This window comes from Streptomyces africanus (genome assembly GCF_030816955.1).
Classification (GTDB): domain Bacteria; phylum Actinomycetota; class Actinomycetes; order Streptomycetales; family Streptomycetaceae; genus Streptomyces; species Streptomyces africanus.
Genome location: NZ_JAUSYP010000001.1, coordinates 3581513 through 3695445, shown reverse-complemented (window position 1 = coordinate 3695445; position 113933 = coordinate 3581513). Strand labels below are relative to the sequence as shown.

The window sequence follows — 113933 nt, the reverse complement described above, 5'->3', positions numbered from 1 at the left end:
TCGGACCGTCCGCCGCCTCAGCGGTGACAGGTGGCTCGTTCTTTGAACAGGTCGAAGCCGCGCTGCATCATCGCGACGGTGCGGTCCGTGGCCCAGAACAGCACCTTGGGGGAGCTGGTGATTTGGGCGAGGTTCACACGGTCCTGGGTACCTACGATGGTCCGCTCCAGGACGCTGAGAGTGCCGTAAGTGTCGCCGTGGGCCAGGGAACTGCAACTGGTCCACACGACCTCGGCCTCGGCGCCCATGGGCGTCAGGGCGCCCGCTTCGCGCACGATCTCCGAGTAAGCGGGGGGCCGGAGGGCCTTCTTGGCGTTGTCCGGGTCCGTTCCCGCCTTGATGACGAGGTCTGTCAGCTGCTGCATGCGTACGTCCAGCGGACGCTTGGGCTGCTGCTGGAGGAGCGCGGTCATGCGGTCGGAGTTCTTGTTCTCGCCCGCCTGCATGGACAAGCGCCGCTGCACGCGTACGAGGCGCTGGGCGGGGCCGAGCATCCATACCGCGCGGGCGCTGTTCTCGAAGGCGCCGCGCAGCAGTGAGTACTGCCCGTGGGTGTGGAGCGTGATCGACACCGAGTTGTCCCGCAGGTCGTCCGCGAACGTAGAGCGGAAGCAGTGGAGATGGTCCACCGCCACGGTCAGCGCGATCCAGGCGTTGTGGGACACCTTATACGACGGCCGGCGGCCACGGGCGACTTGTGCGGGCAGGGTTCGACAGCCGTCTTGTCACTGGCTGACTGCGACTCAGTCCCGAAGGTCTTTGACCATGACCGCGTACACCGGTGAGTCGGCGAACGGTTGCTGCTCGCCGACTCTGGCGTATCCCCATGTTTCGTACAGGGCTTGGACCTTGGGGTGCGTGACGTCGACCAGCAGCACGGCGAGGTCTTCCGTACGTTCCTTGAGTAGCGCCTCGTGCAGGCGGTCGGCAATTCCCTGCTTGCGCCAGCTTGGGCGCACCATCACCTCGGAGACTGCGTAGGTGGAGGAGTAGCCGTTGTTCGGCTCGTACGCGGTGGAGCGCCACCATTCGCGGCCGGGGGTGAGCGGGGCGCCGTAGGCGAAGCCGACCGGTTCGTCTCCGTCGTACGCCACCACGCAGGAGAAGCCGTCCATGCCGGTCCAGTGGTCGACGAACCAGGCGAAGCGCTGGTGGAAGGGGTCGTCCATCTGGTCGGCGTAGGCGTCGGCGTGTACGTCGATGAGCATCTGCCGGAAGACCTCGGGGAGGTTTCCGTGCTGGAAGTGACGCAGGTCGGTCACGCTCGGCTCCATTCGGTTCGCATGCGGTCTGCCCAGTCTCGTACGCAGGAGGCGGAGGGAGCCATGATGAACAGGCCCCGGTGGAAGTCGCCCATGAGTGTGCGCATACGGCCGGGCAATGGGTCGCCATCCATGATGGTGAAGACGTCGGTGGCTGAGGCCGTGGCCTGTTCGGCCTCTCCCTGGTGGAGCTGTGCAAGGGCGAGCTGGGCGGTCGCGAGGGCCTTGTTGCGCCGGAAGGCGGTCGGGATCCTGGCCAGCGCACGGTGAGCCATGGCTTCGGCATGAGGGTGGCGTCCGCTGTTGAACTGGACGATTGCGGCGAGGTGGTCGAGTTCGGCCTGCCCGTAGAAGGCGGTCCAGCGCGGACGCTCTCGGTCGGCCACCCTGGTGAAAGTGTCCTGGGCTGATCCCAGTGAACGCAGGCCCGCACGGGCGTCACCGAGAGCCGCGTACGCGAGGGCGACGCGGACTCGGCCCAGCGAGTCGAAGAACGGGTCTCGGCGAGCCGCTGAGGAGGCTTGCGCGGCCTGGGCCGCTGCGAGGGCTTCGGGCCAGTTCTGCCGCTGGTAGGCGAGCATCGAGAGGTTGACCCAGACCCGCATTTCGGTGGGGCCGTCCTGGGAGAGGCCGGCGTACGTCGCTGATTCGTTCAGGTAGCTCTGGGCCTGGTCGAGATTGCGGGCGTCGATACAGGACCAGGCGGCGATGGTGGTGTACTCGGCGGCCAGTGCGTACAGGGCTCTGCGGACGCGTTCGCCAGCGTTGCGCTGCTGTAGTTCCAGCACCCTGGTGCGGCCCTGGGCGGCGGCCTTCTCCAGTGCCGTGTGTCCGCCCTGGCGGTCGTCCGCTTCGACAAGGGCGTTCATCCCGGCAGCGAGCCGGGCCACGTCCGACATGCCGACTGTCCGGCGTTGGGCCACCAAGGGAACGGTGGCAGCTGCGCTTCCGGTCGCTGAGGTGAGGAAAGTGCGACGCCGCACGGGGTCCTCCTGCGGGTGTTGCATGGTGCGTGGTGCGCTGAACCCTAAGTCCTCGACGGGACAACCGAACACCCGCTCCAGGGCTGCACACGTGCGTCCGATGGGGCGGCGGGAGGTTCCATTGAGGAGGTTGCGGATCGTGCGGTCGGAGACGTCACCGGGCCTGCCGGTGATCTCTGCCAGCGCAGCGTTCATCCGACCAGCCAATTCTTCCTGGGTGAGCCCGAGTTCCTCCATCCGGCCCTTGAGAATGGCGTTCGCTCCCATGGACCGACCGTAGCCCTGTGGTTACCGGCCGAACCAGACTCGAGGTCACCGGAGCGTAAAGTCTTCCGGTTCGCGTAGGTGCTGCGGGGCGCGACATTTCCTGTTCGTCGTCGGCCAAGTGCCGTTGACTCGGTACCAGCCGTTGAGCGGGCGAGATTCCCCTTCCTGCCTCTCGATGGCGTGGAGGAAAGCCCGCTCCTGCGCACCCTTCGCGGGGCGGGCGTCCCAGCCTCGGAGGGATGACCCCGTGACCATGACCGCCGCCAAGCCAACCGCGACTGGTGTTCCGGGCTACACCGAGACGGTGCCGTGCGAGCCGGAATCCGCGCGCCGCGCACGTCTGCTTGTCTCCGCGACTCTGGACACCTGGGACATAGGCGAGTTGGCCGAGGTGGGCACTCTGATCGTTTCGGAACTGATCAGCAATGCCGTCAGCCACACACGATGTCGCGCGGTCCGTGTGGTGATTCGGCGTGAGACGGCCGAAGTGATTCGGATCGGCGTTGCCGACACGTGCCGAGACACCCCGGAACCGGGCTGCCCTGAAGGTGACTCCGAGGGCGGCCGTGGTCTGCTCCTGGTCGAGTCGCTGAGCTGGCGGTGGGGCTACGACCTGCATCGTTGGGGCAAGCTCGTCTGGGCAGAGCTGCGGGTGCCGGCCGCATGTTGATCTCGCGTATCTCCTTACGGCTCCTGTCCTCGGAGGAACTGGTCGGAGACCCGTTCCCGGACGCGTGCGTGCAACTGGCCTTCGGCCCGACGCGTCCGTCTGACCAGGCCGACGCGGTTGTTGTCCCAGAGCCGGTCCGGTTGACCCCCGCCGACCTTGTGCGGCTGCGCGTCGAGTCGGGACTGGCTCTCGGCGAGATCCGCGCGGAGATGCAGCGTGCCGAGATCGCGTGGCGGCAGCAGCTCAGCCGCTGGTACCGCGACGGTCGGCTGGCGGCCGAGGCCCGCGCACCGGACATCAGCCTCCTTCAACGGGTCCTGGGCGGGCTGCGGAACCCTGGTCCGGTTACGACGTAGGCCCCGGTGCCTCTTCTTCCCGGAACCCCTGAGACTCCCGCACGAGCAGGACCGCCTTCCGCGATGCCCGTGCGGGTGAGCAAGTCAGGCGAAGAACAGAACTTCTGACAGGAAGGAAGACCGTGTTCAACCACATGGATCGATTCCCCACGGGCAGCCCGCTGCCGCAGGGGCATCTGACGGCGGCCCCGTGGGGTCTTCGTCGCATTGCCCCGTATCCGCCCGCCGAGGACCCCGCCTACGCGACGGTGACGCTGGACCCGGAGACGCAGACCGCCCGGTACTTCGATGCCTCCGGGGTGCCCACCATGTCCCCGGGCCACGGCACGTCCTCCGGTACGAATCCCGCGACCGGCACCACGGGCCAGGGCGACCGCAACAGCGACTCCCCGGACAGCGACACGGGCAACGACACCGACCAGTGACCCTGGTGACGAAAGACGATCGTCCGGTCCTGGTCGTCACCAACCTCGACGACCCGACCGCGGACTTCGTGATCGCCGAGCTGCACGACCGGGGTGTCCCGGTCGTGCGGTTCGACTCCGGTGACTTCCCCGCCACTCTGTCGTGCTCGGCCGCCATCGGCGGCGACAGTGACAGATGGCGGGGAAGCGTGCAGACCCCGAGCCGGCGTGCCGACCTGGGCGCGGTGCGTTCCATGTACTACCGGCGCCCCTCCGGGTTCGCCTTCCCCCATCTCGACAAGCAGGACGAACGGTTCGCTGCGGCCCAGGCCCGCTACGGGCTCGGCGGCATCCTGACCGCCCTGCCCGGCTGCCTCTACGTCAACCACCCCAACCGCATCGGCGACGCCGAGTACAAACCGGCCGGGCTCGCGGCAGCGGCGGCGGCCGGCTTCACGGTGCCGCCCACGCTCGTCACCAACGTTCCCGACGACGCACGCGCCTTCATCAAGGAGCACGGTCCGGCGATCTTCAAGCCGATCTCGGTCCCGCTCTACCTGGTCGACGGCAAGGCCCAGACCGTCCCCGTCACCGAGGTGGCCGCCGACGAGATCGACAACTCCGTGACCGGCAGCATGCACCTCTTCCAGACGCGCGTGGACAAGGTCGCCGACATCCGGGTGACGGTGATCGGCGAGCAGATCTTTGCCGTGCGGATCGACTCCGGTCTCCTCGACTGGCGCACGGACTACGGCACCCACACCTACACGCCGCTTGCCGCACCGCCCGCGGTGGAGCGGTCGATGCATGCCTATCTGAAGCACTTCGGGCTCGTCTTCGGGGCGTTCGACTTCGCTCTGACCGACTCCGGCGAGTGGATCTTCATCGAGTGCAATCCTTCCGGGCAGTGGGCATGGATGGAGCCGCCGACCGGTCTGCCGATGACTGCGGCACTCGCCGATCTTCTGGAAGGAGGACTCTGTGGCCAGTGAGACCGATATCGAGACGGCTGCGGTCGATCTCCGGCGCCGGCTCGCCCGGCAACTGGAGAAGGACGGACGGCTGCGCTCACCTGAGTGGCGGGCCGCCGTGGAGGCCGTGCCCCGGCACAGGTTCATCCCGCGCTTTTACCGGGAGAGCCATGTCCCGGGCGTCACCACCTGGGAGCCGGTCACACCGGAGACGGTCGGCAAGGAGGAGTGGCTCCGGCTCGTCTACACCGACGAGACATGGATGACTCAGTTCGACGGCCAGGACATCGATTGGGCCGAGCCGAAGCCGATCAGCAACGCGGCCCCGACCTCGTCCTCGACGTTGCCGAGCCTGGTGGTGCGGATGCTCGAAGACCTGGATGTGCAGGACGGCATGAACGTGCTGGAGATCGGCACCGGAACCGGATACTCGACAGCGCTGATGTGCCACCGGCTCGGTAGCGAGAGCGTGACCTCGATCGAGACGGACGAAGGCGTTGCCCGCCGAGCCAGCCACGCCCTCACCGAATCCGGTCATACGCCCCACCTGCTGGTGGGGGACGGCCGTGCCGGCCACCCCGACGGAGCCCCATACGACCGGCTGATCGCCACGTGCGGCTTCCGCAGCATCCCGCTCGCTTGGTTGGAGCAGGTCCGGCCGGGCGGCGTCATCCTCACCACCCTTCGCGGCTGGCTGCGCTCCCTCGGCCTGGTCAAGCTCATCGTCACCACTGACAGCGCGAGCGGCTGGTTCAGCGAGGACGACCCAAGCTTCATGATCGCCCGCCAGCAGGACGCACCGGAGAGCCTCGGCATGGTGCCGGGGCCCGACGACGGGACGGTACGGAGAGCCGCACGCGGGCCAGAAGTTCTCACCAGCTCCGGGCCGGCGTTCATGGCGCAGCTCGCGGCGCCGGACGCCCGCTTCTTCTCGATGGCGGTCGACAGCGGCCCAGTCCGCACGTTTCTGTTGGACAGCGTTACCGATTCCTTCGCCGTCCTCGCTCCCACGGACAGCGGCTGGCAAGTCCGCCAGGGCGGCCCCCGCCGCCTGTGGGACGCGGTCGAATCGGCGGTGGCTACCTGGGAGGAGTACGGCTCACCGAACACCGCGGCGTTCGGCGTGACTGTCTCCCGCGACCAGCAGGCCGTCTGGCTCGGGAACCCGAACGGCCCGCGGTGGCCGCTACCCTCCTGAGACAGCCGCCACCGACGCGAGGAACGCCAGGATGGACGACGAGCCGCTGAGGGACTGGGCGGAACGCCGTGACGCGAAGATCGGCCGACTTCGCGCCGTCCCTGTCGTGCCCGGCGACGGGCCCAGGGCATCGCATCTGAACCCGGATGCATGCCGCGCCATCGAGCGCTGGAACGGGCACGCATGGGAGCCGTACGGGTTCGCCGACAGCTTGGCCGAGGCCCAAGCCATCCTGTACCCAGAGGCCAACGATCCTTCACCTTCAGGGCCGGTGTCGAAGCCACTCGGCTCCGGCACCGGCAAGCACCGCAAACCCCAGGCGCCCAGGCCGGACAGTGGCGGCCGGGCACAGAGGTGATCAACGCCGCCGCGCCTGAGGCTGCGGCGGGCGCGGAGCGGCGGGGTGCCCCTCGATGTAGTGCGCGTTGGCTGCCTGGGCTCGTGGGCCGGGTGTGTGGCGTTCGCCGAGGCGACGGATGCGCCAGGTCAGTGCTCGTGCAGGGCTGTGGGCGTCGTCGAGAGTGCGCTGGCTGAGGGCCCGGTCGAGGATCGCGGTCGGATTGTGTCCGGCTGCTTCCGCCTCGGCGAGCACGGCGGCAAGGGCATCCCAGGCGGGGTCGGCCAGGATGCGCTCGGCGTGCTCCGTTGCTGCCTGCTGGAGGTGGTGGGCGAAGCGGCGCTTGGTCTGAAGGCTAGGGGAGCGGCGTGCGAGGTCCGTCAGGACCGGGCCAGCGACCTGCGCGTACGCGACCTGCAGATGGAGGAGTGCCTGTTCCGCTGCGGCCTCCTGCTGCGCGTGCTGGCGGCTGCGGTGCCAGTGCATCGCGTAGGCGACCGCGGTGAGCGCGACGTCCAGCAGCATCGCTAGCCCGGCACCGTCCTCGTGCCGTGCGGGGTCCTTCCAGATCGCCTGGACGCTGCGGCGCAGGACGCGTGTGCTGTCCAGGTCGGCGGCGATGCGGGAGCGGGTGGCGCGCTCGAAGACGGCCGCGGCCTGTTCGAGTTCGGCCTTCAGCGCCGACGGTGCGGTGACGGGCAGGAGGTCTAGTGCGGCCCCGAGCGCGACCAGCTGTCCCTGCCCCGTGGGGTTGTCGCCGTGGGTGAGGTGGTGGGGGATGCGTTCGGTGGCGGCGGTGGCCTGGTGCCACGGATTGCCCGGCCGGACGGTGACCGGCTCGGGGCTGGTGGTGGCGAGACGCTGGCGGATCTTGGGGAGGGAGAGGTCGGGGGCGAGGGTGGAGCCGGAGTAGAACACCGGGTCGCCCTTGTCGTTGGTGTCGCCGGGCAGGGCGAAGTTACAGCCAAGCGCGTCGCCGGACGGGCCTCGCTTGAGGCGCACGTTCACGTCGGTGGCCTCCAGCAGGGCGAAGAACTCGGTCTCATCCGCTGCGGCGGCGACGGCGCGGCGGACCCGCTGGCGCAGGATCTCGCGGGAGGTGGCGTCCTGGCACAGGCGCTTGGCCTTGAAGTGCTCCTTGCTGGTGGGGCGTTTGGCGGCGGTGCCGTCGCCCGGCTTCAACCGCCTCAGTCCGTAGTCGATTTCGATCTGGCGGGCTTCGCGCTGGACGGCGCACTGGTCGTAGTCGCGCTGGGGGCGTCGGCCGTCTTGCCGTACGAGGGTGGCGGCGATGTGGATGTGGTCGTCGGCGTGGCGGACAGCCACCCAGCGGCAGGCTTCGGTGTCGCCGTCGGGGGCGACGCCGGCGGCGGCCACGATCCGGCGGGCGATGTCCGCCCACTGGGCGTCGGTGAGGAGCGGGTCTTCGGGGGCGGCACGGACGGGGCAGTGCCACACGGTGTATTTGGGTGCCTTGTCGCCGAGCATCTTCACGGGCTGGTCGAGCTGCGCGGCGAGCTGCGCCTCCACCTCCTTCGGGTCGCGGTGGGGACTGCGGCCGGGGTCCGGGGCGAAGTCGTTCCAGGAGGCCACCAGGTGCGGGTCGACGTGCTCGTTGGCCCGGCCCTTGCCGAAGAGGTAGCCGATCGTGCGGCGCGTGGCCTCCGGCCCCTTGCCGAGGATGATCTTCGGGATCAAGGGCTCACCGCCCCTCGGTGATCTGGGCGACGGCGGTGTCCACCTCGGCGATGGATGCCTCGACGCGGTCCAGGAGCCGTTGGACGGTGTCGGGGTGGGGCCAGGCGCCGTCCCTGTTGAGGTGCCAGGTGAGCTGGTTGAGGTTGTTGCCGATGCCGCCGAGTTGCCGGTTGGCGGCCATCAGCGTCTGCACCATGGCGCGGTAGTCGGCGACGGCGGCGGTGGGGCCCTCGGCACGGGCGGCGGCGAGCGCGCACTCGGCGACGTAGCCGCCGGGCTGCATGCGGGCTCAGGGCGGCGGCTTTCTGCACGAGGGCGAACTCGTCGTCGTTGTAGCGGGGGTGGACGCGTCGCTCGCGCAGCTGCTTGTCACGCAGACGGCGACGCGGCGCAGGCTGCTGCGGCACGCTCGACGACGGCTCGCTGCCCCCAGTCCAGGTCGGCTCCCCCGGGCCGACCGACTCCGGTGCCCCTGCGCCGGATGCCTCCGCACCCTCCAGGGCGGGGGCCGGGTAAGGACTCCTTACCCGACAACTTGCTGCGCGTGTGACGGGGGTGCGGGGCATCTGCTTCTGGGGCATGGGGTGTTCGGGGTGCAGGTCGCGCATCGGAGTACTCCGTTGGTGAGGGGGCGGCAGGTGTGTCACGTGCGTCGCATCCGTCCCATGCCTGGTCAGGACAGGTACGGACACTCGGGCAGGTACGGAGAAGTCCGTCCCGGCGAGGACATCCGTCCCCGCGCTGACCTGCGCGGGGACGGATGCGACGCAGTGATACGGACCTTGGGGGGAGGCGGGTCAGCGGGCGCGGTGGGGGCCGGTGGGGCCGCCGGGCGGGCCGACGGGCAGCTGGCCCGCCGGGGCGGCGGGCGGCTTGCCCTGGGCCCGGTGCGCAGGTGTGGCGTCGTGCGCGGGGGCGGGCGCCGTCTCGGTGAGGTCGGGGCAGTGCCGGGCCCAGCTGTCGAGGAACCGGTTACGGGCGTACCCCTTGGCCTGCCTGCCCTTGTCGAAGCGGTAGTTGGCCGGGCTGATGCCGAAGTCCCTCAGCATGTTGCCCAGGTGGTGGGCGTTGAGTCCCTTGGTGCCGTGTTCCGCCCAGGGGGCGTCGGGGTCCTGGAGCAGAGCGGTAACCAGATCCAGAGAGGACAGGGATTCTGGGTTGCCGTGTGCCTGGAAGATGCGGTGGATGTCGCGCAGCAGTCGCGTCTTCAGGTTGGTCTGCTCGTCCTGGACGGCCTCGAACCGGGTCATCGCCACACAGGCCGCACGGGCATGGGCGGGCCAGTGGCCGCCGGCCAGGTCGGCGATGATGACCAGCGGTTCCCAGGTGTCCGCCGCCCGGTCCTCCACCGGCATGGTCGGCGCCATGCGAGCGGCCGTGCCGCGCAGCGGTCCCAGCCAGGCGGCCAGCTTGTCCCGCAGTGCGTTCAGTTCCGGTACGGCGTAGCGCGAGCGGAACGGGGTCACCTTCTCGCCGGGCTTGCGCTTTTGCATGCGGAGCACGACCGCCCGGTCCGTGATCGTGTCGGGCAGGTCGCCGATCGAGGCCAGCGCGGCCATGGCGAAGGTCGGATACGGGGTCGGCTTGTGCTCCGGACCGGAGATCCGCCAGGCGGGCCGGTTGCGCTGGTGACCGGCGTTCAGCAGGCCGCGCAGTTCCTCGTTCTCGCCGGCCTTGCTGAAGATGGTGTCGGCCTCGTCCACCAGGATCGTGCGCGGGTTCTTGCCGATGACGCGGAAGAGCACCGCCGTGGACATGTTCACCGTCATGATCGGCTGGTGGACGGTCTCGTGGAGTACGTCCAGCACCCGGGACTTGCCGCAGCCCTTCGTCGGGCCGACGACCGCCAGGCGCGGCGCGTGCTGCAGAACGCTCTGGATGTGCGTGGCCGCCACCCACAGGGTGACCGCGGTCAGCGCCTCGTCACTGGGCAGCACGACGTACTTGCCGATCGCTGCCCGCAACTCATCCAGCAGTACGGCACCCTCACCGGAACCCTGTTCCGAAGGGTCTTCCGGTCCCCGAGGAGGCCGGGGACCGACCTCGTGATCCGGTCCCCGTGCGTCGACGGGACCGGTCCCCTCCTGCTGGGCGGTTCCCGCCACGGGGGTGTCGGCCCCCAGCGACCGGCGGGGACCGTGATCACGGTCCCCATGACGGTCCCCTGGTGCAACTGCAGCCTCTTGGGGACCGGTCCCCGATTTCCCGCCGCTGGCCTGCGGGTTTGCGCCGGATGTCGATACGGGGACCGGGACGTGCGGGGACCGGGCAGTGGGCACGTCGCGGGGACGGTCCCCAAAAGCAGCCGCGTCAAAGGGAGGCTGGGGACCGCGTGCTTCCGCATCTGCCGCGTGCTCGACGGTCCCCGACGCGGGGGGCCGTGTGTCCGCCTGATCGTTGCGGTGCCAGGGGATGCCCTTGCCGGGACGGCGGGAGTGGGCCAGTCGATGGGGGAGGTGTTCGTGGTGCTGGGGGACGTAGAGTCCTCCATAGGCGTTCCTCTCCGGCAAGGGGCAGGACGGGCAAGGTCCCGCCCCTCACCAGCTCGTTCGTTCAGGGATGGGCAATCGACAGGGGAGTCTTCGGCCCTCGGCGTTGGCGCGCCGGGGGCCGTTCCGTTGTCCGCGCCGGGCGCCGGGTCAGGCTGTGAGGTCGTACGAGGTCTGGGCGTCCAGCCACGTGTCCACCTCCCGCCAGCGGTAGCGCAGGTGACGGCCGACCTTGTGGACGCTGGGGCCGATGCCCCGGTACTTCCACTGGTAGAGCGTCTTCACCGGCACCCCGAGGTAGGCGGCCACGTCGGTGGGAGTGGCGAGCTGGTCACGCTCGGCGCCGGCAAGGCGCGGGGAGTGGTTCGGCAATGAGGTCTCCATATCGGAATCAGGGTTATGGATGGCAGGCGTGGACAGCACAGCCACACCACCCGGGGAAGCATCCAGAGTGGATTCTGAACCCCGGCTACTTCCCTCGGCGTCACCGGGGAAGACCAAGACAGTAAGGGTGAATCACCGGTTGCCGAAATCGCTCCCGCGGAAGCAGAAGTTTTCTGTGGAGAAGCGACCGGCTAAGGTGCCGGAATCCGATACCTCAGCAGCTCAGAGGCGGCGCCCAGCAGTCAGCAGCGAAACGGCCAGCCCACCGGACACCGCATCCGATAGCCGCTCAAATCGCCCATATTTTTGGCGCGGAGGGAAGGTAGCACAACCTCCTTGCTGAAACGGCTCGTGATGTATCGGAATTCGACGAGACGAACACCACTTCGCCCCTGGACGCCTTTTGGAGAGTTTAAGAACTAACTCTTGCCATGGCGGCCGGCTGCAAGTTACAGCTATCTGTCATGCCCAACCGACCTGTCGAAATAGGCCCCGCCGGCCTCCACACCGCACGCGCCATCGAGCGCCTACGCCTCGCGCGCGGCCTGACCCAGCACCAGCTCGCCGCCCGCTGCACCGCGCTGGGCCGTCCGATGGCCAACACCGCCCTCAGCCGCACCGAACGCGCCCGCCGCCGATGCGACGTAGACGACCTCGTCGCCCTCGCCACCGCGCTCGGCGTTTCTCCCACGACCCTGCTCCTGCCGCTCCCGTCAGTGTCCGGTGATGATCGGAGGGAGTGCTAGTTGGCGCGGGTCTGGATTGAGGACCGCATAGGGCACGCGGCATACGTGCGTGCCGTGGCGGAAGCCAAGAGCGCGGGGCGTACGCCACCGGGGCGCTACCGCGTGCGCTGGTACGACCCTGACGGCAAGCCGAAGAAGAAGACCTTCGCCCGCAAGGTCGACGCCGAGGCGGAGCGGACAAGGATGGAGTCGCGTCTCAACGACGGCTCCTACCGCGATCCCGCAGCCGCGCGGGTGAAGTTCGCCGAGGTGGCGGAGTCCTGGCTGGCGGCCCAGCTCCACCTCAAGCGCTCAACCCGGGCTCGCTACCGCGGCGTTCTCGACGTCCACGTGATCCCCAAGTGGGGCACCACCCAGCTGGACCGCATTCACTTCGAGGACATCGCGGAGTGGCTCGCGGATCTGCTGTCCGGCGAGGCGACCGGCGGCAGGAAGCTTAGCCGCCGGTCGGTCCGCAAGGCGTACGTCGTCCTCAGCCGCGTTCTCGGCTACGCGGTCAAGGCCCGTCGTCTGGCAGCCAACCCGGCTGTCGGCGTGCCCTTGCCCAAGGCGATGCCGGCTGACCACGTGTACCTCGACGACATGCAGGTCGACGCACTGGCCAACGCGTCAGGCGCTTACCGGGTGTTCATCCTGCTGCTGGCCTACACCGGCCTGCGCTGGGGCGAGGCGTCCGCGCTGAAGGTGGGCCGCGTCGACCTGGACGCCTGCCGGGCCCACATCGTGGAGGCGTACGCCGAGGACAACGGCAAGCTCTACCTCGACACCCCCAAGAACCACGAGCGCCGTTCGGTACCGATCCCGCGGTTCCTGGCCGAGGAGTTGGCGCCGCACGTCCGGGGGCGGGGAGATGAGCAGTTGCTCTTCACGGCCCCGCAGGGCGGCCCGCTGCGGGCCCGGAACTTCCGTCAGCGGTTCTTCGCACCGGCGGTCGTGAAGGCCGGGCTGGGGCACCTCAAGGTCACCCCGCACAAGCTGCGCCATACGGCGGCCTCGCTCGCCATCGCCAGCGGCGCGGACGTCAACGTCGTACAGACGATGCTGGGCCACAAGTCCGCGACGCTGACCCTGGACACGTACGGGCACCTCTTCCCTGACCGTCTGGACGAGGTCTCGAAGAAGATGCACAAGCGCCGCTCCAAGCAACTGGCCAAGGCGAAGGCCAAGCTGGAGAAGGCGGAGCGGAAGGCCCGTGAGGCCGCCGAGGCGGTCGCCACCCTGGAGGACGATGCCGCGTGATGTGTGCCTGATCCGTGCCGGGGAGCCGTCACCGAGGGCGCCGCCCCACCGCGCTGATGCGGTGGGGCGGCGCCTTGCGTCTCCCCCGGATCAGGTCAGCCGCGCGGTCGGTGGCTTTCCTGCCGGGCCCGATCGATCGCGGCAGCGGCTGCATCTCCGGCCAGCCGCTCGATCTCCTCGGGAACCTTCCGCTCGTCGAGGGCAAAGAGCCGGTTACCGACGAGATGGGTGGTCGTCTTCCATCCGAGACGCCGTCCCGCTTCCCTGGCGGCACGCCGGACGTCCTTGAGCTCGCCCATCTCCGCAAGATCGTCAGCGCCAAGGATCAGCTGCCCGTAGTACCCCTCGTACTCCGGCTTCAGTGCGGCCTGCATCAGCGACTCAAGCCGCTCAACCAGCTTCTCGTACCGTCGCCGGGCCAGCTCGTCCTTCGCGGGCATCTCGCACAGCTCCCCACCTCTGCCCGCAGCCGCATGTGTGCCATATGTGTGCTGCGAGTACGAAGGCCCTCCCGCCCGTTGGACGGAAGGGCCTATGACCTGGTGTTTTGCTGTGCCCCCGGCAGGATTCGAACCTGCGACACCCGCTTTAGGAGAGCGGTGCTCTATCCCCTGAGCTACGAAGGCGGGGCTTGTGCAACCGCGGCTGAATACTCTGCGTGACTATTCGCCCCGATTGCGGCAAGGGTGGGGACGCCACCGAGGTGGCGACCCCTGACAGGGTAGCGGATCGAGGTGGGGTGGTGGGCTGGGGCCGTGGTCGCAGCCCCCGGGGACAGGGGGTGGCCCGGCAACCGTTGTCGCTCGCAGGTGTGTGCCCGGTGCACCTACCTGGGCGGCCAGGGTTGACGGCGCAACCGTGACGTCGGCGAGCGGGGGAAACGTGAACGCGAAGGTCGTCTCCAGCCATCGAATACGAGCGGGCGCCTGCGAGGTCACCCATCCAGGCGACGAGTTCAGTGCTGCGCTAGACCCGCCGCAACGTCCGCTCCTACCTCGACCAGCTGGCGATCCGGTGAGCGGCACGCAACACCCGTAGCTCGCCCGGGTGTGGGGGTCAGGTCGGCGACACGCGGGTGAAGCGGCCGGCCGTGCGGAGGTCCGACTCGATCCGGGTGGCTGTCGCGGTCAGTTCGGGGAGCAGGTCCGTCACGCATGCGTGCCGGGTGCGGCGGCTCGCGTGCATCGCTGTGTTCAGGGCGGCCACCACCCTTCCGGAGCGGTCGCGGACCGGGACCGCGAGGGAGCGGAGGCCCTCTTCCAGTTCCTCGTCGACCAAGGCGTAGCCCTGGGAGTGGATCGAGGTCAGGTCGAGGCCTTCGTGCTCCGCGGGTGTGTCTGCCAGCAGAACTCGGCCCGGGGCCGTCGCGTACGCCGGCCGGCGCGTGCCCACCGTGATGTTCACGCTCATCACCCGGCCCGTCGCCACCCTGGCCGTGTACTGGATCTCCTCGCCCGAGTCCGAGAGCACGGCCAGCGACGTCGACTCGTGGATACGGGACGTCAGGTCGGACAGGTGGGGCTGGGCGATCTCGGGGAGGGACGTGCGGGACAGGGGCGGGAAGCCCAGGGAGAGGACCCGGGGGGTGAGGGTGAAGGTGCGGGGGTTCGGGGTCGTCACCAGGCCCAGGTGTTCGTAGGTGATCAGGGCCCGGCGGGCCGTGGCCCGGGCCAGGCCCGTCGCCTGGGCCACCTCCGTGAGGGTCAGCTCCGGCCTGCCCTCGCCGAAGGCCGTGAGGACCGTCAGGCCGCGGGCCAGGGATTCGACGAAGTCGCGGCCCAGCCGCTGCTTGGACGCGCCCGTCCAGAGCGCCAGGTTCGAGGGGGACGGGCCGGGCTCCGGGGGTGGCGTGCGGCGCAGTTCGCGTTCCATCTCCGTCACCGCCGAGCGCAGCCTCGGGAGCAAGGTGGTGCGCAGGTCATGGGCCGTGTGGCGGCTCGTGTGGCTGACCACGCTCGCCACGCACGCGATCGTCCGGCTGTCGCCTGTGTGCGTGGACCGGACCGGGACCGAGACCGCCACCAGGCCCGGTTCGATCAGTTGGTCGTCCAGGGCCCAGCCGTTCGCGGCCGCCTCTTGCGTGCGGCTGACGAAGGCCTCGTCGTTCCGTTGGTCCGCTCCGTACTTGCGTGGTGGTACGGCCGTGAAGGACAGATCCCTCGGGTCCGACGCCCTGCGGTTCCGCCAGCGCTGCCAGTCGGTGTCCGTCCACTCCGTCGCGAACAGCGGGCCCGGTGCGGTGCGTTCGGCGGGGAGCAGGTCGCCGATGCGGAAGCTGAGGGACATCGCGCGGCGGCGGGTGGCCTGGTGGATGAAACGGATGCCGTCGCGGTCGGCGACCGCCAGGGACACCGACTCGTCCAGTTCGTCGGCCAGGGCGTCCGCTCGGGCGGAGAGGAGGGCGGGGAGGCGCAGCGCGGAGAGGTAGGCGTTGCCCAGTTCCATCAGGCGGGGGGCCAGGTGCACGTCCCTGCCGTCCAGGCGGACGTAGTCCATGCGGGCGAGCGTGGCCGTGATGCGGTCGATCGTGGAGCGGGCGAGGCCGGTGGCCCGTTCGAGGGCGCTGAGGCTCAGGGTGCCGTCCGCCTCGGTCAGTTCCCGCAGGACCGCGATGCCGCGGATCAGCGGCGTGACCGCCTCGGTGGGCGCGCCCACCCCAGCAGCTCCCGCCTCAGCAGCCCCCGCCCCAGCAGCCCCCGTCCCGTCGGCCCGAGGGGCCGCCGCCTCGTGGGGGTCGTTCGTGGGCTTCGCAGGCATCGGCTCTCCGGTACGGCGGTCGCGGCAGTCCTAACCGTAATCCGGAATGCGCCGGACGCCTCCGCGCCGATCTCCCCACCGGCCGGCCGCTACCTCCTGCTGCCTGCCGTTATCGACCCTCGTGTCACCCGCACCCGGTAGCCCCCCGCCCGATCCGTCCCCACCACGCTGATCACGACCCCCCTCCGCGGATCCCGGAACGTCTCCCCGGGTGCGAGCGGGGCGTCGGACAGTTCCGCGTGGACGTTCGGCGCGCGGGTGCAGCCGCCGCTGTCGCGGCGGGAGTCGTGGACGGTGACCGGGCCCATGCCCGTGTCCACCGCAGTGTCGATCTCGTAGACCAGGACGCCGGGGCGGCACACCGCCTCGTCGTTGCCGGCGCGGGTGCGCAGTTCGACGGCGTAGCCCGTTCCGCTGTCCAGGGGTACGACGACCAGCTTGGAACCGCCCCTGCGGGCCAGCGGCGTCAGGGTGTACTCCGTGGTGCCGGAGTTCGCCGCGCAGTGCACCTGCGCGGCGTCCAGCCAGCCCAGTTTCCACTTGTGCCAGCCGAGGAGGTCGTTGTTGGCGCCCCAGTCCTCGCTCATGATGTCCCAGTGGCCGACCGCGCCCCCGCCCTCCGCGGTGTACAGGTCGGGCAGGCCGAAGACGTGGCCGTTCTCGTGGGGGAGGACGCGGTAGCCGGTGCGGTCGTAGGAGCCGGAGCCGTCGTCCTGGCGGGAGTAGATGAAGGAGGCGTTGGCCACGGGTATGCCGTCGGCTGTCGGGGCCTCGGGGTTGCCGGCGAAGGTGACGGAGAGGACGGTGTCGAGGGCGGAGGGGCCGGCGTTCGGGGTGACCAGGACGTTCAGCAGGTCGTACGCGCGGAAGTCCACCTTCGGGTCGGCCACCTCCACGAGGTCCTGGATCAGCGCGCGGTAGCCGGGGTCGAAGGGGGCGCCGCGCTCTATGCCGTACGCGCGGAAGGACTTCGGCATCCGCAGCCACTCCCGGATCGGGGCCGCGGGGCGGTAGTCCAGACGGCCGTAGGAACTGGTGCGGAACCACTGCCGGGTCTGCGGGAAGAACTCCCGGAAGCGGTCCAGGGCCTCGCCCTCGCCGGGGGCGTCGGAGAAGTCGACCATCAGGGTGAGGGCGCGGACGGTGCCGGTGGAGCGGGCGTAGCCGTCGGTGGGTGGGGATGCCCTCGGACATCTGGACCTTGCGGGCGGCGCGGATCAGGCAGGGGCCGTGCGCGGAGGTGTGGGACAGAACGATCGGACCGGCTCCGGCCGTGGAGGCGCCCGGGGCAAGGTGGCCCGTGCCGGCCGAGGTGCTGACCGTGAAGGTCAGGGCGGTCACGCAGGCGAGAGCGGCCAGGCGCCGCCGGGGTATCCGGCGGCCGGGCGGCCCCGGGCCGTCCGGCCGGGGGCGCCGGTGCTGTGGCTGCATGCCAGGGACCTGCAAGGGACCTCCCGCGCCACGGCAGCCTCCGGTCTCCGGCTGCGCCCTTGCGATCACCCTGCGTCACGGGGCGGGGGGACGCGCGTTGGAGGAGACCGATCGTGGGTTTCCCGTCAGTAACGGCACAGGTGGCGGCCGTGTCCGTCGCGGGAGGTCGCGAACCCGCCGAACCTGTGACCCAGGTCACTCATAAAAAGTCCAGACGCGGGAAATACCGGGGACCCGGTCCCCGTTTAGCCATGTGTCCGACCAAAACGGGGAGCCTCTCCCCGGATCGACACCAGAACACCTCACCCAGGAGTACGCCGTGCAGACCGCCACCCCCACACCGCGCAAGGCGCCCCGGCCCCGTGCCGACGCCCTGCGCAACCGGGAGCGGATCGTCACCGCCGCCCGGGAGATGTTCGTCGAGCACGGCCCCGAGGTGCCGCTCGACGAGATCGCCCGCCGGGCCGGCGTCGGCAACGCCACGGTGTACCGCAACTTCCCGGACCGCGACGCGCTCGTGCGCGAGGTCGTCTGCTCCGTACTGGACCGTACGGGCGCGGCGGCCGAGCGCGCGCTCTCGGAGACCGGGGACGCGTTCGAGGCCCTGGAGCGCTTCGTGCACATCTCCGCCGACGAGCGGATCAGTGCGCTGTGCCCGATGGTCTCGAGCACGTTCGACGAGAACCACCCCGATCTCGAAGCGGCGCGCGAGCGCGTGGAGCGGATCCTCGAAACGGTCATGAACCGCGCCAAGGCGGCCGGCCAGCTCCGCTCCGACGTCGGCGTCGGTGACCTGATGGTCGCCGTGGCCCAGCTCAGCCGGCCCCCGGCCGGCACGGCGTGCTTCAGCGCCGACCGCTTCGTACACCGTCATCTTCAGCTGTTCCTGGACGGACTGCGGGCCCCGGCCCGTTCCGCCCTGCCGGGTGCGGCAGTGACCATGGAGGACCTCCGTCAAGCCTGACCAAGCCTGACGACGCCTGACCGATCAGATCCCGGCGCCACCTCAGTCATCACTCGCAGAACTCACGGCCGACGTTGGCCGTCGAGTCGTCCCTCAACGACACGTTTTTTCGCTTCTTTCCAGTTTTTCCGTCATCTTGTCCCGAAGTGGGTACCCCCATGTCTGAAACAGCCTCAAAGGCACTCGGCGCCCCGGCGGCCTCGCCGGACGCCGGCCGCTGGAAAGCGCTCGTCTTCATCGCGCTGGCCCAGCTGATGGTCGTCCTGGACGCCACCATCGTGAACATCGCCCTGCCCTCCGCCCAGCAGGACCTGGGCATCTCCGACGGCAACCGGCAGTGGGTCGTCACGGCCTACGCGCTCGCCTTCGGCGGTCTGCTCCTGTTCGGCGGCCGGATAGCCGACCTGTGGGGCCGCAAGCGGGCGTTCGTGCTCGGGCTCGGCGGCTTCGCCGTGGCCTCCGCACTCGGCGGCGCGGCCACCAACGAGGCGATGATGTTCGGCGCCCGCGCCCTCCAGGGCGTCTTCGGTGCCCTGCTCGCGCCCGCCGCGCTCTCCCTGCTCGCGGTGATGTTCACCGACGCCAAGGAGCGCGCCAAGGCGTTCGGCATCTACGGCGCGATCGCCGGTGGCGGCGGTGCCGTCGGCCTGATCCTCGGCGGCTTCCTGACCGAGTACCTGGACTGGCGCTGGACGTTCTTCGTGAACGTCCCGTTCGCCATCGTCGCCGCGGCCGGTGCGTACTTCGTCATCCGTGAGCCGGAGGGCGGCCGCAACCGCTCCCCGCTCGACATCCCGGGCGTCGTCCTGTCCACCCTCGGCCTGGTCGCCCTCGTCTACGGCTTCACCCGCGCCGAGTCCTCGGGCTGGAGCGACTCCGTGACCGTCGGCATGTTCGTGGCCTCGGTCGTCCTGCTCGCGACCTTCGTGGTCGTCGAGTCCAGGGTGAAGGCCCCGCTGCTGCCGCTGCGCGTGATCACCGAGCGCAACCGCGGCGGCATCTACCTCTCCCTCGGTCTCGCGATCATCGCGATGTTCGGCCTGTTCCTCTTCCTGACCTACTACCTCCAGATCGTGAAGGGGTACTCGCCGGTCAAGACCGGGTTCGCGTTCCTGCCGATGATCGCGGGCATGATCACGGGCTCGACCCAGATCGGTACCCGCCTGATGACCCGGGTCGCGCCGCGCCTGCTGATGGGCCCCGGCTTCCTGGTCGCCGCGCTGGGCATGCTGCTGCTGACCCGGCTGGAGATCGGCTCCTCGTACGCCGCCCTGCTGCTGCCGGCGATGCTGCTGCTCGGCCTCGGCATGGGTACGGCGTTCATGCCGGCCATGTCCCTGGCCACCCAGGGCGTCGAGCCGCGGGACGCCGGTGTCGCCTCCGCGATGGTCAACACCTCGCAGCAGGTGGGCGGCGCGATCGGTACGGCGCTGCTGAACACGATCGCCGCCTCGGCCACCACGTCCTACATCGCGGACCACATCGCCGGGGCCGGCAGCCGGTCCCAGCAGCAGCTGGTCCAGCTGGAGGGCATGGTCGAGGGCTACACGAGCGCCATCTGGTTCGCCGTCGGCATCCTCGTCGTGGCCGCCGGGATCGCCCTGACCTTCGTCAACGCGGGCCGTCCCGGGGGCAACACCGTGACCGGCTCCGGCGAGGGCGTGGCGGACGAGGTGCCGGTCCCGGTCGTCGCCCACTGACGGCCGTACCGGAAACACCCCTTCGGGCCCTTCCGTAGGTACGAGGAAGGGGACGCCTCGTACCTACGGATTCCAGGACCTGCCCCGGCTCAGCGGAGCCAGGGCAGGTCCGCTCCGGCTTCGGCCGGCTGAAGTCCCTCGGCGATGATCCGCATGATCTCGCCGAGGGACTTCTGCTGTTCCGGGGTGAGCCGGTCGAAGACCGCCTGCCGTACGGCCTCCACATGGCCCGGCGCCGTCTGCCGCAGCACCTCGTAGCCCTCGTTCGTCAGCACGGCGAACTGACCCCGCTTGTCGTCGGGGCAGTCCTCGCGGCGCACCCAGCCGTTCTTCTCCAGGCGCGCGATGGCGTGCGAGAGGCGGGAGCGGGTGATCTTCGCCAGCATGGCGAGCTCCGTCATCCGCAGCCGCCGCCGCGGCGCCTCGGCGAGCTTGACCAGAAGGCCGTAGTAGACGTGCGGCATGCTCGCGTCGCGCTGGAGCTGACGGTCGAGGTGGTCGTCGAGGAGGGTGACGCCCTCCATGAAAAAGCGCCATACGCGCTGCTCGTCGTCGGTGAGCCAGCGCGGTTCCGGAGGCTCCGCCACGGAGCCCGGGGTCGGTGCGGATGCGGGTGCCTTCATGTCTTCCACTCTACGTGGCCCCTCCTTGAACTTTAAACAAATGCCCCGTACAGTTTTGTTAGGGAACCATGTTTTGGAAGGAGCCGCAGCATGTCCGCCGCCACCCAGGAGCGCATGCCCGCTCTGTACCTGAGCCACGGTGCCCCGCCGCTGGCGGACGACCCGGTCTGGCCCGGTGAACTGGCCGCCTGGGCGGCCGGCCTGCCGCGTCCCCGGGCGATCCTGATGGTCTCCGCCCACTGGGAGGAGGCCCCGCTCGCCATCGGCGCCACCGAGACCGTCCCGCTCGTCTACGACTTCTGGGGCTTCCCGGAGCACTACTACCGGGTGACCTATGAGGCCCCCGGCGCACCGGAGCTCGCCGAGTCGGTACGGAAGCTGCTGCGCGCCCCCGGGATTCCCGTCCAGGACGTCCCCGACCGGGGCCTCGACCACGGCGCGTACGTCCCGCTGGTCGAGATGTACCCGGAGGCCGACATCCCGGTCCTCCAGGTGTCCATGCCGACGCTCGACCCGGTCCGGCTCATGGAGATCGGCCGCAGGCTCGCCCCCTTGCGGGACGAGGGCGTGCTCATCGTCGGCTCCGGCTTCTTCACCCACAACCTGGCCGCGCTCCGGCAGGGTGGCATCCCCGCCTGGTCGGCGGAGTTCGACGACTGGGGCCGGCGGACGCTGGAGGCGCGGGACGTGGACGCCCTGCTCGACTTCACCCGCAAGTCGCCCGCGGGGCAGCTCGCCCACCCGCGCACGGAGCACTTCGCCCCGCTGTTCGTGACCATGGGCGCGGCCGACGCCGCCGGTGAGCTGGACGCGCAGAAGTCGGTGATCGACGGCTTCTGGATGGGGCTGGCGAAACGGTCGGTGCAGTTCGGCTGAGGCCGCCCCGGGAACCCGGACGCGCCCTAGAGGTCCTTCTCGTACCAGGCCACGTCCCAGTAGCGGCCGAACTTGTGGCCGACCTCCCGGTACGTGCCGACGTACCGGAAGCCGAAGCGTTCGTGCAGCCGGGCCGACGCCTCGTTCGGCTGCGCGATGCCCGCGTAGGCGCGGTGCAGGTCCTCGCCGGACAGGGCCTCGAAGAGGGCCTTGTAGAGGAGGGTGCCGACGCCGCGGCGGCCGGCGTGCGGGGCGACGTACACCGTCGTCTCCACGGAGGTCGCATAGGCGGGCTTCGCCCGGAAGGGACTGGAGGTGGCGTAGCCCAGAACCTCCTGTGAGTCCGGGTCCGTGGCAACCATCAGGCGGTGCGGCCCGTCTACAGGGTGGGAGAGCAGCCAAGGGCGGCGCTCCTCCGGAGTGAAGATCGCGGTATCGAATGTGATCGGCGTCTCACGTATGTAGTGGTTGTAGAGGGCTGTGAGGGCTTCGAGGTCGGCCTCGACTCCCGGTCTGACCTGCACCTCTGTACGTTCCGTCGGCACCGCGCCTCCTCATGGGGCCCGACAGGGTACTGCATGATCCTAAAAATTGGGGGACAGGTTGGGAATTCTGTCCTGATTCCAGTCGTTGTTTCCATCGGATGCAGGGCACCCGAGGAGAGTCCGGAGAGTCCCGGAGACGGAGTCCAGCGTCCGAAGGACCACCCGCTGACCTCACCATCGCAAGGGAGCACGCATGGCAACCCGTGCCGTCGCCCGTCGTCAGTCCGCCACCGGCGAGACGGCCGACGCGGCAAGCAGTGTTCGCGCCCATGGCGGCGAGATCGCCGATCGCGACCTGGTCGGCATGTACCTCGACGAGATCGCGCGTACACCGCTGCTCGACGCCGCCAAGGAAGTCGAGCTGTCCCAGGTCATCGAAGCGGGTGTGTTCGCGCGACAGGTCCTCGACGGGTACGAGGAGACCAAGGCGGACGCCACCCGCGAGGAGCTCGAAGCCCTGGTCGCCGACGCGGAGCGGGCCAAGGACGTCTTCATCCGCTCCAACCTGCGCCTGGTCGTCGCCGTCGCCCGCCGCTACCCCCGCAGCGGTCTGCCCCTGCTGGACCTGATCCAGGAGGGCAACGCCGGCCTGGTGCGCGCGGTCGAGAAGTTCGACTACCGCAAGGGCTTCAAGTTCTCCACGTACGCGACGTGGTGGATCCGCCAGGCCATCACCCGCTCCATAGCCGACCAGTCCCGTACGATCCGCCTGCCCGTCCACCTCGTGGAGGAGCTCGGCCGGATCCGGCGGGTGCAGCGCGAGTTCAACCGCGAGCACGGGCGCGACCCGGAGCCCGCGGAGATCGCCGCCGAGCTCGGCTCGACGCCGGAGCGCGTCACCGACGTGCTCGACTGGGCCCGCGACCCGGTCTCGCTGAACATGTCGGTGGACGACGAGGGCGAGACCCAGTTCGGCGACCTCCTGGAGGACACGTCGGCGGTGTCGCCCGAGCAGTCGGTGCTCACGCTGCTGCGCAGCGAGGAGCTGGACGACCTCATCGGCCGCCTCGACCAGCGCACGGCCTCGATCATCAAGATGCGCTACGGCATCGAGGACGGCCGGGAGCGCACGCTGACCGAGGTCGGCAAGGAGCACGGCCTGACCCGCGAGCGCATCCGGCAGATCGAGAAGCACGCGCTGCTGGAGCTGAAGAAGCTGGCCCGCAGCACCGGGTTCGACGCGGCGGCGTGACGCCGGCGCCGGTGTTCGCCGGTGTCGGTGTTCTCCGCCGGGCGTCCGGGCGTACAGTCCGTCCCACGGCTCGTGGGTGTTGTCCCAGTGTCTGTGGGTGACGGACGGTGTGCGCCCGGGGGCCGCCGCGTACGCCGGGTGGCGAAAGACCGCGCAAACATGGCGATGTAACGCCGCTTCAACCCGCGGGGCACCGGGAACAAGACTTCCGGGCCCACCAGTTCGGGCCGGGGCCGCGCCCCTGGCCCCCAGAGCCAAGTCCCGTCGCACTCCCCCCGGCGCCGGGACTCTCCCAAAGCCGGGCTTCGGCGTCCCTCCCCCCGGGCGCCGGGGCCCGGCTCTCTGCGTGAGCGGGGAAGTGAAGGGCGGGCCACCCCGTACCTGAACCACGGGGTGGCCCGCCAGATGGCAGATTGTGTCACATGGGCATAGCCTGCCGGGCGTGAGCAGCACCACCCCGACCCCTCCTCAGGCCTCGCTGACCGAGCGGCGCAAGGCCGAGACGCGTATGGAGATCGCCCGGGCCGCGGCAGGCCTCTTCGTACGGCACGGCCTGCGCGCCACCCGCGCGGAGGACATCGCCCAGGCCGCCGGCATCGCCCCGCGCACCTTCTACCGGTACTTCGCCACCAAGGAGGAGGCCGTCGCCCCGCTCTACGCGGCCGGCGCCCAGCGCTGGGTGGAGGCGGTACGCGCCGCCCCCGCCGACGCGAGCGTGTTCCGGGCCCTGGAGCACGGGGTGCGGCACACCCTCACCCCGGGTGTCGGCGTCTCGGCGTCCTCCTGGGAGTGGGTCCGCACGCTCCTGCGCCTCGCCGAGGCGAACCCGTCCTTGCGCAGGGTGTGGGCGGAGGTGTGCCAGGCGTCGGAACGGACGCTGGCGGAGGTACTGGCCGCGCGGCTGACGGCCGGTCCTGTGCGGACTCCCTCGACAACCGCCCCCGACAACGTTGCCGCGCCCTCGGACCTGCGCTTCGCCGCCGCCGTGGCGAGCGCGGCCGTACGTGCGGCGGTGGAGTGCTGGGCGGCGGCCGGGGACGTCCGGGCGGACGGGCCGGAGGGACCGGCGGAACTGGCGTTGCGGAATCTGGGGGCGCTGCGGGACTTCCCCTGGGAGAGCCGGCGACTCGACGATGGACGGTCACGCCGTTGAGAGGGTCTTACGGTCACTCGGCTGACAGGGCCTTGTCGACGAATGCGGGGCAGTCGCCTGCTGACTTGGAGGCTTTCGCGGCGTCGCGAAGAGACACGTCGAACACGGGTATCTCCGCGATGGACACCGCTTCGTCGGGTCCAGCTCTGGTGAGAGCGGCCTTGTACCCCTCGGAACTGGCCTGGGCCGGAGACGTCCCCTGCTCGAGTTCGCCACCCATCACCTCCGTGAAAACGGTCAGGGCTTCCTTCGAGACGCCGGCCGAATCGAAGTGCGCGGCACATCGCCGGATGGCCTGCAGTTCGTCTTCGAGGTCCTGTTCGGACAGCTTCGGGGACCTGACGACGGCGAACCTGGCACTGCCCTGCTCCGCACCCTCCTCGTACTTCACCCGGGTGACGTTCTCCTTCTCTCCGTAAGGCACCTGCGACGCCTTCACCACCGCACGGATGGTGATCGTGACCGTCTCCTCCGGCACGATCTTGGTGTCACCCTCCGTGGGGCAGGTCACCACGGTGCCGCCCGCAGTGATGTCGCAGTCGTTCTCCTCACCTGAATCCCTCGTCAGCTGCGCATGCAACACGGGGCGGATGACGCCTCCATCAGCACCGCCCGAGGCCGACTCGAACTCGTCCTCCACCGTCACACCCGTGACGTCGTCATCCCCGTGGTTGGTGACCTTGACGGTGAAGGACTGGAACTCTCCCGGAGCGACCGTGGAGCTCAAGGGTTTGTTCCTGATCTCCAGCAGGGGCTTGTCCGAGTGCTTTTTGTTGGTTTTATCAAGTTTCTTGAGGAATTCCTCTCCCGCATCCTTCGCCTTGTCCCGGTCTTCGTGGGTTGCCGACCGGTCGTAGGACTTCAGCAGAGCGGCGCTCAGCTGCTCCACGTTCTTCTTGAGCTCGGCCTGCTCCTTCTGCGGAAGGGTCCGCTTGCCAAGAATCTGCTGACCCTTCCCCATGGCATCGAAGGCCTCCGATGCCTTGGCAAGCTCCTGCTGCGGCGGGCCTTCGGCCTGAATGCGAGCCAGCGCTGTGTTGCCCCCCTCAGCATGCCTGCGCGCGAAGGCCCGAAAGCCCTTCACCGCTTCCTGACCCGTGAGCAGCCCGAAGCCCTCGGCCATCTCTTCAGTGAGCCCCGTGTAGGTGGCCCGCTGCTCGGGAGATGTCCTGGGATCCTGGATCTTCGCCAGCGTCTTGACTGTCCCGTCCACGATCCTCGTGTAGGTGGCCCGGTCCTTGCGCGACGTGCCTGGATCCTGGATCACGCCCAGCGTTTCGGTCGCCCTTTCCACGATGTGCGTGTGGGCGACTCGCTGCTCGCGAGGGGTCTTGGGATCCTGGATCATCTCCAGCTCGTCGGTGAGCCGAGACACGATTCTCGCGTAGGCGGCCCGTTCGCCGGGCGGGATGTCCGGATCCCGGCTCATCTTCAGCAATCCGCTCAGCTCGTTCCCGACCTCCCTCTTCACTTCTTCCGGCACCTTCAGCGCCGCCGTGCGCTTCTCCATGAGCGTCGCTTGTTCCGAGGGGTCGACCGGTGACGTGGGCTGCGACTGAGTGCCGGAGTCCGTCGGTTTGCTGGGGCCGGTCGGCTCGCTCGGCCCGGTCGGTTCGCTCGGCCCGGTCGGTTCGCTCGGCCCGGTCTGCGTGCCGGATCCCGTCGTCCCGGTATCCGTCGGCGTGCTGGGCCCGGGCGGAGTACTGGGCCCGGTCGGCGTGCCGGGTTCGGGGGTGCCGGATTCCGGGGTCCCACCGTCCGGGGTGCCGGGATCCGGCGGTGGGGATGGAGTCTGGACCGGTGTCACGGCCGCGGCCTGGCCGAAGGCCCCCGTCGCAGAGACGGTCACGCCTCCCGAGAGCGAGAGCGCTGCAACCAAGCAGTACGTGCAGCCCCTGTAACGGCAGACTCGTCGTCGGGCGTTTCTGGCCATGGCGCGTCCAGGTGCACTGTGGAACATGCGGATTTGCCCGTGCAGACACAACAACCACTTACAACTACTCTGGACCCGATGGTGTCCCCCTGCAACTCAACGCCCAGTCCATTACAACGACGCCATCAATGCCGCGACGGATACTCTCGTCGAAGTCGAACGCGACTCCACGCCGTACCGATCCTCTTCCCTCGCGATTTCCCTTCCCAATTCCTCCCGGTCAGGGTTTTTTCTGGAGTCGAATTTGTAGGACGAGATGGCGTATGCGTAGTTGAACTCCTCCCGTGTGCCGTACCAGAGTACGGTGACGTACCGGGGTTTTCGGGTGACGTTGATGATGTTGTTGTTGTGGTGTACTTTCCCTTCATGGATGATCATGTCGCCGCACTCTGTGCAGTAGAATCTCCCCTCCTCCTTTTGCCAGGCGGGATGCACCTGCTGTAGTTGCAGGAGGTCGATCTTTCCGCGATCCATTCTCATCGTCACCACGGCCAAGGAGGCTTCCAGGAGGTCGTACTCAACGCTTCTGGGGATCTCGATCACCTTTTCCTTTACGTGGCCCTCTCCCGGGTGAAGCCAGTACCCAGGTCCGGCGAATTGTCCGGCGCTTATCGTTTTGCTGTCTGATGGAGTGACGTGAAGCTCTGCGTCTTCTTCGTTTTTCAGAGCCTCCTTCCAGTCCCTCAGTCCCCCGTCGTCCTTCGAATATTCAGCTGAACGCCCGTAGACCAGATATTTATCAACAAGGATGTATGCCGGAACCTTGCCGGTGTTCTCCACTTGGAAAGTCAGCGGCACATGGATGAACGGACGGATGGGATCGGTGTGAGGGGTGCCGAACTTTGCCGTGAGAGTGACATAGAAGGGAGCTGATGTGGGCTGATAGACGGCGGAGTATGCGAAGTTCGTGGCGGCCAGAAGGCCGGACAGGGCCACCCCGGTCGCAAATCTTTTGGGATGGGGTATGACTCTCCACACCTGCCCCTGGAACAGCCGCCAGAGGGCCCACAGCGACCATGCGAAGAGAAGCAGGTATACCGGGAGGTAAAGTGTCGGTTCTCTTTCCTGGAGCCAGGTGAACAGGAAAATGCATTGGGTGATCAAGGCGATCAGTGCCCCGACCAGTACCAGGGCTCCGGAATACTTGAACTGCCGTTTTCCCTCATGGTCGAGGGCCGCCAGCGCCGCGAGGCCCTGCACCGCGCCGGACAGGATGAAGAGGAATCCCGTGATGCGCTGGGCGAAGGTCAGTGCACCCATGGCGTCCGGTGTTCCGACGACGGTGAGCAGGACCATGGACAGGATCAGTCCCGCCATCATGAGCGCTGTGGCAGTGCGTCTTCGCCACGTGCGATCGGGCCATATCTCGCTGCCGGCCTCGCGCCAGACGATGACTCTCCGGTCCTCCAGATCGATGTTTTCGGGGCAGCCGAGTTGTCGGAGAACCTTGCGCAGCCCGCTCGGGGACCAGGCACTGCCCACCGTTGTGCCACCCACGCTGACGGCGCGAAGGCCTCTGCTGTCCGGCGGCTCCACGATCACCCTGGGAGTCTTCTCCATGAGGGACAGCCTTGATGCTGAACGGACAACACGCAGCCGGGCTTGCTCCATCCGGCCATGCGGCGGTGCAGCCGCCCCCCGGCAACGGGCGCGTCAGGTCATGATCCGTCCCCCCTCGCCCGCCCTGCTCAACCGCGCCCCCAACTCCCTCACGGCCGTCACGAGTTCCTCCGGCGCGTGCACCACGAAGTCGCACTCCAGCATCGCCAGCCGGAACGCCACCCACTGCACGGCGTCCCCGACGGACCCGCGCAGCCGGCAGCTGCCGTCGTCCAGCGGCTCGGGCGTGCCGAGCCACTTCGGCAGCCGGGCGGCGACGAAGTCGGCCGGCGCGGCGAACGTGACCTCGACGTCGTAGGACTCCTGCTGCCGTTGCATCGACTGCCGCAGGTACTCCGCCGCGTTCCCCGTCGGCAGCTCGCGCGGCGTGAACCGCGCCCCCGTGGCGAACGGTTCGCTCACGCGGTCGACGCGGAACGTGCGCCAGTCGTCCCGGTCGATGTCGTACGCCACCAGGTACCAGCGGCGGCCCGTGGACACCAGCCGGTACGGCTCCGTCAGGCGCCGCGACTCGGTGCCGTCGGCCGCCCGGTAGGCGAACCGCAGCCGCTCGTGCCCGGCCGCCGTGGAGGCCATGACGGTCAGGGTCTCCGGCGCGATGCTCGGCCCGTCCCCGCTGGTCAGGGGAGTGGTCGCGGCCTGGAGCGTGGTCACGCGGTGGCGCAGCCGGCCCGGCAGCACCTGCTCCAGCTTGGCCAGCGCCCGTACCGACGCCTCGTCCAGGCCCTCCACCGCGTGCCCCGCCCCGGCGCGCAGGCCGACCGCGATGGCCACGGCCTCCTCGTCGTCGAGCACGAGCGGCGGCATGGCCTTGCCGGCGACCAGCCGGTAGCCGCCGTCGGCGCCCTTGGTCGCCTGCACGGGATAGCCCAGGTCGCGCAGCCGGTCGATGTCCCGCCGGACCGTGCGGCGGGAGACCCCGAGCCGGTCGGCGAGCTCGCCGCCGGGCCACTCGCGGGGCGTCTGGAGGAGGGAGAGGAGCGTCAGCAGCCGGGCCGGTGTGTCCGTCGTCATACCGACGAGGATGCCGCACCAGTAGGACACGATCTGACCTAATGGCCCTCTACCTTCTGGGCATGACCTCCACCGAGACCCCTCTCAGCACCGCGGGCGGGACCGACCGCCGCCGCTGGTTCGCCCTCGCGATCGTGATGACCGCGGCCTTCATGGACCTCGTCGACGTGACGATCGTCAACATCGCCATCCCGTCGATCCAGCGGGAATCGGGCGCGTCCTTCAGCCAGATCCAGTGGATCACCGCCGGATACGCCCTCGCGTTCGCCGCCGGGCTGATCACCGGCGGACGGCTCGGCGACATCCACGGCCGCAAGCGGATCTTCCTCGTCGGCATCGGCGGCTTCACCCTCGCCTCCGCGCTGTGCGGCCTCGCGGTGAACCCGGAGATGCTGGTCGCGTCCCGTTTCCTGCAGGGCGGCATGGCGGCGCTGATGGTGCCGCAGGTGCTGTCGATCGTGCACGCGACCTTCCCGGCGCACGAGCGGGGCAAGGTGTTCGGCCTGTTCGGCGCGGTCGTCGGGCTCGGGGCCGTGTCCGGTCCGCTGCTCGGCGCGCTGCTGACCGAGTGGAACCTGTTCGGGTGGGAGTGGCGCTCGATCTTCCTGATCAACCTGCCCGTCGGGATCGCGGGTCTGATCCTCGGCAGCCGCTTCATCACCGAGTCCAAGGCGCCCCGGGCCCTGAAGCTGGACCTGGTGGGTGTCGCGCTCGTGACGCTGGGGCTGCTGATGCTGCTCTACCCGCTCATCCGCGGCCGCGAGCTGGGCTGGCCGCTGTGGGGGTACGTCTCGATGACCGGCGCGCTCGTCGTCCTCGCGTCGCTGGTGGCGTACGAGCGGCGCAAGAGCGCACGGGACGGCTCCCCGCTGGTCGAGCTGTCGCTGTTCAAGGTCAAGAGCTTCGCGGCCGGGATCGCCGTGCAGACCGTCTTCGGGGTCGCGCTCGGCGTCTTCTTCCTGGTCTGGACGCTGTACATGCAGGTCGGGCTGGGCTGGAGCGCGCTGAAGGCCGGGCTGACCGGGGTGCCGTTCTCGATCGCCGTGTCCGTGGCCGCCGGGATGTCGGTGCAGCAGCTGGTCCCGCGCTTCGGGCGCAAGGTGCTCCAGGCGGGCGCGCTGGTGATGGCGGCCGGGGTACTGCTCTACCTCTGGGAGTCCGGGCACTACGGCCTCGGCATCGCGCCCTGGCAGATGGCGCTGCCGCTGGTCGTGATGGGCGTGGGCATGGGTCTGATCGTCGCCCCGCTGACCGACGCGATCCTCTCCGAGGTGCCGCGTGAGCACTCCGGGTCGGCGTCCGGCCTGCTCAACACCGTGCAGCAGATGGGCAACGCGCTGGGGCTGGGCCTGGTGTCGGTCGTCTTCTTCGGCACGATGGGCGACCGGCTGCGCCCGGACCAGGTGGGCCCGGCCTTCGCGGACGCCTTCCGGAACTCGCTGGGCTGGGTGGCAGGGGTGCTGGGTGTGATCTTCGTGCTGATGTTCGCCCTGCCGAAGCGGCCGGCGCAGCACGTCGAGGGGGAGCAGGCGGCGACGGAGCGGAAGGAACCGGTACTGGTCTCCTGACCACGCGTGTTCCCTCCTCTGCTCCGTCGTGGGAGAGCGGGCTCGGCACATGGGTGCCGAGCCCGTTTCCAAGATCATGCCCGATTGAGTCCGAACCTGTTTACTTCGCGGAAATCTCGGCGTAGCCTCCCGCTGAAACCACACGTTCGGGCATGGGCGGAGGCGAACAGACATGTACGCACCGGAGCGGCAGCAGGAGATCCTCCGGCTCGCCCGTGACGGCGGCCGAGTGGATGTCGTGTCGCTGGCCGAGGAGTTCCAGGTGACGGCGGAGACGATCCGCCGGGACCTGAAGGCCCTCGACCGCGCCGGACTGGTCCGCCGTGTGCACGGCGGGGCCATCCCGGCCGGGCGGCTCGACTTCGAGCCGGACCTCGCCGAGCGCGAGACCACGGCCCCCGACGAAAAGGACCGCATCGCCAAGGCGGCCCTCGCGGAACTGCCGAGCGAGGGCACGATGATCCTGGACGCCGGTACGACGGTGGCGAAGATGGCCGCCGCCCTCCCGCTGGAGTCCGCCCTCACCGTCGTCACGCACAGCCTTCCCATCGCGGCCCGCCTCGCCGACCACCCCGGCATCCAGCTCCACCTCGTCGGGGGGCGCGTACGACACCGTACGCGCGCCGCCGTGGACGCCTGGGCGCTGCGCGCGTACGGCGAGATCCGGGCCGACGTGCTGTTCGTGGCCGCCAACGGCTTCTCCGCCGAACACGGTCTGACCACCCCCGACCTCGCCGAGGCCGCCGTGAAGCGCGCGGCCGTGGCCGCCGCCCGCCGCGTGGTGCTGCTCGCCGACTCCTCCAAGCACGGCCAGGAGCACTTCGCCCGCTTCGGCGACCTGAGCGATGTGGACCTGCTGATCACCGACAGCGGGCTGAGCCCCGAAGACGCCGTCGCGATCGAGCGCGGCGGCACGGAAGTAGTGCGCGCATGATCCTCACCGTCACCCCCAACCCTTCCCTGGACCGCACCTACGAGGTGCCGTCCCTCGACCGCGGCGAGGTCATCCGCGCCACCGGCGAGCGGATGGACCCGGGCGGCAAGGGCGTGAACGTCTCCCGCGCGGTCGCGGCGGCCGGTCAGCGCACGGTGGCGGTCCTGCCCCTGGGCGGTGCGCCCGGCGCGCTCGTCGCCGACCTGCTCGACACGCAGGGCATCGAGGTCGCCCCCGTCCCGGTCGCCGGGGCCACCCGCTCCAACATCGCCCTCGCCGAAGCCGACGGCGTCCTGACGAAGATCAACGCACCGGGCCCGGAACTGTCCGACGCCGAGCGGGAACTGCTCCTGGAGACCGTATGGCAGCAGTCCCGCGACGCCGCCTGGATCGCCTGCTGCGGCAGCCTCCCGCGCGGCCTCGCCCCCTCCTGGTACGCCGACCTGGTCGCCCGCGCACACGCCGCCGGTGCCCGGATCGCCCTGGACACCTCCGGGCCCGCGCTGCTCGCGGCCCTGCGCGAGCGGCCCGACGTGGTCAAGCCCAACGCCGAGGAACTCGCGGGGGCCGTCGGCCGCCCCCTCGCCACCGTCGGCGACGCCGTGAAGGCGGCCGAGGAGCTGCGCGCGATGGGCGCCCGGGCCGTCCTCGCGAGCCTCGGCGCCGACGGACAACTGCTGGTCTCCGAGGAGGGCGCCTGGTTCGGCAGCGCTCGCGTGGCCGCCGTACGCAGCAACGTGGGCGCCGGCGACTCCTCCCTCGCCGGTTTCCTGATCGCCGGCGGCAGCGGCCCCGACGCCCTCGCCTCCGCGGTCGCCCACGGCGCGGCGGCCGTCCAGCTGCCCGGCAGTGTCATGCCCAAGCCCGGCGACCTGGACCCGGCCGCGGTGACGGTCACGGCCCGGATCCCGGCGGACCGTGCGCTGAGGGAGCCGGTGTCATGACGTACGCCGAGCTGCGTGAACCGGCCCGTGACCGGCGAGATGCCCGAGACCGGCGAGACGCCCCGTTAGCCGAGGCCGGTACGCCCACCTCTGTCACCCCCCACCCCATCCCCGTCACCCCCCACCGCACCCCCGTCCCCTCCCCGCCCACCCGACTGACCGGGCGATACGCGTGCTAAGGAGCCCGCGATGAGCGACATGATCACCGCGGACCTGGTCGATCTCGACCTGTCCGCCGACACCAAGGAAGCGGCGGCGCGTGCCCTCGCCGAGCGCATGGTGGCCCTGGGCCGGGTGACCGACCTGGACGGCTTCCTCGCCGACGTGGCCGCCCGCGAGGCCCAGATGCCGACCGGCCTCGACGGCGGCATCGGCATCCCGCACTGCCGCAGCGAGCACGTCACCGAGCCGACGCTCGCCTTCGGGCGCAGCGCCGACGGCATCGACTTCGGCGCGGCCGACGGCCCCGCCGACCTGATCTTCCTGATCGCCGCGCCGGCCGGCGCCGACGACGCCCATCTGACGATCCTGTCGTCGCTGGCCCGGCAGCTGATGAACACGGAGTTCACCGACGCCCTGCGCGCGGTGGGCGACGCGACGGCCGCCGCCGCGCTGATCCGCGGCGACGAGCCCGGCGAGCCTGCCGAGGCCGGCTCCGAAGACCCCGTGGCGTCGGCGGGAGCGGCCTCTCCCGCCGCCGCCACGGTCACCGACGACACCGACAGCGCCGACGAGACCGCCGATGCGGCGGAGCGCCCGTTCCGCATCGTCGCCGTCACCTCCTGTCCCACCGGCATCGCCCACACCTACATGGCGGCCGAGTCGCTGGAGAACGCCGGCCGTGAGGCGGGCGTCGAGGTCACCGTCGAGCCCCAGGGCTCGGCCGGCTTCACCCGGGTCGACCCGTCGGTCATCGCCGCGGCGGACGCCGTGATCTTCGCCCACGACGTGCCCGTACGGGAGAAGGAACGCTTCGCCGGCAAGCCGACCGTCGACGTCGGTGTGAAGGCGGGCATCAACCGCCCCGCGGAACTCATCGCCGAGGTCCGCGAGAAGGCCGCCCGCGGCGAGATCACCTCCGGGTCCGCCCCGGCCACTCCGGTGGAGCGCTCCGGCGACGCCGGCGAGGGCTACGGCACCAAGCTGCGCAAGTGGCTGATGTCCGGCGTCAGTTACATGGTGCCGTTCGTCGCGGCGGGCGGTCTGCTGATCGCCCTCGGCTTCGCGATCGGCGGCTACAAGGTCGACAAGGCCCCGTCGGTGATGGACCACTTCATGTGGGCGCAGGCCGACAGCTGGGCGGCCCTGCTCTTCCAGATCGGCGGCGTCGCCTTCGGCTTCCTCGTCCCGGTCCTGGCGGGCTACATCGCCTACGGCATGGCCGACCGGCCCGGTCTCGTCCCCGGCTTCGTCGGCGGCTCGATCGCCCTGACCATCAACGCCGGCTTCCTCGGCGGTCTCGCGGCCGGTCTGATCGCCGGTGGCGTGGTCATCGCGATCCAGAAGGTGAACATCCCGGCGGCCCTGCGCGGCATCATGCCGGTGGTGGTGATCCCGCTGATCTCCTCGGCGATCGTCGGGTTCCTGATGTTCGTCGTCATCGGCAAGCCCATCGCCGAGGCCCAGAAGGGCATGACGGACTGGCTGAACGGCCTGTCCGGCAGCAACGCCATCCTGCTCGGCGCCCTCCTCGGCCTGATGATGTGCTTCGACCTCGGCGGTCCCGTCAACAAGGTCGCCTACACCTTCGCCACGGCCGGTATCGCGGTGTCCAACCCCAGCGACTCCGCGATGAAGATCATGGCGGCGGTCATGGCGGCCGGCATGGTGCCTCCGCTGGCGATGGCCCTCGCCACGACCGTGCGCGGCAAGCTCTTCACGCACACCGAGCGCGAGAACGGCAAGGCCGCCTGGGTGCTCGGCGCCTCCTTCATCTCCGAGGGCGCGATCCCGTTCGCCGCGGCCGACCCGCTGCGTGTCATCCCGGCCTCGATGGCGGGCGGCGCGATCACCGGCGCCCTGTCGATGGCATTCGACACCACCCTGCGCGCCCCGCACGGCGGCATCTTCGTGGTCCCGCTGATCGGCAACCCGCTGCTCTACCTGGTCGCCATCGCCGCGGGTGTCTGCGTCACCACGGCCCTGGTGGTCGTCCTGAAGGGCATGCGCAAGCCGGCCCCGGGCGCCGCACCGGGCTCCGGCGAGGCCGCGGCCCAGTCGGCGGAGGCGAAGCAGCCGGTGGCGGCGTGAGCCCCCACGCCTGAGGGCAGGCCCTGAGTTCGCCCCCTTTCGGGGCGTGTGAACCGTTCACGGCACCTGCGAGATAGATCACGAAAATCACGGCCCGGGACCGAAGTCCCGGGCCGTGGTGTCTACTGGGGCGCATGCCCGAGCACGTCTCCCGATGGCCCGAAGGCCACCCTCTCCCCGCCCTCCCGCAACAGCGGCAGACGGGTCCCCGGTCGGAGTCCGTGGAACTGACCCCCGAGGAGAGAGACGCTTTCGCGGAGCTGGCACGCCAACTCGGAGACAGAGCGGCCTGAGGGCCGTCCGGCGGTCATGCCGCCTCCTCGCTCGGCCCTCCCGCGTCTCCGGTTGCCATGCCCTGGGCCGGGGCTCACAGTCGTGCTGAGGTGAGGCGTATGTGGGCTCGTCGATGCGCGGCGGCCGCCGTGAGCGTGTCCCTGCTGGGTGCTGTGTCCGCCTGCGGCGGTGGATCCGCGGCGGGCACCGCCTCGTCGCCCGCCGCCCGGGCCACGGTGTCGGAGTCGGCCTCGCCCGTCGTGTACAGGAGCAAGGCGTTCGCCGTGCCCCTCACGGTCACCGTCCCCGCCTCGCTCGGTGCGCGCCCCGACTCGGACACCCGTACCTTCCTGACCTGGGACACGTCGGAGAGCGACAAGGTCAGGTTCCTGCTGCCGGTGGTCGTGTACCCGCCGGGGAAGGACGACCCGGTCAAGCCGCCCGGGAGCTACCAGGACTACCTGGCCCGCCTTCGCGGGCTGGCCGACTACCACGCGAAGTGGCGGAACACGGCCGAGACCACCGTCGACGGGCACCCGGCGACCCTGATGACCGCCACCACCGACTGGTCGCTCAACGGCACCCTCGGCTGCCCCAAGGCCGACGGAGACGCCCACGACGACTGTTACGGACTACAGCCCGAGTACGCGCTCCGCGTGGCCGTCATCGACATCGGCAAGCGCACCCCCCTGGTGTCCTGGACCACCGTGAACACCGATCAGCAGCGGGACACCTCGGCCGCGTTCACCCGCTACGAGGCGATGCTGCGCAGCCTGAAGTTCTCGGACACCCTCTAGGACAACTGCCGCCGCATCAGCTAGGACAGCTGCGCCGCCCGCCGCTCCATCGCCTCGCGTGCCGCGTCCTCGCTGGCGTACACCTCGCACATGTGCCGCCCGTCCGGCGTCGCCGTGTGCTCCACCTCCCAGAGGGAGACCTCCGCGCCGTCGCGCAGCAGGAACGCGTGCTCGTAGAGCGAGTAGCCCAGGCCCGCCCGGCCCGCGCGGCACGGGCGGCCGAAGGCCTGGGTGATCTGGTGACCGGACGCCGTGGCCAGCAGGGCCGCCGTATCCGCCCCCGGCCGGTCCGCGTTCTCCGCGCGGCGCAGTAAACGCCGCGCGTGGTCCGCAGAGTCGACCCCGGCGTACGCATGCCGGGGCGCGGGGACCGGGGACAGCTGCACCGCCACCGGCAGCTCGAAGTCGGTCGTGTCCGGGGGCAGCGGCAGGCGCGTGGTGGCGGCGCGCAGCTCCTCCTCGTCGACGTACACCTCGTGCTGCGGCTCGCTGCCCGGCGCCGTGTTGTGGACGAGCTCCCACAGCGTGAGCGCGGAACCGTCGGCGAGCAGCCAGGTGTGCCGGTACGTCTCCCGGTGCAGGCCCGCGCTGTGGTGCGCGGAGTGCAGCGAACCGTCGTGCGCCAGCGCGCAGTCCAGCCGCCTTATCGTCTCGTCCGGCAGCTCGAAGGAGTTCAGGGCGCGGCCGAGGAGTCGCGCGAGGTGCTCCTCCGGAGACTCGGGCGAGTCGTGGGGTTCGTACGCTGCCGTCTCGTACGGAACGCTCAAGGTTTCTCCCGGCGTTGCTGCATGTCACCTTGTGGGTGCATACCGTAGCCCCTCCATCGGACATCATGTCCGGGAACCGAGAAAACGTACGTCAGGGAAAACGCACGGGCCGCGCGAAAAGTTCCCGCGCGGCCCGGTCGGTCCGTCAAAACCCCAGTGTGGGCGGTCGTTCAGCCGCTCACGCGTCGCTGCCCGCGACCCACTGGCTCCAGTCCAAGTTCCAGCCGTTGAGCCCGTTGTCCGGCGCCACCGTCTTGTCGGGCGAGTTCTTGACGACCACCACGTCACCGATGAGCGAGTTGTCGTAGAACCACTTGGCGGGCGTGCTGCCCCCGGCGCCCTGGACGTCCGCCAGGCCGACGCAGCCGTGGCTGGTGCCTTGGCGGCCGAAGGGCGGGTTGCCCTTGTTGTACCAGTAGTTGCCGTGGATGAACGTGCCGGACGTCGTCAGGCGCATCGCGTGCGGCACGTCCGGGATGTCGTACTCCCCGCCGAGCCCGACCGTCCGACTGTTCATCCGGGTCTGCACGAACTTCTCGGAGATCACCATCTGCCCGTTGTACGTGGTGTGTTCCGGGCTGCCCGCCGAGATCGGGACCGTCTTGACGGTCTTGCCGTCCCGCACGACCGTCATGGTCTGCGTGTTGACGTCGACTGTGGAGACCTGCGAGCGGCCGACGGTGAAGGTGACCGTCTTCTTCTGCACGCCGTAGACGCCGTTCGTGCCCTCGACCCCGTCCAGGTCGATCTTCATCGTGACCTTGGAACCGGCCTTCCAGTACTCCTCGGGCCGGAAGTCGAGCCGCTGCGAGCCGAACCAGTGCCCGACGACCTGCTGCCCGCTGCTGGACGTGACCGTGATGTGCGACTGCACGTCCTTGCGGTTCGTGATCGCCTTGTCGAAGGTGAACGACACCGGCATGCCCACGCCGACCGTGGAGCCGTTGTCCGGCGTGTACGTCCCGATGAAGCTGTTCGCCGAGGTGACGGTCGTGAAGATGGAGTTCGCTGCGGCCGTACGGCCGTTCGTGTCCTTCGCGGTCGCCGATATCTGGTACTTCGTGCCGCGCTCCAGCTGCTCCTTCGGCTTCCAGGCCTTGCCGTCGGAGGAGATCGAGCCCGGTACGGCCTGACCGCTGCCCGCCACCGTCATCTTCACGTCGGTCAGCTTGCCGTCGCTGACCTTCACGCCGGTCTTGTTGATGGAGGCGCCGGTCGAACCGTCCTTCGCCGAGATGGCGATCTTCGCGACGGACGTCTTCGCCGAGTCGCTGCCACCCTTGGCGTCGTCCTTGGCGTTGGCGCTGCCACCGCAGGCGGTGAGCGTCAGGGCGCCGACCATCAGGGCGGCACATGCCCCCAGTTTGCGCCGCGCTGCAATGTCCGGCGTTGTCACGGGCTGCTCCCAGTTCGTGTGATGTGCGTGGTCCGCTCCAGTACGTGAGAGAAGAGGGGCCGGGCGGCCGGTCGGGTTCCGTCCGACCGCCATGAGCGACATCACCGTTACAGGGCCGGGACAATGTCCGGCGTCGCTGTGGAACCGCTGTGCGGTGTCCGTCCGCTCAGCGGCCCCCGTACAACTCCCCGTACGACGGCCACGCCCCGCCCGGACCGTCGACCGGCTCCGCGGCGCGCACGGCCCGTACGATCGCCCGGGTCACGACGTCCGCGCCCGCCGCGAGGATCTCGTTGAGGGCGAGCGGATTCGCGGCGTCCAGGGTCCGCTCTGCGGTCGCCAGCGCGAACACCGTGTCCCCGTCGTTGAGAAGGTGCACCGGCCGCACCGCGCGGGCGATGCCGTCGTGTGCCGTACCTGCCAGCTTCTGCGCCTGCGCCTTCGACAGGTCCGCGTCCGTGGCGACCACTGCCAGCGTGGTGTTGAGCGGCGGAGGCGCGCTCCTCGCGGCCGTCTCGGCGAGGTGCCTTCGGGCTGCCTCGTGCACCGTCGCCTCCGGGTACTCCACCCGCCCCTGGAACAACTCCCCGTACAGCACCCCCGTCTCCGGATCCAGCACCGACCCCGCCGCGTTGGCCACCACCAGCGCGGCCACCGTGATCCCCGAGCCGAGCACGGTGCTCGCGCCGCCGACGCCGCCCTTCACGACCCCGACCACCGCCCCCGTACCGGCGCCCACACACCCCTCGGGCACCGGCGCGCCGGGCTCGCTCGCCGCGGCCGCCTCGACCGCCGCACGGCCGGTGGCCGCGTCCGGCCGGGCCCGGAAGTCGCCGCCGCGCCCCAGATCGAAGACACAGGCGGCGGGCACCACCGGCACGACATGCGCCGGGTCCGCCCCGACCCGGATGCCACGTCCCCGTTCCTCCAGCCAGGCCATCACCCCCGAAGCCGCGTCGAGCCCGTACGCGCTGCCGCCGGTCAGGACGACCGCCTCGATCTTCCGCACCACGTTGCGCGGGTCCAGCGCGTCCGTCTCCTTGGTGCCGGGACCACCGCCCCGCACGTCCACGGCGGCCACCGCCCCGCCCTCCGGGGCGAGCACCACCGTGGTGCCGGTGAGCCAGCCGTCGCCGGCGCGTGTCGCGTGCCCCACCCGCAGGCCGGAGACATCCGTCAGAGCGTCCACCAGAGCGTCAACTGTCATGCCGCCCAGTCTCGTCCAGACCTCGGCCCGTGCGGGCGTACGCAGCCGGGTGGCCCCCGTCGGGCGCACCCAGCCCGGCCGACTGTGCCGTCAGCCTCCCGGCCCGAAGGGAGGGACGCCCCGTCACCCGGCCGGCGCCCCCTGCCCGTCGGCCCGGGCGGTCCGGGCGGCCCTGCGCAGGGCCAGGGTCTCTCCCGCCACCACCGACAGCGTGCAGACCAGACCCGCCGCGAGCACCGCCCAGTCGTCGAGGAACGTGCAGCAGATCACCAGCAGTGCCGTCGTCGGCAGCACCAGCTGCTGGGCGATGCCCGTCTTGAAGTGGCGCGAGTGCAGGGCCCACAAGGTCAGCAGGTACAGGGCCGTCGGCAGGGTCACGGCGGCCGACGCCGCCAGCGTGGAGATGTGCGCCTTGCCGACCGTCTGCTCCACCGCCACCTCCAGCCCGGCGCCGATCGCTGCCGCCGAGGCGAAGACCAGATAGTGGCCGTAGCCCCACAGGAACGCCTGCCGGTTGGACCGCAGATGGTCGTGGATGGGGACCACGAAGTAGACCCACCACGCTGCGAAGATGATCAGCAGCCCGCCCGCCGCGATGGGGAGGAGCTCGCCCAGGGCGTCGTTCTCGTCGATGCCCGACTTCACGGCGACCGTGGCCGCGGCGATCGTCTCGCCGAGCACGATGATGGTGAACAGCCCGTACCGCTCTGCGATATGGCGCGGATGCCAGGACGTGGGACGGCCCTTCTCCGCCCACGGCGGCACGCACATCTCCAGCAGCGCCATCACCAGGAACCACCAGGTCCTGGCACCCTCGGGCAGGAACAGCAGCCCCAGCCAGCCGACCTGGCACGCCAGCAGACCACCGGCGTAGCGCAGAGCCGTCGTCCGCTCCGGGCCCTCGGCGGAGCGGGCCGCCCGCAGCCACTGGGCCGCCATGGCGAGCCGCATGATCACGTAGCCCAGCCAGACCACGAAGAACTCGTGCTCCCCGAACGCCCGGGAGACCCCCGCCGCGAGGACCAGCACACCGGCGATCTGCACCAGCGTGACGACCCGGTAGAGCACGTCGTCGTTGTCGTACGCCGAGGCGAACCACGTGAAGTTCATCCACGCCCACCACAGGGCGAAGAACACCATCGCGTAGTCGAGGATCCCCTCGCCCGCATGCCCCTCGGCGACGGAGTGCACCAGCTGGATGCCCGCCTGGGCCACCGCGACGACGAAGCACAGGTCGAAGAAGAGCTCCAGTGGCGAGGCCGCCCGGTGCGCCTCGCCGCGGCCCCGGGCCGTGAGCCTGCGCAGCGGCCCCCGGACGCCGGGTCCGCCGGAGGGGCCGGACGCTGGGGAGGGGACGGGTGGGGGAGCGGGGCTGGACGTCATGGTTCCCAGCACAACAGAAGCAGCGGGGAATTTCACCGCGATGTTCTCCGCGACCGTACCCTGGACGCATGAGCACCGCCCCCGACCCCGAGCCGCGCGCGCCGAAGCCCGCGCTGGTCTTCGACGATCCGCTCGACCAGCAGTCCTCCGACGACACCGACCGCGGCTGGGGCGAGCGCTCCGACACCGGCGGCGGCGCGGCCGACCTGAAGCGCTTCCTCGACGAGAAGCCGCCCCACCACCTCTGAGCCGGCCGGGCGGCCGCCCGGAGCGCTACTGCCGCTCGTGCCCGGAGCCGCGCTGGGCGACCAGCTCGTCGCGGATCTCCTTCAGCACCTCCAGCTCGGTCACCTCGATGACCTCCTGCGTGCCCTCCTTCGCCTTGCGACGGGCTTCCATCCGGGCCAGGTACTTCGCCATCGGCAGGACCATCAGGAAGTAGACGACCGCCGCGGTGATCACGAAGCTCAGCGCGGCGCCGAGGACGGAACCCCACAGGATCCTGATGCCCTGCTCGCCCGCGCACGTCGAGCTCAGACACGAGCTGTAGTGGTCGAGGTTCTTGGTCCCGATGGCCCCGACGACGGGGTTGATGATCCCCTTCACCACGGCGTTGACGATGTTGGTGAAGGCGGCGCCGATCACCACCGCCACGGCCAGATCGACGACGTTCCCGCGCATCAGGAAGGCCTTGAAGCCCTCCCAGACGCTCGGATCCTTCTTCTCGCTCACCTCGGGGTCTCTCCTCGCACGAGCAGCCTGCGGAACAAAACGCTCCGCAACCTACGTCAACGCTGCTCCGAACGGAGCACCTGGGTCCTTCGAACGAGCGACTCGACGAGACCAGGGACGTCACCACAGCGTCACGGCCAACCGCGCGGTGGTGCTCGCGCCGGCGAGCCGGGCCGCCGTGGCACGCGGCACCGACAGCACGACCAGCGCCCCTGTGCCGTCCGCGCCCTCCAGCGGCTCCGGCACCTTCGTCACCCGGGCCCCGCGCGCGACCACCCGGGCATCGCCGCCCGACGCCGTCTCTTCGGCGGCGATGACGTCGACCCGGTCGCCGGGCCGCAGCAGCCGCACGGTGGCCGCGTCGGCGATCCGGACCGGGGCCGTCACCACCCCCACGGCCCGACGCGTGCGCACGGGCTGCTTCCCGGACAGCGGGACCGCGTGCGCGGGAGGCTGGGCCCGGGGATGCCCACGGGCCCCGTCGGCACTCCGCGGTCCCGCCGCCACCAGCGCGGTCGCGGTGACCGCGAGCCCTACGGCCAGGGCCCGCCGCCGGTTGCGCACGAGCCGGCCGGCCCGGCCGCGTACCCGGACGGGGTCGAACCGCGGCACTTCACGGGTCGCCGGCACCTCGGGGCCGGGCGGGCACGGGGCGACGGACCAAGAGGGGGAGGAGGGCGCGAACGAAGAGCGAGCGAGGGACATTGGGGGACCACCACCTGTGACGAGCGACCGGCTTGCGCTCCCCACGATGAGGCTTCCCGCGACCGCCCGCTCAGGCCTGTGGACCTACCGCCGCCCTGTGGACAACTCCCTCACCCGAACGGCAGGTTCCGCTTCCCCGGTCAGCCGCCCCCACAGTCCGCAGCACGCCACCTACGGCAACGCGAACCCCGGATCCATCCCGCCCAACGCGTTCACGCACAGACAGCCCCGCTCGTCCTCCCCCGGCAGCCCCGCCACCGCGTCGAACAGCACGCCCCGCAGCCGGTCCACGTTCGCCGCGAACACCCGCAGCACCTCGTCGTGCGAGACGCCCTCCCCGGTCTCGGCGCCGGCGTCGAGGTCGGTGACCAGGGTCAGGGACGTGTAGCAGAGCTCCAGCTCACGGGCGAGCGCCGCCTCGGGATGGCCGGTCATGCCCACCACCGACCAGCCCTGCGCCTGGTGCCACAACGATTCGGCACGGGTCGAGAAGCGCGGCCCCTCGACGACGACCAGCGTGCCCCCGTCCACCGGCTCCCAGTCCCGGCCGCGCGCCGCCTTCAGCGCGACGGCCCGCCCGGCGGGGCAGTAGGGGTCGGCCAGCGACACGTGCACCACGTTGGGCACCGTCCCGTCGGGCAGCGGCAGTCCGTCGAAGTAGGTGTTGGCGCGGGACTTGGTCCGGTCGACCAGCTGGTCCGGCACCAGCAGGGTGCCCGGCCCGTACTCGGGACGCAGGCCGCCGACGGCGCAGGGGGCGAGCACCTGGCGCACCCCGACCGACCGCAGCGCCCACAGGTTGGCCCGGTAGTTGATCCGGTGCGGCGGCAGGTGGTGGCCCCGTCCGTGCCGGGGCAGGAAGGCGACGCGCCGCCCGGCGACCTCACCGAGGAAGAGTGTGTCGCTGGGCGGCCCGTACGGGGTGTCCACCTGGACCTCGGTCACGTCGTCGAGGAAGGAGTAGAACCCGGAGCCGCCGATGACGCCGATCCCGGCGCTCCCCTTGTCCGCCACGTTCGCCTTGTTCACCATGCCCGCACCCTAACCGCACGCGGAAACGCCGAGGACCCCGTCGCCGAAAGGCGACAGGGTCCCGTAAGAAACAGGCCTTACGCGGCGGTGCTGCTGCTGGTGGAGCTGCCGGTGCTCGACGACGAGCTCGAACCGGAGCCGGAGCTCGAACCGGAGCCGGAGCCGGAGCCGGAGCCGGAGTCCGAGGACGACGACGAGGAGCTCGACGACTTCGACGCCGGGGCGCTGCTCGACGAGGAGCCGCGGCTGTCGTTCCGGTAGAAGCCGGAGCCCTTGAAGACAATGCCGACCGCCGAGAACACCTTCTTCAGGCGGCCCTTGCAGCTGGGGCACTCGGTGAGGGCGTCGTCGGTGAACTTCTGCACCGCCTCGAGGCCCTCGCCGCACTCGGTGCACTGGTACTGGTAGGTGGGCACTGTCTTCCTCCTGGCACTCTCACTCGATGAGTGCTAACGACGATCCATCTTGACGTATTCCGGCCGTTCAGTCCACTGCCACCGGCACGCGGTGACCCACGCCACGCGCGACGGTGCGGCCCCGAGCACGTCCCGCCAGCCGGGAACGCAGGGCCAGAAGGGTCGCCAGGGCGAGCACGGTGCCGCCCATCGGCACCAGGAAACCGGCGCCGTCCCGGAAGCGGTCCTCCAGCTGTCCGGCGACCGTGACGGCGGCCGCCTGGCCGAGCGCCACCGCGCCCGTCAGCCAGGTGAAGGCCTCGGTGCGGGCCCCGGCCGGGACCAGGCCCTCGACCAGGGTGTAGCCGGTGATCAGGGCGGGCGCGATGCACATGCCGACCAGCAGGCCGAGCCCGGCGAGGACCGGCACCGAGTGGGCGGCCCACAGGCCCGACGCGGTGAGCGCGAGCGCCGTGTAGCCGACGACGAGGCGCCGCTGCGGGGCCGCCTTCCAGGCGATCGCGCCGCAGACGACACCGGAGAGCATGTTGCCCGCGGCGAAGACCCCGTAGAGGACGCCGTTGAGGCCCGGTTCGCCGATCGACTCGGTGAACGCGGCCAGCGAGACCTGCATACCGCCGAAGACGGACCCGATGCCCAGGAACGTCACGATCAGCACGCGCACCCCGGGGATCCGCAGCGCGGAAGCGTGCTCCACGCGCGCGTGGCCGCTGCCGCCTCCGACCGAGGGCTGGGTGCTCTTCTGCGCGGCGAACAGCAGACCGCCGATCAGGGTCAGCGAGGCCTCCGTGACCAGCCCGGCGGCCGGGTCGACGGCCGTGCACAGGGCGGTGGCCAGCAGCGGGCCGACGACGAAGGTCAGTTCGTCCGTGACGGACTCGAAGGCCGCAGCGGTGGTCATGAGCGGCGAGTCCTTGAGCTTCACGCCCCAGCGGGCCCGCACCATGGGCCCGACCTGCGGCACGGAGGCGCCGGTCGGGACGGCCGCCGCGAACACCGCCCACAAGGGGGCGTCCGCAAGTGCCAGCGCCGTCAGCGTCAGCCCGGACAGCGTGTGCAGCAGTACGCCGGGGACCAGCACGGCCCGCTGCCCGTAGCGGTCGGCGAGGCGGCCGCTGTAGGGCGCGAACAGCGCCATGGAGACACCGGTGACGGCCGCGGCGGCGCCCGCCGCTCCGTAGGACCCGGTGGTGTGCTGCACCAGCAGCACGATGGAGATGGTCAGCATCGCGAACGGCTGGCGCGCCGCGAAGCCGGGGAGCAGGAAGGTCCAGGCGCCGCGGGTGCGCAGCAGCCGGCCGTATCCCGGGCGGGCGGAAGCCGTCGAGTTCTTCGAGGTCATCGAGTTCTTCGACTTCTTCGAGGTGACCGTGGACGCCACGGCCCGTGCCTTTCTGCCGCCTGGTAGCGCGGGCCCGTGGGCGGGCGGCGCCGAGAGCTGTCCTCTTGCGCGGAACTGCGGTAGATGCCGGGGCCCGGTGAGGAGGGGCGACCCGACCGCCATACGGTCGCGCCAGCTCTGCGTCAGGCAGAGTTGGTTCGATCTGGGTAACGCCTTCATCGTACAGGGATCAAGGGCTGGGTGCCTGTGAAAGTGAGCACCACAGGCTCGTCCGCCTTATGAATCACAAAGCGGGTAAAACGCCGTCTAACGGCTCGCCCCGTCCGTCCCGAGCCAGCCGGCCAGCTTTCCGCCGTGCCCGACGGCCCGCAGCCTGCTCTCGGTCGCGTCCCGGACGGGGTCCGTGGCGACCACGAGGAGTTCGTCTCCCCGTTGCAATATCGTCGTCGGCAGCGGCACGAAGGACTCGCCCCCGCGCACGATCAGTGTCACGGCGGCGCCGTGCGGCAGTCGCAGCTCGGCGACCTCCACGCCGTGCATCTTCGACCCCTCGGGGATCGCCACGGACAGCAGATGCCCGCGCAGCCGCTCCAGCGGGGCCGACTCGATGCCGAGGTCGGCGGCCTCCGAACCATCGCCCAGGCGCAGCGTGCGGGCCAGCCACGGCAGCGTCGGACCCTGGACCAGGGTGTAGACGACGACCAGGATGAAGACGATGTTGAAGATCCGGCGGCTCGACTCGACGCCCTCCACCATGGGGATGGTCGCCAGGATGATGGGCACCGCCCCGCGCAGCCCCGCCCAGGACATGAGGGCCTGTTCCTGCCAGGGGACCCGGAAGGGCCGCAGGGACACCAGCACGCTCAGCGGGCGCGCCACCATGGTCAGCACCAGCCCGATGGCGAGCGCGGGCAGGATGTCGTCGCCCAGCTCGTGCGGGGTGACCAGCAGGCCGAGCAGGACGAACATGCCGATCTGGGCCATCCAGCCGAGCCCGTCGGCGAAGCCGCGCGTGGCCGGCCAGTGCGGCAGCCGCGCGTTGCCCATCACCATCGCGGCGAGGTACACGGCGAGGAATCCGCTGCCGTGGGCCAGCGCGCCCGCCGCGTACGCCACCACGGCGATGGCCATGACGGCGATCGGGTAGAGGCCGGAGGCGGGCAGCGCCACGTGCCGCAGCCCCCAGGAGCCGAGCCAGCCCACCGCGAGGCCGATGGCCGCGCCGATGGCCAGCTCCAGCAGGATCACGCCCAGCAGCACGTACCAGTGCTCGACCGGGCCCGCCGTGGACAGCGAGACCACGAGGATGACCACCGGGGCGTCGTTGAAGCCGGACTCCGCCTCCAGGGTGCCCGTCACGCGCGCGGGGAGGGGGATCTTCCGCAGCACGGAGAACACGGCCGCCGCGTCGGTCGAGGAGACGACCGCCCCGATGATGAGCGCCTGCCTCCACTCCAGCCCGATCAGGTAATGCGCGGCCGACGCCGTGACCCCGACGCTCACCGCGACACCGGCCAGTGCCAGTGCCGTGGCGGCCGGCAGGGCCGGCTTGATCTCCTTCCACTTCGTGCCCAGACCGCCCTCGGCCAGGATCACGACCAGGGCCGCGTATCCGATGACCTGGGTCAGTTCGGCGTTGTCGAAGTGGATGTCGCCGATGCCGTCCTGGCCCATGGCGACGCCTATCCCCAGATACACGAGCAGGCTGGGGAGCCCGCTGCGCGAGGAGATCCGTACCGCTGCGACGGCGACGAGCAGGACGAGCGAGCAGACGAGCAGGAGCTGGTTGAGGTGGTGAACAGTCAGCGGCCGAATCCTTCCCTGGCCCACCCGCACGCGCGCGTGGGCTCACGTACATCGCACATGAAGCTGTGGCGCATCGCGCCAACTACTTCGTTACCTTACCTAACTCTTGACGATTTCTTGACACTTCCCGGGGTGGGATCGAACGTTCGTCCGGGCCGGTTCCCGACTCCGCGTCAAGGGGCGCAGGGCCCTGCGCCTATCGTTGCTCCAGCGCTCAGTTAAAAGCACAGCCGAACCTGCCGCTCGCGTTAGGACAGCAAGGACAGCGATGCCCACCGACACCACCGCCTCCACGGGTCAGCAGCCCGCCAAGTCCGGCAGGAGAAAGGGGCGCAAAGCCCGCCTGGCCGTGATCGTCCTGGTGCTGGCACTGATCGGAGGCGTCGCCTTCGGGGCGTACTGGTCCATCAGCACCGTCCGGGCCTCCTTCCCGCAGACCAAGGGCTCCCTCACGCTCAAGGGCCTCTCGGGACCCGTCGAGGTCAAGCGCGACGGCTACGGCATCCCGCAGATCTACGCCTCCTCGGACGCGGACCTGTTCATGGCGCAGGGCTTCGTCCAGGCGCAGGACCGGTTCTACGAGATGGACGTACGCCGTCACATGGCGGCCGGCCGGCTGTCGGAGATGTTCGGCAAGAGCCAGGTCGACAACGACGAGTTCCTGCGCACCCTCGGCTGGGAGCGGGTCGCCAAGCAGGAGTACGACACCAAGCTGTCGGCCGCCACGAAGAAGTACCTCCAGGCCTACGCCGAGGGGGTCAACGCCTACCTTCAGGGCAAGGACGGCGAGGACATCTCCCTGGAGTACGCGGCGCTCGGGTTCACCAACGACTACAAGCCGCAGAAGTGGACCCCGGTCGACTCGGTCTCCTGGCTGAAGGCGATGGCCTGGGACCTGCGCAGCAACATGCAGGACGAGATCGACCGCGCCCTGCTGACCAGCCGCCTCGGCCCGAAGCAGATCGCCGAGCTGTACCCGCAGTACCCGTACGGCCGGAACAAGGCGATCGTCCAGGAGGGCCAGTACGACGAGCTGACGGGGGCGTTCGAGCAGGGCGGCGCGAGCGGCACCAGCGGCGCGGGCACCGGCGGCACGAGCGGAACCGGCGGCACCGCCACCGGCACGGCGGGCACCGCAGGCACGGCCGCCGGCGCCTCGGGCACGGCTTCCGGCGCCTCCGGTACCGCCTCCGGCACCTCGGGCCTGGACAGCCAGCTCACCGGCCTCAGCGACGTCCTGAGCGACCTCCCGCCGGCCGTCGGCGTGAACGGCGACGGCATCGGCTCCAACTCCTGGGTCGTCCGCGGGAAGCACACCATCACCGGCAAGCCGCTGCTGGCCAACGACCCGCACCTGTCGCCCTCGCTGCCGTCCGTCTGGTACCAGATGGGCCTGCACTGCCGCAGCGTCTCCAGCGCGTGCCAGTACGACGTCAGCGGCTACACCTTCGCCGGCATGCCCGGCGTGATAATCGGTCACAACCAGGACATCGCCTGGGGCATGACCAACTCCGGCGTGGACGTCACGGACCTCTACCTGGAGAAGATCACCGGCGACGGCTACCTGTACGACGGCAAGATCAAGCCCTTCGAGACGCGCGAGGAGACCATCGAGGTCGCCGGCGGCTCACCCAGGAAGATCGTCGTCCGCGAGACCAACAACGGGCCCCTGCTGTCCGACCGGGCCAAGGAGCTCGTGAAGGTCGGCAAGAAGGCCACCGTCGACACCGCCGCACCCGACAGAGGCGACGGCTACGGCGTGGCGCTGCGCTGGACCGCGCTGCAGCCGGGCACCACCATGGACGCCGTCTTCGCCATGGACCGGGCGAAGAACTGGACCGACTTCCGCAAGGCCGCCGCACTGTTCGACGTGCCCTCGCAGAACCTGGTCTACGCGGACACCCAGGACAACATCGGCTACACCCTGCCGGGCAGGATTCCCAAGCGCTCCCAGGACGACGACGGCTCCGTCCCGGCGCCCGGCTGGGACCCCAAGTACCGCTGGACCGGCTACATCGACCAGGACGCGCTGCCGTACGAGTACAACCCGGACCGCGGCTACATCGTCACCGCCAACCAGGCCGTGGTCGACCCGGACAAGTACCCCTACACGCTCACCAAGGACTGGGGCTACGGCACGCGCAGCCAGCGGATCACCGACCTGATCCAGTCGAAGATCAAGGACGGCGGCAAGATCTCCACGGACGACATGCGCCAGATGCAGCTGGACAACAGCAGCGAGATCGCCCGGCTGCTGGTGCCCACGCTGCTCAAGATCGACCCGGAGAACAAGGACGTCCGCGAGGCGCAGAAGCTGCTGGAGGGCTGGGACTACACCCAGGACGCCGACTCGGCGGCCGCCGCCTACTTCAACGCGGTCTGGCGCAACATCCTCAAGCTCGCCTTCGGCAACAAGCTGCCCAAGGAGCTGCGGGTCAAGGGCCAGTGCCTGTGGGTGGACCCGGTCAACACCACCGGGCCCGCCGACGAGGCGGAGAAGGTACGCGAGTGCGGCGAGCGCGACCCGGACCAGGCGCAGCCCGACGGCGGCGACCGCTGGTTCGAGGTGGTCCGCAAGCTGATGGACCAGCCGGACAGCGACTGGTGGAAGACGCCCAAGGCGGGCACCCGCCCGGCCGCCGTCAACCGTGACCAGCTGTTCAGGCGCGCGATGATCGACGCCCGCTGGGAGCTGACCGCCAAGCTCGGCAAGGACATCGACACCTGGACCTGGGGCCGGCTGCACCGCCTGTTCCTGAAGAACGAGACCCTCGGCACCGAGGGCCCCGGATTCGTCCAGTACGCCCTCAACCGCGGCCCCTGGGAGCTCAGCGGCGGCGAGGCCACCGTCAACGCGACCGGCTGGAACGCGGCCGGCGGCTACGGCGTGGTGTGGGTGCCGTCCATGCGGATGGTGGTGAACCTCGGCGACCTCGACAAGTCCCGCTGGATCAACCTCAGCGGCGCCTCCGGGCACGCCTACAGCGCCCACTACGTCGACCAGACGGACAAGTGGGCCGACGGCGAACTGCTGCCGTGGTCCTTCTCGGACAAGGCGGTCGAGGACGGCACGGCCGACAAGCTGGTGCTCAAGCCGTGAGCCGCTGACACCGAAACCGAAACGGCCCTCCACGCGCGCGTGGAGGGCCGTTTCCGCGTCAGGTCCCCGGCCCGAACCGCCGCACCCCCGACGGCGTCACCACCGCGTGCACCGGCCGGTCGTGCGGCTCCTCGGGGACGTGCCCGACCACCTCCGAGTCGTACAGCAGCACCACCAGCGCGGGACGCGCACCCGCCCGCTCCAGCCGCGCCAGCACACGGTCGTACGAGCCTCCGCCGCGCCCCAGCCGCATCCCGCGCGTGTCGACCGCCAGCCCCGGCAGCAGCACGGCGTCTGCGGTGGTCACGGCGTCCGGCCCGAGGCGCTCGCCCGCGGGCTCGAAGAGGGCCATCCTCCCGCCGTGTTGGACGCGCGCGAGCGAGCCCTCGCCCTCGTAGACGCCCCAGTCCAGGTCGTTGTCGGGCAGCAGCACCGGCAGCAGGACGCGTACACCCCGGGCGCGCAACGCGTCCAGGAGCGCGAGCGTCCCCGGTTCGCTCCCCACGGAGACGTACGCCGCCACCGTCCCGGCCCGCGCCAACTCGGGCAGCTCCAGCGCCCGCCCGGCCAGCGCGGCCGACGTTTCCCGCAGGTCATCGGCCGTCAACCTGTTCCTCACCGCGAGGAACGCGCGCCGCAAACTCCGCTTGTCAGGCTCGTCCGGACGTCCGATGTGACTCAATGGTTGCTCCCGTACCGTAACAATACGCTCATATGAGCGTCTATGAACCGGAGCCGCAGATTCCATGCAAAGGCACCGGATAAGGTGGCGGGCATGACTCAGTCGCACCCTCGGATCAGCAAGGCTGTCATTCCCGCAGCAGGCCTCGGCACCCGGTTCCTGCCGGCCACCAAAGCCACTCCCAAGGAGATGCTGCCGGTCGTCGACAAGCCGGCGATCCAGTACGTGGTCGAGGAGGCCGTCGCCGCGGGTCTCGACGACGTCCTCATGGTGACGGGCCGTAACAAGCGCCCCCTCGAGGACCACTTCGACCGCAACTACGAGCTTGAGTCGGCGCTTCAGAAGAAGGGCGACGCCGGCCGCCTCGCCAAGGTGCAGGAGTCGAGCGACCTCGCCACGATGCACTACGTCCGCCAGGGCGACCCCAAGGGCCTCGGCCACGCCGTCCTGTGCGCCGCCCCGCATGTGGGGGACGAGCCCTTCGCCGTCCTCCTCGGCGACGACCTGATCGACCCCCGCGACCCCCTGCTGCAGCGCATGGTCGAGGTCCAGGAGCAGGGCGGTGGCAGCGTCATCGCGCTCATGGAGGTCGCCCCGGAGCAGATCCACCTCTACGGCTGCGCCGCCGTGGAGACCACCGAGGACAGCGACGTCGTCAAGGTCAGCGGCCTGGTCGAGAAGCCCGACCCGGCCGACGCCCCGTCCAACTACGCGATCATCGGCCGCTACGTCCTCGACCCGCACATCTTCGACATACTGCGCAAGACCGAGCCGGGCCGCGGCGGCGAGATCCAGCTCACGGACGCCCTCCAGCAGCTCGCCCAGGACGAGAAGATCGGCGGCCCCGTGCACGGCGTCGTCTTCAAGGGCCGCCGCTATGACACCGGTGACCGCGGCGACTACCTGCGTGCCATTGTCCGACTCGCGTGCGAACGTGAAGACCTGGGCCCGGACTTCCGGACCTGGCTTCGCAGTTACGTAGCCGAGGAGATGTAGCACGTTGAGCAGCGCCGCGCCCCGCGTCACCGGCCAGGACCACTCCGGCCCCGACCACCTCTGGTCGGTGGAGGAGCACCTGGAGGACATCCTCGCCACCGTCCGCCCCCTGGAACCCATCGAGCTGCATCTGCTCGACGCCCAGGGTTGCGTCCTCGTCGAGGACGTCACGGTGCCGGTGTCCCTGCCGCCCTTCGACAACAGCTCGATGGACGGCTACGCGGTACGGGTCGCGGACGTGGCGGGCGCGAGCGAGGAGTTCCCGGCGGCCCTGGAGGTCGTCGGAGACGTCGCCGCCGGGCAGGCCGAGCTGCTCCACGTGGGCCCCGGCCAGGCCGCCCGCATCATGACCGGCGCCCCGCTGCCGCCCGGCGCCGAGACGGTCGTGCCCGTCGAGTGGACCGACGGCGGGCTCGGCGAGGGACCGGTGCGCGGCATGCGCGCCCGCAGCCTCGGCCCCGAGGGCGCCACGGGGCACGTGCAGGTGTACCGCCCGGCCGAGGCTCGCGCGCACGTGCGCGCGAAAGGCAGTGACGTGAAGGCCGGCGACCGCGCCCTGGAGGCCGGCACGATCCTCGGCCCGCCCCAGATCGCCCTGCTCGCCGCGATCGGCCGCGGCACGGTCCGCGTGCGCCCCCGCCCGCGCGTGGTGGTGCTCTCCACCGGCAGCGAACTCGTTCAGCCGGACAGGGAACTGGGCGCCGGTCAGATCTACGACTCCAACAGCTTCGCCCTCACCGCCGCCGCCCGCGACGCCGGCGCCATCGCCTACCGCGTGGGCGCCGTCGCCGACGACGCCGAGACCCTGCGCTCCACCATCGAGGACCAGCTGGTCCGCGCCGACCTGGTGGTCACCACCGGCGGCGTGAGCGTCGGGGCGTACGACGTCGTCAAGGAGGCCCTGTCCCACGTCGCCGACGCGGACGAGGCGGGCAGCGGCATCGAGTTCCGCAAGCTCGCCATGCAGCCCGGCAAGCCCCAGGGCTTCGGCTCCATCGGCCTCGACCACACGCCGCTGCTGGCACTGCCCGGCAACCCGGTGTCGTCGTACGTCTCCTTCGAACTGTTCGTCCGCCCCGCGATCCGCGCTCTCATGGGCCTTCAGGACGTCCACCGGCCGGTGAGCCGGGCGACCCTGACCGCGGACAAGGCGCTGACCTCGCCGAAGGGCCGCCGCCAGTTCCTGCGCGGTACGTACGCCGACGGCCGGGTCACCCCGGTCGGCGGCGCCGGATCCCACCTGATCGCGGCCCTCGCCCACGCCGACGCGCTGATCGTGGTCCCCGAGGACACCGAGTCCGTCGAGCCCGGCACCGAGGTCGAGGTGGTCCTGCTCGGCTGAGAGGCGCTGGTTGGGGGTACCGTGTCGCGCACAGCAGGCCCGGACCGGGAGCGCCACACAGCATGAGCATGCAGGACCCCCCTACGCAGGACCGCCTGACGCACATCGACGAGGCGGGTGCCGCCCGCATGGTCGACGTGTCCGAGAAGGACGTGACCGCCCGCACCGCCCGCGCCAGCGGACGCGTCCTCGTCTCGCCCCGCGTGATCGAACTGCTGCGCGGCGAGGGCGTCCCCAAGGGCGACGCCCTGGCCACCGCGCGGATCGCCGGGATCATGGGCGCCAAACGCACCCCGGACCTGATCCCGCTGTGTCACCCCTTGTCGGTGTCCGGTGTGAAACTGGACCTGTCGGTCGCGGACGACGCGGTGGAGATCCTGGCCACGGTGAAGACGACGGACCGCACGGGCGTCGAGATGGAGGCCCTCACCGCGGTCTCCGTCGCCGCGCTCACCGTGATCGACATGGTCAAGGCGGTCGACAAGGGAGCGGTCATCACGGACGTACGGGTGGAGGAGAAGACGGGCGGCAAGTCGGGCGACTGGAGCCGGGCATGACCTACCGCGCTCTCGTCGTCACGGCCTCCAACCGGGCCGCCGCCGGGATCTACGAGGACAAGGGCGGTCCGCTGATCGCGCACGGCCTGAGGGGCTTCGGCTTCGAGGTCGACGGCCCCCAGGTCGTCCCCGACGGCGACCCCGTGGAGGCGGCCCTGCGCGCCGGTGTCGAGACCGGCTACGACGTCATCGTCACCACCGGCGGCACGGGCATCTCGCCCACCGACCGCACCCCCGAGGCGACCCGCCGCGTGATCGACCACGAGGTGCCGGGCATCGCCGAGGCCATCCGGGCGTTCGGCCGGGAGAAGGTGCCGACCGCCGCGCTCTCCCGGGGCCTGGCCGGAGTGGCGGGCGGCACGCTGATCGTCAACCTGCCCGGCTCCAGCGGCGGAGTGAAGGACGGACTGGCGGTCCTGGAGCCGCTGCTGGTCCATGCCGTCGAGCAGCTCCGCGGCGGTGACCACCCCAGACCCGGCAGTGGGGGTGCGAGCTGAACAGCCCATCCTGGCCCGTCGAGCTGGTGGACGGCGACATCGTCCTCAGGCCGATAAAGCTGCGCGACCAGCGGGCGTGGCGCGAGGTCAACCGGCGCAACCGCGACTGGCTGCGCCCCTGGGAGGCGACCATTCCGCCGCCCACGCCCGGCGGGCCGCTGGCACACCGCCCGACCTTCCGCCAGATGGTCCGCCACCTCAGGTCGGAGGCGAACGCGGGCCGGATGCTGCCCTTCGTCATCGAGTACCAGGGGCGGCTGGTGGGGCAGTTGACCGTGGCCGGAATCACCTGGGGCTCGATGTGCTCGGGGCATGTCGGCTACTGGGTGGACGAGGGCGTGGCCGGCCGCGGGGTGATGCCGACGGCGGTGGCGCTCGTCGTGGACCACTGTTTCCGCACGGTCGGGCTGCACCGCATCGAGGTCTGCATTCGCCCTGAGAACGGGCCCAGCCGCCGGGTCGTGGAGAAACTCGGATTCCGTGAGGAGGGGCTCAGGCCGCGTTATCTCCACATCGACGGGGCCTGGCGCGACCATCTGGTCTTCGCGCTCACGGCGGAAGAGGTGCCGGACGGGTTGCTGAGGCGCTGGCACCGGGCACGATCGCAGAGTAATCCGGGAATCCGGCATCACCCCGGAAATTGAATACATGTTCGAAATTGATCGGCCGGTGACCGTCTTGGGGCATTGAATTCCCGGCCTGGACGCTCCGCTGATCGCATCGGTCACAAAAAAAGTTCGAAATATCAGCCAGATCGTGCGACACACCGGCTCAATTGGCAGATGGCCTCACGCAAACCCCTCTACCGTGTGAGGCGTGAGCAGCAGCGGCCTCATCTACGCAGTCATTGTCGGGGCCTGGGCCGCCTACTTGGTGCCGATGTGGCTCCGTAGGCAGGACGAGCTGAACGAGGCCCGTCCGACGGAACGCTTCAGCACCGCCATCCGGCTTCTGTCCGGAAAGGCGGCCATGGAGCGCCGGTACGCCAAGGACCTGCGGGCGCGCTCCACCGAGGAGGGGGAGCAGGACGCCGACGACCTGGACGCCGTCACCGACTCGGTGGACGTCCGGGCCTTCGCCGTGTCCAAAACGCGTCCCCAGACCCAGGCACCCCTACCGTCGCCCGCCCCCGAGCAGCCGGCCCGCCCGGCACCCGGACCGGACCCGGCGAGCGCCGAACGCGGCCGGGGCCAGGTGCCCGCCGCCCGGCGCGGCGCGACCCCCCGGGCGAACAAGACCAGCCAGGCGAACCAGGCGGCCGCAGCACGGGCCCGGCGCTCGAAGGTGCTCGCGCGCCGTCGGCGCACCACCACCATGCTGTTCCTCGCCTTCACCCTGGGCGCGATCGTCGCCGCGGTCGGCGGCCTGGCGTTCCTGTGGGCGCCCGGTGTGCCCGCCGTCATGCTCAGCGTGTACATCGCGTACCTGCGCTCCCAGGAGCGCCGCCGCTTCACCTACCAGATGGACCGCCGCCGGGCCGAGGCCGCGGCCCAGCGGCTGCGGGAGCGCCAGCGGCAGCCCCGCCGGCGCGCCTCCGCCGACGAAGAAGCCGAAGAACCGGAGGCGGGACCCGAGCCGGCGACCGACCCCGGCCTGTCGGCCCTCGCGGCGGACCGGCGCGCGCTCGTCGAGCAGACCGACCACGCCGAGTGGGTCGACCAGCAGCGCGAGCGGCAGCGGCGGCCGGGACAGGGCGACAGCTGGGAGCCGGTGCCGGTGCCCCTGCCGACCTATGTGACCGCGCCCGTCGCGCCCCGGGCCACCAGCGACGTGGACCTCGGAGCCCCCGACACCTGGAGCTCCGCGCGGTCGAGCACCGTCACCCCCGACCACGAGGACGCCACCGCCCCCGCCGACAGCCAGGACCCCGGCGATGCGGACGCCCGCACGCAGGAGAGGGCGGACGGCGGAGGCCGCAGCGACGCCCGCCGCGCGGCCTCCGCACGGCGGGCCCGGGAGCGCGGGCGCACCCCCCTGTTCGACCAGTACGAGGACGGGGGCCGGCCCCGGGCCGCCAACGAGTAGCCCCACGAAGCCGCAGGTGACCGCCCCTCGGGAACGGATTTCCAAGCAGGCCGATCGGGGTGCTAAAGTTTCACTCGTTGCAAGGGCCTGTGGCGCAGTCCGGTAGCGCACCTCGTTCGCATCGAGGGGGCCAGGGGTTCAAATCCCCTCAGGTCCACGCAGCGATTGTTTCCGAGCTTGCTCGGGGGCAGTTGACGAGATCCCGTCCGATCTGATTGATCGGGCGGGATCTCTGCGTTGTACTGATCCCGGGTCAGCCGTGGGGCGGGCACACCGCATCCAGGCGCGAGACGAACCAGCCCTCGCCGAGCACGCCGCCGCCCGGAGCCAGGACGGTGCCGGAGCGGTGGAAGACCGCCGCGGCGAGCGCGGGGCCGTGCAGTGCCGGGTCGTCGGCCAGCGCCTCGGCCAGGGCGGTCGCGGCGGTCGCGGCACGCTGGGCCAGGCAGAAGCCCGGGTGCACGGCCCACACGGGCCGGTCGCCCCACGCGTTGACGAGCGCGCCGAACGAGGCCGCCCGACCGCAGTCGGCCACCACCAGCACCGGCCGCCTGGGCGGCATGCGGAGTGCGGCCGAGAGGCGATTCTGAGGGACGAGCAGGGCCAGGGCGGTGTCCGGGCCGTTCGTGCGTGGGAGCCCCGCGGCATCGGCCGTGCCGGTGACCCGCTCGGCCAACGTCGCCCAGCGCCGTGCCGGGTCGTGCGTCACCGCCAGGGAGGTGGCGCCCAGCGCGATCGCGCCGCGGACGATCGTCCGGGCCAGGCCGTCCTCGTCCGGCGCCCAGCTCAGCGCCGGCTCCGGAGCCCGTACGAAGGGCAGCAGGCACAGCACGCCGGCGCTCTCGTAGAGGCGGAGCGCCCGCTGGGCCTCCTCGGGCACGCAGTGGCCGATCACCGCCACGTACCCGCCCCGGGCGACGGCATCCGCCCCGCCCCTGGCCTCGTCGTGCACGTGCCAGTCGGCCAGACCCGGGTGGGCCGCCTTCACGCGCTCGACCTGTGCGAGGAGAATCGCCCCGGACTCCGTGCACGGCCCCGTCAGAGGCGCGACGACGGCGATGGCCGGACGTGCCACGGGTGTCAGCCCCAGATGAGGGAGTCGCGCGCGCCGTCCGCGGTCACGATGGTCCCGGCCGGGGCGTCGCTCCCGGCGGCGCCGGAACCGTAGCCGAGCGGCAGTGCGGCGGCGAGGGTCACGAGGACGGCCGCGACGAGACGGGCGGCTTTCTGGGCAGCGGACATCACAAAATCCCCCTGGGAATCAGCAGTTGGTGTGTCATCAGCATGGGCCGTGGAGTACGGGCGCGGCTATGCCCGGCGGTGTTCCGGGACCGGCCATGGCCAGGCCCGGACGCTGCCTCGCGCGGGCGGCCGCCTCAGGTCTCCCCCCCCCGGGTCCGGATGACGGACTGTGTCTGGCCAGGCACGGAGCACGTTCATAGGATGCGTGGGCCGTCCGCCGGGGGAGCGGTCGGCACCGGGGGGAATCGGATGGACGTGCGCACGAGGGCGCAGGAGCTGTACCGCATCGCACTCGACGACGCGGACTGGAGCCCGCAGACCGTCACGGTCGGCCACGGCTGGAGCGACACCGAGTTCGCCGACGCGCTCCAACTGCTCGGACGGCTGAACCTGTTCGTCCCGTCACAGGGCAACCCCAACGGCTGGATGGCCCTGTCCCCCGGAACGGCGCTCCGGAACCTGCTGCTGGAGGAGGAACGGCATACGTCGGCCCTGCTCGACTCCGTGCAGCAGACCCGCTCCGCCGTCGCCCGTGTACTGGCGGACTTCCAGCCGGTCCACGCGCGGGAACTGCGCTCCGTGCAACTGGAGGTGGTCACCGGCGGTGCCAACGTCTCGGCCGCCCTGGAGGACGTGTCGCGCGGTGTCGAGCAGGAGATCCTCTCCCTCCACCCCGGGCACGCGCTGCCGCCCGACATGATCGAAGCCGGTCTGGAGCGCGACCTCCTGGCGCTGGAGCGCGGTGTCCGCATCCGCACCGTCCATCTCGCGTCGGCCGCCGCCGTCCCGCACATGGCGTCGTACCTGCGGCGGCTGAGCGCGGCGGGTGCGCAGGTGCGCGTGGCGCACACCCTGCCGCTGCGGCTGATCGTGGCGGACGGCTCCCTGGCCATCGTGCCCGCGCCGCGTACCGCCCACGGCGAGCTCGCGGCGGCGATGCTGCACGGTGACGTTCTGGTGGGAGTGTTCCGGGAGATCTTCGACCACTGCTGGGCGGGTGCGGCCGTACTGGCCGACACCGCCGCCGTCACCGACCCGGCGGCCGCCGGCGCGTGGGAGCCCACAGGCCGGCACCGCGAGGTGCTGCGGATGCTCGCGGGCGGAATGACGGACGAGGCGATGGCCCGCAAGCTCGGTATCTCCGAGCGCACGGTCCGCCGCCTCGTCTCGGACCTGACGGAACGCCTAGGCGCGGCCAGCCGGTTCCAGGCCGGAGTCTGTGCCGTGCGGCTGGGCTGGCTCGACGTCTGAAGCCGTGACGGCCTCCGCCGGGTTCCCCGTGCCGTCATCGCCCGCGGAAGCCGTCTCGGCGTCCCCGTCCCGGCCGGCCACGGAGCGGCCCCAGGCCGTGCCGCCCAGAATCAGCGCCACGCCGAGGAAGCCCAGCCACCCGGGCCGGTCACCGGCCAGGGTGACGCCCACGACGGCGGCCCAGACCGGCTCGGTGCCCAGCAGCAGGCTCACCCGCGACGGAGAGGTCCGCCGTACCGCCCACATCTGGACGAAGAAGGCGAACAGCGTGCAGAACACGGACAGGTACAGCAGCCCCAGCCACTGAGCCGCCCCGAAGTCGGCGGCCACCGCCCACGGCGTGGCGTCCGTACCGGAGGCCGTCGAGAGCAGGGCGAACACCACCACCGCGGTCCCCAGCTGAATGGTCGTCAGGGACAGTGAGTCCGCGCCCCGCACCGAGTCCATCCGGGCCATCGCCAGCACGTGCACCGTGCGGGCGACGGCGGCGCCCAGCATCAGCAGGTCACCGACGGACGGAGCGCTGAACCCGGTGCCCTGCGTCAGCAGCACCACACCGAGCACGGAGAGACCGGCGGCCGCCATGAACGCTCCCGACAGCCCGGTGCCGCGCACCCGGCTCTCGGCGATCGGCGTGAAGATCATGGTGAGGCTGATGATCAGCCCGGCGTTGGTCGCCGATGTGTGCACGACCCCGTACGTCTCCAGGAGGAAGATCCCCGCGAGGATCAGCCCCAGCAGTCCCGCCCCGGATATCTGGGCGCCACTGAGCGCCCGCAGCCTTCGCCACCCGGCGACGACGAGCACGGGAATCACCACGGCGAACCGCAGCACCAGCACCGCCAGTACGGTCTGTGCCGTGGTGATCCCCTTCGCCGCCAGGTAGCTGGAGCCCCACACCACCGCGACCAGCAGGACGGGAAGGTCGGTCAGCCAGGCGCGACGGGCCACGGTGACGGTCAATTCAGGCTCCTCGGCAGGAAGAGGTACGGGACGGGCGCGCGGTTCAGCGCGCGGTGTACGCGATCACCAGGACGTCGCGGTGTGCCGGGAGGCCCGGGTCCGCCGGGCGCACCGGGGTCACCGAGTGCAGGGTACGGCGGTCGTCACCCAGCAGCAGGTCGCCGGGCTCGGACAGCGTAGTGGTGAGCAGATGGGCGCCGTCGTTCGCGTAGACGCCGCTCTCGCCGCCGGTGACATTGGTGCGGCCGATCAGAAGCGAGGTGATGAACGTGACGCCGTCGCGGTGCCGGCCCTCGGGCGCGGGCTGTCCCTGCTGGTCGGCGGAGGCGACGATGCGGTACGGGTGGAGCTTCACGTTCCAGCGCGGTGTGCCGCTGACCTCGGTGAAGATCCTTCCGAGCGCCACCAGTACGGAGCGCAGCAGGGGGTCTGTCGCGAAGGACTCGGTCAGGGGGGCGAAGACCCGCTCGATGCCGCCGTTGAGCGGATTGACGTCCGTCTCCTGCCGGTACGGCGCGTGCGGCAGCAGGGTCAGCTCCCCGGAGCCCGGTTCGAGGTCGAACTGGCCGTAGCGGCGGAAGCGGTAGGTTCCGCCGTCGGCCATGTACGTGTCGAGGGTCAGCTCGTTCCAGTGTCCGGCGAGCCGAGCCCAGTCGGAGGCGCCCACGCCGAGGAGCGACGACAGGGCGGCGGACGGCATCAGATGCCCGCCGGGACCGGACAGGGCGGTGACCGCCTCGGCGGCGGAGTGGGTGGGGGCGGTGGTGGTCATGGCAGTACTCCGTAAGGCTCGCGGCGCAGAAGGGCGTAGAAGAAGGAGGATCGGAAGGGTGCAGAAGGGGGGCGGCCGGTCAGGCGGCCGCCGCGAGCACCGGCTCGGGACGGGTGAACGGGGCCGACTCGGTGGCGATCGCCCGCTCCTCCCACGCCTCGCGGTCCCGCAGGTAGAGCGGTGCGCCGGTGGTGATGGACCGGGTGTCGGCGCCGCCGGTCCGCAGCCGCCAGGTGACCGAGCCGGTGGTGCGGGCGGCGCAGGCGTCGATGAAGCTCTGGGTGGCGAGTCGGAGCTCACCGAACCAGCGGCCCTCCAGGGCCTCGCGCACCCAGACCTGCTCCAGATGCCGCTTCTCGCGGATGAGTTCTGCCTCCAGGCAGGCGCTCTCGACGTGCCGGTAGCTGCTCAGGAGCAGCCAGGCGGCAGGCATTTCCCGGATCTCCAGGACCTTTTCGCCGTGGTCGAGGTGCTCCAGACCGGAGTACCGGCCCAGGCCGTAGGCGCCGACGCGACGGTTGAGCCGGTCGATCAGCTCGGTGAGGGGCAGGGGAGTGCCGTCGACGGCGACGGGCAGGCCGTGCTCGAAGGCGACCGTCACGGTGTCGGTGTCGTCCGGCGCGGCGACCGGGCGGCTCCAGGTGTACATCTCGTCGGGAACCTCGTGCAGTTCCGGGTCGTCGAGGATGCCCGATTCGAACTCGCGGCACCACAGGTTGGAGTCGCCGCTGACGATCCGGCCGGCGAGCAGGTCCACGTCCGCGGCTCGGAGGGCGGCGAGCTTCTCCTCGCGGGAGACGGGGTCGAGGTCGTACGGGCTGCCGAAGGCACCCTCGTAACCGAGCAGTCGCAGGGCGCCGTTGAGCCGGCGCAGGGTGTTCTGGGAGCGGTTGGCGGTGTGCAGCACGGCCTGCGCGCCGAGGTTCCGGGCCAGCTCCACGGCACTGTCCGCGATCAGCGGGCGGCTGAGAGTGGAACTGACCGGGTGGATGCCGAGGTACACGGCCTGCGCGGCGATGGCGGGGGCGACGTACCGGTCGGCGAACTCCTGGCGGCGGTCCAGGATGTGGAGTTTCGCCCCGAGAGCCTCGGCGACCTGGCGTTTGTAGTCCGAGGACTCGTCCTCGCCGATGTCGACGCTGACGGCGTGGACGTCACGGACGCCCATGCGGCGCAGCCGGAGCAACAGGTACGAGCTGTCGAGCCCGCCGCTGAACAGGGTCACCACGGGTTGGCCGGGTGCCAGGTCCTCCAGCTGGGAGAAGGAACGGATGAGCGGGGGCCGCATAGTGTCTCCACCTTTCGCATGGGTCACGAGGGGAGACTTCCCTGGTGCGGGAACCCGGGCAATGGATTCCGGGCGACCGCCCCCGGCCATGGCCGCACCCGGAAACAGCCGCTGAGCGGCCCTTCAGCGAGGGGGTCGGAGCCGTTTCGCGAAGCAGCGGCTCGACTCGTAGTGGCGGTAGTAGCCGAACTTGGCGCACGGTTCGTAGCCGCTGGAGGTGTACAGGGCTATGGCCTCCGGCTGCTTGAGGCCCGTCTCCAGGACCATGCGGATACGGCCGGCCGCGCGGGCGTCCTCCTCCAGGGCGGCCAGGATGCGGCGGGCGATGCCCCGGCCGCGCATCTGCTCGATCACGTACATGCGCTTGACCTCGGCGTCGCCGTCCAGGTTGCCCTCGTCGTTGGCGTCCTGAGAGCGCCAGGCGCCCGAGGCGACGGGGGTGCCGAGCTCGTCGTACGCGATCAGGTAGATGCCGTTCGGCGGCTCGAAGTCCGACGCGGCCATGACCGTGGCGTCGCCGTCGTCCCCGTAGCGGACGGCGTACTCGGCCTGGACCTGGTCGTTCAGCTTCACGGCGTCGGGGTGGTCGAAGGAGACCCGGCGTATCTGCATGACGGCTACCGTATTCGATCCGGAACTGGACCTGGTCCAGTGTGCCGGTATCGTGCCGGGGTGCTCACTGTGACCTGTGTGAATGTGAATGGGCTGCGTGCCGCCGCGAAGAAGGGCTTCGTGGAGTGGCTCGCGCAGACCGACGCCGACGTGCTGTGTCTGCAGGAGGTGCGGGCCGAGCCGGAGCAGTTGCCCGAGGCCGTCCGGGACCCCGAGGGCTGGCATGTGGTGCACGCGCCGGCCGCCGCGAAGGGGCGGGCCGGGGTGTCCCTGTACAGCCGGCGTGAGCCCGACCGGGTCCGGGTCGGGTTCGGGTCCGCCGAGTTCGACGGCAGCGGGCGGTATGTGGAGGCGGATCTGCCGGGGGTCACCGTCGCCTCCCTGTATCTGCCCTCGGGTGAGGTCGGGACCGAGCGGCAGGACGAGAAGGAGCGCTTCATGGGCGAGTTCCTCGCCCATCTGAAGGAACTCCGGGAGCGGGCCGCCGCCGAGGGGCGCGAGGTGCTGGTCTGCGGCGACTGGAACATCGCCCACCAGCGGGCCGACCTGAAGAACTGGCGCGGCAACACCAAGAACTCCGGGTTCCTGCCCGAGGAGCGGGAGTGGCTGTCCCAGGTCTTGGATCCCGCGGACGGCGGATACGTCGACGTCGTACGCGCCCTGCACCCGGACACCGAGGGACCGTACTCGTGGTGGTCGTACCGCGGGCGGGCCTTCGACAACGACACCGGCTGGCGGATCGACTATCACGTGGCCACGCCGGGGCTCGCCGGCCGGGCGGTCAAGGGGTTCGTGGAGCGGGCGGCCACGCATGCGGAGCGGTGGTCCGATCATGCGCCGGTGACTGTCGTCTACGACCGCTAGGCGGACAGCCCCTAGGACCTGCGCATCCTGCGGTCCATGGCCAGGGACAGCTCCGCCTCCACCACGCTGCGGGCCAGCGGGCGCAGGCGGGGCAGGTCGGCCTCGGAGGCGTGGCGCAGGACCAGGCCGGTGAAGAGTTCGGCCAGGGCGTCGGCGTGGGTGCGGACCTGCTTGGCCGCGCCGAGGACCTCCGCGAGCGGGATGCCCTCGCGGACCAGGGCCGAGGAGACGTCCAGGAGGCGGCGGCTGATGTGGACGATCTCGTCGCCGTCGGTGCCGAGGTAGCCGAGCTCCATCGCGGCGGCGAGGTTCTCGGGGGTGGCCTCGCCCGCGAAGTGGTCGGCGAGCTCCTCGGGGGTGAGGTGGACCGGCTCCTCCTCGGTGGGGGCGCCCACGCCGAGCAGGTCGCCGACGTCCCGGCCGTGGTCGAAGGCCTCCGCCAGCTCCGCGATGCCGCTGAGGGTGTGGCCGCGTTCCAGTAGGGCCGTGATCGTGCGCAGCCGGTTCAGGTGGTGGTCGTCGTACCAGGCGATACGGCCTTCCCGGCGAGGCGGCGGGATCAGCTTGCGTTCGCGGTAGAAGCGCAGGGTGCGCACCGTGATCCCGGCCAGGCGGGCCAGCTCTTCCATGCGGTATTCACGCTTCTCGGCCACCTGGGCACCTTAAGGCGTACCAGGGGTAACTTCCTCGTTCCGCCCCCTACCCATCAGTACGCCACTGCCCTACGCTCCCATTGCGCCAGTGTTCACTGGCATGGTTTTCGTGGTGTGTGGAGGTGTCGGCATGGGCGAACGCGAACACGAACGCGAGCATGTGCGGGTCGCGGTGGTCGGGTCCGGGTTCGGCGGGCTGGGGGCCGCCGTACGGCTGCGCCGCGAGGGCGTCACCGACTTCGTCGTCCTGGAGCGGGCGAGCAGCGTCGGCGGGACCTGGCGCGACAACAGCTACCCCGGGTGCGCGTGTGACGTGCCCTCGCATCTGTACTCGTTCTCCTTCGCGCCCAACCCGGACTGGCCGCGCACCTTCTCGGGGCAGGAGCACATCCGCGCCTACCTGGAGCACGTGACGGACACCTTCCGGCTGCGGCCGCACATCCGCTTCGACTCGGAGGTGAAGCGGATGACGTGGAACGCCGAGCGGCTGTGCTGGGACATCGAGACCAGCAGCGGGAGCCTGTCGGCGGACATCGTCGTCTCCGCCACCGGGCCGCTGTCCGACCCGAAGGTGCCGGACATCCCCGGGCTGGACTCCTTCCCGGGCAAGGTCTTCCACTCGGCCCGCTGGGACCACGACTACGACCTGCGCGGCAAGCGCGTCGCCATGGTGGGGACCGGGGCCTCGGCCATCCAGATCGTGCCGGCCGTCCAGCCCGACGTGTCGCGGCTCACCCTCTTCCAGCGCACCCCGCCGTGGGTGCTGCCCCGCGTCGACCGGGCCATCAGCGACGCCGAGCGGTGGCTCCACCGGCAGCTGCCCTTCACCTCGCAGCTGCGCCGCGGACTGCTGTGGGGCATCCGGGAGGTGCAGGTCCAGGCGTTCACCAAGCGCCCGAACGAACTCGGCTTCGTCGAGCAGCTGGCCAAGCGCAACATGGCCCGCGCCATCAAGGACCCGGCCCTGCGGGCGAAGCTCACCCCGGACTACCGCATCGGCTGCAAGCGGATCCTGCTGTCCAGCGAGTACTACCCGGCGCTCGCGCAGCCCAACGTGGACGTCGTGGCGAGCGGGCTGACCGAGGTCCGCGGGTCGACCCTCGTCGCCGCCGACGGCAGCGAGGCCGAGGCGGACGCGATCGTCTTCGGCACCGGGTTCCACGTCACCGACATGCCCATCGCCGAGCGGGTCGTGGGCGCCGACGGACGGACCCTGGCCGAGACCTGGAAGGGCGGCATGGAAGCCCTGCGCGGCGCATCGGCGGCCGGTTTCCCGAACTGGATGACGATCATCGGGCCCAACACCGGCCTCGGGAACTCCTCGATGATCCTCATGATCGAGTCCCAGCTCAACTACCTGGCCGACTTCGTCCGCCACGTCGACGTCCTCGGCGGCCGGGTCGCCCTCGAGGCCCGGCCGAGCGCCGTACGCGCCTGGAACCACCGGGTCCAGGAGCGTATGAAGCGGACCGTGTGGAACACCGGCGGCTGCACCAGCTGGTACCTCGACGCGAGCGGCCGCAACACCACCATCTGGCCCGGCACGACAGCCGAGTTCCGGCGGGCGACGCGGCGGGTGGACCTCGCGGAGTACGACGTCCTGCGGGCCCCCGTGACGGAGGCCCAGAAGGTCGCCGAGCAGAAGGCCGGGGTGGACGCGTGAGCCGTCTTCTGCACGTCGACTCCGGCCCCTACGCCCCGCCCGCCCCCGCGCGCGAACTGACCGCCGTCTCCGCCGACGGCGCCCGGCTGCACGTCGAGGTCCACGGGCCCGACGGGGCCCCCGCCGTCGTCCTCGCCCACGGCTGGACCTGCTCCACCGCCTTCTGGGCGGCCCAGATCCGCGACCTCGCCACCGACCACCGGGTCATCGCCTACGACCAGCGCGGCCACGGACGCAGCCCCGCGAGCCCCGCGTGCACCACGGACGCCCTCGCCGACGACCTGGAAGCCGTACTCGGCGCCACCCTCGCGCCCGGCGAACAGGCCGTGATCGCCGGGCACTCCATGGGCGGCATGACCGTGATGGCGGCCTCCGGGAGAACCGCCTTCCACGAGCACACCGCCGCCGTCCTGCTGTGCAGCACGGGCAGTTCGCAGCTGGTCGCGGCCTCCACCGTCGTCCCCCTGCGGCCCGGGCGGCTGCGGACCTGGCTGACCCGGCGGATCCTCGGCTCCCGGGCACCGCTCGGCCCGGTCACGCCCCTGGCCCGCCGGATCCTCAAGTACGGGACGATGGGCCCGGCTTCGGCCCCGCACATGGTCGAGGCCTGTGCCCGCATCGTGCACGCCTGCCCCCGCAAGGTCCGCTACGCCTGGTCGCACGTGCTGGACCTGCTCGACCTGGACCACGGCGTACGGGAGCTGCACGTGCCCACGGCCGTGGTGGCCGGTACGGCGGACCGGCTCACGCCGCCGGCGCACGCCCGGGCCCTGGCCGCCGCGCTGCCGCACTGCACCGGGCTCACCGAGCTGCCCGGCATCGGCCACATGACGCCCGTCGAGGCGCCCGAGCTGGTCACCGGGAAGATACGTGAACTCGTCCACGCACACATCCGGGTCGTATCCGAGGAGAGCGCATGAGCAGGGTGAGCCTTGAGGACAGGGTCGCCGTGGTGACCGGGGCGGCGCGCGGCGTCGGGGAGTTGCTGGCCCGCAAGCTCTCCGCGCGCGGTGTGAAGGTGGCACTGGTCGGGCTCGAACCTGACGCGCTCAAGGAGGTCTCCGGGCGGCTGCACAGCGACAGCGACCACTGGCACGCCGACGTCACCGACCACGAGGCGATGGCCCGGGTCGCGCAGGAGGTCAAGGAGCGCTTCGGCCGGGTCGACATCGTCGTCGCCAACGCCGGTGTCGCCACGGGCGGTCCGTTCGTCGACTCCGACCCGGTGTCCTGGCGGCGGGTGATCGAGGTCAACCTGATCGGCTCCGCGGTGACGGCCCGGGCCTTCCTGCCGCCGCTGCTGGAGAGCCGGGGCTATCTGCTCCAGATCGCCTCCCTCGCGGCGATCACGCCGGCGCCGATGATGACCGCGTACTGCGCGTCCAAGTCCGGTGTGGAGGCCTACGCGCACAGCCTGCGCGCCGAGGTCGGGCACCGGGGTGTGAAGGTCGGCGTCGGGTATCTGTCGTGGACCGACACCGACATGGTGCGCGGGGCCGACCAGGACGACGTCATGCGGGAGTTGAGGCAGCGGCTGCCCTGGCCGTCGAACAAGACGTATCCGCTGGGCCCGGCGGTGGACCGGCTGGTGGCCGGGATCGAGCGCCGGTCGAGCCATGTCTACGGGCAGTGGTGGCTGCGCGGCATGCAGGGCGTGCGCGGATATCTGCCCGGGGTCATCGGGACGGTGGGCCAGCGCGAGATGCGCCGGTTCGCGGACCGGCTGACGGGCATGCGCACGGGCCTCGTCGGGGCGGGCGGAGCAGCCGATGAGCAGCAGAGAACTACAGTCCGTAAGTGATCGACATGCGCAGCGTCACGACGCGTGTGAATCTGGTCGAGCCAGATCCCCTCACCCCCAACGGGAGTGAACCCACATGGGTATGAAGGACCAGTTCCAGGAGAAGTCCGAGCAGTGGCAGAACCAGGCCAAGCAGAAGGCCGACCAGGCCCGTGAGCAGATGCAGGGCCGCGGTCGCCGGCGTGACGAGGACATGGACCCCTCGCAGCCCTCGCAGCCCTCGCAGCGCGAGCGCGAGCGCGAGCAGGAGGACCGCTTCGACCAGGACTACGACGCCTGACGTGGCGCGCTGAACGGAAGGGGTGCCTCGCGCGGGGCACCCCTTCCTCACGTCCGGCAACCCTCGGGCCCTCTTCACGTCCTGGGCGGCAGCTTCGGGCGGGAGCGGTCCGGTACGTCGCTGTAGGTCGGCGGTTTCGCCGGCGGGTTGGTCTCCAGCAGCCCGAGCGCCAGCTCCACCGCGTCGGTCAGCTGGGCGTGGCGGCCCTCCGCCCAGTCCAGCGGGGTGCGCAGGACGTCGATGTCGGGGGCGACGCCCTTGTTCTCCACCGACCAGCCGTAGGCGTCGAACCAGGCCGCGTTCATCGGCACCGTGATGACCGTGCCGTCCCCCAGCTCGTGCCGGCCGGTCATGCCGACCACGCCGCCCCAGGTGCGCTGCCCCACCACCGGGCCCAGCTTCAGCAGCTTGAACGCGGCGGTGATCATGTCGCCGTCGGAGGAGGTCGCCTCGTCCGCCAGGGCCACCACCGGGCCCCGGGGGGCGTTCGAGGTGTACGACACGGGCTGGGCGTCGCGGGTCAGGTCCCAGCCCAGGATCGTGCGGCTCAGCGTCTCGATGACCAGCTCGCTGATGTGGCCGCCGGCGTTGCCGCGCACGTCCACGATCAGCGCGGCCCGGGACACCTCCATGCGCAGATCGCGGTTGAACTGCGCCCAGCCCGAACCGCCCATGTCCGGGATGTGCAGATAGCCGCACCGCCCGCCGCTCAACTCCCGCACCACCGCCCGGCGTTTGGCCACCCAGTCCTGGTAGCGCAACGGCCGCTCGTCGACGAGCGGGACGACGGCGACCCGCCGGGGCGGTCCCGTGCCCTGCGCCGGAGCGAAGGTCAGCTCCACCGTCGTACCGCCCGCGCCCGCCAGCAGCGGATACGGGCCCGCGTCCGGATCCACCGGGCGGCCGTCGACATGGGTCAGGATCGCCCCCTCGCGGATGCCCGTACCGGCCAGCGGGGAGCGGGCCTTGGAGTCGGAGGAGTCGCCGGGCAGGATCCGCTTGACCATCCAGCCGCCGTCCCGGCGTACGAAGTTGGCGCCCAGCAGGCCTTGCCGGCGCTGGTAGTGCGGCGGGCCCTCGTTGCGCCGGGCGGCGGTGACGTAGGCGTGGGAGGTGCCCAGCTCGCCCAGCACCTCGCGCAGCAGGTCGGCGAACTCGTCCGGGGAGGCGACCCGTTCGACCAGCGGACGGTACTGGTCCAGCACCCCGTCCCAGTCGATGCCGCACATGCCCGGCTCCCAGAAGTACGCCCGGATCAGCCGCCCGGCCTCCTCGTACGCCTGCCGCCACTCCGCCGCCGGGTCGACCACGTGCAGGATGCGGCGCGCGTCGATCCACACCGTCGTGTCCAGGTCGCCGGGCTCGGTCGCGGGCACCGCGCGCAGCTCGCCCTCGTCGACGATCACCAGCCGTGTACCGTCGCCGCTGACCGCGAAGAAGTCCAGGTGCACGGCGAGTTCGGACTTCTTGGCCTTGGTGAGGGCGAAGTGCTCCAGGGTCGGCCGGCCGCTGGTGTCGTCCGGGTTGGCGAACGTCTCGCCCAGGGCGCCCGAGATCGGCCAGCGCAGCCACACCAGCCCGCCGCCCGCCACCGGGTGCAGCGCCGAGTACTTGGAGGCGGCCACCGGGAAGGGCGTGACCCGGCTCTCCAGCCCCTCGACCTCGACGGTCACCGTCCCGTTGTCCCCGTTCTCGTCGTCCTCCACCGGGTCCAGGCCCCCGGCGGCCGGGCGGCCCTCGGGATTCACCGCGAACGGGGAGGGCGTCGCGGAGGACAGCGGCACGAGGTACGGACGGCAGCCCAGGGGGAAGGACAGGTCGCCGGTGTGCACGTCGTAGACGGGGTCGAAGCCGCGCCAGGAGAGGAAGGCGAGGTAGCGGCCGTCGCGCGTGAAGACCGGATTCTCGTCCTCGAAACGGCCGTTGGTGACGTCCACGATGAACTGGTCTTTGATCCGGGCCATCTTGATCTGCCGCAGGGTGCGCCCGATGCCCGGGTGCGACCAGGTCAGCCACGCCCCGTCCGGGGAGAACGCGAGGTCCCGCACGGGCCCGTTGATCGACCGGATCAGCTCGCTGACCTCGCCGTCGGACTCCTCGGACACGTCCACGAGCAGCAGCCGTCCGTCGTGCGAGGCGACCGCCAGCCGCTCGCCCGCGGGGTCCGATACCAGTTCGCGCACCCGGCCCAGTGCTTCCGAGGCCGGCCGCCGGGGTGCGCGGTCGCCGCTCGCCCGGGGCAGGGAGGCGATCTCGATCGCGTCCTCGCCCTCCGCGTCCGTCACATACGCCACCCGCCCGCTCGCGCCGAGCATCTCCGGCATCCGCACCCGGACGCCCGGGGTGTCGGTGAGGGTGCGGGCCGGCCCGTCCCGGTGGGTGAGCCAGTACAGGCTGCCGCGTACGACGACCGCGCTGGCCCGCCCGGTCTCGTCGACCGCGATGCCGTCGACGTGCTGGGCCGCGGGCACCTGGTACGGGCGCCGCCCCGCGCGCGGGCCGCTCAGCCGTACGTCCAGCCGGCGCGGTTCGGAGTCCGGTGACAGGTCGTCGACCAGCCACAGGTCGCCCGCGCACTGGTACACCACCCGGGTGCCGTCGCTGGCGGCGTGCCGGGCGTAGAAGGCGTCGTGGTCGGTGTGCCGGCGCAGGTCGGAACCGTCGTAGGCGCACGAGTAGAGGTTGCCGACGCCCTCGTGGTCGGAGAGGAAGGCGATCCTGCCGCCGACGAACATGGGGGAGTGCAGATGGCCGCCGAGCCCGGCCAGCAGCCGTTCGCCGTGCAGCCACAGCCTGCCCGTGGCCCCGCCCCGGTAGCGCTTCCAGGCGGCCGGTTCATGCGGCGGGGTGCCGGTGAGCAGGAGCGACTTGCGCTCCCCGTCCAGGTCGGCGACCTGGATGTCGGCGACCGGCCCCCAGGGCAGTTTGCGGCCCGGGTCGCCGTCCGGGGAGACCTTGTACGCCCAGGTGAAGTACGAGAAGGGCTCGCCGTGCGAGGCCACGGCAAGGATCTCGCCGTCCGGGGTCCAGCCGCAGACCCGGGTGTCGGCGCTGCCCCAGTGGCTCACCTGCCGGGCCGGGCCGCCGTCCACCGGCGCGAGATGGACCTCGGGCACCAGGCTGCGCCAGCTCGTGTACGCGAGGTGCCGTCCGTCGGGGGAGAAGCGGGGGTGGCCCACCTTGGTGCGGTCGACGGTGAGCCGCCAGGCGCGGCCGGGGCCGTCGAGCGGGGCGAGCCAGAGGTCGTCCTCGGCCACGAAGCAGAGCAGGTCCTCATGGAGGTGCGGCAGACGCAGATAGGTCACGTCTTCATGCTTTGCCGGGGGACGGAGTGCAGCAACTCCGGACAAACTGATGGCCTTGACCACGCCCGTGACCCAGCACACGTACGAAACGGTTTCGTTTCTATAGGGGGTGCGCTACCTTCGTGGTGTACGAAACCGTGTCGTTCCGAGCAGGAAGGTGAGCGAGATGGCTGAGGTCGCCACCACGCGTCGCAGTCGGATCACCCCCGAGCGTGAGGCCGAGCTGTACACGGCCGTGCTCGACCTGCTCCGCGAGGTCGGCTACGACGCCCTCACCATGGACGCCGTCGCCGCACGCACGCGGTCCAGCAAGGCGACGCTCTACCGCCAGTGGGGCGGCAAGCCGGAGCTGGTGGCGAAGGCGATCCGGCACAACAAGCCGGGCAGCATCGCCGACGTCGACACGGGATCCCTGCGGGGCGACCTGCACGCCCTCACCGCGCGTGAGGACGACTGCGCCATGCAGCAGAACGCCGCGCTGATGCGCGGTCTGTTCATGGCGGTGCACGGCAACCCCGACCTCCTCCAGGCGTTCAGAGAACTGCTCATCGAGCCGGAGATGGAGGAGTTCCACCGGGTGGTGCAACGGGCCGTCGACCGCGGCGAGGTCCAGGCCGGCCGCCCGGCGCTGGACTACATCGTGCACATGCTCGTCGGCGCCTTCGCCACGCGCACGCTGATCGACGACCAGCCGCCCACGCAGGCGTTCCTCACCTCGTACATCGACGCCGTGGTCCTCCCCGCCCTCGGCATTCCCGTCGCCTGACAAACCCCACCTGACGTCACCGCTCACGTCGTCGGGCTGATCAGCCCTGCCCAGAACCAACCCACGACCTGACCGGGAGTACGCCCTCGTGGCCACATTCCTCTACAAGATCGGCCGGATGTCGTTCCGGCGCCGGCACTTCGTCGCCCTGATATGGGTGGCCCTGCTGACCCTCGCGGGTGTCGGCGCGGCCGGCGCGCCCGCCGCGGGCAACAGTTCCTTCTCCATCCCCGGCACCGAGGCCCAGAAGGCCTTCGACCTGCTGGAACAGCGCTTCCCCGGCACGAGCGCCGACGGAGCCACCGCCCGCGTCGTCTTCAAGGCGCCGAGCGGCGAGAAGATGACCGACCCGGGCAACAAGGCGACCGTCCGGGAGACCGTCAAGGAACTCTCCGACGGCTCCGAGGTCGTCCGCGTCACCGACCCGTACCAGGCGAAGGCCGTCAGCAAGGACGGCACGGTCGCGTACGCGCAGGTTTCGTACCAGGTCTCCGGCATGGAGCTGCAGGACTCCTCCCGCGACGCCCTGGAGGACTCCGCGCAGGACGCCCGCAAGGCCGGGCTGACCGTGGAGATCGGCGGTGACGCCCTCCAGACGGTCCCGCACACCGGCACCACCGAGATCATCGGCATCGCGGTCGCCGCCGTCGTCCTCGTCATCACCTTCGGCTCGCTGATCGCGGCCGGTCTGCCGCTGCTGACGGCGCTCATCGGCGTGGGCATCGGCGTCTCCTCGATCACGGCCATGGCCAGTGCGCTGGACCTGGGCTCGACGACCTCCACCCTCGCGATGATGATCGGCCTCGCGGTCGGCATCGACTACGCGCTGTTCATCGTCTCCCGCTACCGCGCCGAACTGGCCGAGGGCCGGGACCGCGAGGACGCGGCGGGCCGGGCCGTCGGCACGGCGGGCTCCGCGGTGGTCTTCGCGGGTCTCACGGTCGTGATCGCCCTGGTGGGCCTGTCCGTCGTCAACATCCCGATGCTGACGAAGATGGGCGTCGCGGCGGCGGGCACGGTGGCCATCGCCGTGCTGATCGCACTGACCATGATCCCGGCGCTGCTCGGGTACGCGGGCCGCAGGGTGAAGCCGGCGGGGGAGAAGGGCAAGCTGCTCGGCCGGGCCAAGACGCAGAAGAGGCCCGCGAAGCCGAACCTGGGCACGCGCTGGGCGAGCTTCGTCGTCCGCCGCCCGGTCGCGGTGCTGCTGCTCGGCGTCATCGGCCTCGGCGCGGCGGCCGTCCCGGCGGCGAGCCTGGAACTGGGCCTGCCGGACGACGGCTCCCAGCCCACGTCCACCACGCAGCGCCGCGCCTACGACCTCCTCTCCGAGGGCTTCGGGCCGGGCTTCAACGGCCCGCTGATGGTCGTGGTCGACGCCAAGGGCAGCGACGACCCGAAGGCGGCCTTCACGCAGGTCGGCGACGAGATCAAGGGCCTCGAGGACGTCGTCACGGTCACGCCGCCGGCGCCCAACAAGGCCGGCGACACGGCGACGATCACCGTCATCCCGGGCTCCAAGCCGTCGTCGGTCGCGACGGAGGACCTGGTCCACTCCATCCGCGACAAGGGCGCCGGGATCAAGGCCGACTCGGAAGCGAACGTGCTGGTCACCGGCCAGACGGCGATGAACATCGACGTCAGCGAGAAGCTCAACGACGCTCTGATCCCCTACCTGGTCCTGGTGGTCGGCCTGGCCTTCCTCCTGCTGATCGTGGTGTTCCGCTCGATCCTGGTCCCCCTCAAGGCGGCCCTCGGCTTCCTCCTGTCGGTGATGGCGGCCCTCGGCGCGGTGGTCGCGGTCTTCCAGTGGGGCTGGCTGGCGGACCTGATGGGCGTCGAGCAGACCGGCCCGGTCATGTCGATGATGCCGATCTTCATGGTGGGCGTGGTCTTCGGCCTGGCCATGGACTACGAGGTCTTCCTGGTGACCCGGATGCGGGAGGCCTACGTCCAGGGTGAGAAGGCCGGCCAGGCGGTCGTGACGGGCTTCCGGCACGGCGCCCGGGTGGTGACGGCCGCGGCGGTCATCATGATGGCGGTCTTCGCCGGCTTCATCGGCTCGTCCGAGTCGATGGTCAAGATGATCGGCTTCGGTCTCGCGATCGCGGTCTTCTTCGACGCGTTCATCGTCCGCATGGCCATCGTCCCGGCCGTCCTGGCCCTCCTCGGCCGCAAGGCCTGGTGGCTGCCCGGGTGGCTGGACCGGGCACTGCCCAACGTGGACGTCGAGGGCGAGGGCCTGCGCACGGACACCGACCGCGGGGATCAGGACAGGGAGCTGGTGCGCGCCCCCTGACAGCACTCCGAGAGACCGGCCGGTGAGGGCCCCCTGGGACGGGGAGCCCTCACCGGCTCTTCTTTCTCAGGCGTGTTTCTCACGCGTGCGGGTGGAGGACGACCTTGGTGTAACCCTCGACGCGCTTGTCGAACTTCTCGTATGCGCTCGGCGCCTGGTCGAGAGGAAGTTCGTGCGAGACGACGAAGCTCGGCTTCGCACGGTCCTCGATGATCAGGTCACGCAGGTGGCGGTTGTACCGCTTGACGTTGCACTGGCCGGTGCCCATGCGGAGCCCCTTCTCGAAGAGGCGCCCGATGGAGACCATCAGCATGCCGTGCTTCGCCTGTTCGTCCGGTCCGCCGGGGTCGCGCGGGACGTACAGGCCGGGCACGCCGAGCGCGCCCGTCGGCCGGACCGTCTCGACGAGCGCGTTCAGCACGGTCGCCGGTTCCTCACGGTCCTCGCCCTGCGCCTGTGCCTGGTAGCCGACGGCGTCGATGCCCTTGTCCGTGCCCTGGCCGTCGGTCTGCTCCTTGATCTGCTCCGCCGGACTGCCCTGGGTGAAGTCGACCGGCACGGCGCCGATCTCCCGCGCCTTCTGCAGCCGCTCCGCGACCCGGTCGACCACGAACACCTTGCTCGCGCCGCGCAGCATCGCGGAGTAGGCGGCCATGAGCCCGACCGGTCCGCCGCCGTAGACCGCGACGCTGTCACCGGGACGCACATCGGCCAGCTCGTTGCCGTGGTAGCCGGTGGGGAAGATGTCGGCGAGCAGGACGAAGTCGGTCTCCTTCTCGGTGCCCTCGGGGAGCTTGAGGCAGTTGAAGTCGGCGTACGGCACACGCACGTACTCCGCCTGGCCTCCCACATAGGGCCCCATCGCGACATAGCCGTAGGCGCCGCCGGCGAAGCCCGGGTTCACGGTCAGGCAGAAGCCCGTGAAGCCGGCCGTACAGTTCTTGCAGAAGCCGCATGCCACATTGAAGGGCATCACCACCCGGTCGCCGCGGCTGAGCGAGGTGACCCCCTCTGCTGCCTCCTCGACGACCCCGAGGTTCTCGTGACCGAACACGATCCCCGGTTCCGCGGCGGTACGGCCCTCGTACATGTGCAGGTCCGAGCCGCAGATGGCGGTCGAGGTGACACGGACGATCACATCGTTCGGGTGCTGGATCCGTGGGTCCTCCACTTGCTCTATCGCTACCTCGAAGGGGCCTTTGTACACGACAGCCCTCATCGTCACGCACCTCCAACTGTGCCGTGGGTCATATACCAGGCTCGTGCATGATGAGACGATTTGCATCTACAGAAGAAAGGAAGTAGCGCTTTGTCAGGACGTATCGGCACATTGCTCGTGGCGGTCCCCGGCTTGTCCGGCGTCGTCTATCCGGAGGGGACGCGCGTGACCATCCAGGGCACCGGAGGGTCCGTCGACGGTTTCGTCGACGGGGACTGGCTGCCGCTCGCGTGGTGGGAGTTCGCGGATGTCCGGCCGGAGGACGCCACCGGCTGAAACCACCTCGCGTGCCTCGTACACGCACCGCTAGCGTGCCCGCATGACGACGACAGCCGCCACGGACGCCGAGAACTCCGGAGCACACCCCCGTTTCGCCGAGGCCCTGCGGGAGCTGGGGATCGGGGACCTCGTACATCAGGTCCGCCGCTTCCCGGAAGCCACCCGTACCGCCGCCGAGGCCGCCGCCGCGCTCGGGTGTGAGCTGAGCCAGATCTGCAAGTCGCTGATCTTCGCGGCGGACGGCGTGCCGGTGCTGGTGCTCATGGACGGGGCGTCGCGGGTCGACCTCGAACTCGTGCGGAAGGAGCTCGGGGCGGACAAGGTCACGCGGGCCAAGGCCGAGGTCGTGCGGGAGACCACCGGATACGCCATCGGCGGCGTGCCGCCCTTCGGGCACCGGACGAGGACGCGCGTGCTCGCCGACCGGTCCCTGCTGGAGCACGACATCGTCTGGGCCGCCGCCGGGACGCCGTACACCGTGTTCCCCCTGGCGCCCCGCGACCTCGTCGCCCACGCCGGCGCCACTCTCGTGGACGTGCGCGAGCGCGCCGCGTGACGCCCCTGGTCACCGCCGCCGTGCTGCTCGCCGCCGTCACGCACGCCAGCTGGAACGCCATCGCCCATAAGATCACCGACAAGCTGGCCGGGTTCGCGCTGATCTCGGGCGGCGGGGTGGTCATCGGGCTGGCCCTGGCGCCCTTCGTGGCGTTTCCGGCGGCCCCGGCATGGCCGTATCTGCTCGGCTCCGCCGTCATCCACATCGCCTACTACGCGCTGCTCATGAGGTCCTTCCGGCTGGGCGACTTCGGGCAGGCCTATCCCATCGCGCGCGGCACGGCGCCGCTCGTCGTGACCGTGCTCGCCGCCGTCTTCGCGCACGAGGTGCCCGACGGGTGGGCCGCCGCCGGTATCGCCCTGTCCTGCGCGGGGCTGACCGGCGTCGCGGTGTGGGGACTGCGCGGGCGCCGGCCCGACTGGGCGGCGATCGGGGCGGCCCTGGCGACCGGGCTGACGATCGCGGCGTACACCGTCGTCGACGGGCTCGGCGTGCGCGCCTCCGGATCCTCCCTCGGGTACATCGCCTGGCTGATGGCCGTGCAGGGAGTCGTGATCCCCGCGTACGCCGTGAGCCGCTGGGGAAGGGAGACCGTCGCCGTGCTCCGGCCGTTCGCCGGGATCGGGCTCGTCGGGGCGGCCCTCTCCGTCGCCGCCCGCCCTCGTCCTGTGGGCCCAGAAGGCATGCCCCGACCCAAGTTAGGCAGGGCCGCCGTCACACCGGGCGAGCCCGCAGCGATCTACTGCCGCATCTCCCACACAAGAGACGAGGACCAGACCGGCGTCGACCGGCAGGAACGCATCTGCCGGGACATCGCCGAACGCCTCCAGCTCCGCGTCGAGCCGACACACATCTACGTCGACAACAACCGCTCTGCCTGGCAGCGCGACCGCAAGCGCCCCGGTTGGGAAGCGATGCTGAGGGCGATGGGGGACGGAGAGATCCGGCACGTCATCGTCTACCACCCCGACCGCCTCATGCGGCAGCCCAAGGATCTCGAAGAGCTGCTCTCCATCGCCGACGACAAGCGCGTCCTGCTCCACGGCGAGGCGAACCGCCGCGATCTCTCGGACCCCGACGACCGCTTCATCCTTCGCATCGAGGTCGCCCACGCCTGCCGCTCTTCCGACGACACGTCCCGCCGCCTCAAGGACGCCCTGAAGGACCACGCCCGCGAAGGCCGACCGCACGTGGGCAACCGACCGTACGGCTACACCGGAGACGGCCGCGCGATCGTCGAGGAAGAGGCGGAGATCGTCCGCGAGGTGTACCGCCGCTACCTGGACGGGGAGTCGCCGCACGCCATAGCTCAAGATCTCGTCGCCCGGGGCATCCCCACGTCGAAGGGCAAGGCGTGGAACCCCGAGAACGTTCGGCATCTGCTGTCGTCCCACTTCGTGGCCGGGCTGCGGTTCCACCTCGGCGAGGAAGTGGCCGTCGGGACATGGCCCGCCATCATCGACCGCGGGCAGTGGGACGAGGTGCAGCGGCTCCGGGAGTACCGCGCCCAGCAGCACCAGGACACGAAGAAGCGCCCCATTCGGAACTACCTCCTGCGCGGAGTCGCCACCTGCACGTGCGGCGCGCGTATGGGCGGCACGAACAGCGGCCGGTACGCCTACTACCGGTGCACCCGCTCCGACAACACCGACCAGCAGAAGTGCAACCGCTCCATCTCGGCCGGGCCGCTTGAGGAGTTCATACGGGACGTGGCGATCAAGGTACTAACGAAGCTGGACACGTCCGGCTACGAGCCCGCCACGACCACGCGCCCGGAGGCCGACGTCATGGCGGACGAGAAGGACCGCGAGAAGCTGCGGGAGCTGAAAGAGCTGTGGCTCAACGACGACGACTTCACCACGGCCGACTTCCAGGCGATGCGTGCACCGATCGTCAAGCGGATGAAGGAGCGGCAGCGTAAGACCGTGAAACGCCCCGTAGCCGTCCTGGAGGGCATCGCCGGACCAGACGCTGAGGCCAACTGGGAGAGGCTGGAGAAGGCAGAGGACTACGCGCGGATGAACGCGATCTACCGGTTTCTGTTCGCCGCCGTGTTCGTCCGTCCCCCGACGAGGATGGGCAGAGGGTTCGACACAGACCGGGTGGACATCAAGCCGAACCCATTGGACTAGGCCACATGGGTGCACCATCACTCGGCTTTGGCGATGCGTTCCCCAGTTGCCGCATCGATGGCGATGTCCTCTTTGCCGCTACCTACGAGCCAGATCGGTCGCCATTCGCCGCTGATCTTCTGGGCGAGGAGCAAGGCGGATTCAGTCGGCAGACCGGTTGCACCCTTTGCGACGGCCCTGGCCTTCGCTTCGTCCACTGTGACCGGCGGTAGCTTGGGGTCTGCAATGGTTCTGGCGGTGAACCCGATGACTCGGCCAGTTGTGGTGACGGTGAGGTCGAGGCGCATCGGCAGCAACACGCCCTCGGAGTAGCGTCGGTACGACACGACGTAGGCCTTTGTCGCACCGTCTCCTATGGGGCGAATCTGCTGCTTGCTGCCAGCGACATTCTTCGGGGTCCACTTGCGGGCATACGTGTCGGCGGCTGCTGCCACTTCCTTCTGGGAAAGGCTGCCCTCGTCACCACGTGTGTCGGAAGACCAAGCACGTTCCAGGTCCCTCTCAGGCCACCACCCTGAGAGGCTGCCCCTGTTCGTGTTGACAGTGGCCCTCAAACGCGTTCCTTGCTTCTCGCTACTGCTCTCCAGAATGCGTACGTCGCTTCCGTAGATACCTTTGGCCGTCTCAGTGATCCAGTCATCGGCCGCGATGGCGGACTGCGTGAAGTCCTCCCGTTGATCGTCCATTGCAGCGACGTCCACCGAATCGATCCGGAAGTGGATGAGGCCCGCCACGGCCGCAGCACTCAGTGCGGCGAGTCCCATGCCCCAGACCAGATCACGGACGGGGTTCCGCAGCCCTTTCCGCCGCTGGAACAGCCACGCGGCGCCGGCGAGTGCCCCCAGGACAGCACCGGTGGCATTGGCCGCAATGTCCGTCATCGTGCACGCGCGGCCGGTGTCGGCAACGGACTGGAGGAGTTCGACGGATCCGCTAAGAAGCCCAAATGCTGCAGCGACGGTCACTGGTCGTCTGAAGACGAGGACGGCGAGGAACGCACCGGGCGTGAAGAGGGCGATGTTCAGCAGTGAACTCGATGAGGTGAAGGCGCGGCTCGATAGCGACGTGTCACATTGCCCAGCCTCCAGACCAGCATTTCCCGGCAGCAAGGTGACAGCGACGATGCCGGCCAGACAGACTGCAAGAGCCGTCCTCAAAGCCCACGGCTTCTTCCTGGACTTGGCCGCAAAGGCAGTGGGCACCGCGAGCAGGACGGAAATAATCAAGAAGGAGACGATTAGGCGGGGGACGGCTGAGACGGATGCTTCGATCATAAGATGACCTTCGATAGACGAAGCCGGGGGTGCGGGTCAGGCACCCCCGGCTGTCGGAGAGCGCGACTAGCAGACGCTGACCGGCGGCGTGTAGTAGTCGCCAGTCGAGGCCTTCATGTAACCAACGATCGTGCAGTCAGGAACGGCCGACTTCTTCAGGCCTCCCCAACTGTGCGAAACCGTCTGGCCCTTAGAGACCGTCTTCCAACTGTCCTGGTACAGCTCCTTGGACGTGCTCATGCCAAGCCTGACGTCGACCTTGCTGCCACCCGTCTTCTTGTAAGACGTGGAGGAGTAGTACAGGCTGCAGTTTCCAGTTACCTTGCAACCATCCTCCTCGCTGATAGTGAGCGTCCCGTTCGACAGCGACGTGCTCTTGGATTCAGCGAAGGCAGTCGAACCCGAGAGCACCAGCACGCCGGTCACGGCGGCGATAGTCAACTTCTTCCCCAGCAAAGCTTTTTCCCCTCTTGTTTGGTCATTGCGATCGTCGCTTATGGCAAGATCAACAACGAAAGCGCGCTTATTATGTGATCTTTGACCGGGAACTGTCAAACTTAAGGTCAGGGTTATGCCTGGTGAGTGGCTTGAAACAGTTCGTTGACGTGGCCTCGATCTTGTGCATGCAGCGTCGCGAGGAGCCCTAGCGGGGAGGGGCGAAGAGTCTTGCAAGTCGCGCAGCGCTCTTCGGGCCTATGCGGGTCGGAAACTTGGCCGCCTGTCGCTCGACGGCCCGAACCCATTTCTCGTCGCGGCATCTCGTCACTGGGACGCCTCACGCTCTTCGCGAGCGACCTCGCGGTTCATGGCGACGTCTTCAGCGACTCCAGCGGCAAGAAGCGCTGCCCCAGGGGTATGCCCAGAGCCGACGTAGCGCCACTGTGCATCCGTGATCGTCTCAGGGAGGTCGAGGTCTTGTACGTGGTGAGCGCGTTCGGCGCGGAGTACGGCGTAGGTGGTCGAGTAGGCACGGGACTTCGTCAGGATGTGGCCCCGGTAGCCGAGGGTGTGGACCCAGGTGCGCAGATGCAGGGGCGCGTACTCGGGGAGGCCGCCGAGACGCCAGCACGTGTGCATGAGGGTGCGGACATGAGGCGTCACAGAGACCATGTCGATGTCGTCCCGAGCGACGACCCTGCGGTCAATGCCGGCGCCTGTCTCGTCCGCTCCCTTGGTGACGTACTTCGCGACGTATGCAGCCACAGCATCGTCGTCATGCCCGTCATCACCAGTCCGCACAGCACGGGCATCGATCTGGGCGCCCCAGCGCAGCGCCAACTCACCTACGGCCGGGCTGTACGGGGTGTGGACCAGAACCCGGCCAGCCGAGGCGCGCACCGCACCCATGAGCCGATCGGTGGTACCCCAAGCCGGGGGTTCGTCGGCCGGTCCGTCCGGACCGTCGAGGCGGACAACAGCGTGCACATGGACGGCCGCACGCTTCTGGTACTCAGCGACACGTGCAAAGGACAGCCGAGCGTGGTGGGCGAACCGTGATTGCACCAGACCGGCCGAAGAAGCCAGGCGCCGCCGAACGTCGATGACGAACCTGTCCCACAGTTTGGATGCGTGAGCGTGCCACAGCACATGGCCGGAGTAGTCGTAGCAGTCCGGGCAGAGAGGTTGGCCCACGATCGATACGTCTGGGGCGTGAAAGGTGCCGCAGCCGAGGGGACGACCGTGCTCGCAGGTCCCGCCACCGCAACGAGGACGGCACAACTCCCCCGCTCGATGCACCGGCCCGAAGGACGGCGCAGTCAGGGTGATAAAGAGCCGCGGTCGGGTGCGGACTGTGGCGGGTACATTCTTGCCGCCGAGGAGCCCTGCGCGGACAAGGTGGAAGGTATCGCCCGCGTGGAGGCGGGAGCAGGACGGGCAGATGCTTGCGCGCCGGTTGCGGCAGCGGATGAGGAGTCGTTCGCCAGGTTCGTCGCGGGTGTCGTAGCGGCGGAGTATCTCGCCGGTCGCCCCGTCCAGAACGGTGGTGGAGCCGGAGAGATGGACAGGGTGAGCGCAACCACCAGTGGCGGTGACCTGCTCCAGCCAGCGCGAGAATTTCGGATCTTGCGCGATGCGGATGGCATCGCGATCTGCTTCGGAGAGTTGACGCAGGCGCGCCGCGCGGTCGAGGGCGGCGCGCCGGTCAACCGGGGTGAGTTGCGGGGTGATGGTGGTGACCTTCCAGAGTGGGCCGCCGAAGCGGCACTGATGGCGGGTGGTGGTGCGTTGTCGGTCATAGGGATCACTCACTTCCGTGTGGGCAGGGCGTTGGAGAGGGGTCAGCGGATGGTTCCAGTGCCCCGGCAGACGCGGCAGCGTCGCTGCCGTCCCGTCGAGGTCCTGCGGGCTCCGTCGCCGTTGCAGTGAGGGCACCTCACGCGAGGCATGGGCATGGTGTGTCCTTCCTGCTCAGGTGTGGGAGAAGCCGTTGATCATCCACGTGACGAGGCCATGGACGGTGTAGATCACCGGGGTCTGGCCGAGGTAAAGGCCGAAGAGGCCGACGCAGACCGCTTCCCAGGCGCGTACGTCGCGGGAGCGGACGAGGAGGACGGTGATGATCCCGAAGACCACCGCGAACGTGAACGCCGTACCTTCGCTGATCACTTGCCGTCTCCTTCCAGCACGGCAAGGGCGCGGTCAATGGCAGGGAGTTCCGGGGTCATGCCGGAGTACTTCCGGGCCGTCGCCACGGCCTCATCCGTAGCGGTCAGGTGTGAGCGCGCGCGGCTCCAGCCACCGTCCGGACCGGTGCACACGGCCACGCCCCGTTCCTCCGCCGTGATCGCCTGAGCGACGGCCACGGCGTCCTTGTTGAGGTCGCCCAAGGTCATCTCTGCCGTGCCGGGGTCGTTCACCCGGTGGCAGATACGGCCGCCGAGCTGGGCTCTCAGCGCGGTGACACCAGGCCCGAGGTCGGAGCCGACCCGCTGTCCCGCGACGACCAGGTGCAGACCGAGCGCGGCACCCAGCTGCGCCAACCGCAGCAGCAGAGTCGAGCACTGTTCCGCTTCCGCCTTGCTCTCGCGGGTGCCGTCGGACAGGTACAGCTCAGCGATCTCGTCGACCAGGACGACGACCGGGACCGGCCTCAACTTGCCGGGCAGCTCCCAGATCGAGCGCACGCCGGCCGACCGGCAGACGCTCATCCGGTCCTGCATGTCGCCCACGAGCGCGGAGAGCACGGCGACCGCTTCCCGGCGGCAGGTCGCCAGCGCGCTCAGACGCCCGGCGAACAGCCCAAGTTCCATACCTCCCTTGCAGTCGATGCCGACGAGGGCGACACGTTGCGGAGCGAGTTGGGTGATCAGCCGGGCAAGGAGCGTCGACTTGCCGGACCGGGTGGCCCCGGCAATGAGCCAGTGCGGTACAAGCCGGAGGTTCATCACCCAGGCCCCGCCGCTCTCCATCACGCCTATGAGAGCGGAGAGGAGTTCGGCCGGGGCGGTGGCTAAGCCAGGGCGCTCCAGTGGATCCGTTGCCGTTGCCGTCAGGAGCACGAGCCCGCGTTCAGGCGAGGTGACCCGAACCGCGTGGACCTTCCACGCATGAACGAACGCATCGGCAGCCTTCAGGTAGGTCGCCGGTGTCTGACCTGCGTGCAGGCGCACGATCACGGTCAGGCCCATGCGCGTGGCACGAGGAAAAGAGAACCGCGGAGCCACCGGCCGCAGCGGATCGCCCTTGACCATCAGGTCACCGAGCAGCCCGCGAGACGGACGCCGGGAGACGGCGAGGTCGTTCAGCATGGCCACCTTGCGCCAGGTGACGACCACTCGGAAGACAGCAACCGGGTAGCCGACGAGGTACCAGTGCCAGGCCGGACGATGCCGGCGCACAAGGTCCCCCACGACGAGCACCCAGGCCAACGCCGCCAGGGCGAAGGCGAGCAGGGCCGGCCGCATCACGCCGCACCACCCTTGGCGTGCGCAGCCGTGCCAGGTACGGGGGTTATCGCGTCAGCACGGAAGCTGACTCCGTGCCGTTCGCCCATCGACCATACGAACGCGGTCAGCCCGGTGACCTTGACGATCTGGCCTTCTTCGATGCCCTTGGGTTCACCAGTCACGGCGATCTCGGATGACGGAGATCCGCCGTCGGTCCTGTCGCACCGTCACGGCCACGGTGTAGACCGGATTGCCGTCCCGGTCCTTTTTCACCTCCTGTGTCTCGGGGTTGCTGAGCTTGGCTTCCGGCGCGATAGCGCAGCGCAGTACGCCGAGCCGCGTCGTGTCCACGGGAATGGACTGCATGTTCTGCGGCCTCCTTGGCCGGTCGGAACGTCAGTCGTGTACTGACGTCACTTGTCCTAACGAGTTACGACTATGGAGTGCTGTACGGCGAGGATGCAACTACTTATGCTGACGAGTGATGTCGCGCGTGCGACGTGCCTACGACCTCGAACCGGAGATGCCGAGATGACGGAGATCCAGCGCCCCGGAGCCCTCTACCAACAGGTGGCCGCAGCGATCCGGGAAGCGATCCTGTCGGGAGAGTTCGCCCCCGAGTCCCTGTTGCCGTCCGAAGCTCAGCTCATGGCCCGCTACGGAGTCTCCCGCCCCACCGTCCGCAACGCCATCGCGGCGCTGCGCGCCGAAGGGCTGATCGACGTCCGGCACGGCAAGGGCAGCTTCGTACGCTCCGACGGACAGCCGACACTCACGCTCGAACGCCGCATCAACCGCGCCCCGAACGGGCAGTTCGTCATGCCCAACGGCGACGTCTGGGACGAGGCCGAGGAACCGAGCGTCTACCGCACCCGCACCACGAAGGCCACCGGCCGACTGCTCAACCTGGGCGAAGAAGAGGAACTGTTCGGCTGCGACAGGCTTCTTGCCGATGTCACCACCGGTACACGCGCGATGCACCGCACGCTGACCCCCTTCGAGGTCGCCGAGACCGTGCCCGCACTCGCGGAAGAACCGGGCCAGCGCCCGACAGCGGTCTACGAGGAACTCACCAACGCCGGACACACGCTCTGGTGGTCGGAAACCGTACGCGCCCGTATGCCGCTGCCCGACGAGCGCGCCACGCTCCAGCTCCCCGACGCGACCCCGATCCTGCACCTGACCCGCGTCACCCACGGCACCGCCGACCGCGCCCTGATCCTCGAAGAACTCCGCATCGGAGCCGACCGCGCGGAAGCCGCCTACCGGATCACCGCCGCCAAGCAGCCCGCCAAACGCCGTCAGGCCTGAGCGGCACCGATGATCGGTCGAAACCACCTTCACTTCCTCAAGGGCGCGCCTGCGGCGCGCCGGGGCGCCCGGCCGTCCCGGCCGGGCATGCGGCGTGACCGCCGGTCCCGTCCGGTCGCCCGACGCCCCGCACCGCACCGCGCCCGAGGAGTTCGCGCCTCGACCGGTCGCCGAGGGCCGGAGCCCACCGGGCTGGGGGTCGCCGGCCTCCGAGACTTTAGGCAGCCACCATGGGGCGAGCCTCGAAGAACAGGGGGCCCATCGGGCACAAACGCGGGCAGGACCAGTACCTGCCCGATTCGCCGGGCGAGCGTAGGGCCCCCTGTTCACTCGCCCCATGGGGGCTCCCGCCCAAAGTCTCTCCAGCCGACGACGTGCCCACCCGCGCCGCTCATCAGCGAAAACGCCGTTCATCCCACGCCGCCGTCAGTGGTCGCAAGCGTCTCCAGAAGACTGGCCAGCTCCTCCACCTCGATCGGCCGCCCCGCCAGCCGGACGACGCCCCGCCCAGCCCCGTCGGTCGAGGCCACCGCACGCACACCGGACAACTCGAACCCGACTCCCAGAAGGGCCCTGTTCAACCGGTCTGCGGCAGCGCGCGCCTCACGCCACCCTGCGATGTAGTCGATGCCGCGCGCCCACATGCTGGGCTCCGCGTCCGCGATATCGTCCAGGCCGTCACGCAGCCAGTCCTCACCCGCGCCAGTCACTTGGCCACTCCCATCCGTACAGGTAACGGATCGTCAACTCTTCGTGGCCCGGGGCGTATGAGCAGCACAACGACCCCGGTACCATCGGGCACCGGGGAACGCTGTGTCCCCTCCCGGACCACCCCGGTTGCTGCCAGGCGCGGGGGTGGTCCGGTCTCGGTATGAGGTTGTGAAGCGCGGCCCCGTGCTCGGGGTCAGGGGATCCTGCGGGGTCCCGTATGCACCAGGGCCGCGCCCCATTGGCCGGAGAGGTCAGCTCCGGCCGGGGTTCCGGGCCCCCGCCGACTCCCGATCGCGTGGGAGTAACGAGGAGGCAGGGGCCCGGAGATCATCAGGACGGTTCGCTCAGTTCCCGGCCGTCCAGGTCGAAGCGGCACCAGACCGTCTTTCCGCCCCGCTCGCCAGGCGTCCACCAGACCGCCGTTGCCACCCGCTGAGCAATCAGCAACCCGCGTCCACTGTCGGGCAGGACCGCTTCCGAGATGTCCGCCATCAGCTCGGGCGAGTACACGTCGCCCATGGGCAGGAGCGGGGGCGTCGAGTCCTCATCCGTGACGCCGATGAAGAGCCACTTCGGGTACAGCTTGAACGCCACGTCAATGCGTCGACAGCCGCCGGGATGCGCCTTGCCTCGATCCGGCACCGCGTGGTTCACGACGTTCCCGACCAGTTCGGACACAGCCAGCCGAGCGTCGTAGATGAGTTCCTCCGCAACAACGCCGCGCAGGAACACGGACGTCGTGTCCCGTGCGATGCGCGCCGTGTTACCGCACTCGGCGAACAGCGTCAGCGTCAGAAAGTGCCCGCCCGAGGACGGCTTCGGTGCCACGAACCAGTGCGCGTAAGCATCCAACTCACTCGCCAGGTGCATGGCCTTCCCCGCATCCATGACGTCCCCTTCCGAACCTCTACGGCCCTCATGGCACCGCTTGCTTTCCGGAAAGCCAGTACACGACGCACGGGACGTCACCGGGAGCGTTCACCAGGGGGTTCACGTGAACACCGGCAAAGACTAGGGGGGTTCACCAATGAACCCCCCGCCGCGAGAATGCTGTGACACGATAAACACTCGCCGTCATTCTCGGGTTGGCAGGGGAGCATGAGCCGAGAGCCGAACGCGCAGTTGATCGCCGTCATGGACGAGGCGAAGGTCTCGAACAAGGGCCTGGCGAAGCGAATGCAGGACGCCGCTGCACAACGCGGCATCACCCTCGGGACCACACACGTCTCCGTGAAGCGATGGCGCGAGGGCGCAGGCATCCAGCCGCAGGCAGCGGCCATCATGGCTGACGTCCTGAGCGTCAAACTGGGCCGTCGCGTCTCACCCGGTGATCTCGGTTTCTTCGATCTCGCGCGGCCGGCCGCCCCTCAGCCGATCGGCTACCCAAGCACGTTGCCCGATGCACTGTCCACGCTGGGCGGTCTCGCCGACGAGCGCTCCGAGGCCCGTTCCTCCGACCGATTCACGGTCGAGGACAGTGATCTCAGTGCAGCGGTGCTGTCCTGGATGATCGCGCGCCCTGACGGCATCCAGGCCGATCGACCCACGCACCAAAGAGTCGGCATGCGCGATGTCCGCGCCATCAGGGACGCCGCAGGCATGTTCATGCAGCTCGACTTCAGGTACGGCGGCGGTCACGGCCACAAGGCCCTACGCCACTACTTCCGGCACGAGGTTCTTCCCCTGCTGGACGCCAGTTACAGCGAGAAGGTGGGCACCGCGCTATTCGGTGCCGCCGCAGAGGTCTCGCAGTTACTGGCGTGGACCGCGTACGACACGGGAAACCACCGACTCGCTTACCGCTACCTGACGTCCACGCTCCGCCTGACCCAGGTCATCGACGACCGCATGTTCGGCGCCCGCATCCTCGGCAACCTCAGCCACCACGCGAACTACCTCGGCCACCACGCCCAGGCGATCCAACTCGCCCGCGCCGCCGTCGAGGGAGCCAAAGGCCGAGCCACCCCGCGCGCGATGGCGAACTACTCAGCGATGGAAGCCCGCGCGCTGTCCAACGCAGGTGACCGCAACGCAGCCGGCCGCGCGATGAACGAGGCAGAGCGCCACTTCGAGCGCGCCGACATAGCCGACGACCCTGCATGGCTCGCCTACTTCGACTCCGCTGAACTCATGGGCGAACTCTGCCATTGCTACCGCGACCTCAAGATGCGCCGTGAGGCCATCGAGCAGGCTCAGCGCGCCGTGAACGCCACCGACCCGAAGTACGCCCGCACCCTGGGGTTCTGCCGGATGGTGCTCGCGCAGAGTCAGCTACTGAACGGCGAACTGGAGGCCGCCGTGACTACCGCCAGCTTGGCAGTCAACGGCGGTGACTCCCTCCAGTCCACCCGCTTCCAGCGCTACGTGACCGACTTCCAGGCTGAGGTGAGCGCCCACTCAACGAACCCCGTCGTCGCGGCGTTCAATGACCAGGTGCGAGAAGCACTCGCCCGCCTGGACGATGACGAGTAGCGGCTACCAAGGCTGCCAGTCGCGCGGCCCGTCATCATCACGCAGGCCAGCGATGCGCCGGCGGTACTCGGCCGCCGTCCGCTCGTCTTCCTGAACGTTCTGCATGAGCCATGTCGTCATGCCGAACTCTTGGATGCCGCGCAGAGTCTCGTATCCCGGCCAGTCGTAGAGGTCTCGACCGTATGCGGCCACAAAGTCGGCGTACTGCGCATCGGTCTGCCACCCAAGGCTGTGGTGCTCAACGGCCGTGACCATGAGATCCCACTCAGGGTGATCGAAACAAAAGGCCTCGAAGTCGATGAGGATCACTTGCCCCTGATCATCAACCATCAGGTTCTGCACGTGCGCGTCCCCGTGGACCGGTCCCTTGGGCGATTCAAAGCGCAGCTCGTCGAACTTGTCCCGCAGCTCGTGCCACCGTTTCCGGAGGAACAGCCTGTCGTCCTCCGGGATCACAGCCAGGTCGAGCCGTCGTTGTTGCTTGTCGAAGGGATCGAACGAGGGCAACTCAAGCCCGTCCGGGACCCTTAGCGAGTGAAGGTCCCGGAGGATCGCCCCAAGCTCCCCATACGAGGCCTTGCGCTCACCCTCAACGATGAGATGCCAGAACGTCACTGGATGCCCGTCGACCACAAGGGGCTGTTCAAGATCCTCGACGATCCGAGCGGCAGGGTATCCCTCACCCGCCAACCACCGCGAGACAGTCACCTCTTTGTGAGCCGTGGTCAGCCACTCCCGTCCGCGAGTCACACGCACAATGATCGGCACGGAGGCCAGTCTGAACAACGCGTTCTCCCCGAGCCGGAGCAACTTCGCGCCTCCGTCATCGAGCCCCGCAGCCCGGCACGCGGCACTCATCACCTGCGCAGCCCTCGCTGACGTGAACCCCTCTTCCGATCGAGCAGCGTCAACCGCCATGCCCGTACCAGCTCCCCATAGTCGCGCGCGATCAACCAGCGCACGTCCACGGGTGACCAACCCGCCGCGCGCCAGACGTGGGCTCGACGGTACCGAGACCGATCGGACGAAGCGAGCCCCCCAAGATGTCACCCTGGAATCAAGTGGCAGGGATTCAAGCCGCCGCATTGCCAGGAAATTCTCCGCAAACCAGGGAGCGCTGCTCTGTTGCTCTCCTTGTTATGACGGCGCATGGCCTTACGGCGCAAATCTCAACGATTAGAGCCCCTGATCCCCACCCGCGAACAGAGTGGATCCATCACAGGACCAGCAAATATCGAAAAGTGGACCCTTCCGCGCTTTCAGTCGCAGACGAGCTGGGCAAGAAACCGCGCACCCGCTACCCGCATGAGGCCACGGCCCGCGACTCCGACGAACGAGTCCTCACCATCAAGCGAGGCGACGCCAAACCGGAGCTTCCCTTCTGAGGCAGCTCCTGCATGTCTGAGCCTGCGCCCAAAAGGGGGTGGTCTCCGCTCGCAGGTCTACTGACCGTCGGTCCCCTTCATTTCCGATGGCGAGTACGCTCATATTCGTCGATTAGGCGACCCCATTCTTCAATGATGGCCTGACCATCAACGACTTTCTGGAACGCTGTATAGATTTCGTTCATGAGCGGGCGAATATGACGGCTTCCAGTACCTGCACTTCGGGCAGATTCAGCGAAGGACTTAAGCTCAGGAGTTGTTGTTCGAGTAACATCAACGAGAGTCCTCACCTGCTCAAACAGATCCTGTGCCACCTCTTCATCCTCAGCATCAACAACCCCTTCGGAGACGCTTCGAATAAGCCGAATAATTCCTGGGTCAACACCTAGCAAGGAATTCGAGTATTTAGATCCAAGAAAAGACGCTCTTCCTGCTGGCAACTTCAGCCTTTCAGCCAAATCACGAATGACCTTGACTCGTCCCGCAAACCCGCCACCTCGCGCATCTGAGGCCGCAATCTTGTCGGTACCCCAAACCATAATCTCGCTGATTTCTTGGGTTACCTTGCCCAGCTCTTCAACCGTCTCAACCCATTCAGGAAAGGCTGATTCGGCTTGTTCCATTAGATCGATAAGACCGGGCTCGTCTTCTTCAGTCGCCGCCTCGCTAATCACGGGGAGAGGTGAGGGTGAGGCTGTTTCGAGAATTTCGCTGAGCCGTAGCGCGAGTCCGTGAATTGCACGGCGATATTCAGGAGATCCCTCATCAGCAAGGCGGAGTTCGCGCCAGTCCACAAACTGTCGACGAGAGAGGAGGCTCACCACCTCATCATCCGATTGCTCAGCTGTGATTTGCGGAACGTTCACATAATGAATCGGCAACAAGAGCTCGTCAAGGCCTAGGCTAGATGCGTGGCCTGAAAACGTAATGACTTCCTTTCGACACCATTGACTCTTTAGGAAGCGCGGAGTCACTACAGGAATCAGGAAAGTTGCGCTCGCTAGAGCTGATTCAATACGAGAACGCCAGGCGTCACCCCACGAAAGAGAGGAATCATCCACGAAGATTTCCAGGCGATCACCAGTAATGATCTCAAACTCGTCAGCGATGAACTCAGATAGGCGGCGAATCCGTCCGCCATCCAGCTCATCATCACGGCGGCTATAGCACCAGAACCCGACAGGGTCGGCACTCATAGCAGGAATCGGCTCGGTTTCCCTCTTCATGCCAGAGGTATCACCCGACGCCGCCTGCCAGAGCCGGGTGAACTCCTTCTCATTTCCGCCAAGCTGGCGGACAAGGATTTCGACGGTCCCCCACGAAGGAACCCGTTTCCCGTTGAGGGCGTCGGCCACAGTCGTGTGACTGATCGACACGTTCTGTGCCAGAGCTCGCATGCTGGGCCTGCCCGCCCGGGCGTGCAGTTCCCTGAGCGCAGTCGCCAGCGCATCGAGTGGCTCGGCAGGCCCGTCATGGTTCGGCATGGGATCCCTTGCTTCCACGTGAAGGACGCCCTCGGCCCTTGCTGTATGGTGTCATCTTACAGATCTTACAGCGATCTGACAGGAGGCGGGGGTGCCCGCCTACACCCACGATATAGAGGAGGTGCCGATGGCCCCGCTCCCTGACAGGCCTGCGCACGACTCGCTCTTGACGGTCTGGTTCGTACTCGGATTGATCTTCACGTTGTTCGTGGCCATCGGTGCTGGCATTCTCGGTTCGTTGAGTGGCCAGTCGGCTGCGGCTGCTGTGCTCACGGGAGTCAGTACCTTCGCTGCCATCTTCGTCCTCGTCTTGATGACCATGGAGGTCTTCAAGCGCTGAGTTCAGCCCGGATGCAGGGAGAGGCGAAGCGTGGGCGCGGCGATCGGAGCCGTGTTCTTCAAGGAGCGGTTCGGGGCACCGAGAATCGTGGCGGCCGGGCTGCTCGTCGCCGGGATCGGGCTGATGCTGCACACCGGATAGACCGGGTCGGACGGGTGCGCATCCCCCTCGGCAGGAGGACCCTGGAACTAGGCGTTCCGGAGGTGATCGACATGATGCAGACCAGAGTCGGATGGCACGTCGAGATGGAGTTCCGGGAGGACGACCAGCACACCCAGGCGGTGGCGATGGTCCGGCTGCCCGACGGCACCGAGGTGCGGGCGCGCGGGCACGCCAGCCGGCACCGGACCGACGTCAATCAGCCCAGAGTCGGGGAGGAGATCGCCGGCGCCCGGGCACTCAACGAACTCGCCATGCAGCTGCTGACCAAGGCGCACGAGGAGATCGACCAGGCGTCCGGGCGGACCTCCCACCCGATCCACGTCTAGAGCCCCGGCTTCACGTCGGGAGCCGCGGCCTCACGTGGGGAGCCCGAGCGCTCCCCGCACCGCCCGCACCAGCCCCTGCGCCCGCGGATCCGCCGTCACCGTCTTGCGGAAGCCGTTGGTGACGTAGCCGAAGGCGATCCCGGTCTCGGGATCGGCGAAGCCGAGGGCGCCGCCGCGGCCCGGGTGGCCGAAGGAGCCCGGCGTCAGGAAGGGGGAGGCGCTGCCGTGCAGCATGTAGCCGAGGCCGAAGCGGGTGCCGACCACCAGGACGCGGTCGGGGCCCGCCGACTCCTCGGCGCGGGCCAGCGCGACCGTCTCCGGCGTGAACAGGCGTGCGGCGCCGGCGGTGTCGCCGATCAACGTCGCGTAGAAGCGGGCCAGCCCGTCCGCCGTCGCGATGGCGTTGGTCGCGGGGAGGGCCGCCGCGCGGTAGGCCGGGTCGTTCTGGTCGGGGAACGGGGTGATCGCGGCGAAGGCCCGGCGGGTCAGGGAGGCCGGGTCCTCGTAGGCCTCGGTGACCGAGCGCTTCGGGCGGGCGCGTAGGCCGCCGGCCGGCTCGGGTCCCTCGACGCGGCCCGCGCGTCCGACCCGGCCCGCCTCCGCGTCGGGCAGGCCCAGCCAGAGGTCCAGGCCCAGCGGGCCGGTGATCTGTGCGGCGAGCCATGCCCCGGCCCCCTGCCCGGTCACGCGTCGCACCAGTTCGTCGACGAGCCAGCCGTAGGTGAGCGCGTGGTAGCCGTGGTCGGTGCCGGGTTCCCAGACGGGGGCCTGGGCGGCGACCGTCTCCGGGCCCCGCAGCGGGTCGAGGGCCTCCTCGGGGGTGAGGGGCCGGTCGAGCACGGGCAGGCCTGCCCGGTGGTTCAGGACGTGCCGGACCAGCACCCGCTCCTTGCCCCGCGCCTTGAACTCCGGCCAGTAGTGGCCCACCGGCGCGTCCAGGTCCAGCTGCCCGCGCTGGTGCAGCAGCAGGAGTACGGCGGCGGCGACACCCTTCGTCGCCGAGCGCACGACCTGGGCGGTGCCGCGCTCCCAGGGGGCCGTGCCGTCGACGTCCCTCGTGCCGGCCCACAGGTCGACGACCCGCTGCCCGTCCCGGTAGACGGCGACCGCCGCGCCCCGCTCCCCGAGCATTTCGAAGTTCCGTACGAACGCGTCCTTGACCGGCTCGAAGCCCTCGGCCACTGTGCCGTGCACGTCCACGTCCGTACTCCTCGTCTCGCTGCGGTGCTCTCGTTGCTCCCCTTCAGCCAAGCAGGATGGTCACGTCGATGTTCCCGCGGGTCGCGTTCGAGTACGGGCAGACCTCGTGGGCCGCGTCCACCAGCTTGCTCGCGAGGCCCGGGTCGAGGACGGGCAGCGAGACGCTCAGGGCGACCGCGAGGCCGTAGCCGCGCTGCTGGTTGGGGCCGATGCCGACCTTCGCGGAGACCGTCGAGCCGGTCAGGTCGTAGCCCTCGCGGTTGCCGACGAGGATCAGCGCGTTGTGGAAGCAGGAGCTGTAGCCGGCCGCGAAGAGCTGTTCCGGGTTGGTGCCGTTGCCGTCGCCGCCGAGTTGCGGGGGCATCGCGACCTTGAGGTCGAGCTGTCCGTCCTGGCTGGTGACATAGCCCTCGCGGCCGCCGTGGGCGGTGGCCTCGGCCACGTACATGATCTTCGTCGGCCGGCTGTCGACGGCGGGGCCGTCAGTCATGCTGTCCTCCCCCGGGAAACAAGTGCGCGCAAACACATCGTGCACAAGGTACTGACCGGTAACCGGCCTGTCGCTACCAGGGGTGGGCAACCCGGGGTAACAGCTCCTAGAGGCTGTCCGCCAGCCGCCACAGCTCCTCGCGCAGCCGCGCGACCTCCGGGCCGTCGAACCCCGTCGCCTCCAGCAGCGCGCCGGGCACGCCCGCCGCCCGCTCCCGGAGTTCCTCCCCGCGCCCGGTCACGGCCACGAGCACCGACCGCTCGTCCCGCGCCGACCGCTCACGCCGGACGAGACCCGCCGACTCCAGCCGCTTCAGCAGCGGCGACACCGTGCCGTAGTCGAGCCGCAACGCGGCCGCCAGCTCCTTGACCGTGGTCTCCCCGCGCTCCCAGAGGACCAGCAGGACGAGGTACTGCGGGTAGGTCAGGCCCAGTTCCTCGAGGAGCGGGCGGTACGCCGCCGTCACCGCGCGCTGGGCTGCGTACAGCGCGAAGCACAGTTGCCGGTCCAGCAGCAGCGGGCTCTCGGTCTCCTCGTTCGTCACGCGCCCATTGTCACGGACGGGCCGGAGCGGCCGGCACGGCACGCGGATCGAAACCGAACGGCAGCTCCAGCCGGTGGGCGCGCATCAGTTCCTCGTCGGAGAGCAGTTCGCCGGTCTGGCCGTCCGCCGCGATCACGCCCTCGCTGAGGATCAGGGAGCGCGGGCACAGCTCCAGGGCGTACGGCAGGTCGTGCGTGACCATCAGCACGGTCACGTCCAACGACCGCAGGATGTCGGCCAGTTCGCGGCGGGAGGCGGGGTCGAGGTTGGAGGAGGGCTCGTCGAGGACGAGGATCTCCGGTTCCATGGCGAGGACGGTCGCGACGGCCACCCGGCGGCGCTGGCCGAAGGAGAGGTGGTGCGGCGGGCGGTCCTTGAACTCCGCCATGCCGACCCGCTCCAGCGCCCGGTCCACGCGCTGCTCCAGCTCCGGCCCCTTCAGCCCGGCCGCAGCGGGCCCGAACGCCACGTCCTCCCGGACGGTCGGCATGAAGAGCTGGTCGTCCGGGTCCTGGAAGACGATGCCGACCCGGCGGCGGATCTCCGCCATGTGCTGTCTGCCGACGGGCAGTCCGGCCACCTTCACCGTGCCGGTGCCGCCGGTCAGGATGCCATTGAGGTGGAGCACGAGGGTCGTCTTGCCGGCGCCGTTCGGACCGAGCAGCGCGACCCGCTCGCCGCGTGCGATCGAGAAGTCGACGCCGAAGAGGGCCTGGTGCCCGTCGGGGTAGGCGAAGGCCAGACCGGCCACGTCCAGGGAAGGGGTCACATCAGTCACAGGGCCCATCCCAGCAGACAGACGACGAGGGCGGCACCGGGCAGGGCGAGGGCGTACGTCCACTGCGCCCGGGACGCGGTGACCTCGTCGATGACCGGCATGGAGCCGGCGTACCCGCGGCTGACCATGGCCAGGTGCACGCGTTCGCCGCGCTCGTAGGAGCGGATGAACAGGGCGCCCGCGGACTTGGCCAGGACGCCCCAGTGTCGGACGCCCTTGGCCTCGAAGCCGCGGGACTCCCGGGCGATCCGCATGCGCCGCATCTCGTCCGTGATGACGTCGCCGTAGCGGATCATGAAGGACGCGATCTGGACGAGGAGCGGCGGGAGCCTGAGCCGCTGCAGGCCGAGGAGCAGTTCGCGGAGTTCGGTCGTGGCGGCCAGCAACACCGAGGCCGCGACGCCGAGCGTGCCCTTGGCAAGTACGTTCCAGGCGCCCCACAGGCCGCCCACGCTCAGGGACAGGCCGAGGACGTCGACCCGCTCGCCCTCCGCCACGAACGGCATCAGCACCGCGAACGCGACGAACGGCACCTCGATCAGCAGCCGCCTCAGCAGGAACCCGGCGGGCACCCGCGCGGCGTACGCCACGGTCCCGAGCAGGACGGCGTACAGCCCGAAGGCCCACATGGCCTCCCGCGGCGTCGACACCACGACCACCACGAAGGCGAACACGGCGGCGAGTTTGGTGTGCGGCGGCAGACCGTGCACGGGCGAGTGCCCGTGCCGGTAGAGCTTGTGCGCGTGCCCTGCTCCCATGTCAGACGCTCGTGGTGCTCGTCGACCCCGACACGTCGGCCGACGGGTTCGACGGGGAGACGTCGTCGTCACGGCGGCGGCGGACGGTCCAGAAGACCGCGCTGCCCGCGACGACCGTGACGCCTACGCCGATGACGCCCGCCAGCCCCCCGGACAGGCGGGCGTCGGCGACGTCCTTGACGCCGTAGTCGGCGAGCGGGGAGTCCGCGACGGCGTGCTCCTCGGTCTTCTTGTCGATGCCGTGGTCGGCGGCGACCTTCTCCAGGCCGTCGGGGTCGGCGGAGGCGTAGAAGCTGACGAACCCGGCGAGGACCAGGGAGGCGGCCAGGCCCGCGGCCCACACCGTGCGGTGCGAGGTCCGCGCGGCCACCGGGGCCGGCTCGGGCTCGGGGGCGTCGACCAGTTCGCCGTTCACCCGCAGCTTGAGCTTCTGCGTGAGGCCGCGCGCCCCGTACACCAGGTCCGGGCGGACGGCGATGACCGCGCCGACGGTGAGCGCGGTGATCACGGCCTCGCCGATGCCGATCAGGACGTGCACGCCGATCATGGCGGTGGCGACCTTGCCGATCGACACGTCGGTGGTGCCGCCGACCGCGTACATCAGCGTGAAGGCCAGCGCGGCGGCCGGGACGGAGACCAGGGCGGCGGTGAACGAGGCCACGGTGACCGACCGGCGGGTGCGGGGCAGCACCTTCACCAGGCCGCGGAAGAGGGCGTAGGCGACGACCGTGGTGACGATCGCCATGTTGGTGATGTTCACGCCGAGCGCGGTCAGACCGCCGTCCGCGAAGAGGATGCCCTGCATGAGCAGGACGACGGAGACGCACAGGACCCCCGTGTAGGGGCCGACGAGTATCGCGGCCAGCGCGCCGCCCAGCAGATGGCCGCTGGTCCCCGCCGCGACGGGGAAGTTCAGCATCTGCACGGCGAAGATGAACGCCGCGACCAGTCCGGCCAGCGGTGCCGTCCGCTCGTCGAGTTCGCGGCGCGCGCCGCGCAGGCTCACGGCGACGGCGCCCGCGGCGATCACGCCGGTGGCGGCGGAGGTGGGCGCGTTGATGAATCCGTCGGGTACATGCACGGTTCGATGATGTGGCTTGATGCGAACGATATGCAAGAGCGTGCTGCTCGTTTTATCTCACCCGCGACATGTCCGGCTCTAGGGGCATAATCCGGAAAATATGGGACATTTAAGAGGGAGTGGGAGTGGACACACAGTCTCCACACAGGTAGCGCACGGTGAAGGGTTCGTCCGATGTCCGTAGTCGAGCAGTACGCGCGAGCCCACATCGTCACGGACGCGGCCGTGCCGCTGATCGACGAGCAGGAAGCGGTTCCGGTGACGCTGCGGTACGACCCCGACCGCGATCCCCGCAGTGTGCGGATCCGGCTGCCCGGGACCGGGGGGCGGGAGTGGACCTTCGACCGCCGGCTGCTGGAGGAGGGGCTGCGGGCCCCCGCGGGCAGCGGTGAGGTGCGGGTGTGGCCGTGCGGCCGGGTACAGGCCGTCGTGGAGTTCCACTCCGCGCAGGGCGTGTCGGTGGTGCAGTTCGAGCGGCAGGCGCTGCTGCGGTTCCTGCGGCGGACGTACATGGCCGCCGCGGAACCGGTCACGCACTGAGCCCGGGCCCGGCTTCAGGCCCTGAGGGTCAGCCGCCCGTCTTCAGCAGCGCCGCCACGATCGGACCGGCCGTCGAACCGCCGTGCCCGCCCTGCTGGACCACACCGGCCGCCGCCAGATCGCCCCGGTAGGCGGTGAACCAGCCGTTCGGCTTCTTCTGGCCGTCGACCTCGGCGGACCCGGTCTTCGCACCGGCGTCGCCGCCCATCCCGGCCATCGCCTCCGCGGCCGTGCCGTAGTCGGCCGTGTACGACATCAGCTCACGCAGCTGGGACAGCGTGCCCGCCGACATCGTGCGCGAGGCCGTCGCGAGCTTGCGGCCGTCCACGTCCGGGGAGACCAGGTACGGCTGGCGGAAGGTGCCGGACTTGATCGTCGCCGACACCGACGCCATGTTCAGCGGGTTCATCCGGACGCCGCCCTGCCCGATCAGCGAGGCGGCCATCTGGGCCTGCGACTGCACCGGCACCGCGCCGTCGAAGGACGGCACACCGATGGCCCAGTTGTTCATCCCCAGGCCGAAGACCTGCTGAGCCTGCTTGGTCAGGTCGCCGTCCTTCAGCTTCGGCGCCTGGCTGATGAAGGCCGTGTTGCAGGAGCGGGCGAAGCTCGCCTTGAACGTGCCGTTCTTGATCTCGAACTTGTCGTCGTTCTGGAACTTCCAGTGCCCGTACGTGAAGTACTTCGGGCACGGGTGCTTCTTGTCCGCCGAGGCCAGGCCCTTCTCGATCAGCAGCGACGAGGTGATGACCTTCATCGTGGAGCCGGGCGCCAGCGAGCCCTGGAAGGCGGTGTTGAAGCCGGGCGAGGCATTGGCGGCGGCCAGGATCTCGCCGGTCGACACCCGCACCACGGCCACCGACGACCGGGCCTTCTTGGCGACCTGCTGCTCGGCCGCCGCCTGGAGGGCCGGGTCCAGCGTGGTCTTCACCGTGCCCGGCGTGCCCTCGCTCAGCTCCAGCAGGGTCTTGTCGGACAGGTCCTTGGCCTTGGCGGCCTTGCCGCGCACGACCCGCAGCTCGATGCCGGCCTTGCCGCCGGCCTTCTTGCCGTACTTCTCGCGCAGCCCGTCCAGGACCGGGCCGAGCGAGGCGTACTTCTGCTTCGTCAGTTCCCCGCCGTCCCGGTCGAGCGCCTTGACCGGGGGCGTGCCCGCCTCGCCGGTGACCAGCTTGTCGCCGTCCTTCAGGTCGGGGTGGACGACCGCCGCGTGCCAGTCGACCAGCGGCTTCCCGTCGCTCGTACGGCGGACGACGGTCAGCGCGCTGTCGTACGCCAGCGGCTTCTCGGTCTTCTTGTACGCCACCGTGGCCTTGACGGAGAACGGCACCTTGTCACCCGTGGGCGTGCCCGGGGTGAGGGTGACGTCCTTGACGTGGGCGTCCTTGGTGTAGCCGGTGAGCAGGGACCCGGCCGCCGCCGAGTCGTCCGTGGCCGCGGCGGCCTCGGTGACCTTCCCCGACTGCCAGGCGGTGAGGAAGGTACGGGCGGTGGTGGTGACCTCGGCCGCCGAAAGGGGTCCGGTCTTCACCTTGGGCTTCTGGTCGGCGGAGGCCGCCCGGGTGCCGTCGTCGGCCGCCGCGCCGCCGCCGTACAGCGCGTAGGCGCCGAACCCGGCGCCGCCGACGACCACGGCGATCATCCCGCCGATCACGGCGGGCCTCGTCTTTCGTCGCTCGGCGACGCGCCTTCTGTTGCCCACTGCTGTTCGTTCCTCCACGAATCCCCAGGGTCCCCGTTGCCCTCGGCTGTCCCAACGACGGCCACCACCCTAGAGTCCCGGCCCGGGGACGTGAGATCAGCCACCCGTTCGTAGCACGGCTGCGACAATCGGCCCGGCCGCGTCGCCGCCGTGGCCGCCCTCCTCGGTCATGGCCGCCGCCGCGATGTCGTTACGGAACCCCGTGAACCAGCTGTTGGACTTGGCGTTCCCGTCGACCTCGGCGGAACCGGTCTTGGCGCCGATGTCGCCGCCGAGTCCCCGCATGGCCTCCTGGGCGGTGCCCTGGGTGGCGGTGAGCCGCATCATCTGCTTCAGCTGGGCGGCGGTGCTCGCCTTCAGGCCGTCGGCCCGGGCCAGTTGACGGTCGTCCAGCTTCGGCGGGACGAGATAGGGCTGGCGGAAGGTGCCGGTGATCGCGGTCGCGGTCACCGAGGCCATGTTCAGCGGGCTCATCTGCACCTGGCCCTGCCCGATGGCGCCGGCCGCCCGGTCCGGGCCGCCGACCGCGGGGACGCTGCCGTCGAAGGAGACGATGCCGGTCTTCCAGTTGTCCTGCCCGAGCCCGAAGCGCTGCTCGGCCTCCTGGGTCAGCGAGGCGTCCGTGAGCGGCTTCTCGTCGATGAGCTTGATGAAGGCGGTGTTGCAGGACCGCATGAAGCTGTTGGCGAGGGTGGCGTTCTCGTTGGGCTCCATGCCCTTCAGGTTGTTGAAGGTCTGGCTCTGCCACGTCGCCGTGGACGGGCAGGGTGCCGGGCCGTTCATCGAGGTCACACCGTTGTCGATGAGCATCGCGGCGGTGATGATCTTCATCGTGGAGCCGGGTGCCGCCTTGCCCTCGAAGGCCGCGTTGAAGCCGTCCGTACGGTTGTTCGCCACGGCCAGCACCTCGCCGGTGCTCGGCTTGACGGCCACCACCGACGACTGGGCGAACCGCTTGACCGCCTTCTCGGCCGCCGCCTGCGCGCTCGGGCTGATCGTGGTGGTGAGCTTGCCCGGCTTGCCCTCGGCGAGGGTCAGCAGCGGGGTGTCGGGAGCGCCGTTGCCGTTGTGCCGGACGACCAGCTCGATGCCGGGGGTGCCGCCGGCCTGCTCTCCGTACTTGTCGCGCAGGGCGTCCAGGACCGGGCCGAGGGAGGGGTACTTCTTCTTCGTCAGCTCGGAGCCGTCCCGGCCGACCGCCTCGATGGGCGGATTGGCCGACTGCTCCGTGACGAGGGTGTCGTCCTTCTTCAACTCGGGGTGCACGACGGACGGCTGCCAGTCCACCAGCGCCCGGCCGCTGGTGAGGCCGCGCACGACCGTCAGCTTGCTGCTGTAGCTCAGCGGCTTCGACTTCCCGTCGTAGGCCACCTTCGCCTTCACCGTGTAGGGCACGGTGGCGCCGGCCGCCGCGCCGGGCGTGATCTTCACGTCGGTGATGTGCGCGTCGTCCCCGAAGGCGGTCAGCAGCTGCTCGGCGGCCGCGTCGTTGTTCGTGTACGACGCCGCCGTCGCGACAGCGCCCTCCTCCCAGGCCGCGAAGAACTTGGCCGTGGTCTCCTTGACCTCGTCCTTGCCGGGCGGCCCCGACTTCTTCTCCGTGGCGACGCCGCTCGTGCCCCCGTCACCGCTCAGCGCGCTCATGATGTTGTAGGCCCCGTACCCGGCCCCGCCCACCATCACCGCGAACACACCGCCTATGACGGCGGCCTTGACCCCCTTGCCCATCAGGCGGTCCCCTCCCCGTTGAGCTTCACACGCTCCTTTGAACGTGTTCAGAAAGCTCCTGTCCGGGAGCACTCTATGCACAAGCGGTTACTACCGGCACGGACGTTTCGATTTTTTGACCGAAGGTGGCGGCTAGACCCAGGTGTCGAGCCACATCCGCGCCCGCCAGTCGTCGATGGGGATGGCGGTGCCGGTGTAGAGGGGCCAGAAGTAGATGAAGTTCCACGCGATCAGCAGGACGAGGACGCCCGCGGCCGTGGCGCCGACGACACGGCGGGTGTCGGTGGAGCGGGGCGGGCCGGTGATCGCGCCGAGGAGCATGGCCACCGCCAGGCACAGGAAGGGCAGGAAGACGATGGCGTAGAAGAAGAAGATCGTGCGCTCCTGGTACATGAACCAGGGCAGGTAGCCGGCCACGATGCCGCAGGCGACGGCGCCCGCGCGCCAGTCGCGGCGCAGCAGCCAGCGCCACAGCACGTAGAGGACCGCGAAGCAGGCCACCCACCACAGCAGCGGCGTGCCGAGGGCCAGCACCTCGCGGGCGCACTTCTCGCCCGCGTCGGCCGGGCAGCCGTCCTTGCCGGGCGCCGGAGACTCGTAGAAGTACGACACCGGACGGCCCAGGACCAGCCAGCTCCACGGGTTGGACTGGTAGGTGTGCGGCGAGGACAGGCCGACGTGGAACTCGTACACCTGGTGCTCGTAGTGCCACAGGCTGCGCAGCCAGTCGGGCAGGAAGGTCCAGTTGCCGCCCTTGCCGTCGGTCGCGGCCCAGTTGCGGAAGTAGCCGCCCTTTCCGTCGGTGGCGGAGAGGATCCAGCCGGTCCAGGACAGCACGTAGGTGACGATCGCGACCGGGACCGTGGCGAGGAACGCCAGGCCCGTGTCGCGCCGGAGCACCGCCGCGTACGGGTGCAGGGCACCGGCCACCCGGCGCGAGCCGACGTCCCACAGGACCGTCATCAGGCAGAACGCGGCCAGGATGTAGAGGCCGTTCCACTTCGTGGCGAAGGCCAGGCCCAGCATCAGACCCGCCGCCCAGCGCCAGGGGCGCCATCCCAGACGGGCCGTCTCGGCGACGTGCCGGTCGGGGCGGACCCGGCCGTCGGCGTCCACCGGGAGCGCCGCCGCGAGTTTCCCGCGCGCCTGGTCCCGGTCGATGAGCAGACAGCCGAACGCGGCCAGCACGAAGAACATCAGCACGCCGTCGAGCAGTGCCGTGCGGCTCATCACGAAGTGCAGGCCGTCCACCGCCATCAGCGCGCCCGCCAGGCACCCCAGGAACGTGGAGCGGAACAGCCGGCGGCCGATCCGGCACAGCAGCAGCACCGACAGCGTGCCGAGCAGCGCCGTCATGAACCGCCAGCCGAACGGGTCGAAACCGAACAGCAGCTCGCCGAGCCCGATGACGTACTTGCCGACCGGCGGATGCACGACGTACGCCGCGTCTGCCGGGATCGTGACGTGCCCGCCCGACGAGAGGACCAGGTCGTTGGCGTTCTTGTCCCAGTTGACCTCGAAACCGCGGTGGACGAGCGCCCACGCGTCCTTGGCGTAGTACGTCTCGTCGAATATCACCGCCCTGGGGTTGCCCAGGTTCCAGAACCGCAGCACCCCCGCCAGCAGCGTGACGAGCAGCGGGCCGATCCAGCCCGACCAGCGCACCAGCCGCCCCGCGAGCGTGTGCGGGACGCCGAGCGCGGCCCACAGGCGCGGACCGGGCTCGGTGTACGGCGGCACCAGCCGGTCACGGACGTCACCGGCGTCGCTTCGTGGCTGCTGGTAGCCGAAGCGGCGCAGCCGCTGCTGCCAGGACGGCCGCTGCTCGTGCGGCGCCTGGCCCTGCCGGGTGTCCGTGGAGGACGCGGTACTGGTCACCGCGCCATCGTAGGGAACCGTGCTGTGTGAGTCCCGTGCATGGCCGGTATGCGTCCCCATCGTCCGCCCCTGGGAGGAGGGTGCGGCCCCGGCCCCTGGGAGGATGGGGGCGTGACCGGAACCCTCGTACTCGCAGGCACCCCCATCGGCGACACCGCGGACGCCCCGCCCCGGCTCGCCGAGGAACTGGCCGGAGCCGATGTCGTCGCCGCCGAGGACACGCGGCGGCTGCGGCGGCTGACCCAGGCGCTCGGCGTCACGCCCAAGGGGCGGGTGGTGTCGTACTTCGAGGGCAACGAGTCCGCGCGGACGCCGGAGCTGGTCGAGGAACTCGTGAGCGGGGCGCGTGTGCTGCTCGTCACGGACGCCGGGATGCCGTCGGTGTCGGACCCGGGGTACCGGCTGGTCGCCGCCGCCGTGGAGCGGGACGTCCGGGTCACCGCCGTGCCCGGGCCGTCCGCGGTGCTCACCGCGCTCGCGCTGTCGGGGCTGCCCGTCGACCGGTTCTGCTTCGAGGGGTTCCTGCCGCGCAAGGCGGGGGAGCGGCTGGGGCGGCTGCGGGAGGTGGCCGGGGAACGGCGCACGCTCGTCTACTTCGAGGCTCCGCACCGGCTCGACGACACGCTGGCGGCGATGGCCGAGGTGTTCGGGGCCGAGCGGCGGGCCGCGGTGTGCCGGGAGCTGACCAAGACGTACGAGGAGGTCCGGCGGGGCGGGCTGGGGGAACTCGCCGCGTGGGCCGCGGAGGGTGTGCGCGGGGAGATCACCGTCGTGGTGGAGGGGGCGCCTGAGAAGGGGCCCGAGGAGATCGGGCCCGAGGAGCTTGTGCGGCGGGTCCGGGTGCGTGAGGAAGCGGGGGAGCGGCGCAAGGAGGCGATCGCGGCGGTGGCGGTCGAGGCCGGGGTGCCGAAGAGGGTTGTGTTCGATGCGGTGGTCGCTGCGAAGAATGCGGCGGGCTGACCGGGTTCGAGGCCGGGGGCTGGAGTGGTGTGCGGGGTGCCGGTGGTGTGTGGTTGAGCGCGCAGTTCCCCGCGCCCCTGAAGGGCGACTAAGTACCCTCTGAGCAGGGCGCATGTCGTTTGAGCGGGCGCCCCATGGGTGGGCAAAGGTGACGGGGGTCAGGGGCAAGGGACGCTCAAATCGGGGCCAATTAGTCGACAGGTCTGCTGCCATCGGTCCGGCTGAGGAGTCCACTGGGTTGCGGGGGCGGAATCGTCCTCACGCCACAGCGGAACAGGAGCTGGCATGAGTGAGATCACAGGGCAGACCGGGCTCCGCGCCGGTGCGAGTGCCGTCGTCAACGAGTCCTACTCCTTCGCCTGCATGCGCTGCGGGTACGGCTGGGAGCAGTCGTACGAGATAGAGCACCACACGGACGCCGCCGGGCACGAGTTCGTCCTCTACGTGGCGGACGGCGAGGTCGTGCCCTCCCCGTTGAGCAAGCCCACGTGCCAGAACTGCGACGGACACGTCGTGCGGATCATGCGGCCCGGGCGGGTCGAGTCGGCGCGCAACGCGGCGCACCGGCCGCACCGCGTGCCGCCGCAGGCCGGCCCGGTGGAGGCCCCGACGGCGGACGCCGAGACCGAGGGCACGGGCGAGCAGGAACAGCGCGAGGACCACCACTGGCATCTGTCCGACCTGCTGCACCCCTTCCAGCGCAAGGCGAGCTGACCCGTCCGGCTCCCCTTGTCGACGCCCTCCCCGCTCCTCCCCCGCCGGGGAGGGCGTCGCCCTTTCGTAGGATCGGGGCATGTCTTCGAACGACTCCGGCAAGCACGCCGCGCCCCCGCTCCCGGAACCCCTCCGGGTGCCGGTCGCCGACTCCCACACCCACCTGGACATGCAGTCCGGCACGGTCGAGGAGGCGCTGGCGAAGGCGGCGTCCGTCGGAGTGACGACCGTCGTGCAGGTCGGCTGCGACCTCAAGGGCTCCCGCTGGGCGGCCGAGACGGCGGCGGCGTACGACGCCGTCCACGCGACGGTCGCCCTGCACCCGAACGAGGCGCCCCGGATCGTCCACGGCGACCCCGACGGCTGGTCGCGGCAGGGCGCGCGCGAACCCGGCGGCCGGGCCGCCCTGGACGAGGCGCTCGCCGAGATCGACCGGCTGGCCGCGCTGGAGCAGGTCAAAGGCGTCGGTGAGACGGGCCTCGACTACTTCCGCACCGGGCCCGAGGGCAAGGAGGCGCAGGAGCGGTCGTTCCGGGCCCACATCGAGATCGCCAAGCGGCACGGCAAGGCCCTGGTCATCCACGACCGCGAGGCCCACGCGGACGTCCTGCGCGTGCTGAAGGAGGAGGGCGCCCCCGAGCGGACCGTCTTCCACTGCTACTCCGGCGACGCCGAGATGGCGGAGATCTGCGCGAGCGCCGGCTACTTCATGTCCTTCGCCGGCAACGTCACCTTCAAGAACGCACAGAACCTGCGGGACGCCGTGGCGGTGGCCCCGCCGGAGCTGCTGCTGGTGGAGACGGACGCGCCCTTCCTCACGCCGGTGCCGTACCGCGGGCGGCCCAACGCCCCGTACCTCGTGCCGATCACGGTGCGGGCCATGGCCGAGGTGCGCGGCATCGACGAGGACACGCTGGCGACGGCTCTCGCGGAGAACACGGCGCGCGCTTTCGGCTACTGACCCTCCGGCACGTGACCTTCCCGCCCGCCTCACCGCACGACTGTGCGTAGTCGCGTCGCTTTGGAGAGTGACGACCGCTCCGCTAGGTTCTGGGGGCCCGATCCGGACCCCTCTGGACCCCCTCCGGCCCCTGGAGTGTGTCGGCGTGAGCAACTCGCAGTACTACGAGACGTATGGCCCGGCCTACGCGGACCCGCTGTACGGCGGTGTCGACGCGCCGCCCGGCGATCCGCACAGTGCCGGGACGCTCGGGTACGAGGACACCTACCGGCCCGCCTACGAGGTGCCGCCCCCGCGCACCTCGCGCGCGGAAGTGCGCGCCGAAGCCCGTGCCGCCTCGCGCACCGGCTCGCACCGGCGGTCCGCGCGCCGGCGCAAGGCGCGGTACGCCGAGCGGCCGGGCGACGGCTCCATGCGGCGGCTCCTCCCGCAGGCCCTCGTCGTCGCCTTCCTGGCCGGCGGCACCACGGCGTTCGTCGCCAAGGACAAGGCGATCGAGCTGAACGTCGACGGCAAGGCGCGCACGCTGCACACCTTCGCCGACGACGTCACCGAGCTGCTGGCGGAGGAGGGCGTCGACATCGGCGCCCACGACGTGGTGGCGCCCCGCCCCGGCACGGAGATCACCAGCGGCGACGAGGTCGCCGTGCACTACGGCCGCCCCGTGCGGCTCACCCTCGACGGACAGCGGAGCCAGGTGTGGACGACGGCGCACACCGTGGAGGGCGCGCTGCGGCAGCTGGGGGTGCGACAGGAGGGCGCGTACGTGTCCACCTCGCGCTCCCGGCGTATCGGGCGGGAAGGGCTCGCGCTGGACGTGCGGACCGAGCGCACGGTCACGATCATGGCGGACGGCCGGGCGCGCACCGTCCGCACCAACGCGGCGACCGTGCGGGAGGTCGTCGAGGAGGCCGGGATCACCCTGCGCGGCCAGGACACCACGTCGGTCCCGCAGGGGAGCTTCCCGCGCGACGGGCAGACCGTCACGGTGCTGCGGATCACCGGCGGCAGAGAGGTCCGTGAGGAGGCGATCCCGTTCCAGGTGAGGCGGATTGACGACCCGACCCTGTTCCGCGGCACGGAGGTCGTCGAAGAGGCGGGCCGGCCCGGTCTGCGCCGGATCACCTACTCCCTGCGCACCGTCAACGGGGTCAAGCAGAAGCCGCGCCGGATCAGGTCCGAGGTGGTGCGCGAACCGCGCCCGCAGCTGGTGAAGGTCGGCACCAAGCCGCGACCGGAGTCCGTGCAGGGCGCCGACCACCTCGACTGGCAGGGCCTCGCGGCCTGCGAGTCCGGCGGCCGCCCCGACGCGGTCGACTCGTCGGGCACCTACGGCGGCCTGTACCAGTTCGACACGCACACCTGGCAGACCCTCGGCGGCAAGGGCCGCCCCCAGGACGCCCCGGCGGCGGAACAGACGTACCGAGCGAAGAAGCTGTACGTACGCAGAGGCGCGAGCCCTTGGCCGCACTGCGGGGGCCGCTTGCACGGGTAGGCGTGATCCGCGGGCATGCGTGCCGCCTGGGGCGGCGCCCGTCCCAAAGAAGCGGCACCCCGCTCCGCCGGGCTGCGCAATCCCCCGCCCCCAGCACCAACGCCGAGCACCAGGAAACCGGCCCCCCAAACCCCCCGTACCCTTGTCCCCGTGACCAGCCCCACCCCCGACGCCCTCCTCGGCCCCGCCGACGTCCGCGAACTCGCGGCAGCCCTCGGCGTACGCCCCACCAAACAACGCGGCCAGAACTTCGTGATCGACGCGAACACCGTCCGCCGCATCGTCCGCACCGCACAGGTCCACCCCGACGACGTGGTCGTCGAGGTGGGCCCGGGCCTCGGGTCACTGACGCTCGCCCTGCTGGAGGTCGCCGACCGCGTCACGGCCGTCGAGATCGACGACGTGCTCGCCGCCGCCCTGCCCGCGACCATCACGGCCCGCATGCCCGACCGCGCCGACCGCTTCGCCCTCGTCCACTCCGACGCGATGCACGTCACGGAGCTGCCCGGCCCCGCCCCGACCGCGCTGGTCGCCAACCTCCCCTACAACGTGGCCGTCCCGGTGCTGCTGCACATGCTCGACGCCTTCCCGAGCATCGAACGCACCCTGGTCATGGTCCAGTCGGAGGTCGCCGACCGTCTCGCCGCCCCGCCCGGCTCGAAGGTGTACGGCGTCCCGTCGGTCAAGGCCAACTGGTACGCCGAGGTCAAGCGGGCCGGCGCCATCGGACGCAGCGTCTTCTGGCCGGCGCCGAACGTCGACAGCGGTCTGGTCTCCCTCGTCCGCCGGGCCGAGCCGCTGAAGACGACGGCTTCGAGGCGCGAGGTGTTCGCCGTCGTCGACGCCGCCTTCGCCCAGCGCCGCAAGACGCTGCGGGCCGCGCTCGCGGGCTGGGCCGGGTCCGCCGCCGCTGCGGAGGCGGCCCTGGTCGCCGCCGGGGTCTCCCCGCAGGCGCGGGGCGAGTCGCTGACCGTGGAGGAGTTCGCGCGGATCGCCGAGCACAAGCAGAACCAGCAGCAGCAGGAGGAGTCCGCGTGAGCGTGACGGTCCGGGTCCCCGCCAAGGTCAACGTCCAGCTCGCGGTCGGCCCCGCCCGCCCCGACGGCTTCCACCCCCTGGCCAACGTCTTCCTCGCCGTCGGCCTCTACGACGAGGTCACCGTCACCCCGGCCGACGAGCTCCGCCTCACCTGCGAGGGTCCGGACGCCGGCCAGGTCCCCCTGGACCGTACGAACCTGGCCGCGCGGGCTGCCGAGGCGCTCGCCGGGCGGTACGGCCGGACGCCCGACGTCCACATCCACATCGCCAAGGACATCCCCGTCGCCGGCGGCATGGCGGGCGGCAGCGCGGACGGCGCCGGCGCGCTGGTCGCCTGCGACGCGCTGTGGGGGACCGGCGCCTCCCGGGACGAACTGCTCGACATCTGCGCCGAGTTGGGCAGCGACGTGCCGTTCAGCCTGGTCGGCGGGGCGGCCCTGGGCATCGGGCGGGGCGAGCAGCTGACGCCCCTGGAGGTCGGCGGCACCTTCCACTGGGTGTTCGCGATGGCCGGCCGCGGCCTGTCCACCCCGGCCGTGTTCCGGGAGTTCGACCGGCTCGGCGAGGGCACGGACATCCCCGAGCCCGTCGCCTCCCAGGAACTCCTCGCCGCCCTGGCGAAGGGCGACCCGGACGCGCTCGCCGCCGCCGTCTCCAACGACCTCCAGCCCGCCGCCCTCTCCCTCTTCCCGGAACTCGCCGGCACCCTGGCCACCGGCCGCGCCGCCGGCGCCCTCGCGGCTCTCGTCTCGGGCTCCGGACCGACCACCGCGTTCCTGGTCCGCGACCCGGAGTCGGCCGCCGCGGTGGCGCAGGCCCTGCTGGCGTCCGGGACGTGCCGCACGGTGCGCACGGCGTCGGGCCCGGCACCCGGGGCGACGATCGCCGGGCGTTAATCACGTGCCCCGGCCGCGGCCGGGCGCCTAGGCCCTGTCGTCAAATTCCCGCCTGCCCCGCGACGCCATGCACGCACTCTCGCCGCACCGGGCACAGACCCACGTACAACCAGTACGAGGGCCTGCGCCCGGCACGGCGAGAGCACGCACCTGACGCCGCGGGGCCCGCCCTCCGGGCGGACGACGGGAATTTGACGACAGGGCCTAGGCTCCCCCAGTCGTTTCAAGAGGGGGGGCACAAGCGTGCGGGAACTGGTCGCGGCCGTACGGCGCGGTGACGTGGACGAGGTCACGGCGCTGCTGGAGTCCGGCGCCGACCCCGACACCCTCGAGGACGGCCTCCCGGTCCTCTGCCTGGCCGTGGCGGCGTACGACCGGCCCGTCGCCGAGGCGCTGCTCCAGGCCGGCGCCGACCCCCTGCGCCGGCTGCCCGACGGGAGCACCCCGCTGACGCGGGCGGTGGACGGCGGGTCCCATCTGCTGACCTACGCGCTCGCCACCAGCCGGATCCCGCTCCCGGCACCGGCGCGCGCCGAACTGCTGGCCCGGGCCCGGCGATGGGCCGAGGCGGGCACGGAGGCCGAACTGCGCCGCATCACCGGCCACACCGGGCCGGTGATGCGGATCCGGGTCGAGGACGACGAGGTCGGTTGGTGGTCCGAGCAGCTCACGCTCGGCGGGACGACCGTGCGCGACGAGCACCGGGCGGTGCTCACCTCCACGGAGGAGCGCTACGGGATCCGTACGCCCTTCGACGAGCTGGTGGACCGGGCCCTCGCCCACCCCGACCGGGAGCACGTCGTCTGGTCGGACGTGGTCTTCACACTCGGCCGCCGGCTGGACGAGGAGACCTGGCAGTGGACCAGGGACCTGCTCAACCACCCCGACCGGCTGTACCGCCTGCTCGCCGCCGACATCATGCTGTTCCTGATCCTCGGGGACTTCGTCACGGGAAGGGACCCCTTCTGGGACCGAGGGAGGGAGCTCGTGCCCTGGGCCGAGCAGGAGGAGGACCCGGAGGTGCTGGCGGTCATCCTCCAGGCGATGACCCACGACAGCGCCCCGGAGATCGAGGCCGTCGGCCTGTCCCACCTCGCCCACCCGGACCCCCGGGTACGCGCCCTGGTGCCGGACGCCCTGGGGCACTCCGAGGACGGCCGGTCCCAGGCCGGCCCCGAGAGCCTCGCCGCCGTGCTCACCCTGGCCCGCGACGAGGACCCCGGCGTACGCGAGGCGGCGTGCCGCTGGCTCGCGCACTACCGGGGGAGCGAGCCCGAGGTGGGGGACGCGCTGGTCGCGCTCACCCATGACGAGCGGCAGCCGGTCCGCATCTGCGCCGTGTCCGGCCTGGCCCACCGCGACGACCCGCGCTGTGTGGAGGCCCAGCACCGGATCGGGCCCGTCGGCGAGGAGTCGCGGGACGACGAACGGCTGCTGGACGTGTGGCGCTACCAGCGCCGCCAGGAGGCCGCCGGGGGCTCCTGACGACCCCGGACGGAGCACCGCCGCGCCCGACTACCCTGGAGGGTCGATGCATCCCCCTTGTCAGGAGAGAAATGGCCGTCAACCTGGTCAATGTCGAGAACGTCAGCAAGGTGTACGGCACCCGCGCCCTGCTCGACGGCGTCTCCCTCGGCGTCTCCGAAGGGGACCGCATCGGCGTCGTGGGCCGCAACGGCGACGGCAAGACCACGCTGATCCGCATGCTCGCCAGGCTGGAGGAGGCCGACACCGGGCGCGTCACCCACTCCGGCGGACTGCGCATCGGCGTGCTCACGCAGCACGACTCCCTCGACCCGGAGGCCACCGTCCGCCACGAGGTCATCGGCGACATGGCCGACCACGAGTGGGCGGGCGTCGCCAAGGTCAGGGACGTGCTGACCGGCCTGTTCGGCGGGCTCGACCTGCCGGGGTTCCCGAAGGGGCTCGACACCGTCATCGGACCGCTGTCCGGCGGTGAGCGGCGGCGCATCGCGCTCGCCAAGCTGCTCATCGAGGAGCAGGACCTGCTCGTCCTCGACGAGCCCACCAACCACCTGGACGTCGAGGGCATCGCCTGGCTCGCCCGGCACCTCCAGAACCGCCGGTCCGCGCTCGTCTGCGTCACCCACGACCGCTGGTTCCTGGACCAGGTCTGCACGCGTATGTGGGACGTCCAGCGCGGAGACGTCTACGAGTACGAGGGCGGTTACTCCGACTACGTCTTCGCCCGGGCCGAGCGCGAGCGCATCGCCGCCACCGAGGAGGTCAAGCGGCAGAACCTCGTCCGCAAGGAGCTGGCCTGGCTGCGCCGCGGGGCGCCCGCCCGGACGTCCAAGCCGCGCTTCCGCGTCGAGGCCGCCAACGACCTCATCAAGGACGTACCGCCGCCCCGGGACAGCAGCGAACTGATGCGGTTCGCGTCCACGCGGCTCGGCAAGACCGTCTTCGACCTGGAGGACATCACCGTCCAGGCCGGTCCCAAGGTCCTCCTCAAGCACGTCACCTGGCAGCTCGGGCCCGGCGACCGGATCGGTCTCGTCGGCGTCAACGGCGCCGGGAAGACGTCCCTGCTGCGGGCCATGGCCGAGGCGGCCCGGACCGACGGCGAGGCGCAGCCCGCGGGCGGGCGCATCCGCGTCGGCAGGACCGTGAAGCTGGCCTACCTCTCCCAGGAGGTCGCCGAACTCGACCCGGCCACGCGCGTGCTGGAGGCCGTGCAGCAGGTGCGCGAGCGCGTCGACCTGGGCAAGGGGCGCGAGATGACGGCCGGTCAGCTGTGCGAGACGTTCGGCTTCACCAAGGAGAAGCAGTGGACGCCGGTCGGGGACCTGTCCGGCGGTGAGCGGCGGCGGCTCCAGCTGCTGCGGCTCCTCATGGACGAGCCCAACGTGCTCTTCCTCGACGAGCCCACCAACGACCTCGACATCGAGACGCTGACGCAGCTGGAGGACGTGCTCGACGGCTGGCCCGGCTCGATGATCGTCATCTCCCACGACCGGTTCTTCATCGAGCGCACCACCGACCGGGTGTTCGCCCTGCTCGGCGACGGCACCCTGCGGATGCTGCCGCGCGGCATCGACGAGTACCTGGAGCGGCGGCAGCGCATGGAGGAGGCCGCGGCCGCCGCGACGCCCGCCGCGGCGCCGCGGACCGCCGCCCCGGAGAAGAGCGCCGCCGACCAGCGCGCCGCCAAGAAGGAACTCCAGAAGATCGAGCGGCAGCTCGACAAGGTCTCCGAGAGGGAGACCAAGCTCCACGCCCAGATCGCCGAAAACGCCACGGACTTCTCGAAGGTGGCAGGACTGGACGCGGAGCTGCGCGAGTTGGCCGGTCAGCGCGAGGAGCTCGAGATGCGCTGGCTGGAACTCGCCGAGGACGCGTGAAGGGTGCGTGAAGGCGCATAACGGCGGCATCACGGGCCGGTCCTCCCTTGGGAACAGGGGATGATACGGCCCGGTCCATTGTCGGAACGGGGTGATAGAAAGAGCCGTCTTAGAACTTTATGAAGCGACTCTGAGCCCATCGCGTACCTCAGGGCGCGGCTAAAAATCAGTGATCGAACGGGGGAGCCGCTGATGACTCAGCCGCCCAGTCAGCCACCGCACGGTGGCTTCGGAGCACCGCAGAACCAGCCGCCGCAGGGCGGTGGATTCGGGGCACCGCAGACCCCGCCGCCGCCCCAGGGACCGCCCCAGACGCCGCCGCCCCCGCAGGGGCCGCCGCAGCCCGGATACGGCTATCCCCAGCAGCCCCCGCAGCAGCCCGGGCCGTACGGGCAGCCGGGGCCCTACAACTCCGGCCCCTACGGCCAGCCGCAGCAGCCGGGTCCGTACGGCCAGCCCGGCTACGGCTACCCGCAGCAGCCGCAGTACCCCGGGGCGCCCGGCACCCCGCCCGGGGGCGGCTCGGGCAACCCCTTCAAGGGCAAGCCCGCCCTGATCATCGGCGCCGCCGTGGCCGCGCTGCTCGTGGTCGGCGGCACCGTGTGGGCGGTCACCGGCGGCGACGACGGCAAGGACGACAAGAAGCCGGTCGCCCAGCCGACCGACGACGGCAAGCCCGTCTCCTCCGCCCCGGTCAACCGCGGTGACGGCGGCGGCGACGGCGGCGAGGACCCGGAGAACCTCAACGAGGGCCGCCAGGCCGGCGAGGCGAAGGTCCTCTGGTACAAGGAGGCGCCCGACGCGCCCGGTTCCGGCGCCGACGCCCCCGGCATGTGGATCACCGACAAGACCGCGGTGAAGGCGGCGTACAAGCAGCTCTTCGCCTACAACGTCGGTGACGGCAAGCCCACCTGGGACGCGATCACCTTCCCGCAGAAGATCTGCGCGACGACCCCGCAGAAGACGTCCGACGACAAGATCGTCGTCGCGTACATGAGCGGCAGCAGCGACCGCGCCAAGTGCAACCAGCTCCAGGAGATCGACCTCAACACCGGTGAGAAGGGCTGGAAGGAGGAGGTCGCCGACGGCGCCCTGTTCGACTCCACGCTCTCGGTCGAACTGTCCATCACCGGCAAGACGCTGATGGTGGGCCGCTCCCAGTCCGGCACGGCCTACGACGTCACCAACGGCGACAAGTTGTTCGACAAGAAGAAGTACGGCGCCTCCTGCTTCCCCTCCGCGTTCGCCGGCGGCGAGAAGCTGATCGCCGTCTCCTCCTGCGGTGCCGGCACCTCGAAGGAGCACGACGAGGTGCAGGAGCTCGACCCGCGCACCGGCGACGCCAAGTGGACCCAGCCGTTCGACAAGGGCTGGCGGGTCGCGCGCACGTACTCGGTCAGCCCGCTGGTCGTCTACAGCACCAACGAGGACAAGAAGGCCTGGAACATCTCCACCTTCACCTCCGGCGGCAAGTTCCGCTCACAGGTCGGTTTCGACGAGGACTTCGCCCCCGAGTGCGGCTGGGCCATCCTCGAACGCGACCTCCAGGGCTGCCAGGGCGTCGCCGTCGACGACACCACGCTCTACCTCCCGACGGAGGCGACCAGCGGCGCGAACGAGATCGTCGCGGTCAACCTCGCCGACGGCAAGGAGAAGTGGCGGGTGAAGTCCCCGGCCGACGAGTCGATGCTGCCGATGAAGGTCGAGGGCGGCAAGCTCATCGCCTATGTGCAGCCGTCGTACGACGCGGGCGGCCAGGTCGTGTCCATCCCGACCGGCGGCAGCGGCCACAAGCCGGTCAAGCTGCTGCAGAACCCGCAGGGCGCGGCGGACATCGAGAACGGCTTCTTCTCCAAGGACACCGACTGGGTCGACGGGCGCTTCTACATCTCGACCACGCGGCTGAGCGGAAACGACGACACGAAGGAGAAGTTGATGCTCGCCTACGGCAAGTGACTCTTCCCTCTTCGGTTCTGCCTTCGCCTTCGTCGTCCGTCCCCTTCCCCGAGGTACTCACGCCATGACCCAGCCGCCGCCTCCGCCCCAGCAGCCCCCGCCCGGGGGTGGCTTCGGGCCGCCCCAGGACCAGCCCCCGCAGCCGGGGTACGGCTACCCGCAGGCTCCGCAGACGCCTCCGCCGGCGGCCCCGCAGGCTCCGCAGACCCCGCCCCCGCCGCCCGCGCAGCAGCCGCAGCCGGGGTACGGCTATCCGCAAGGGGCTCCCCAGGCGCCCCAGCCGCCGCAGGCGCCGCCCGGCTACGGCTACCCCGGCCAGCAGCCGCAGGCGCCTTACGGCCAGCCCGGATACGGGCAGCCCGGTTACGGCTATCAGCAGCCGACCATGCCGCTCCAGCCGCAGCCCGGACAGCCGGGCGGGGGCCGGAAGTTCAACGCGCAGGTGGCCATCATCGTCGCCGCGGTCGTGGCGATCGCCCTGATCGTCGGCGGCGGCGTCTGGTACTCCTCGTCCAAGGATGACGGCAAGAAGGACGACACGGCCAGCTCCGGCGGCACCACCGGCGGCACGGACGACGACAACGGCGGCACCACCTCGGGCGGCAAGGAGAAGGCCCCCGCCGACACCGGCGCCAAGGTCCTCTTCCAGGTCCCGATGCCCGAGGTGAAGAACGACAGCACGGTCGTCGTCTCCGGCTCGTGGCTCACCGACAAGACGTACGCCAAGAGCGGCGTCGCCGAGATCGTCGGCTACGACCGCGACGAGGGCGGCAAGCAGTGGACGATCCCGCTGGACGGCCCGGTCTGCCAGGCCAGCCGCAAGGTCACGGACGACAACAAGACGGCGGTCCTCTACCAGCCCGCGATGCCGACCAAGGCCGACCCGTCGCACGGGTGCAGCCAGCTCGCCCTGATCGACCTCGACGCCGGCAAGGAGCTGTGGACGAAGACGGTCAAGACCGGTGACCAGCTGATCAGCTTCGACAACG

104 protein-coding genes, 2 tRNA genes and 4 pseudogenes (1 of these 110 cut by a window edge) are annotated in these 113933 nt (G+C 70.2%); 55 read left to right on the top strand and 55 right to left on the bottom strand.

Features of this window, described 5'->3' with window-relative positions; genetic code table 11:
* Nucleotides 1–17: 17 nt before the first annotated feature.
* From QF034_RS16955 to QF034_RS16945, 3 genes are all read right to left on the bottom strand, one after another.
* A complete protein-coding gene (locus QF034_RS16955) occupies nucleotides 18–665 on the bottom strand; it encodes a hypothetical protein (RefSeq protein ID WP_307175764.1) in 648 nt (215 codons plus the stop codon).
* 78 nt (nucleotides 666–743) lie between these two features.
* The gene (locus QF034_RS16950; RefSeq protein WP_307175763.1) at nucleotides 744–1274 is read right to left on the bottom strand and encodes a GNAT family N-acetyltransferase; all 531 of its coding nucleotides are present in this window, start codon (nucleotides 1272–1274) and stop codon (nucleotides 744–746) included.
* The gene (locus tag QF034_RS16945; protein WP_503167799.1) at nucleotides 1259–2482 is read right to left on the bottom strand and encodes a helix-turn-helix transcriptional regulator; all 1224 of its coding nucleotides are present in this window, start codon (nucleotides 2480–2482) and stop codon (nucleotides 1259–1261) included. Before QF034_RS16945 ends, QF034_RS16950 begins: the two co-directional genes overlap by 16 nt.
* A gap of 283 nt (nucleotides 2483–2765) precedes the next feature.
* Here QF034_RS16945 and QF034_RS16940 point away from each other — a divergent pair, with 283 nt between their 5' ends.
* The 6 genes from QF034_RS16940 (at nucleotide 2766) to QF034_RS16915 (ending at nucleotide 6469) form a co-directional block, all read left to right on the top strand.
* Complete coding sequence (locus QF034_RS16940) at nucleotides 2766–3182, top strand: ATP-binding protein (protein WP_307179896.1); 417 nt, start codon at nucleotides 2766–2768, stop codon at nucleotides 3180–3182.
* Nucleotides 3176–3538, top strand: coding sequence for a hypothetical protein (locus QF034_RS16935; RefSeq protein ID WP_307175761.1), 363 nt, complete (start codon nucleotides 3176–3178; stop codon nucleotides 3536–3538). Before QF034_RS16940 ends, QF034_RS16935 begins: the two co-directional genes overlap by 7 nt.
* A gap of 122 nt (nucleotides 3539–3660) precedes the next feature.
* The gene (tgmA, locus tag QF034_RS16930; protein WP_306966158.1) at nucleotides 3661–3963 is read left to right on the top strand and encodes a putative ATP-grasp-modified RiPP; all 303 of its coding nucleotides are present in this window, start codon (nucleotides 3661–3663) and stop codon (nucleotides 3961–3963) included.
* 5 nt (nucleotides 3964–3968) lie between these two features.
* A complete protein-coding gene (gene tgmB, locus QF034_RS16925; RefSeq protein ID WP_307175760.1) occupies nucleotides 3969–4934 on the top strand; it encodes an ATP-grasp ribosomal peptide maturase in 966 nt (321 codons plus the stop codon).
* The gene (gene tgmC / locus QF034_RS16920; RefSeq protein WP_307175759.1) at nucleotides 4924–6111 is read left to right on the top strand and encodes an ATP-grasp peptide maturase system methyltransferase; all 1188 of its coding nucleotides are present in this window, start codon (nucleotides 4924–4926) and stop codon (nucleotides 6109–6111) included. Before tgmB ends, tgmC begins: the two co-directional genes overlap by 11 nt.
* Nucleotides 6112–6142: 31 nt before the next feature.
* Nucleotides 6143–6469 carry a DUF6087 family protein gene (locus QF034_RS16915; protein WP_307175758.1) on the top strand — a complete coding sequence of 109 codons (327 nt, stop codon included), beginning with the start codon at nucleotides 6143–6145 and terminating at the stop codon, nucleotides 6467–6469.
* Here the strand turns inward: QF034_RS16915 and QF034_RS16910 are convergent, their stop codons facing one another.
* The 4 genes from QF034_RS16910 to QF034_RS16895 form a co-directional block, all read right to left on the bottom strand.
* Entirely contained in the window at nucleotides 6470–8146 is a 1677-nt protein-coding gene (locus tag QF034_RS16910) for a relaxase/mobilization nuclease domain-containing protein (RefSeq protein ID WP_307175757.1), read from the bottom strand.
* A gap of 4 nt (nucleotides 8147–8150) precedes the next feature.
* Nucleotides 8151–8429, bottom strand: a complete 279-nt coding sequence (locus tag QF034_RS16905; protein WP_307175756.1) for a MobC family plasmid mobilization relaxosome protein — start codon at nucleotides 8427–8429, stop codon at nucleotides 8151–8153.
* Between the two features lie 514 nt (nucleotides 8430–8943).
* A complete protein-coding gene (locus QF034_RS16900) occupies nucleotides 8944–10110 on the bottom strand; it encodes a DUF3631 domain-containing protein (protein WP_370880808.1) in 1167 nt (388 codons plus the stop codon).
* Nucleotides 10111–10785: 675 nt separating this feature from the next.
* Nucleotides 10786–11007 (bottom strand): helix-turn-helix transcriptional regulator, encoded by a 222-nt coding sequence (locus tag QF034_RS16895; protein WP_370880807.1) that lies wholly within the window; start codon nucleotides 11005–11007, stop codon nucleotides 10786–10788.
* 476 nt (nucleotides 11008–11483) lie between these two features.
* Here QF034_RS16895 and QF034_RS16890 point away from each other — a divergent pair, with 476 nt between their 5' ends.
* Together QF034_RS16890 and QF034_RS16885 are read left to right on the top strand one after the other, a co-directional pair.
* A complete protein-coding gene (locus QF034_RS16890; protein WP_307175754.1) occupies nucleotides 11484–11765 on the top strand; it encodes a helix-turn-helix domain-containing protein in 282 nt (93 codons plus the stop codon).
* A 54-nt stretch (nucleotides 11766–11819) separates the two neighbouring features.
* Nucleotides 11820–13004 carry a tyrosine-type recombinase/integrase gene (locus QF034_RS16885; protein ID WP_307175753.1) on the top strand — a complete coding sequence of 395 codons (1185 nt, stop codon included), beginning with the start codon at nucleotides 11820–11822 and terminating at the stop codon, nucleotides 13002–13004.
* Nucleotides 13005–13099: 95 nt separating this feature from the next.
* Here the strand turns inward: QF034_RS16885 and QF034_RS16880 are convergent, their stop codons facing one another.
* The 4 genes and pseudogenes from QF034_RS16880 to QF034_RS16865 all read right to left on the bottom strand — a co-directional run bounded on the left by QF034_RS16880 (nucleotide 13100) and on the right by QF034_RS16865 (nucleotide 17192).
* The gene (locus tag QF034_RS16880; protein ID WP_307175752.1) at nucleotides 13100–13444 is read right to left on the bottom strand and encodes a hypothetical protein; all 345 of its coding nucleotides are present in this window, start codon (nucleotides 13442–13444) and stop codon (nucleotides 13100–13102) included.
* 113 nt (nucleotides 13445–13557) lie between these two features.
* Nucleotides 13558–13630: transfer RNA gene (locus QF034_RS16875), tRNA-Arg, on the bottom strand.
* Between the two features lie 430 nt (nucleotides 13631–14060).
* Nucleotides 14061–15761, bottom strand: coding sequence for an IclR family transcriptional regulator domain-containing protein (locus tag QF034_RS16870; protein ID WP_307175751.1), 1701 nt, complete (start codon nucleotides 15759–15761; stop codon nucleotides 14061–14063).
* Nucleotides 15762–15850: 89 nt separating this feature from the next.
* Nucleotides 15851–17192: pseudogene (locus QF034_RS16865) on the bottom strand (M6 family metalloprotease domain-containing protein).
* Between the two features lie 319 nt (nucleotides 17193–17511).
* On the opposite strand from QF034_RS16865, the gene QF034_RS16860 reads away from it, so the two are divergent.
* The gene (locus QF034_RS16860) at nucleotides 17512–18156 is read left to right on the top strand and encodes a TetR/AcrR family transcriptional regulator (RefSeq protein ID WP_086564728.1); all 645 of its coding nucleotides are present in this window, start codon (nucleotides 17512–17514) and stop codon (nucleotides 18154–18156) included.
* Nucleotides 18157–18314: 158 nt separating this feature from the next.
* Entirely contained in the window at nucleotides 18315–19856 is a 1542-nt protein-coding gene (locus QF034_RS16855; protein WP_307175750.1) for an MFS transporter, read from the top strand.
* 89 nt (nucleotides 19857–19945) lie between these two features.
* Here QF034_RS16855 and QF034_RS16850 read toward each other — a convergent pair whose 3' ends face one another.
* Nucleotides 19946–20479 carry a MarR family winged helix-turn-helix transcriptional regulator gene (locus QF034_RS16850; protein WP_307175749.1) on the bottom strand — a complete coding sequence of 178 codons (534 nt, stop codon included), beginning with the start codon at nucleotides 20477–20479 and terminating at the stop codon, nucleotides 19946–19948.
* Between the two features lie 90 nt (nucleotides 20480–20569).
* Here QF034_RS16850 and QF034_RS16845 point away from each other — a divergent pair, with 90 nt between their 5' ends.
* Complete coding sequence (locus QF034_RS16845) at nucleotides 20570–21355, top strand: dioxygenase family protein (protein ID WP_307175748.1); 786 nt, start codon at nucleotides 20570–20572, stop codon at nucleotides 21353–21355.
* 26 nt (nucleotides 21356–21381) lie between these two features.
* Here the strand turns inward: QF034_RS16845 and QF034_RS16840 are convergent, their stop codons facing one another.
* Entirely contained in the window at nucleotides 21382–21900 is a 519-nt protein-coding gene (locus QF034_RS16840) for a GNAT family N-acetyltransferase (protein WP_307175747.1), read from the bottom strand.
* A gap of 193 nt (nucleotides 21901–22093) precedes the next feature.
* On the opposite strand from QF034_RS16840, the gene QF034_RS16835 reads away from it, so the two are divergent.
* Nucleotides 22094–23092 (top strand): sigma-70 family RNA polymerase sigma factor, encoded by a 999-nt coding sequence (locus QF034_RS16835; RefSeq protein ID WP_010035431.1) that lies wholly within the window; start codon nucleotides 22094–22096, stop codon nucleotides 23090–23092.
* Between the two features lie 442 nt (nucleotides 23093–23534).
* A complete protein-coding gene (locus QF034_RS16830; RefSeq protein ID WP_370880806.1) occupies nucleotides 23535–24245 on the top strand; it encodes a TetR/AcrR family transcriptional regulator in 711 nt (236 codons plus the stop codon).
* Between the two features lie 13 nt (nucleotides 24246–24258).
* Here QF034_RS16830 and QF034_RS16825 read toward each other — a convergent pair whose 3' ends face one another.
* The 3 genes from QF034_RS16825 to QF034_RS16815 all read right to left on the bottom strand — a co-directional run bounded on the left by QF034_RS16825 (nucleotide 24259) and on the right by QF034_RS16815 (nucleotide 28812).
* The gene (locus QF034_RS16825; RefSeq protein WP_307175746.1) at nucleotides 24259–25755 is read right to left on the bottom strand and encodes a hypothetical protein; all 1497 of its coding nucleotides are present in this window, start codon (nucleotides 25753–25755) and stop codon (nucleotides 24259–24261) included.
* 534 nt (nucleotides 25756–26289) lie between these two features.
* Nucleotides 26290–27738: a Yip1 family protein gene (locus QF034_RS16820; RefSeq protein WP_307175745.1), complete on the bottom strand. Its 1449-nt coding sequence runs from the start codon at nucleotides 27736–27738 to the stop codon at nucleotides 26290–26292.
* Between the two features lie 93 nt (nucleotides 27739–27831).
* The gene (locus QF034_RS16815; protein ID WP_307175744.1) at nucleotides 27832–28812 is read right to left on the bottom strand and encodes a helix-turn-helix transcriptional regulator; all 981 of its coding nucleotides are present in this window, start codon (nucleotides 28810–28812) and stop codon (nucleotides 27832–27834) included.
* A 62-nt stretch (nucleotides 28813–28874) separates the two neighbouring features.
* Here QF034_RS16815 and QF034_RS16810 point away from each other — a divergent pair, with 62 nt between their 5' ends.
* From QF034_RS16810 to QF034_RS16790, 5 genes are all read left to right on the top strand, one after another.
* Nucleotides 28875–30380, top strand: a complete 1506-nt coding sequence (locus QF034_RS16810; protein ID WP_307175743.1) for an MFS transporter — start codon at nucleotides 28875–28877, stop codon at nucleotides 30378–30380.
* A gap of 172 nt (nucleotides 30381–30552) precedes the next feature.
* Complete coding sequence (locus QF034_RS16805; RefSeq protein WP_307175742.1) at nucleotides 30553–31314, top strand: DeoR/GlpR family DNA-binding transcription regulator; 762 nt, start codon at nucleotides 30553–30555, stop codon at nucleotides 31312–31314.
* Nucleotides 31311–32258 (top strand): 1-phosphofructokinase, encoded by a 948-nt coding sequence (gene pfkB, locus QF034_RS16800; protein ID WP_307175741.1) that lies wholly within the window; start codon nucleotides 31311–31313, stop codon nucleotides 32256–32258. The genes QF034_RS16805 and pfkB overlap by 4 nt, the downstream gene beginning before the upstream one ends.
* A gap of 189 nt (nucleotides 32259–32447) precedes the next feature.
* A complete protein-coding gene (locus QF034_RS16795; RefSeq protein WP_307175740.1) occupies nucleotides 32448–34508 on the top strand; it encodes a PTS fructose transporter subunit IIABC in 2061 nt (686 codons plus the stop codon).
* Between the two features lie 392 nt (nucleotides 34509–34900).
* Nucleotides 34901–35578, top strand: coding sequence for a hypothetical protein (locus tag QF034_RS16790; protein ID WP_307175739.1), 678 nt, complete (start codon nucleotides 34901–34903; stop codon nucleotides 35576–35578).
* Nucleotides 35579–35598: 20 nt separating this feature from the next.
* Here QF034_RS16790 and QF034_RS16785 read toward each other — a convergent pair whose 3' ends face one another.
* From QF034_RS16785 to QF034_RS16770, 4 genes are all read right to left on the bottom strand, one after another.
* The gene (locus QF034_RS16785) at nucleotides 35599–36345 is read right to left on the bottom strand and encodes a DUF6227 family protein (protein ID WP_307175738.1); all 747 of its coding nucleotides are present in this window, start codon (nucleotides 36343–36345) and stop codon (nucleotides 35599–35601) included.
* 178 nt (nucleotides 36346–36523) lie between these two features.
* Nucleotides 36524–37741, bottom strand: coding sequence for a L,D-transpeptidase (locus QF034_RS16780; RefSeq protein ID WP_307175737.1), 1218 nt, complete (start codon nucleotides 37739–37741; stop codon nucleotides 36524–36526).
* A gap of 166 nt (nucleotides 37742–37907) precedes the next feature.
* A complete protein-coding gene (locus QF034_RS16775; protein WP_307175736.1) occupies nucleotides 37908–38948 on the bottom strand; it encodes a P1 family peptidase in 1041 nt (346 codons plus the stop codon).
* Between the two features lie 123 nt (nucleotides 38949–39071).
* The gene (locus QF034_RS16770) at nucleotides 39072–40331 is read right to left on the bottom strand and encodes a low temperature requirement protein A (protein WP_307175735.1); all 1260 of its coding nucleotides are present in this window, start codon (nucleotides 40329–40331) and stop codon (nucleotides 39072–39074) included.
* Nucleotides 40332–40399: 68 nt separating this feature from the next.
* On the opposite strand from QF034_RS16770, the gene QF034_RS16765 reads away from it, so the two are divergent.
* A complete protein-coding gene (locus QF034_RS16765; protein ID WP_307175734.1) occupies nucleotides 40400–40579 on the top strand; it encodes a hypothetical protein in 180 nt (59 codons plus the stop codon).
* A 25-nt stretch (nucleotides 40580–40604) separates the two neighbouring features.
* Here the strand turns inward: QF034_RS16765 and mscL are convergent, their stop codons facing one another.
* The 6 genes from mscL to QF034_RS16735 all read right to left on the bottom strand — a co-directional run bounded on the left by mscL (nucleotide 40605) and on the right by QF034_RS16735 (nucleotide 46394).
* Nucleotides 40605–41063, bottom strand: a complete 459-nt coding sequence (mscL, locus tag QF034_RS16760) for a large conductance mechanosensitive channel protein MscL (RefSeq protein WP_307175733.1) — start codon at nucleotides 41061–41063, stop codon at nucleotides 40605–40607.
* Between the two features lie 120 nt (nucleotides 41064–41183).
* Nucleotides 41184–41768, bottom strand: coding sequence for a hypothetical protein (locus tag QF034_RS16755; protein ID WP_307175732.1), 585 nt, complete (start codon nucleotides 41766–41768; stop codon nucleotides 41184–41186).
* A gap of 171 nt (nucleotides 41769–41939) precedes the next feature.
* On the bottom strand, nucleotides 41940–42800 hold the full coding sequence (locus QF034_RS16750) for an S-methyl-5'-thioadenosine phosphorylase (protein WP_307175731.1): 861 nt from the start codon (nucleotides 42798–42800) through the stop codon (nucleotides 41940–41942).
* A 77-nt stretch (nucleotides 42801–42877) separates the two neighbouring features.
* Complete coding sequence (locus QF034_RS16745) at nucleotides 42878–43216, bottom strand: FmdB family zinc ribbon protein (RefSeq protein ID WP_307175730.1); 339 nt, start codon at nucleotides 43214–43216, stop codon at nucleotides 42878–42880.
* Between the two features lie 67 nt (nucleotides 43217–43283).
* Entirely contained in the window at nucleotides 43284–44597 is a 1314-nt protein-coding gene (locus QF034_RS16740) for an MFS transporter (RefSeq protein WP_307175729.1), read from the bottom strand.
* A gap of 267 nt (nucleotides 44598–44864) precedes the next feature.
* Complete coding sequence (locus QF034_RS16735; protein ID WP_307175728.1) at nucleotides 44865–46394, bottom strand: potassium/proton antiporter; 1530 nt, start codon at nucleotides 46392–46394, stop codon at nucleotides 44865–44867.
* A gap of 238 nt (nucleotides 46395–46632) precedes the next feature.
* Here QF034_RS16735 and QF034_RS16730 point away from each other — a divergent pair, with 238 nt between their 5' ends.
* A complete protein-coding gene (locus QF034_RS16730; RefSeq protein WP_307175727.1) occupies nucleotides 46633–49464 on the top strand; it encodes a penicillin acylase family protein in 2832 nt (943 codons plus the stop codon).
* 58 nt (nucleotides 49465–49522) lie between these two features.
* Here QF034_RS16730 and QF034_RS16725 read toward each other — a convergent pair whose 3' ends face one another.
* Nucleotides 49523–50146 (bottom strand): 5-formyltetrahydrofolate cyclo-ligase, encoded by a 624-nt coding sequence (locus QF034_RS16725; RefSeq protein ID WP_307175726.1) that lies wholly within the window; start codon nucleotides 50144–50146, stop codon nucleotides 49523–49525.
* Between the two features lie 93 nt (nucleotides 50147–50239).
* Here QF034_RS16725 and galU point away from each other — a divergent pair, with 93 nt between their 5' ends.
* The 7 genes from galU to QF034_RS16690 all read left to right on the top strand — a co-directional run bounded on the left by galU (nucleotide 50240) and on the right by QF034_RS16690 (nucleotide 55720).
* On the top strand, nucleotides 50240–51142 hold the full coding sequence (gene galU, locus QF034_RS16720) for a UTP--glucose-1-phosphate uridylyltransferase GalU (protein WP_307175725.1): 903 nt from the start codon (nucleotides 50240–50242) through the stop codon (nucleotides 51140–51142).
* 4 nt (nucleotides 51143–51146) lie between these two features.
* A complete protein-coding gene (gene glp, locus QF034_RS16715; RefSeq protein ID WP_307175724.1) occupies nucleotides 51147–52484 on the top strand; it encodes a molybdotransferase-like divisome protein Glp in 1338 nt (445 codons plus the stop codon).
* 62 nt (nucleotides 52485–52546) lie between these two features.
* The gene (gene moaC / locus QF034_RS16710) at nucleotides 52547–53041 is read left to right on the top strand and encodes a cyclic pyranopterin monophosphate synthase MoaC (RefSeq protein WP_029180854.1); all 495 of its coding nucleotides are present in this window, start codon (nucleotides 52547–52549) and stop codon (nucleotides 53039–53041) included.
* Nucleotides 53038–53538 carry a MogA/MoaB family molybdenum cofactor biosynthesis protein gene (locus QF034_RS16705; RefSeq protein ID WP_020276509.1) on the top strand — a complete coding sequence of 167 codons (501 nt, stop codon included), beginning with the start codon at nucleotides 53038–53040 and terminating at the stop codon, nucleotides 53536–53538. The genes moaC and QF034_RS16705 overlap by 4 nt, the downstream gene beginning before the upstream one ends.
* Before the next feature lie 23 nt (nucleotides 53539–53561).
* A complete protein-coding gene (locus tag QF034_RS16700; RefSeq protein ID WP_307179893.1) occupies nucleotides 53562–54182 on the top strand; it encodes a GNAT family N-acetyltransferase in 621 nt (206 codons plus the stop codon).
* A 172-nt stretch (nucleotides 54183–54354) separates the two neighbouring features.
* Nucleotides 54355–55563, top strand: coding sequence for a divisome protein SepX/GlpR (sepX, locus tag QF034_RS16695; protein WP_307175723.1), 1209 nt, complete (start codon nucleotides 54355–54357; stop codon nucleotides 55561–55563).
* Nucleotides 55564–55646: 83 nt separating this feature from the next.
* Nucleotides 55647–55720, top strand: a tRNA-Ala gene (locus QF034_RS16690).
* A gap of 96 nt (nucleotides 55721–55816) precedes the next feature.
* Here QF034_RS16690 and QF034_RS16685 read toward each other — a convergent pair.
* Nucleotides 55817–56638: a type 1 periplasmic-binding domain-containing protein gene (locus QF034_RS16685; RefSeq protein WP_307175722.1), complete on the bottom strand. Its 822-nt coding sequence runs from the start codon at nucleotides 56636–56638 to the stop codon at nucleotides 55817–55819.
* 5 nt (nucleotides 56639–56643) lie between these two features.
* A complete protein-coding gene (locus QF034_RS16680; protein ID WP_307175721.1) occupies nucleotides 56644–56805 on the bottom strand; it encodes a hypothetical protein in 162 nt (53 codons plus the stop codon).
* A gap of 249 nt (nucleotides 56806–57054) precedes the next feature.
* Here QF034_RS16680 and QF034_RS16675 point away from each other — a divergent pair, with 249 nt between their 5' ends.
* A complete protein-coding gene (locus QF034_RS16675) occupies nucleotides 57055–58056 on the top strand; it encodes a helix-turn-helix domain-containing protein (protein ID WP_307175720.1) in 1002 nt (333 codons plus the stop codon).
* Here the strand turns inward: QF034_RS16675 and QF034_RS16670 are convergent.
* The 4 genes from QF034_RS16670 to QF034_RS16655 all read right to left on the bottom strand — a co-directional run bounded on the left by QF034_RS16670 (nucleotide 57991) and on the right by QF034_RS16655 (nucleotide 61691).
* A complete protein-coding gene (locus QF034_RS16670) occupies nucleotides 57991–59019 on the bottom strand; it encodes a DMT family transporter (RefSeq protein WP_307175719.1) in 1029 nt (342 codons plus the stop codon). The two genes, QF034_RS16675 and QF034_RS16670, sit on opposite strands and share 66 nt — an antisense overlap.
* 43 nt (nucleotides 59020–59062) lie before the next feature.
* Nucleotides 59063–59791: a 2OG-Fe dioxygenase family protein gene (locus QF034_RS16665; protein ID WP_307175718.1), complete on the bottom strand. Its 729-nt coding sequence runs from the start codon at nucleotides 59789–59791 to the stop codon at nucleotides 59063–59065.
* A 79-nt stretch (nucleotides 59792–59870) separates the two neighbouring features.
* Entirely contained in the window at nucleotides 59871–61079 is a 1209-nt protein-coding gene (locus tag QF034_RS16660) for an argininosuccinate synthase-related protein (protein ID WP_307175717.1), read from the bottom strand.
* 123 nt (nucleotides 61080–61202) lie between these two features.
* Nucleotides 61203–61691, bottom strand: a complete 489-nt coding sequence (locus QF034_RS16655) for a GNAT family N-acetyltransferase (RefSeq protein WP_307175716.1) — start codon at nucleotides 61689–61691, stop codon at nucleotides 61203–61205.
* A 60-nt stretch (nucleotides 61692–61751) separates the two neighbouring features.
* On the opposite strand from QF034_RS16655, the gene QF034_RS16650 reads away from it, so the two are divergent.
* Nucleotides 61752–62555, top strand: coding sequence for an exodeoxyribonuclease III (locus tag QF034_RS16650; protein WP_307175715.1), 804 nt, complete (start codon nucleotides 61752–61754; stop codon nucleotides 62553–62555).
* 11 nt (nucleotides 62556–62566) lie between these two features.
* Here the strand turns inward: QF034_RS16650 and QF034_RS16645 are convergent, their stop codons facing one another.
* Nucleotides 62567–63208 (bottom strand): MerR family transcriptional regulator, encoded by a 642-nt coding sequence (locus tag QF034_RS16645; protein ID WP_307175714.1) that lies wholly within the window; start codon nucleotides 63206–63208, stop codon nucleotides 62567–62569.
* 130 nt (nucleotides 63209–63338) lie between these two features.
* Between QF034_RS16645 and QF034_RS16640 the strand changes: the two genes are divergently transcribed.
* The 4 genes from QF034_RS16640 (at nucleotide 63339) to QF034_RS16625 (ending at nucleotide 66952) form a co-directional block, all read left to right on the top strand.
* Nucleotides 63339–64871 carry a flavin-containing monooxygenase gene (locus tag QF034_RS16640; protein WP_307175713.1) on the top strand — a complete coding sequence of 511 codons (1533 nt, stop codon included), beginning with the start codon at nucleotides 63339–63341 and terminating at the stop codon, nucleotides 64869–64871.
* Nucleotides 64868–65791: an alpha/beta fold hydrolase gene (locus QF034_RS16635; protein ID WP_307175712.1), complete on the top strand. Its 924-nt coding sequence runs from the start codon at nucleotides 64868–64870 to the stop codon at nucleotides 65789–65791. Before QF034_RS16640 ends, QF034_RS16635 begins: the two co-directional genes overlap by 4 nt.
* A complete protein-coding gene (locus QF034_RS16630; RefSeq protein WP_307175711.1) occupies nucleotides 65788–66672 on the top strand; it encodes an SDR family oxidoreductase in 885 nt (294 codons plus the stop codon). Before QF034_RS16635 ends, QF034_RS16630 begins: the two co-directional genes overlap by 4 nt.
* A gap of 76 nt (nucleotides 66673–66748) precedes the next feature.
* Nucleotides 66749–66952, top strand: a complete 204-nt coding sequence (locus tag QF034_RS16625; RefSeq protein ID WP_307175710.1) for a hypothetical protein — start codon at nucleotides 66749–66751, stop codon at nucleotides 66950–66952.
* A 74-nt stretch (nucleotides 66953–67026) separates the two neighbouring features.
* Here the strand turns inward: QF034_RS16625 and QF034_RS16620 are convergent, their stop codons facing one another.
* Nucleotides 67027–70257: a S41 family peptidase gene (locus QF034_RS16620; protein ID WP_307175709.1), complete on the bottom strand. Its 3231-nt coding sequence runs from the start codon at nucleotides 70255–70257 to the stop codon at nucleotides 67027–67029.
* Nucleotides 70258–70423: 166 nt separating this feature from the next.
* Here QF034_RS16620 and QF034_RS16615 point away from each other — a divergent pair, with 166 nt between their 5' ends.
* Both QF034_RS16615 and QF034_RS16610 read left to right on the top strand, forming a co-directional pair.
* Nucleotides 70424–71023: a TetR/AcrR family transcriptional regulator gene (locus QF034_RS16615; RefSeq protein ID WP_307175708.1), complete on the top strand. Its 600-nt coding sequence runs from the start codon at nucleotides 70424–70426 to the stop codon at nucleotides 71021–71023.
* 88 nt (nucleotides 71024–71111) lie between these two features.
* Nucleotides 71112–73322 (top strand): MMPL family transporter, encoded by a 2211-nt coding sequence (locus QF034_RS16610; RefSeq protein WP_307175707.1) that lies wholly within the window; start codon nucleotides 71112–71114, stop codon nucleotides 73320–73322.
* A gap of 79 nt (nucleotides 73323–73401) precedes the next feature.
* Here QF034_RS16610 and QF034_RS16605 read toward each other — a convergent pair whose 3' ends face one another.
* Nucleotides 73402–74541 carry a glutathione-independent formaldehyde dehydrogenase gene (locus tag QF034_RS16605; protein WP_307175706.1) on the bottom strand — a complete coding sequence of 380 codons (1140 nt, stop codon included), beginning with the start codon at nucleotides 74539–74541 and terminating at the stop codon, nucleotides 73402–73404.
* A 90-nt stretch (nucleotides 74542–74631) separates the two neighbouring features.
* Here QF034_RS16605 and QF034_RS16600 point away from each other — a divergent pair, with 90 nt between their 5' ends.
* The 4 genes and pseudogenes from QF034_RS16600 (at nucleotide 74632) to QF034_RS16585 (ending at nucleotide 77508) form a co-directional block, all read left to right on the top strand.
* Nucleotides 74632–74817 (top strand): hypothetical protein, encoded by a 186-nt coding sequence (locus QF034_RS16600; RefSeq protein ID WP_010035316.1) that lies wholly within the window; start codon nucleotides 74632–74634, stop codon nucleotides 74815–74817.
* Nucleotides 74818–74860: 43 nt separating this feature from the next.
* The gene (locus QF034_RS16595) at nucleotides 74861–75376 is read left to right on the top strand and encodes a YbaK/EbsC family protein (RefSeq protein ID WP_307175705.1); all 516 of its coding nucleotides are present in this window, start codon (nucleotides 74861–74863) and stop codon (nucleotides 75374–75376) included.
* A pseudogene (locus QF034_RS16590) lies at nucleotides 75373–76054 on the top strand (EamA family transporter); the annotation flags it as partial. The gene QF034_RS16595 and the pseudogene QF034_RS16590, both read left to right, overlap by 4 nt.
* 5 nt (nucleotides 76055–76059) lie before the next feature.
* The gene (locus QF034_RS16585) at nucleotides 76060–77508 is read left to right on the top strand and encodes a recombinase family protein (protein ID WP_307175704.1); all 1449 of its coding nucleotides are present in this window, start codon (nucleotides 76060–76062) and stop codon (nucleotides 77506–77508) included.
* A 17-nt stretch (nucleotides 77509–77525) separates the two neighbouring features.
* Here the strand turns inward: QF034_RS16585 and QF034_RS16580 are convergent, their stop codons facing one another.
* The 6 genes and pseudogenes from QF034_RS16580 to QF034_RS16555 all read right to left on the bottom strand — a co-directional run bounded on the left by QF034_RS16580 (nucleotide 77526) and on the right by QF034_RS16555 (nucleotide 83035).
* On the bottom strand, nucleotides 77526–78782 hold the full coding sequence (locus QF034_RS16580; RefSeq protein ID WP_307175703.1) for a VanZ family protein: 1257 nt from the start codon (nucleotides 78780–78782) through the stop codon (nucleotides 77526–77528).
* Nucleotides 78783–78848: 66 nt separating this feature from the next.
* Nucleotides 78849–79208 carry a hypothetical protein gene (locus tag QF034_RS16575; RefSeq protein WP_307175702.1) on the bottom strand — a complete coding sequence of 120 codons (360 nt, stop codon included), beginning with the start codon at nucleotides 79206–79208 and terminating at the stop codon, nucleotides 78849–78851.
* 336 nt (nucleotides 79209–79544) lie between these two features.
* Complete coding sequence (locus QF034_RS16570; RefSeq protein WP_307179892.1) at nucleotides 79545–80894, bottom strand: replication initiator; 1350 nt, start codon at nucleotides 80892–80894, stop codon at nucleotides 79545–79547.
* A gap of 297 nt (nucleotides 80895–81191) precedes the next feature.
* Nucleotides 81192–81389, bottom strand: a complete 198-nt coding sequence (locus QF034_RS16565; protein WP_307175701.1) for a hypothetical protein — start codon at nucleotides 81387–81389, stop codon at nucleotides 81192–81194.
* Nucleotides 81386–82687 (bottom strand): FtsK/SpoIIIE domain-containing protein, encoded by a 1302-nt coding sequence (locus tag QF034_RS16560; RefSeq protein ID WP_307179891.1) that lies wholly within the window; start codon nucleotides 82685–82687, stop codon nucleotides 81386–81388. The genes QF034_RS16565 and QF034_RS16560 overlap by 4 nt, the downstream gene beginning before the upstream one ends.
* Nucleotides 82687–83035, bottom strand: a pseudogene (locus QF034_RS16555) (SCO3933 family regulatory protein). The gene QF034_RS16560 and the pseudogene QF034_RS16555 overlap by 1 nt, the downstream one beginning before the upstream one ends.
* 165 nt (nucleotides 83036–83200) lie before the next feature.
* Between QF034_RS16555 and QF034_RS16550 the strand changes: the two are divergent.
* The gene (locus QF034_RS16550) at nucleotides 83201–83980 is read left to right on the top strand and encodes a GntR family transcriptional regulator (protein WP_307175700.1); all 780 of its coding nucleotides are present in this window, start codon (nucleotides 83201–83203) and stop codon (nucleotides 83978–83980) included.
* A gap of 410 nt (nucleotides 83981–84390) precedes the next feature.
* Here the strand turns inward: QF034_RS16550 and QF034_RS16545 are convergent, their stop codons facing one another.
* Together QF034_RS16545 and QF034_RS16540 are read right to left on the bottom strand one after the other, a co-directional pair.
* Entirely contained in the window at nucleotides 84391–84690 is a 300-nt protein-coding gene (locus QF034_RS16545) for a hypothetical protein (protein WP_307175699.1), read from the bottom strand.
* A 331-nt stretch (nucleotides 84691–85021) separates the two neighbouring features.
* Complete coding sequence (locus tag QF034_RS16540) at nucleotides 85022–85579, bottom strand: ATP-binding protein (protein WP_307175698.1); 558 nt, start codon at nucleotides 85577–85579, stop codon at nucleotides 85022–85024.
* Nucleotides 85580–85789: 210 nt separating this feature from the next.
* Between QF034_RS16540 and QF034_RS16535 the strand changes: the two genes are divergently transcribed.
* Nucleotides 85790–87163, top strand: coding sequence for an NsdA family TPR-like regulatory protein (locus tag QF034_RS16535; protein ID WP_307175697.1), 1374 nt, complete (start codon nucleotides 85790–85792; stop codon nucleotides 87161–87163).
* A gap of 3 nt (nucleotides 87164–87166) precedes the next feature.
* On the opposite strand, the gene QF034_RS16530 is transcribed toward QF034_RS16535, so the two are convergent.
* Entirely contained in the window at nucleotides 87167–88081 is a 915-nt protein-coding gene (locus tag QF034_RS16530; RefSeq protein ID WP_307175696.1) for a phosphotransferase enzyme family protein, read from the bottom strand.
* 544 nt (nucleotides 88082–88625) lie between these two features.
* Entirely contained in the window at nucleotides 88626–90032 is a 1407-nt protein-coding gene (locus QF034_RS16525) for a TIR domain-containing protein (protein ID WP_307175695.1), read from the bottom strand.
* Nucleotides 90033–90123: 91 nt separating this feature from the next.
* On the opposite strand from QF034_RS16525, the gene QF034_RS16520 reads away from it, so the two are divergent.
* From QF034_RS16520 to QF034_RS16510, 3 genes and pseudogenes are all read left to right on the top strand, one after another.
* Complete coding sequence (locus QF034_RS16520) at nucleotides 90124–90372, top strand: hypothetical protein (protein ID WP_307175694.1); 249 nt, start codon at nucleotides 90124–90126, stop codon at nucleotides 90370–90372.
* A gap of 30 nt (nucleotides 90373–90402) precedes the next feature.
* A pseudogene (locus tag QF034_RS16515) lies at nucleotides 90403–90513 on the top strand (EamA family transporter); the annotation flags it as partial.
* 71 nt (nucleotides 90514–90584) lie between these two features.
* On the top strand, nucleotides 90585–90860 hold the full coding sequence (locus QF034_RS16510) for a DUF1876 domain-containing protein (RefSeq protein WP_307175693.1): 276 nt from the start codon (nucleotides 90585–90587) through the stop codon (nucleotides 90858–90860).
* Between the two features lie 30 nt (nucleotides 90861–90890).
* On the opposite strand, the gene QF034_RS16505 is transcribed toward QF034_RS16510, so the two are convergent.
* The 6 genes from QF034_RS16505 to QF034_RS16480 form a co-directional block, all read right to left on the bottom strand.
* Nucleotides 90891–92060, bottom strand: a complete 1170-nt coding sequence (locus QF034_RS16505) for a serine hydrolase domain-containing protein (RefSeq protein WP_307175692.1) — start codon at nucleotides 92058–92060, stop codon at nucleotides 90891–90893.
* Between the two features lie 43 nt (nucleotides 92061–92103).
* Nucleotides 92104–92550 (bottom strand): organic hydroperoxide resistance protein, encoded by a 447-nt coding sequence (locus QF034_RS16500; RefSeq protein WP_306966211.1) that lies wholly within the window; start codon nucleotides 92548–92550, stop codon nucleotides 92104–92106.
* Between the two features lie 106 nt (nucleotides 92551–92656).
* Nucleotides 92657–93094 (bottom strand): MarR family winged helix-turn-helix transcriptional regulator, encoded by a 438-nt coding sequence (locus tag QF034_RS16495; protein WP_307175691.1) that lies wholly within the window; start codon nucleotides 93092–93094, stop codon nucleotides 92657–92659.
* A 10-nt stretch (nucleotides 93095–93104) separates the two neighbouring features.
* Complete coding sequence (locus tag QF034_RS16490) at nucleotides 93105–93881, bottom strand: energy-coupling factor ABC transporter ATP-binding protein (RefSeq protein ID WP_307175690.1); 777 nt, start codon at nucleotides 93879–93881, stop codon at nucleotides 93105–93107.
* The gene (gene cbiQ, locus QF034_RS16485) at nucleotides 93869–94630 is read right to left on the bottom strand and encodes a cobalt ECF transporter T component CbiQ (protein ID WP_307175689.1); all 762 of its coding nucleotides are present in this window, start codon (nucleotides 94628–94630) and stop codon (nucleotides 93869–93871) included. Before cbiQ ends, QF034_RS16490 begins: the two co-directional genes overlap by 13 nt.
* Before the next feature lies 1 nt (nucleotide 94631).
* Nucleotides 94632–95711: an energy-coupling factor ABC transporter permease gene (locus QF034_RS16480; protein ID WP_307175688.1), complete on the bottom strand. Its 1080-nt coding sequence runs from the start codon at nucleotides 95709–95711 to the stop codon at nucleotides 94632–94634.
* A gap of 174 nt (nucleotides 95712–95885) precedes the next feature.
* Here QF034_RS16480 and QF034_RS16475 point away from each other — a divergent pair, with 174 nt between their 5' ends.
* Nucleotides 95886–96251 (top strand): SsgA family sporulation/cell division regulator, encoded by a 366-nt coding sequence (locus QF034_RS16475; RefSeq protein ID WP_307175687.1) that lies wholly within the window; start codon nucleotides 95886–95888, stop codon nucleotides 96249–96251.
* A gap of 28 nt (nucleotides 96252–96279) precedes the next feature.
* Here the strand turns inward: QF034_RS16475 and QF034_RS16470 are convergent, their stop codons facing one another.
* From QF034_RS16470 to QF034_RS16460, 3 genes are all read right to left on the bottom strand, one after another.
* Nucleotides 96280–97953 carry a penicillin-binding transpeptidase domain-containing protein gene (locus QF034_RS16470; RefSeq protein ID WP_307175686.1) on the bottom strand — a complete coding sequence of 558 codons (1674 nt, stop codon included), beginning with the start codon at nucleotides 97951–97953 and terminating at the stop codon, nucleotides 96280–96282.
* Between the two features lie 96 nt (nucleotides 97954–98049).
* Nucleotides 98050–99681 carry a penicillin-binding transpeptidase domain-containing protein gene (locus QF034_RS16465; protein WP_307175685.1) on the bottom strand — a complete coding sequence of 544 codons (1632 nt, stop codon included), beginning with the start codon at nucleotides 99679–99681 and terminating at the stop codon, nucleotides 98050–98052.
* 132 nt (nucleotides 99682–99813) lie between these two features.
* Complete coding sequence (locus QF034_RS16460) at nucleotides 99814–101559, bottom strand: dolichyl-phosphate-mannose--protein mannosyltransferase (protein WP_307175684.1); 1746 nt, start codon at nucleotides 101557–101559, stop codon at nucleotides 99814–99816.
* A gap of 111 nt (nucleotides 101560–101670) precedes the next feature.
* On the opposite strand from QF034_RS16460, the gene rsmI reads away from it, so the two are divergent.
* The 10 genes from rsmI to QF034_RS16410 form a co-directional block, all read left to right on the top strand.
* The gene (gene rsmI, locus QF034_RS16455) at nucleotides 101671–102519 is read left to right on the top strand and encodes a 16S rRNA (cytidine(1402)-2'-O)-methyltransferase (protein WP_307175683.1); all 849 of its coding nucleotides are present in this window, start codon (nucleotides 101671–101673) and stop codon (nucleotides 102517–102519) included.
* Between the two features lie 285 nt (nucleotides 102520–102804).
* Nucleotides 102805–103233 carry a hypothetical protein gene (locus QF034_RS16450; RefSeq protein ID WP_307175682.1) on the top strand — a complete coding sequence of 143 codons (429 nt, stop codon included), beginning with the start codon at nucleotides 102805–102807 and terminating at the stop codon, nucleotides 103231–103233.
* Between the two features lie 79 nt (nucleotides 103234–103312).
* Entirely contained in the window at nucleotides 103313–104194 is an 882-nt protein-coding gene (locus QF034_RS16445) for a TatD family hydrolase (RefSeq protein ID WP_307175681.1), read from the top strand.
* Between the two features lie 145 nt (nucleotides 104195–104339).
* Nucleotides 104340–105689 (top strand): resuscitation-promoting factor, encoded by a 1350-nt coding sequence (locus tag QF034_RS16440; protein ID WP_307175680.1) that lies wholly within the window; start codon nucleotides 104340–104342, stop codon nucleotides 105687–105689.
* Between the two features lie 150 nt (nucleotides 105690–105839).
* Complete coding sequence (gene rsmA / locus QF034_RS16435) at nucleotides 105840–106727, top strand: 16S rRNA (adenine(1518)-N(6)/adenine(1519)-N(6))-dimethyltransferase RsmA (RefSeq protein WP_307175679.1); 888 nt, start codon at nucleotides 105840–105842, stop codon at nucleotides 106725–106727.
* Nucleotides 106724–107623, top strand: a complete 900-nt coding sequence (locus tag QF034_RS16430; protein WP_307175678.1) for a 4-(cytidine 5'-diphospho)-2-C-methyl-D-erythritol kinase — start codon at nucleotides 106724–106726, stop codon at nucleotides 107621–107623. Before rsmA ends, QF034_RS16430 begins: the two co-directional genes overlap by 4 nt.
* A 243-nt stretch (nucleotides 107624–107866) precedes the next feature.
* Nucleotides 107867–109108 carry a HEAT repeat domain-containing protein gene (locus tag QF034_RS16425; RefSeq protein WP_307175677.1) on the top strand — a complete coding sequence of 414 codons (1242 nt, stop codon included), beginning with the start codon at nucleotides 107867–107869 and terminating at the stop codon, nucleotides 109106–109108.
* A gap of 71 nt (nucleotides 109109–109179) precedes the next feature.
* Nucleotides 109180–110988 (top strand): ABC-F family ATP-binding cassette domain-containing protein, encoded by a 1809-nt coding sequence (locus QF034_RS16420; protein WP_307175676.1) that lies wholly within the window; start codon nucleotides 109180–109182, stop codon nucleotides 110986–110988.
* Between the two features lie 192 nt (nucleotides 110989–111180).
* On the top strand, nucleotides 111181–112944 hold the full coding sequence (locus tag QF034_RS16415; protein WP_307175675.1) for an outer membrane protein assembly factor BamB family protein: 1764 nt from the start codon (nucleotides 111181–111183) through the stop codon (nucleotides 112942–112944).
* Nucleotides 112945–113008: 64 nt separating this feature from the next.
* Nucleotides 113009–113933, top strand: partial view of an outer membrane protein assembly factor BamB family protein gene (locus QF034_RS16410; protein ID WP_307175674.1) — the 5' portion only. Its footprint extends 878 nt past the window's final position; the window shows 925 of its 1803 coding nt (coding positions 1–925); its start codon is at nucleotides 113009–113011; its stop codon lies beyond the right edge, outside the window.

Bases quoted from the DNA above. Each gene is read 5' to 3' on its own strand.
- QF034_RS16950 (WP_307175763.1), bottom strand. From the start codon at position 1,274: ATGGAGCCGAGCGTGACCGACCTGCGTCACTTCCAGCACGGAAACCTC.
- QF034_RS16945 (WP_503167799.1), bottom strand. From the start codon at position 2,482: ATGGAGGAACTCGGGCTCACCCAGGAAGAATTGGCTGGTCGGATGAAC.
- QF034_RS16940 (WP_307179896.1), top strand. From the start codon at position 2,766: ATGACCGCCGCCAAGCCAACCGCGACTGGTGTTCCGGGCTACACCGAG.
- QF034_RS16935 (WP_307175761.1), top strand. From the start codon at position 3,176: ATGTTGATCTCGCGTATCTCCTTACGGCTCCTGTCCTCGGAGGAACTG.
- QF034_RS16915 (WP_307175758.1), top strand. From the start codon at position 6,143: ATGGACGACGAGCCGCTGAGGGACTGGGCGGAACGCCGTGACGCGAAG.
- QF034_RS16905 (WP_307175756.1), bottom strand. From the start codon at position 8,429: ATGCAGCCCGGCGGCTACGTCGCCGAGTGCGCGCTCGCCGCCGCCCGT.
- QF034_RS16890 (WP_307175754.1), top strand. From the start codon at position 11,484: ATGCCCAACCGACCTGTCGAAATAGGCCCCGCCGGCCTCCACACCGCA.
- QF034_RS16880 (WP_307175752.1), bottom strand. From the start codon at position 13,444: ATGCCCGCGAAGGACGAGCTGGCCCGGCGACGGTACGAGAAGCTGGTT.
- QF034_RS16870 (WP_307175751.1), bottom strand. From the start codon at position 15,761: ATGCCTGCGAAGCCCACGAACGACCCCCACGAGGCGGCGGCCCCTCGG.
- QF034_RS16855 (WP_307175750.1), top strand. From the start codon at position 18,315: ATGTCTGAAACAGCCTCAAAGGCACTCGGCGCCCCGGCGGCCTCGCCG.
- QF034_RS16850 (WP_307175749.1), bottom strand. From the start codon at position 20,479: ATGAAGGCACCCGCATCCGCACCGACCCCGGGCTCCGTGGCGGAGCCT.
- QF034_RS16845 (WP_307175748.1), top strand. From the start codon at position 20,570: ATGTCCGCCGCCACCCAGGAGCGCATGCCCGCTCTGTACCTGAGCCAC.
- QF034_RS16835 (WP_010035431.1), top strand. From the start codon at position 22,094: ATGGCAACCCGTGCCGTCGCCCGTCGTCAGTCCGCCACCGGCGAGACG.
- QF034_RS16825 (WP_307175746.1), bottom strand. From the start codon at position 25,755: ATGGAGAAGCGCACGGCGGCGCTGAAGGTGCCGGAAGAAGTGAAGAGG.
- QF034_RS16820 (WP_307175745.1), bottom strand. From the start codon at position 27,738: ATGGAGAAGACTCCCAGGGTGATCGTGGAGCCGCCGGACAGCAGAGGC.
- QF034_RS16815 (WP_307175744.1), bottom strand. From the start codon at position 28,812: ATGACGACGGACACACCGGCCCGGCTGCTGACGCTCCTCTCCCTCCTC.
- QF034_RS16810 (WP_307175743.1), top strand. From the start codon at position 28,875: ATGACCTCCACCGAGACCCCTCTCAGCACCGCGGGCGGGACCGACCGC.
- QF034_RS16805 (WP_307175742.1), top strand. From the start codon at position 30,553: ATGTACGCACCGGAGCGGCAGCAGGAGATCCTCCGGCTCGCCCGTGAC.
- pfkB (WP_307175741.1), top strand. From the start codon at position 31,311: ATGATCCTCACCGTCACCCCCAACCCTTCCCTGGACCGCACCTACGAG.
- QF034_RS16795 (WP_307175740.1), top strand. From the start codon at position 32,448: ATGAGCGACATGATCACCGCGGACCTGGTCGATCTCGACCTGTCCGCC.
- QF034_RS16790 (WP_307175739.1), top strand. From the start codon at position 34,901: ATGTGGGCTCGTCGATGCGCGGCGGCCGCCGTGAGCGTGTCCCTGCTG.
- QF034_RS16775 (WP_307175736.1), bottom strand. From the start codon at position 38,948: ATGACAGTTGACGCTCTGGTGGACGCTCTGACGGATGTCTCCGGCCTG.
- QF034_RS16770 (WP_307175735.1), bottom strand. From the start codon at position 40,331: ATGACGTCCAGCCCCGCTCCCCCACCCGTCCCCTCCCCAGCGTCCGGC.
- QF034_RS16765 (WP_307175734.1), top strand. From the start codon at position 40,400: ATGAGCACCGCCCCCGACCCCGAGCCGCGCGCGCCGAAGCCCGCGCTG.
- QF034_RS16755 (WP_307175732.1), bottom strand. From the start codon at position 41,768: ATGTCCCTCGCTCGCTCTTCGTTCGCGCCCTCCTCCCCCTCTTGGTCC.
- QF034_RS16750 (WP_307175731.1), bottom strand. From the start codon at position 42,800: ATGGTGAACAAGGCGAACGTGGCGGACAAGGGGAGCGCCGGGATCGGC.
- QF034_RS16730 (WP_307175727.1), top strand. From the start codon at position 46,633: ATGCCCACCGACACCACCGCCTCCACGGGTCAGCAGCCCGCCAAGTCC.
- galU (WP_307175725.1), top strand. From the start codon at position 50,240: ATGACTCAGTCGCACCCTCGGATCAGCAAGGCTGTCATTCCCGCAGCA.
- moaC (WP_029180854.1), top strand. From the start codon at position 52,547: ATGAGCATGCAGGACCCCCCTACGCAGGACCGCCTGACGCACATCGAC.
- QF034_RS16705 (WP_020276509.1), top strand. From the start codon at position 53,038: ATGACCTACCGCGCTCTCGTCGTCACGGCCTCCAACCGGGCCGCCGCC.
- QF034_RS16680 (WP_307175721.1), bottom strand. From the start codon at position 56,805: ATGTCCGCTGCCCAGAAAGCCGCCCGTCTCGTCGCGGCCGTCCTCGTG.
- QF034_RS16675 (WP_307175720.1), top strand. From the start codon at position 57,055: ATGGACGTGCGCACGAGGGCGCAGGAGCTGTACCGCATCGCACTCGAC.
- QF034_RS16665 (WP_307175718.1), bottom strand. From the start codon at position 59,791: ATGACCACCACCGCCCCCACCCACTCCGCCGCCGAGGCGGTCACCGCC.
- QF034_RS16660 (WP_307175717.1), bottom strand. From the start codon at position 61,079: ATGCGGCCCCCGCTCATCCGTTCCTTCTCCCAGCTGGAGGACCTGGCA.
- QF034_RS16655 (WP_307175716.1), bottom strand. From the start codon at position 61,691: ATGCAGATACGCCGGGTCTCCTTCGACCACCCCGACGCCGTGAAGCTG.
- QF034_RS16640 (WP_307175713.1), top strand. From the start codon at position 63,339: ATGGGCGAACGCGAACACGAACGCGAGCATGTGCGGGTCGCGGTGGTC.
- QF034_RS16630 (WP_307175711.1), top strand. From the start codon at position 65,788: ATGAGCAGGGTGAGCCTTGAGGACAGGGTCGCCGTGGTGACCGGGGCG.
- QF034_RS16625 (WP_307175710.1), top strand. From the start codon at position 66,749: ATGGGTATGAAGGACCAGTTCCAGGAGAAGTCCGAGCAGTGGCAGAAC.
- QF034_RS16615 (WP_307175708.1), top strand. From the start codon at position 70,424: ATGGCTGAGGTCGCCACCACGCGTCGCAGTCGGATCACCCCCGAGCGT.
- QF034_RS16605 (WP_307175706.1), bottom strand. From the start codon at position 74,541: ATGAGGGCTGTCGTGTACAAAGGCCCCTTCGAGGTAGCGATAGAGCAA.
- QF034_RS16595 (WP_307175705.1), top strand. From the start codon at position 74,861: ATGACGACGACAGCCGCCACGGACGCCGAGAACTCCGGAGCACACCCC.
- QF034_RS16585 (WP_307175704.1), top strand. From the start codon at position 76,060: ATGCCCCGACCCAAGTTAGGCAGGGCCGCCGTCACACCGGGCGAGCCC.
- QF034_RS16580 (WP_307175703.1), bottom strand. From the start codon at position 78,782: ATGATCGAAGCATCCGTCTCAGCCGTCCCCCGCCTAATCGTCTCCTTC.
- QF034_RS16560 (WP_307179891.1), bottom strand. From the start codon at position 82,687: ATGCGGCCGGCCCTGCTCGCCTTCGCCCTGGCGGCGTTGGCCTGGGTG.
- QF034_RS16550 (WP_307175700.1), top strand. From the start codon at position 83,201: ATGACGGAGATCCAGCGCCCCGGAGCCCTCTACCAACAGGTGGCCGCA.
- QF034_RS16540 (WP_307175698.1), bottom strand. From the start codon at position 85,579: ATGGATGCGGGGAAGGCCATGCACCTGGCGAGTGAGTTGGATGCTTAC.
- QF034_RS16535 (WP_307175697.1), top strand. From the start codon at position 85,790: ATGAGCCGAGAGCCGAACGCGCAGTTGATCGCCGTCATGGACGAGGCG.
- QF034_RS16530 (WP_307175696.1), bottom strand. From the start codon at position 88,081: ATGGCGGTTGACGCTGCTCGATCGGAAGAGGGGTTCACGTCAGCGAGG.
- QF034_RS16525 (WP_307175695.1), bottom strand. From the start codon at position 90,032: ATGCCGAACCATGACGGGCCTGCCGAGCCACTCGATGCGCTGGCGACT.
- QF034_RS16510 (WP_307175693.1), top strand. From the start codon at position 90,585: ATGATGCAGACCAGAGTCGGATGGCACGTCGAGATGGAGTTCCGGGAG.
- QF034_RS16500 (WP_306966211.1), bottom strand. From the start codon at position 92,550: ATGACTGACGGCCCCGCCGTCGACAGCCGGCCGACGAAGATCATGTAC.
- QF034_RS16490 (WP_307175690.1), bottom strand. From the start codon at position 93,881: ATGGGCCCTGTGACTGATGTGACCCCTTCCCTGGACGTGGCCGGTCTG.
- cbiQ (WP_307175689.1), bottom strand. From the start codon at position 94,630: ATGGGAGCAGGGCACGCGCACAAGCTCTACCGGCACGGGCACTCGCCC.
- QF034_RS16475 (WP_307175687.1), top strand. From the start codon at position 95,886: ATGTCCGTAGTCGAGCAGTACGCGCGAGCCCACATCGTCACGGACGCG.
- QF034_RS16465 (WP_307175685.1), bottom strand. From the start codon at position 99,681: ATGGGCAAGGGGGTCAAGGCCGCCGTCATAGGCGGTGTGTTCGCGGTG.
- QF034_RS16450 (WP_307175682.1), top strand. From the start codon at position 102,805: ATGAGTGAGATCACAGGGCAGACCGGGCTCCGCGCCGGTGCGAGTGCC.
- QF034_RS16445 (WP_307175681.1), top strand. From the start codon at position 103,313: ATGTCTTCGAACGACTCCGGCAAGCACGCCGCGCCCCCGCTCCCGGAA.
- QF034_RS16420 (WP_307175676.1), top strand. From the start codon at position 109,180: ATGGCCGTCAACCTGGTCAATGTCGAGAACGTCAGCAAGGTGTACGGC.
- QF034_RS16415 (WP_307175675.1), top strand. From the start codon at position 111,181: ATGACTCAGCCGCCCAGTCAGCCACCGCACGGTGGCTTCGGAGCACCG.